This is a genomic window from Chryseobacterium sp. FR054, from assembly GCF_056844565.1.
The window spans coordinates 524,399-639,741 of record NZ_JBXDSA010000002.1; the positions used below are offsets into that span (position 1 = coordinate 524,399).

General features: G+C 39.2%; 93 protein-coding genes and 4 tRNA genes (2 of these 97 running past the window's edge). 71 read left to right on the forward strand and 26 right to left on the reverse strand.

From position 1 onward, the window contains the following. The 8 genes from AC106S_RS09785 to AC106S_RS09820 form a co-directional block, all read left to right on the forward strand. Positions 1-302: the 3' portion of a hypothetical protein gene (locus tag AC106S_RS09785; RefSeq protein ID WP_482438886.1), read on the forward strand. Its footprint begins 169 nt before the window's first position; the window shows 302 of its 471 coding nt (coding positions 170-471); its start codon lies off the left edge, out of view; the stop codon is at positions 300-302. A gap of 2 nt (positions 303-304) precedes the next feature. Beyond that, a complete protein-coding gene (locus AC106S_RS09790; protein ID WP_482438887.1) occupies positions 305-1,480 on the forward strand; it encodes a cysteine desulfurase family protein in 1,176 nt (391 codons plus the stop codon). A gap of 84 nt (positions 1,481-1,564) precedes the next feature. Next, positions 1,565-1,882 (forward strand): thioredoxin, encoded by a 318-nt coding sequence (gene trxA, locus AC106S_RS09795; protein ID WP_482438888.1) that lies wholly within the window; start codon positions 1,565-1,567, stop codon positions 1,880-1,882. 134 nt (positions 1,883-2,016) lie between these two features. After that, positions 2,017-2,090 (forward strand) — tRNA-Asp (locus AC106S_RS09800). Positions 2,091-2,125: 35 nt separating this feature from the next. Next, a tRNA-Asp gene (locus AC106S_RS09805) sits at positions 2,126-2,199 on the forward strand. A 33-nt stretch (positions 2,200-2,232) separates the two neighbouring features. Further along, a tRNA-Asp gene (locus tag AC106S_RS09810) sits at positions 2,233-2,306 on the forward strand. Positions 2,307-2,864: 558 nt separating this feature from the next. Then, positions 2,865-4,622 carry a BspA family leucine-rich repeat surface protein gene (locus AC106S_RS09815; protein ID WP_482438889.1) on the forward strand — a complete coding sequence of 586 codons (1,758 nt, stop codon included), beginning with the start codon at positions 2,865-2,867 and terminating at the stop codon, positions 4,620-4,622. Between the two features lie 309 nt (positions 4,623-4,931). After that, positions 4,932-5,005 (forward strand) — tRNA-Asp (locus AC106S_RS09820). A gap of 212 nt (positions 5,006-5,217) precedes the next feature. On the opposite strand, the gene AC106S_RS09825 is transcribed toward AC106S_RS09820, so the two are convergent. From AC106S_RS09825 to AC106S_RS09835, 3 genes are all read right to left on the reverse strand, one after another. Next, positions 5,218-5,877 (reverse strand): hypothetical protein, encoded by a 660-nt coding sequence (locus tag AC106S_RS09825; protein ID WP_482438890.1) that lies wholly within the window; start codon positions 5,875-5,877, stop codon positions 5,218-5,220. 240 nt (positions 5,878-6,117) lie between these two features. Further along, complete coding sequence (locus AC106S_RS09830; protein ID WP_482438891.1) at positions 6,118-6,867, reverse strand: LytR/AlgR family response regulator transcription factor; 750 nt, start codon at positions 6,865-6,867, stop codon at positions 6,118-6,120. 5 nt (positions 6,868-6,872) lie between these two features. Next, positions 6,873-7,919: a sensor histidine kinase gene (locus AC106S_RS09835; protein ID WP_482438892.1), complete on the reverse strand. Its 1,047-nt coding sequence runs from the start codon at positions 7,917-7,919 to the stop codon at positions 6,873-6,875. Between the two features lie 517 nt (positions 7,920-8,436). Here AC106S_RS09835 and AC106S_RS09840 point away from each other — a divergent pair. Further along, positions 8,437-8,847, forward strand: coding sequence for a hypothetical protein (locus AC106S_RS09840; RefSeq protein ID WP_482438893.1), 411 nt, complete (start codon positions 8,437-8,439; stop codon positions 8,845-8,847). A 33-nt stretch (positions 8,848-8,880) separates the two neighbouring features. After that, on the forward strand, positions 8,881-9,720 hold the full coding sequence (locus AC106S_RS09845; RefSeq protein WP_482438894.1) for an XAC2610-related protein: 840 nt from the start codon (positions 8,881-8,883) through the stop codon (positions 9,718-9,720). Positions 9,721-9,958: 238 nt separating this feature from the next. Here AC106S_RS09845 and AC106S_RS09850 read toward each other — a convergent pair whose 3' ends face one another. Then, positions 9,959-10,348, reverse strand: a complete 390-nt coding sequence (locus tag AC106S_RS09850) for a hypothetical protein (protein ID WP_482438895.1) — start codon at positions 10,346-10,348, stop codon at positions 9,959-9,961. Positions 10,349-10,490: 142 nt separating this feature from the next. On the opposite strand from AC106S_RS09850, the gene AC106S_RS09855 reads away from it, so the two are divergent. Together AC106S_RS09855 and AC106S_RS09860 are read left to right on the forward strand one after the other, a co-directional pair. Then, positions 10,491-11,249 carry a response regulator transcription factor gene (locus AC106S_RS09855; RefSeq protein WP_482438896.1) on the forward strand — a complete coding sequence of 253 codons (759 nt, stop codon included), beginning with the start codon at positions 10,491-10,493 and terminating at the stop codon, positions 11,247-11,249. 131 nt (positions 11,250-11,380) lie between these two features. Next, positions 11,381-12,397, forward strand: coding sequence for a L,D-transpeptidase (locus tag AC106S_RS09860; RefSeq protein WP_482438897.1), 1,017 nt, complete (start codon positions 11,381-11,383; stop codon positions 12,395-12,397). Here AC106S_RS09860 and AC106S_RS09865 read toward each other — a convergent pair. From AC106S_RS09865 to AC106S_RS09875, 3 genes are all read right to left on the reverse strand, one after another. Beyond that, on the reverse strand, positions 12,390-12,917 hold the full coding sequence (locus AC106S_RS09865) for a hypothetical protein (protein WP_482438898.1): 528 nt from the start codon (positions 12,915-12,917) through the stop codon (positions 12,390-12,392). The genes AC106S_RS09860 and AC106S_RS09865 overlap by 8 nt on opposite strands. Before the next feature lie 10 nt (positions 12,918-12,927). Beyond that, positions 12,928-14,253 carry a PDZ domain-containing protein gene (locus tag AC106S_RS09870; protein ID WP_482438899.1) on the reverse strand — a complete coding sequence of 442 codons (1,326 nt, stop codon included), beginning with the start codon at positions 14,251-14,253 and terminating at the stop codon, positions 12,928-12,930. Positions 14,254-14,374: 121 nt separating this feature from the next. Then, complete coding sequence (locus tag AC106S_RS09875) at positions 14,375-15,013, reverse strand: alpha/beta hydrolase (RefSeq protein WP_482438900.1); 639 nt, start codon at positions 15,011-15,013, stop codon at positions 14,375-14,377. Between the two features lie 238 nt (positions 15,014-15,251). Between AC106S_RS09875 and AC106S_RS09880 the strand changes: the two genes are divergently transcribed. After that, positions 15,252-15,671, forward strand: a complete 420-nt coding sequence (locus tag AC106S_RS09880) for a hypothetical protein (RefSeq protein WP_482438901.1) — start codon at positions 15,252-15,254, stop codon at positions 15,669-15,671. A 57-nt stretch (positions 15,672-15,728) separates the two neighbouring features. On the opposite strand, the gene AC106S_RS09885 is transcribed toward AC106S_RS09880, so the two are convergent. The 3 genes from AC106S_RS09885 to tyrS form a co-directional block, all read right to left on the reverse strand. Beyond that, a complete protein-coding gene (locus AC106S_RS09885; RefSeq protein WP_482438902.1) occupies positions 15,729-16,367 on the reverse strand; it encodes a response regulator in 639 nt (212 codons plus the stop codon). Next, positions 16,357-18,351, reverse strand: coding sequence for a sensor histidine kinase (locus tag AC106S_RS09890; RefSeq protein WP_482438903.1), 1,995 nt, complete (start codon positions 18,349-18,351; stop codon positions 16,357-16,359). The genes AC106S_RS09885 and AC106S_RS09890 overlap by 11 nt, the downstream gene beginning before the upstream one ends. A gap of 330 nt (positions 18,352-18,681) precedes the next feature. After that, positions 18,682-19,977 (reverse strand): tyrosine--tRNA ligase, encoded by a 1,296-nt coding sequence (gene tyrS, locus AC106S_RS09895; RefSeq protein WP_482438904.1) that lies wholly within the window; start codon positions 19,975-19,977, stop codon positions 18,682-18,684. 133 nt (positions 19,978-20,110) lie between these two features. Here tyrS and AC106S_RS09900 point away from each other — a divergent pair, with 133 nt between their 5' ends. Beyond that, positions 20,111-20,671, forward strand: a complete 561-nt coding sequence (locus AC106S_RS09900) for an RNA polymerase sigma factor (RefSeq protein ID WP_482439574.1) — start codon at positions 20,111-20,113, stop codon at positions 20,669-20,671. 6 nt (positions 20,672-20,677) lie between these two features. Here AC106S_RS09900 and AC106S_RS09905 read toward each other — a convergent pair whose 3' ends face one another. Continuing rightward, positions 20,678-21,211 carry a hypothetical protein gene (locus tag AC106S_RS09905; RefSeq protein ID WP_482438905.1) on the reverse strand — a complete coding sequence of 178 codons (534 nt, stop codon included), beginning with the start codon at positions 21,209-21,211 and terminating at the stop codon, positions 20,678-20,680. 216 nt (positions 21,212-21,427) lie between these two features. Here AC106S_RS09905 and lipA point away from each other — a divergent pair, with 216 nt between their 5' ends. Further along, positions 21,428-22,294 carry a lipoyl synthase gene (gene lipA, locus AC106S_RS09910; protein WP_482438906.1) on the forward strand — a complete coding sequence of 289 codons (867 nt, stop codon included), beginning with the start codon at positions 21,428-21,430 and terminating at the stop codon, positions 22,292-22,294. 171 nt (positions 22,295-22,465) lie between these two features. Here the strand turns inward: lipA and AC106S_RS09915 are convergent, their stop codons facing one another. Continuing rightward, positions 22,466-23,365, reverse strand: a complete 900-nt coding sequence (locus AC106S_RS09915) for an AraC family transcriptional regulator (RefSeq protein ID WP_482438907.1) — start codon at positions 23,363-23,365, stop codon at positions 22,466-22,468. Between the two features lie 172 nt (positions 23,366-23,537). Here AC106S_RS09915 and AC106S_RS09920 point away from each other — a divergent pair, with 172 nt between their 5' ends. Beyond that, on the forward strand, positions 23,538-24,737 hold the full coding sequence (locus AC106S_RS09920; RefSeq protein ID WP_482438908.1) for an MFS transporter: 1,200 nt from the start codon (positions 23,538-23,540) through the stop codon (positions 24,735-24,737). 70 nt (positions 24,738-24,807) lie between these two features. Here the strand turns inward: AC106S_RS09920 and AC106S_RS09925 are convergent, their stop codons facing one another. Continuing rightward, positions 24,808-25,188: a SpoIIAA family protein gene (locus AC106S_RS09925; protein ID WP_482438909.1), complete on the reverse strand. Its 381-nt coding sequence runs from the start codon at positions 25,186-25,188 to the stop codon at positions 24,808-24,810. A 116-nt stretch (positions 25,189-25,304) separates the two neighbouring features. Between AC106S_RS09925 and AC106S_RS09930 the strand changes: the two genes are divergently transcribed. Next, on the forward strand, positions 25,305-26,510 hold the full coding sequence (locus AC106S_RS09930) for an NAD(P)/FAD-dependent oxidoreductase (RefSeq protein WP_482438910.1): 1,206 nt from the start codon (positions 25,305-25,307) through the stop codon (positions 26,508-26,510). A 118-nt stretch (positions 26,511-26,628) separates the two neighbouring features. Here AC106S_RS09930 and AC106S_RS09935 read toward each other — a convergent pair whose 3' ends face one another. The 3 genes from AC106S_RS09935 to AC106S_RS09945 all read right to left on the reverse strand — a co-directional run bounded on the left by AC106S_RS09935 (position 26,629) and on the right by AC106S_RS09945 (position 30,869). Further along, on the reverse strand, positions 26,629-27,825 hold the full coding sequence (locus AC106S_RS09935) for a VWA domain-containing protein (RefSeq protein WP_482438911.1): 1,197 nt from the start codon (positions 27,823-27,825) through the stop codon (positions 26,629-26,631). 16 nt (positions 27,826-27,841) lie between these two features. Continuing rightward, positions 27,842-29,443, reverse strand: coding sequence for a DUF4139 domain-containing protein (locus tag AC106S_RS09940; RefSeq protein WP_482438912.1), 1,602 nt, complete (start codon positions 29,441-29,443; stop codon positions 27,842-27,844). A gap of 754 nt (positions 29,444-30,197) precedes the next feature. After that, positions 30,198-30,869, reverse strand: coding sequence for an SIMPL domain-containing protein (locus AC106S_RS09945; protein ID WP_482438913.1), 672 nt, complete (start codon positions 30,867-30,869; stop codon positions 30,198-30,200). Between the two features lie 440 nt (positions 30,870-31,309). Between AC106S_RS09945 and AC106S_RS09950 the strand changes: the two genes are divergently transcribed. The 5 genes from AC106S_RS09950 (at position 31,310) to AC106S_RS09970 (ending at position 36,045) form a co-directional block, all read left to right on the forward strand. Beyond that, positions 31,310-33,097, forward strand: a complete 1,788-nt coding sequence (locus AC106S_RS09950) for a tetratricopeptide repeat-containing sensor histidine kinase (protein ID WP_482438914.1) — start codon at positions 31,310-31,312, stop codon at positions 33,095-33,097. 6 nt (positions 33,098-33,103) lie between these two features. Continuing rightward, positions 33,104-33,835: a PA3715 family protein gene (locus tag AC106S_RS09955; RefSeq protein WP_482438915.1), complete on the forward strand. Its 732-nt coding sequence runs from the start codon at positions 33,104-33,106 to the stop codon at positions 33,833-33,835. Between the two features lie 87 nt (positions 33,836-33,922). Beyond that, positions 33,923-34,609, forward strand: a complete 687-nt coding sequence (locus AC106S_RS09960; protein WP_482438916.1) for a DUF4386 domain-containing protein — start codon at positions 33,923-33,925, stop codon at positions 34,607-34,609. A gap of 84 nt (positions 34,610-34,693) precedes the next feature. Then, positions 34,694-35,428, forward strand: coding sequence for a LytR/AlgR family response regulator transcription factor (locus AC106S_RS09965; RefSeq protein ID WP_482438917.1), 735 nt, complete (start codon positions 34,694-34,696; stop codon positions 35,426-35,428). Positions 35,429-35,502: 74 nt separating this feature from the next. Further along, positions 35,503-36,045: a lipocalin family protein gene (locus AC106S_RS09970; RefSeq protein WP_482438918.1), complete on the forward strand. Its 543-nt coding sequence runs from the start codon at positions 35,503-35,505 to the stop codon at positions 36,043-36,045. A 320-nt stretch (positions 36,046-36,365) separates the two neighbouring features. Here the strand turns inward: AC106S_RS09970 and AC106S_RS09975 are convergent, their stop codons facing one another. Further along, entirely contained in the window at positions 36,366-36,842 is a 477-nt protein-coding gene (locus AC106S_RS09975; RefSeq protein ID WP_482438919.1) for a DUF7832 domain-containing protein, read from the reverse strand. A gap of 117 nt (positions 36,843-36,959) precedes the next feature. Here AC106S_RS09975 and AC106S_RS09980 point away from each other — a divergent pair, with 117 nt between their 5' ends. The 20 genes from AC106S_RS09980 (at position 36,960) to AC106S_RS10075 (ending at position 64,281) form a co-directional block, all read left to right on the forward strand. Beyond that, positions 36,960-38,210, forward strand: coding sequence for a CinA family nicotinamide mononucleotide deamidase-related protein (locus AC106S_RS09980; RefSeq protein ID WP_482438920.1), 1,251 nt, complete (start codon positions 36,960-36,962; stop codon positions 38,208-38,210). A 491-nt stretch (positions 38,211-38,701) separates the two neighbouring features. After that, entirely contained in the window at positions 38,702-42,100 is a 3,399-nt protein-coding gene (locus AC106S_RS09985) for a polysaccharide deacetylase family protein (protein WP_482438921.1), read from the forward strand. A 76-nt stretch (positions 42,101-42,176) separates the two neighbouring features. Then, on the forward strand, positions 42,177-44,234 hold the full coding sequence (locus AC106S_RS09990) for a M13 family metallopeptidase (RefSeq protein ID WP_482438922.1): 2,058 nt from the start codon (positions 42,177-42,179) through the stop codon (positions 44,232-44,234). 367 nt (positions 44,235-44,601) lie between these two features. Continuing rightward, positions 44,602-46,698, forward strand: a complete 2,097-nt coding sequence (locus tag AC106S_RS09995; RefSeq protein ID WP_482438923.1) for a M13 family metallopeptidase — start codon at positions 44,602-44,604, stop codon at positions 46,696-46,698. Positions 46,699-46,968: 270 nt separating this feature from the next. Further along, positions 46,969-47,415 carry a hypothetical protein gene (locus AC106S_RS10000; RefSeq protein ID WP_482438924.1) on the forward strand — a complete coding sequence of 149 codons (447 nt, stop codon included), beginning with the start codon at positions 46,969-46,971 and terminating at the stop codon, positions 47,413-47,415. Positions 47,416-47,432: 17 nt separating this feature from the next. Next, positions 47,433-48,797, forward strand: a complete 1,365-nt coding sequence (locus tag AC106S_RS10005) for a DUF5458 family protein (RefSeq protein ID WP_482438925.1) — start codon at positions 47,433-47,435, stop codon at positions 48,795-48,797. Between the two features lie 67 nt (positions 48,798-48,864). Continuing rightward, on the forward strand, positions 48,865-49,332 hold the full coding sequence (locus tag AC106S_RS10010; RefSeq protein ID WP_482438926.1) for a hypothetical protein: 468 nt from the start codon (positions 48,865-48,867) through the stop codon (positions 49,330-49,332). Positions 49,333-49,502: 170 nt separating this feature from the next. Next, positions 49,503-50,591 carry an A/G-specific adenine glycosylase gene (locus tag AC106S_RS10015; protein ID WP_482438927.1) on the forward strand — a complete coding sequence of 363 codons (1,089 nt, stop codon included), beginning with the start codon at positions 49,503-49,505 and terminating at the stop codon, positions 50,589-50,591. Positions 50,592-50,635: 44 nt separating this feature from the next. Further along, a complete protein-coding gene (gene gldD, locus AC106S_RS10020) occupies positions 50,636-51,193 on the forward strand; it encodes a gliding motility lipoprotein GldD (RefSeq protein WP_482438928.1) in 558 nt (185 codons plus the stop codon). Between the two features lie 28 nt (positions 51,194-51,221). Then, a complete protein-coding gene (locus tag AC106S_RS10025) occupies positions 51,222-52,145 on the forward strand; it encodes a PfkB family carbohydrate kinase (RefSeq protein WP_482438929.1) in 924 nt (307 codons plus the stop codon). Between the two features lie 87 nt (positions 52,146-52,232). Then, complete coding sequence (locus AC106S_RS10030; RefSeq protein WP_482438930.1) at positions 52,233-53,600, forward strand: peptidylprolyl isomerase; 1,368 nt, start codon at positions 52,233-52,235, stop codon at positions 53,598-53,600. 196 nt (positions 53,601-53,796) lie between these two features. After that, the gene (locus tag AC106S_RS10035) at positions 53,797-54,786 is read left to right on the forward strand and encodes an NAD(P)H-dependent flavin oxidoreductase (protein WP_482438931.1); all 990 of its coding nucleotides are present in this window, start codon (positions 53,797-53,799) and stop codon (positions 54,784-54,786) included. Positions 54,787-54,946: 160 nt separating this feature from the next. Next, complete coding sequence (locus tag AC106S_RS10040) at positions 54,947-55,717, forward strand: alpha/beta fold hydrolase (protein ID WP_482438932.1); 771 nt, start codon at positions 54,947-54,949, stop codon at positions 55,715-55,717. A gap of 262 nt (positions 55,718-55,979) precedes the next feature. Continuing rightward, positions 55,980-56,888 carry a 1-aminocyclopropane-1-carboxylate deaminase/D-cysteine desulfhydrase gene (locus AC106S_RS10045; protein WP_482438933.1) on the forward strand — a complete coding sequence of 303 codons (909 nt, stop codon included), beginning with the start codon at positions 55,980-55,982 and terminating at the stop codon, positions 56,886-56,888. A gap of 14 nt (positions 56,889-56,902) precedes the next feature. After that, a complete protein-coding gene (locus AC106S_RS10050) occupies positions 56,903-57,961 on the forward strand; it encodes a glucosaminidase domain-containing protein (protein ID WP_482438934.1) in 1,059 nt (352 codons plus the stop codon). A 56-nt stretch (positions 57,962-58,017) separates the two neighbouring features. Further along, entirely contained in the window at positions 58,018-59,307 is a 1,290-nt protein-coding gene (gene hemL / locus AC106S_RS10055; protein WP_482438935.1) for a glutamate-1-semialdehyde 2,1-aminomutase, read from the forward strand. A gap of 277 nt (positions 59,308-59,584) precedes the next feature. Beyond that, complete coding sequence (locus AC106S_RS10060) at positions 59,585-60,919, forward strand: amidohydrolase (RefSeq protein WP_482438936.1); 1,335 nt, start codon at positions 59,585-59,587, stop codon at positions 60,917-60,919. Between the two features lie 25 nt (positions 60,920-60,944). After that, positions 60,945-61,613, forward strand: a complete 669-nt coding sequence (locus tag AC106S_RS10065) for an ankyrin repeat domain-containing protein (RefSeq protein ID WP_482438937.1) — start codon at positions 60,945-60,947, stop codon at positions 61,611-61,613. 503 nt (positions 61,614-62,116) lie between these two features. Beyond that, complete coding sequence (locus tag AC106S_RS10070; protein WP_482438938.1) at positions 62,117-62,962, forward strand: helix-turn-helix domain-containing protein; 846 nt, start codon at positions 62,117-62,119, stop codon at positions 62,960-62,962. A gap of 80 nt (positions 62,963-63,042) precedes the next feature. Then, positions 63,043-64,281 (forward strand): amidohydrolase, encoded by a 1,239-nt coding sequence (locus AC106S_RS10075; protein ID WP_482438939.1) that lies wholly within the window; start codon positions 63,043-63,045, stop codon positions 64,279-64,281. Between the two features lie 511 nt (positions 64,282-64,792). Here AC106S_RS10075 and AC106S_RS10080 read toward each other — a convergent pair. Together AC106S_RS10080 and AC106S_RS10085 are read right to left on the reverse strand one after the other, a co-directional pair. Next, positions 64,793-66,013, reverse strand: coding sequence for a hypothetical protein (locus AC106S_RS10080; RefSeq protein WP_482438940.1), 1,221 nt, complete (start codon positions 66,011-66,013; stop codon positions 64,793-64,795). A 32-nt stretch (positions 66,014-66,045) separates the two neighbouring features. Then, a complete protein-coding gene (locus AC106S_RS10085; RefSeq protein WP_482438941.1) occupies positions 66,046-68,676 on the reverse strand; it encodes a TonB-dependent receptor plug domain-containing protein in 2,631 nt (876 codons plus the stop codon). 196 nt (positions 68,677-68,872) lie between these two features. Between AC106S_RS10085 and AC106S_RS10090 the strand changes: the two genes are divergently transcribed. From AC106S_RS10090 to AC106S_RS10165, 16 genes are all read left to right on the forward strand, one after another. Next, positions 68,873-69,550, forward strand: a complete 678-nt coding sequence (locus tag AC106S_RS10090; protein WP_062702984.1) for a response regulator transcription factor — start codon at positions 68,873-68,875, stop codon at positions 69,548-69,550. A gap of 46 nt (positions 69,551-69,596) precedes the next feature. Next, positions 69,597-70,643 carry a sensor histidine kinase gene (locus AC106S_RS10095; protein WP_482438942.1) on the forward strand — a complete coding sequence of 349 codons (1,047 nt, stop codon included), beginning with the start codon at positions 69,597-69,599 and terminating at the stop codon, positions 70,641-70,643. 119 nt (positions 70,644-70,762) lie between these two features. Beyond that, positions 70,763-71,359: an IS1096 element passenger TnpR family protein gene (locus tag AC106S_RS10100; protein ID WP_482438943.1), complete on the forward strand. Its 597-nt coding sequence runs from the start codon at positions 70,763-70,765 to the stop codon at positions 71,357-71,359. A gap of 273 nt (positions 71,360-71,632) precedes the next feature. Continuing rightward, the gene (locus tag AC106S_RS10105) at positions 71,633-72,979 is read left to right on the forward strand and encodes an alpha-amylase family glycosyl hydrolase (RefSeq protein ID WP_482438944.1); all 1,347 of its coding nucleotides are present in this window, start codon (positions 71,633-71,635) and stop codon (positions 72,977-72,979) included. 84 nt (positions 72,980-73,063) lie between these two features. Further along, positions 73,064-73,504, forward strand: coding sequence for a hypothetical protein (locus AC106S_RS10110; RefSeq protein ID WP_482438945.1), 441 nt, complete (start codon positions 73,064-73,066; stop codon positions 73,502-73,504). A 168-nt stretch (positions 73,505-73,672) separates the two neighbouring features. Further along, positions 73,673-74,467: a thymidylate synthase gene (locus AC106S_RS10115; protein WP_482438946.1), complete on the forward strand. Its 795-nt coding sequence runs from the start codon at positions 73,673-73,675 to the stop codon at positions 74,465-74,467. Further along, positions 74,467-75,387, forward strand: a complete 921-nt coding sequence (locus tag AC106S_RS10120) for a hypothetical protein (RefSeq protein ID WP_482438947.1) — start codon at positions 74,467-74,469, stop codon at positions 75,385-75,387. Before AC106S_RS10115 ends, AC106S_RS10120 begins: the two co-directional genes overlap by 1 nt. A 169-nt stretch (positions 75,388-75,556) precedes the next feature. Continuing rightward, the gene (locus AC106S_RS10125; protein ID WP_482438948.1) at positions 75,557-76,879 is read left to right on the forward strand and encodes a serine hydrolase domain-containing protein; all 1,323 of its coding nucleotides are present in this window, start codon (positions 75,557-75,559) and stop codon (positions 76,877-76,879) included. A gap of 1 nt (position 76,880) precedes the next feature. Beyond that, positions 76,881-77,111, forward strand: coding sequence for a hypothetical protein (locus AC106S_RS10130; RefSeq protein WP_482438949.1), 231 nt, complete (start codon positions 76,881-76,883; stop codon positions 77,109-77,111). Positions 77,112-77,125: 14 nt separating this feature from the next. Beyond that, positions 77,126-79,636, forward strand: coding sequence for a M1 family metallopeptidase (locus tag AC106S_RS10135; RefSeq protein WP_482438950.1), 2,511 nt, complete (start codon positions 77,126-77,128; stop codon positions 79,634-79,636). A 173-nt stretch (positions 79,637-79,809) separates the two neighbouring features. After that, the gene (locus AC106S_RS10140; protein ID WP_482438951.1) at positions 79,810-81,138 is read left to right on the forward strand and encodes a hydroxymethylglutaryl-CoA synthase family protein; all 1,329 of its coding nucleotides are present in this window, start codon (positions 79,810-79,812) and stop codon (positions 81,136-81,138) included. Positions 81,139-81,556: 418 nt separating this feature from the next. Next, positions 81,557-84,391, forward strand: coding sequence for a SusC/RagA family TonB-linked outer membrane protein (locus AC106S_RS10145; protein WP_482438952.1), 2,835 nt, complete (start codon positions 81,557-81,559; stop codon positions 84,389-84,391). A 20-nt stretch (positions 84,392-84,411) separates the two neighbouring features. Beyond that, positions 84,412-85,797 (forward strand): RagB/SusD family nutrient uptake outer membrane protein, encoded by a 1,386-nt coding sequence (locus tag AC106S_RS10150; RefSeq protein ID WP_482438953.1) that lies wholly within the window; start codon positions 84,412-84,414, stop codon positions 85,795-85,797. A gap of 70 nt (positions 85,798-85,867) precedes the next feature. Beyond that, positions 85,868-86,557: a hypothetical protein gene (locus tag AC106S_RS10155; RefSeq protein ID WP_482438954.1), complete on the forward strand. Its 690-nt coding sequence runs from the start codon at positions 85,868-85,870 to the stop codon at positions 86,555-86,557. 606 nt (positions 86,558-87,163) lie between these two features. Next, positions 87,164-90,016, forward strand: a complete 2,853-nt coding sequence (locus AC106S_RS10160; RefSeq protein ID WP_482438955.1) for a SusC/RagA family TonB-linked outer membrane protein — start codon at positions 87,164-87,166, stop codon at positions 90,014-90,016. 12 nt (positions 90,017-90,028) lie between these two features. Next, positions 90,029-91,666: a RagB/SusD family nutrient uptake outer membrane protein gene (locus AC106S_RS10165; RefSeq protein WP_482438956.1), complete on the forward strand. Its 1,638-nt coding sequence runs from the start codon at positions 90,029-90,031 to the stop codon at positions 91,664-91,666. 114 nt (positions 91,667-91,780) lie between these two features. Here the strand turns inward: AC106S_RS10165 and AC106S_RS10170 are convergent, their stop codons facing one another. Further along, positions 91,781-92,722: a helix-turn-helix domain-containing protein gene (locus AC106S_RS10170; protein ID WP_482438957.1), complete on the reverse strand. Its 942-nt coding sequence runs from the start codon at positions 92,720-92,722 to the stop codon at positions 91,781-91,783. Positions 92,723-92,901: 179 nt separating this feature from the next. Here AC106S_RS10170 and AC106S_RS10175 point away from each other — a divergent pair, with 179 nt between their 5' ends. The 3 genes from AC106S_RS10175 to AC106S_RS10185 all read left to right on the forward strand — a co-directional run bounded on the left by AC106S_RS10175 (position 92,902) and on the right by AC106S_RS10185 (position 96,729). After that, positions 92,902-94,431 carry an aldehyde dehydrogenase family protein gene (locus AC106S_RS10175; protein ID WP_482438958.1) on the forward strand — a complete coding sequence of 510 codons (1,530 nt, stop codon included), beginning with the start codon at positions 92,902-92,904 and terminating at the stop codon, positions 94,429-94,431. Between the two features lie 521 nt (positions 94,432-94,952). Continuing rightward, positions 94,953-95,987, forward strand: coding sequence for an alcohol dehydrogenase AdhP (adhP, locus tag AC106S_RS10180; protein WP_482438959.1), 1,035 nt, complete (start codon positions 94,953-94,955; stop codon positions 95,985-95,987). Positions 95,988-96,345: 358 nt separating this feature from the next. Further along, positions 96,346-96,729, forward strand: a complete 384-nt coding sequence (locus AC106S_RS10185) for a DUF779 domain-containing protein (RefSeq protein WP_482438960.1) — start codon at positions 96,346-96,348, stop codon at positions 96,727-96,729. A gap of 26 nt (positions 96,730-96,755) precedes the next feature. Here AC106S_RS10185 and AC106S_RS10190 read toward each other — a convergent pair whose 3' ends face one another. Continuing rightward, positions 96,756-97,955 carry a dicarboxylate/amino acid:cation symporter gene (locus AC106S_RS10190; protein WP_482438961.1) on the reverse strand — a complete coding sequence of 400 codons (1,200 nt, stop codon included), beginning with the start codon at positions 97,953-97,955 and terminating at the stop codon, positions 96,756-96,758. Between the two features lie 93 nt (positions 97,956-98,048). Here AC106S_RS10190 and AC106S_RS10195 point away from each other — a divergent pair, with 93 nt between their 5' ends. The 3 genes from AC106S_RS10195 to AC106S_RS10205 all read left to right on the forward strand — a co-directional run bounded on the left by AC106S_RS10195 (position 98,049) and on the right by AC106S_RS10205 (position 100,157). Further along, complete coding sequence (locus AC106S_RS10195; protein ID WP_482438962.1) at positions 98,049-98,969, forward strand: DnaJ C-terminal domain-containing protein; 921 nt, start codon at positions 98,049-98,051, stop codon at positions 98,967-98,969. 3 nt (positions 98,970-98,972) lie between these two features. Continuing rightward, entirely contained in the window at positions 98,973-99,278 is a 306-nt protein-coding gene (locus AC106S_RS10200; protein ID WP_482438963.1) for a chaperone modulator CbpM, read from the forward strand. A 351-nt stretch (positions 99,279-99,629) separates the two neighbouring features. Then, positions 99,630-100,157 carry a hypothetical protein gene (locus AC106S_RS10205; RefSeq protein ID WP_482438964.1) on the forward strand — a complete coding sequence of 176 codons (528 nt, stop codon included), beginning with the start codon at positions 99,630-99,632 and terminating at the stop codon, positions 100,155-100,157. Between the two features lie 81 nt (positions 100,158-100,238). Here AC106S_RS10205 and AC106S_RS10210 read toward each other — a convergent pair whose 3' ends face one another. Then, positions 100,239-101,222, reverse strand: coding sequence for a PLP-dependent cysteine synthase family protein (locus AC106S_RS10210; protein WP_482438965.1), 984 nt, complete (start codon positions 101,220-101,222; stop codon positions 100,239-100,241). A gap of 146 nt (positions 101,223-101,368) precedes the next feature. Then, entirely contained in the window at positions 101,369-102,598 is a 1,230-nt protein-coding gene (locus AC106S_RS10215) for an ABC transporter permease (RefSeq protein WP_482438966.1), read from the reverse strand. Between the two features lie 4 nt (positions 102,599-102,602). Here AC106S_RS10215 and AC106S_RS10220 point away from each other — a divergent pair, with 4 nt between their 5' ends. Beyond that, entirely contained in the window at positions 102,603-103,799 is a 1,197-nt protein-coding gene (locus tag AC106S_RS10220) for an exo-beta-N-acetylmuramidase NamZ family protein (protein ID WP_482438967.1), read from the forward strand. Positions 103,800-103,892: 93 nt separating this feature from the next. Here the strand turns inward: AC106S_RS10220 and AC106S_RS10225 are convergent, their stop codons facing one another. The 3 genes from AC106S_RS10225 to AC106S_RS10235 are packed head-to-tail and all read right to left on the reverse strand — an operon-like array spanning position 103,893 to position 105,921. Continuing rightward, positions 103,893-104,099, reverse strand: a complete 207-nt coding sequence (locus AC106S_RS10225) for a hypothetical protein (RefSeq protein ID WP_482438968.1) — start codon at positions 104,097-104,099, stop codon at positions 103,893-103,895. 5 nt (positions 104,100-104,104) lie between these two features. Next, positions 104,105-104,740 carry a DUF3575 domain-containing protein gene (locus AC106S_RS10230; protein ID WP_482438969.1) on the reverse strand — a complete coding sequence of 212 codons (636 nt, stop codon included), beginning with the start codon at positions 104,738-104,740 and terminating at the stop codon, positions 104,105-104,107. 5 nt (positions 104,741-104,745) lie between these two features. Continuing rightward, the gene (locus tag AC106S_RS10235; protein ID WP_482438970.1) at positions 104,746-105,921 is read right to left on the reverse strand and encodes a thioredoxin family protein; all 1,176 of its coding nucleotides are present in this window, start codon (positions 105,919-105,921) and stop codon (positions 104,746-104,748) included. Positions 105,922-106,226: 305 nt separating this feature from the next. Here AC106S_RS10235 and AC106S_RS10240 point away from each other — a divergent pair, with 305 nt between their 5' ends. From AC106S_RS10240 to AC106S_RS10265, 6 genes are all read left to right on the forward strand, one after another. Then, complete coding sequence (locus AC106S_RS10240; RefSeq protein ID WP_482438971.1) at positions 106,227-107,330, forward strand: helix-turn-helix domain-containing protein; 1,104 nt, start codon at positions 106,227-106,229, stop codon at positions 107,328-107,330. Positions 107,331-107,491: 161 nt separating this feature from the next. After that, on the forward strand, positions 107,492-108,511 hold the full coding sequence (locus tag AC106S_RS10245; RefSeq protein ID WP_482438972.1) for an alpha/beta hydrolase: 1,020 nt from the start codon (positions 107,492-107,494) through the stop codon (positions 108,509-108,511). A 10-nt stretch (positions 108,512-108,521) separates the two neighbouring features. Next, on the forward strand, positions 108,522-109,190 hold the full coding sequence (locus AC106S_RS10250) for a hypothetical protein (protein ID WP_482438973.1): 669 nt from the start codon (positions 108,522-108,524) through the stop codon (positions 109,188-109,190). A 202-nt stretch (positions 109,191-109,392) separates the two neighbouring features. Continuing rightward, a complete protein-coding gene (locus tag AC106S_RS10255) occupies positions 109,393-110,988 on the forward strand; it encodes a histidine kinase (RefSeq protein WP_482438974.1) in 1,596 nt (531 codons plus the stop codon). Between the two features lie 103 nt (positions 110,989-111,091). Further along, positions 111,092-113,674, forward strand: a complete 2,583-nt coding sequence (locus AC106S_RS10260) for a zinc-dependent metalloprotease (RefSeq protein WP_482438975.1) — start codon at positions 111,092-111,094, stop codon at positions 113,672-113,674. 6 nt (positions 113,675-113,680) lie between these two features. After that, positions 113,681-115,343: the start of a SusC/RagA family TonB-linked outer membrane protein gene (locus tag AC106S_RS10265; RefSeq protein ID WP_482438976.1), read on the forward strand. 1,673 nt of this gene lie beyond the right edge of the window; only the first 1,663 of its 3,336 coding nucleotides appear in the window; it begins with the start codon at positions 113,681-113,683; its stop codon lies off the right edge, out of view.

Below are 115,343 nucleotides of genomic sequence, written 5' to 3' on the forward strand. Positions count from 1 at the left end.
AAGCAACCAGAATGAACGCCGGTCTTGTTGTTGCTGAATTGGGAAAAGAGCCGTCGGCCGGATATCCTGCATTTCCGAAAGATAAAAAAGTGATCCTGTACCATCTGGGAAGTTTCAGATCAGGAAGTCATACCGTGACAGCCATTAAAAATGTTTCTGTAAAAGACAACGTCCTGTATGTAGAGGTTCCTTATCAGGAATCCGGAGAAATGGAGATTCAGGTGCTTTCCAATCCCTGGTTTATCTTTGCTGTGCCGTCTGATTATCAGTTTACTTCCGTAGAATTAAAATACTCAAAATAAAAATGAATAAAATATACCTGGATAATGCTGCTACGACACCTCTTTCCGAAGAAGTAATCGATGCGATGGTGGGTACCATGAAAATGAATTTCGGAAACCCTTCTTCTACCCACAGTTTCGGGCAGGAAGCCAAAATTCTTATCGAAAACGTGAGAAGACAGGTGGCGGATTATCTTCACGTAACACCTGCGGAGATCATCTTTACCTCCTGCGGAACAGAGTCGAACAATATGATCATCAAATCAAGTGTAGAGCATCTTGGAGTAGAGAGGATCATCAGTTCTCCGCTGGAACATAAATGTGTTTCAGAGAGCATCCTTGATATGAAAAGCAGAAAGGGAGTAGAGGTAAACTATATCCGTCCTAATGAAAAAGGAGATATTGATCTTAACAAACTTGAAGAATTGCTGAAATCTTCCGATAAAAAAACACTGGTGAGCTTAATGCATGCCAATAACGAAATCGGAAATATTGCTGATATTAAAAAAATAGCACAGCTGTGCAGGGAAAATAATGCTTTGTTCCATTCTGATACGGTGCAGACTATGGCTCACATGAACCTTGATTTCTCCGATATTATGGTGGATTTTGCTTCCTGCAGTGCCCATAAGTTCCATGGTCCGAAAGGAGTGGGGTTTGCTTTTATCAGAAAATCAAGCGGATTGAAGGGAATCATTACCGGAGGACCTCAGGAAAGAAGTTTAAGAGCCGGAACCGAGAATGTGTGCGGTATTGTTGGTCTCGGCAAAGCGCTGGAACTTTCTCTTAACCATATGGATGAATATACTGCCCATATGCAGGAGATCAAAGATTATGCAAGAGAAAGTCTTTCTGCTGCCATTCCGGGAATTAAATTCAACGGAAGAAGTGCTGAAAAGGAAAACAGCCTCTATACGGTTTTAAGTGCATTGCTTCCTTATAAAAACCCTTTGATCGGGCTTCAGCTGGATATGAAAGGAATTGCGATATCCCAGGGCAGTGCCTGTTCTTCCGGAGCATCCAAACCTTCTATGGTGATGATGATGGTGCTTTCTGAGGATGAAATGGACCACTGTACTCCGTTACGTATTTCTTTCAGCCATATGACGACTAAAGAAGAGATTGATGCGCTTACAGAGGCTTTAAAGGAAATTTCAAAAGATTACGCTATTGAAAAAACAAATATTGAGCATAGATAGTCTTATGGCTTAAAAAGTGTAATTTTGAATATTCAATTAAGCGTTGAAAAGGAAATAATATTAATTTAAATAAAAGAAACAAAAATGGCTTTAGAAATTACGGACAGCTCATTTCAGGAAACGGTTTTAAAATCAGATAAGCCGGTATTGGTAGACTTTTGGGCAGTATGGTGCGGACCATGCAGAACGCTGGGACCAATCATCGAAGAGGTAGCAGCAGATTTTGAAGGAAAAGCAGTGGTAGGAAAAGTAGATGTAGACAACAACCAGGATATCTCTATGCAGTATGGCATCAGAAATATCCCGACAGTTCTTATTTTTAAGAATGGTGAAGTGGTTGATAAATTAGTTGGTGTAACACCAAAAGAGGTGATCGCTGAGAAATTAAGCGCGCACTTATAAAAAAAATAAGTTTGATAATGAATGCCTTCCGTTTTTGGGAGGCTTTTTTTATGAAATAATTTGCAGGGAATAAAAAAAGTTGTAATTTTGCAATCACAAAAAAGAAACAACGTTCTTTACAACAACATGAAAATGATCCGGTAGTTCAGCTGGTTAGAATGCCGCCCTGTCACGGCGGAGGTCGCGGGTTCGAGTCCCGTCCGGATCGCAAAAGTTTTTCAATTTACTTTTAAAACAAAATTTGATCCGGTAGTTCAGCTGGTTAGAATGCCGCCCTGTCACGGCGGAGGTCGCGGGTTCGAGTCCCGTCCGGATCGCAGAAGTTTTGTCAATTTCTTTTAAAAAAAATTGATCCGGTAGTTCAGCTGGTTAGAATGCCGCCCTGTCACGGCGGAGGTCGCGGGTTCGAGTCCCGTCCGGATCGCTCAATAAAAAGTCACCAATTTGGTGACTTTTTTTCGTTTATAGCTATTGAAAATGTATCCCAATTTCCACTGTCATTTTACTAAAAAGGATTTTACCAATTACAAAAAATATTAACCGGCCAACGATTTGGGTGTTGAGGATAAAAGCAAAAGAATGTGATTCGTTTGTATCCTGGAACGTAAAGTTATAATATAGAATATTGATCAAAAAGAAAGTTGACAAAGTAATTCGATATGGAACCAATCATTTGAAACAACTTAATTGCAGAACAGTTTGTTTTTTTAGTGTTGTGATACTCTTACTGCTGTGTTAAAGGTGTATTTATGAGGATAAATGAGGAAGCCACGCAGCATTTATTTTTTGAAGTAAGCAGATGTCGACATATGAAAAAAGGATCAGCATTTTACAAATTGATATTTCCGGATTATGATCAGGGTATTATTTGCTCAAATTTTATACAGAGAATGAAGAAAAGGTTTTTAAAATTCTTAAAAAAATAGAATTTTAATTATTAAATTTGTTTAGACAGACCTGTTTAGTTTTATAAAAAATACAAATGAAAAAAATATACACATTATTTTCGCTTTTTTGCGTTATTTATTGCTTTTCCCAAAATGAATTTATTACTCTTTGGAAACCCAATAATCCCAGTTATCTTATGTGGGTTGGCAATCAGATGCAGCACACCACTAATAGTCAGGTATACTTTCCGGGAGTGGGAACTGATTATACAATTTATTGGGAAGAAGCAGGTTTTCCTTCTCATAACGGAATATTGAACCATGTAACATCTACTGTGGGAAATGCGGTATTGCTGGATTTTGGGACTCCTGTTAATCCAAACACCTCTGAAGCTACTTATTATGTTAAGGTCAGCAACGGAAGCGGTAATTTTTCACAAATGGTTTTCCACGGTATTACGAGTGAGGGACCAACAAGTTCTTATGGTGATACACAGAAAATACTGGATATTGTACAATGGGGTAATATTAATTGGAAAAAAATACAGTTTACACATTGTGACAATTTAGATTGTACGGCCACAGATACTCCTGTTTTTCTGCCGGGATGTGACTTAAGCCGTTTATTTTATCAATGTACGAGGCTGAGAGCTAATTCACAAATAAATAATTGGGATACAACTAATGTAACCAACATGTCCTGGGCTTTTTACAATGCCGATTTATTTAATGAATCAATTGCAAACTGGAATACATCAAATGTAACCAATATGTCAACCATGTTTTTTTCTGCGAATATTTTTAATCAGGATATAACCGATTGGGATACCTCCAAAGTTACAGACATGTCTTATATGTTTAGCGGTGCACTTGCTTTTAACCAGAATATTGGAAAATGGAATACGTTGAATGTAACCAATATGTCTCATATGTTTGAAGTGGCTAATTCTTTTAATCAATCTCTGAATAATTGGAACACTTCAAAAGTGACCAATATGGAATCGATGTTTCAAAGCAACACTATTTTTAACGGGGATATTGGGGGCTGGGATACTTCGTCAGTAAGAAATATGTATAATATGTTTTTACACGCGCTCAGATTTGACAAACCTATTGGGAGCTGGAATACTTCCAATGTAACGAATATGGCTTCTATGTTTTATGAAGCTTTTTCATTCAATCAACCCATCGGTAATTGGAATACTTCTAACGTTACAGATATGACCAGTATGTTTGGCTTTGCAATCCTTTTTAATCAGAATATTGAAAATTGGGATACGACCAATGTCAGAGGTATGGGCGCTATGTTCTTAGCAGCTGATAAATTCAATCAGAATCTCGGAAAATGGAATTTGAAAAATCTCACGACCAGCGGGCTGATTAACAATTTTATGCTGTATGGTTCCGGAATGGATTGTAACAATTATAATAAAACACTCATTGGCTGGGCAAATAATATCAATACCCCCAGCAATATCCTTTTTAACGGGAATACGCCAATGGTTTACTCGAGCAATGAAGCCGTTTCCGCAAGAAACTATCTCATCAATACAAAGAATTGGCAGATTGCTGGAGATACCTATGATCCAGGCTGTAATTCTTCTTTAGCCACGCAGGAAGTACAGGGTTCAAAAATCCAAATCTATCCGAATCCTGTAAAGGATATCATTAATTTCAGAACTCCGGAAAAAATTAAAAAAATAGAGATCTGCGACCTGTCAGGAAGATTAATAGAAACTGGATCAGACTTTAAAGATAACAGGATAGATGTCTCTGTATTAAGATCCGGAAATTATATTTTAAAATTAATAACGGATAAAAACACTTATCATTCCAAATTTATTAAAGAATAGATTTACGGGTTCCCTCTATTACACAAATCAAAAAAGACGGTGGTATAAGTGATGGTATTCTGAATAGAGTGAAATTCGTCTGGAGTGTGGGAATATTCCATATTTACAGCATTAAGTATACCGTGAAAGAGCTTATAATTTTTTATCCCTGATAATCAGCGTTTTTTTTATTATAAGCTCTGAAACGAGAAAATTAATTTGATTTTTTATTGTAGAATAGGAAAAACTCGATATATTTGCATCAGAATTTTTCACGCAAAGAGATGTTTTTTTAATAAAATCTGCAGAGGTGAGAGTTCTTTAAAAAATGATCCGGTAGTTCAGCTGGTTAGAATGCCGCCCTGTCACGGCGGAGGTCGCGGGTTCGAGTCCCGTCCGGATCGCAAAAGTATAAAGTCGCTAATTTAGCGACTTTTTTTCGTTTATAACTATTTGATAAACAAAGCTATATCGGTCAGGCGCAAAAGTTGGAGACTAAGCAAAAAGTCTGGGTTAATCTGAAGAGGAAAATGTTCTATCCTTTACTCCTCTGAGTTGTACCTGATTTTTCTTTTATATTCATATTTATTTGACTTAACGCAAGAAAAGCAAAGATTTAATCAAACAAAATTTCTACATCCAAAGACCTGAAATCAAATCCTGTAAGCTGATTGCTTTCAATGGCATTTTTTACTTTTTCGCTGCAGATTAATCCTATTCTGAAAGCTGGAGTAATATCGAAATACCTTGTGAATTTTAATGTTTTTGGGATGATATCCCAATCTTCTTTTTCTGTATATAATTTTCTGAATTTAATTTTATAGTCTTCAAAATCAGATATTTTAATTGTTTTTCCGTATTCTTTTTCAATGGTATTAAACTCTATAAAATCTGAATCTTTACAATTTATTGTACTTTTACCACCCATTTCATACCACAAGAAATTATACTCATACTTTTCATCAGGCTTATGTAAAGTTAAAGGATAAAAACTACCATTAACAATGAATTGATTAAAAACCTCTTTACATTTTTGGCTTATGAATAATCCGTTGCTTTCAATAACAAAATTACTGGATAAATTATCCGTTAGTTTAGATTTTGAATGTAAAATAAAATTATTCAAATCCGGTATGTCATCCTCCGTTTTCCAGCTTGTAATTTTACCCCATTGAGAGGCCCTTGCTTCATGAAAACCTATTTTTAATTCTTTCACCTGGGGATAATGGCCAATTCTTTCAAAATCGGTTTCCTGAGTTATTCTGAAGTATTGCATAAAAGCTTTTTATGTATTCATGTTCATTAGTAATCAATAAAAAAACAGCAAGGTCAGATGGCGTTTGCAAAGCTGAAGAATTTGTTATGATTTTCCCCCATATTGTCTCCATATTATTTTTTAATAAAGTATCTGAAGGTGCTTTTCCAGAACGATTAAGAATGGTCACGCCGGCATCATATTCTAATTAAATTTTTCCGTCAGCTTTTTGATGAAAATTATTTTTATTGAAACAAGGTTTTAAAGGTCTTCAAGCAATTCCAGAAATTCTTCTTTCTTGCGGACAGAAAGCGGTATTGCAGTCTTATTTTTCATAATAATTGTATTTCCGCCATCTGTTCTGATAAAATGGTCAAAATAGGCCATATTAATCAGATGAGATTGATGTGACCTGAAAAAATTATATGGTTTCAACAATATTTCATATTCTTTTAGATTTGTAGAGACAACCAGTCTTGGAGCATTGATAAAATAAAAAGTTGTATAGTTTTTATCTGATTCACAATTTACAATATCCTGAATGTTGACCGAATAAATTCTGTCGGCTGTTTTCAAAATCAGTTTCTGAAGATATTTAGGTCTTTCAAGGTTGGCAAATAAATTCTGAAGCTTTACATCGAATACTTCCTTGTTGATGGCTTCTTCTGCTTTTTGTACAGCTTCTTTTAAATCATTGGGATTAAGAGGCTTTAGCAGATAATCAATGGCCGAAAAGCGAAAAGCTTTAATGGCAAAATCTTCATACCCCGTAACAAAGATTACTTTAAAATTAATGACCTTTAGTTTCTTAAGCAGGTCGAATCCGTTACCATCCGGCATTTCTACATCAAGGAAAACAAGATCAGGTGATAGCCGGTTAATTAAATCTATGCCGGAAACAACGGAATCAGCCTGTCCTATAATGGAAATATTGGAACAATGGGTCTCAATAACAGCAATATTATCTTTTCTTACCGACTCAATATCGTCAATTACAATAGCTCGAAGCATATGGTTTAGTTTTCGTAAATATAAGGTATTTCAAAAATTACTTTGGCTCCTATAATATTTTTATTAAGATCAAGTATATTTTGGGTCTGTAAAATAACATCCCGGTTTTTTGTATAATGAGCTAAACGTTCTTTGGTGATCATCGTTGCCAGAGATTTATGATGGGTTGCTTTTTTATCGTTACTGAATCCGCATCCATTGTCAGAAATTTCGAAAAATAATTTTCTGTCTTTTAAATAGAATTTAATCTCAATCAGCCCGTTTGCTGACTTACCGTTTAAACCATGCTTAATTGCATTCTCGATAAATGGCTGTGTAAGCATTGGGGGTAAAAATATGGAATCCGTATTTATTGCATCTTCCGCTTTAATCGTATAGTTAAACGATTTATTATATAAAAGTTGTTGTAGGTTTATATAATTTTCTATCAGTTCAACTTCCTCTGTCAGGGAAGTGTAATTTTCGTCTGAGCTTTCAAGAATCTGGCGTGTAAGCTGTGAAAATCTGTTAAGGTAATCTACTGCCCTCTCTTCTTTTTTGTCATTGATCAGGCTTCTGATATTTTGTATGGAATTAAAAATAAAATGCGGATTCATCTGTGATCTTCGTAATTTCTGCTCAGTAAGCAGCTGTTTGTTTTCCATTTTTATCTTCCTCGATTTTATGACCGTTGATATATAAACTCCGAGGAGAATCAATCCTAAAAAGGTAATAATACCTAAGAAAATTAGTAATCGGGATATCAGCAGTTCACTTTCCTGATTTTCTATTACCTTTTTTAAAAAACCTGCCTTTTCCCGAGATTGATGAAGACTGTCTTTTAAAAAAGCTTTATATTTTATTTCTGTCTGAAAATCTTTTGCCGAAATCTTTTCATATATACTGTTATTTTTATCATAATGAATTTCCGCCAATAAAAGAAAGAATGCTCTTTTATAGTCTGTAAGCTTGAGATCTTTGGCTATTATGGAACCCTGGGCTGCGTAATGTATTGCTGTTTTGTACTGCTCATCTGCATTATAAAGCCGCCCCAATTGTAAATAACAATCCATTTTACCTTTATTATATTGCAGTTTTTCGGCAAGTGCTTCCGACTCTTTAAGCAATTTTATAGCTTTTGCCGGATCTGTTCGGCTGATTTTGCCGGCTATTGTGTTTAACAGATCTACCCGTTGATCATCAATTTCAGAATGTTTTTTCAGTACTGTTTGTAAACTGTCGGCAGCTCCTTTTTGTGCGAAAGAATCAGGAAATATAAAAAGGGTTAAAATTAAAATAATCAGTTTAAATTGCATGGTTACTAAATGGAGTAGATTATTTACAAATATAAATAATTAAAAGGCAGTCTTATGTTTAATTGTACTGGCTTCAGGTCTTTTTTCTCACTTTTTAGGCTCTGTTCTGTACACATGGCTTATGTCAGTTAATAAACAAAATCTGTGGACACTTAGAGCAGGACGCTGGTTTATATAGCATTCTTTTTCCGGAAGATTATATTCTTCATCAGGAAAGTTATGATTTTTGTTAATTCCATAGTTTATTGCTACTTTAGTACTATACATACGCCCAATGCCTAAAAGAAAGTTCATTTTACGGTCGATCCTGAAGACGTGGTTCCTGGCTACGGTTATTTCAGCCATTCTGCTGGTCATCTATCTGGATGCCACAAAAAGGCCTGAAGATTACCGGAGAATGTGTGATATGAGTGGTTTAGGATATGTTCTTCTTATCTTTTGGATATTAGTTTTGAGTGTTTTTTCGTTGAGCAGTCTTTTATCGCTTTTAAAACCGCTTCAGGGGAAAATAAATACGGCCCTTTGCTGGTTTCTGATTCCCTGTATTCCATTGGTGTATTCCCTTTTTTTAACGGCAGGTGAAGGCTTTGATAAACAGGGAGTATTTCTTCTGCTGATTTTTGATGTACCCTGGCTGATCCTGTGGACATTTTATTATTTCAGGCTGAATGTATTATTTAAATAATATTTTTATCAAAGGTTTTGAACACCCTGTCTTATGAAAAAACTTTTCCTTTTATATAGTATACTGCTGGCAATTGCGGCTCATGCACAGCCCTTTACTTTTAAATCGGTTGGCGAAGCTAAAGAATTCAGAATAACATTCTATTACGGAACAGGAGGTAAGGGAGCTTTTGTACGGTATGCCGGGCAGAAAGGGACTATTCCTTTACAGGTTAAAAGCTATACAAGAGATACCAGCGGAAGAGACGACGGGCAGCCGGATACCGACCATTATGTATGGAATGAAATGATCGGTGGAAAAGAGAATGGCACCTACCGCCTTTCCCTCATGAAACATACTTTTTTTGATGTAAGCTATACCCGGAAAAAAGATGGCAGGGTATTTAAGCTGGAACCCGTAGATGAAAAAACAGAAAAATACGACGGCAGTGATCAGTATCTCATACACGGCATATTGATTTCTTTCAACCACTTTTACAATGACCGTCTTACCTTTGATTATGGTAACGGCAAAAAAGATAACCTGGAACTTCTATCCATAGAAAATCCGGATGCCGCCCGGCAGAGCATTATAGAAGATTATAATTCTGACGGATATGATGATGTCGCATTTTCCGTACCGGATGCCGGAATGGGAGTTTACAGGATGTACACCATTTATCTGTACCATCCTGAAACAAAACGTTTCATCAGGTTAAAAGAGCCGGATTATTCACGTTCAAAATGTACATGTTTATGCGATGTAAAGGTAAATAAGGCAAAAAAACTATTGGAAACCGGATGCAGGGGAGGAGCCGCATGGCATAAAGATACCTACCGGTTTGATAAAAACGGAATCCTGAGATGGAACTCTTCCAAAGAAGAGAACGAATAAAAACGGATCGGGTACCACAGAATAAAAATATGTCCGATCTGCCGAAGATTTAAAATAAACTGTGGCATGTCTGAGATGAGAATCTTTGCGGGAAGTATCTTCAGGCTCCGGCCCGGATATACTGAACATTTTGTCTGGCCCTGAGCTTTCACCTCTGAGGTAATTTTCCAAAAAAATTACTGCCGTAAGACAGTAATAGTAGAGATTATCAGATCGATAATTTTGACCAGTTTAGCATTTATTTTTTAGACTGATCCCGGATGACTGCTTTAATTCGGCCGCTGTTATTTAAAATTTTCAGTCTGAATTGACTCTCATGGTTTGAGTTATTTACGATAAAAACTTCATGGGCGAAATTCACTTTAACGGTGACCGAATCGTTAATAGGCAGTTCCTTTATTTCATGGTTATTGATGACATACTGAAGCGGAGCGGTTTGGGAAGAATTGTATAAAACCGTTTCCAGACTTTCCTTTGAGGAATTCTTTATTTTTAAATCCTTGTGAGCCGGTATCATCCAGTGATTACGGTAAATATGCCGTCCCCTGGTTATCTGAAACGAAGAAAACAGGATCACAAGTACAGCTGTACATAAAATAAACCGTGAGTAGGAACAGATATTCTTCATTTTCTTAAGTGTACAGTACTGTATATATTTTTCGCAAATGTAGATCACACCATTTTGATAACAGCTACACTTTTGTGTAGATTTGTACTGCCGGAATAAATACTACCTTTTTGGGTAGCCGTTTTTTAATACTCATGGATATATGGACGAAATAAAAAGATTCTTTAATGAAAACAATGAATTGAGCAGAGATGCTGAGATCGATTTTTCGCAGTCCGGAGATTATCTGGAAGCAGTAAGAGCATTTGCGAGAATTACGTACCAAAGCCTATATGTAATCAATTACCAGACTAAATCGTTCGAGTATGTTTCCGATAATCCTCTGTTCCTGTGCGGAAAATCCTCTGAAGAAGTAAAGGAGCTGGGATATGCCTTTTATTTTCAGCACGTAAGACCGGAAGATGTGGAACTTTTGATAAAGATCAATAAGGCAGGATTTGAATTTTACGACAAAATCCCGGTTTCTGATAGAAAAAAATACAGTATATCCTACGATTTTCACCTGATGAATGGTAAAAAGAATGAAATCCTTGTCAATCACAAGCTTACCCCCATGTTTCTCGCTGAAAACGGACAGGTATGGAAGGCTTTATGTTTCGTATCCCTTTCCAACAGTACCGAATCCGGGAACATTGTGCTGAGCAAAGAAGGATCGGATGAAATATGGAAATATGATCCGGCGGCAGATCAGTGGAATAAGGAAGAAAAAATAAAACTTTCAGAGCGGGAACATGAAATTTTACGGCTGTATACCAGCGGAATGACCATCAGCGAAATAGCCGGAAAATTATTTATTACGGCAGATACCGTAAAGTTCCACCGTAAAAAACTCTTCGAAAAAATAGGGGTAAACAACATTGCGGAAGCATTTGCATACGCCAAAACCAATAAACTGCTGTAACACAGATTAGGATCAGAATACCGTTTTTTTACGGTATTTTTCAGAATGTCTTTTCTGATTCAATTTTAGGTCTGATATTTGCACTGGGTAGCCAAACTAAGTGACCTATTTTATTTATGAAAAACATATCTGTGAAAAAATCATTCTTATATGCCGGTTTTTGTGCTGTATTGATGGTTTCATGTAAAAAAGAAATTGAAAAGATCAGCGATACTTTTAAAGATACCGTTTCCTCATCCGAAAATCCTGTTGCAGAAAAAGATTCTGTAAAAAAGGATTCTGTGGTGAAAAAAGAATCCATGCCGCCGGCAATGCAGGAAAATGGTTTTTACAATGCACTGGTCCTTCCGAAAGATAAAAAGCTGAGAGATTCCGTCTATGCAGAATTCAGCAAAAAATATAATGAACGGGAACGCTATGCGATCTTAGCCCTGAACAGGCTTGATTCCAAAAACAAATGGAATGCCGATACTCTGGTGGTTCCGGCAAAAATAGATACAACCCTCATGACTTATTCGCCGTTTCCTATGCAGCTCGACGTATTAAGCGGCGTGAAAAAATTTGTCATCTTTTCATATCCTATCCAGGCTTACGGAGTATATTCCAATGGAAGCCTTGTAAAATGGGGTCCGACAAGTATGGGAAAAAAATCGGCCCAGACGACCAGAGGACTTACCTTTGCCAACTGGAAAAAGAAACTTTCCATTTCCACAGTCAGCAGTGAATGGAAGCTTCCCTACAATTTCAATATTCACAATATCGGAGGAATCGGATGGCATCAGTATGATCTGCCGGGCTATCCTGCATCACACTCCTGTCTGCGTCTCTTAATGAAAGATGCTCAGTGGCTGTACTCTTATGCAGATACCTGGATCCTGAATCCGGGAGGAGCTACTACAAAAGCAAAAGGAACCCCGGTAATGGTTTTCGGAGATTATAAATGGGGAGGAAGAAAACCCTGGAGAAAACTTCTTGAAGACCCGAATGCCAACAATATTTCAGTAGAAGAAATGAACAGACTCCTGGAGCCGAATGTTGAAAAAATGATCAAAGAGCAGGACAACAGAGAAAGGGTGGCCGACTCTATCAAAACGGCGAAAGCAATGGCTGCTCCGGCAGAAAAACCGCAGGAGCTTCCCGTTAACTGATCTTTTTCTCAAACTGTAAAGTAGATTCTTCAGCAAATCGTCTGAGTTTCAGCATTTCATCTTTACCCTTATGCTGTCCGAATCTTGCAGCGATATACGTAAGAATTATGCAGAACAGCATTATAAAAGAAGCGCTGAGTGCCCAGGGGTACTCGGCGCTTTTTATTTGTTTTTCTACATAATACATCGTGAAGAAAGTCATCCATAGAATAGAAAAAGAAAAATAAAGGAACATGAAAAAGGTCCATACTGCCGAGCTGGGGCCAAAAACACCCCGTATTGCCGTATGATCCTCTTCAATCTCCACCCTTAAAGAAAGCCGAGGCTTCCAGTAGCTGTCATATTCCGTCTCTACATAGATGGTGGCCACTTCTTTGTTAACGTTACCGGAAAATTCATCTTTGTGTTCGGCAAGGTATTTTTTCAGATTATCCGCATATTCTTCTTTGGTAAGATGCGTATACATTTTGAATCTCGGGCGGGTCCTTATTTTATCTAATGTGGTTTCTTCGGTTTTCATATTTCAAATATTACTCTTGATAGGGAATTGGATCTTCTAATACAAAACTTAAAGTCATCTGCTGGTCTTGCCGCTGAATAACCATGTTGATATTTCTCCCTTCATCAGATCTCATCAGCTCAATAATTTTTTCCAGGGTCATATCAGCGGTTTTTCTTCCGTTAATGCTCAGTATGCGGTCATCTTTCTTTAGACCGGCTTTGTATCCGGGAGAGTCCTTTCGTACACCGGCGATCGAAAATAAGGGTTTTAAACTGAATTTATACTGAAACGTACTTTCCGTATATACTCCGTTGCTCATGACTACATTTCCCTGAGGTTTTATAGCTACACGGTCTTCATGCCATTCCAGCCCATCCTGTTTAAAATCCAGTCCGCTCATATTGAAATGAAAAGAATCATTGAAGTTTTTGTTCTTTTTCAGATAAAGCTTGCCTGCGGAGTAATCAAACACATTCGTAAAGCGCCGCATGATCTCTCCCCCTACGGAACCTTTTCTGTCTGCTACCAGCTTTACATGCTGAATGGAATATTCGTCCGGCATAGCGGTAAGAGGTTTTTCAAACTGAAACTTTCCGAGATAAAAATAATGAATCCTGCTTCTTTTTCCAAATATATCCCCATTGAAACCACGGCCAAGAAAATCGTCAATATTAGGTCTGTTGTACACAAAATCTTTGATAAGAGTGGGGAAGAGCCATATTGCATCGCTGTTTCCCAGGTCGATCAGCAATTTTGAACTTTTCTTTTCATTGGTCATTTCCACATCAGCAGCCAGATAAGGCTTGTCATGTTCTATGGTAATCGGGAGTTCCTCATACTTTCTGACTTTCTTTTTTACGCTCTCCGAATTCTGATAAACGGTTATTTTTTTTGATATATAATCTATTGAGACAGGATGGTTCTTGAAAAAATGATATCCGATAACTCCATTCACAGGGATTCCTACATGGGAGGAAATATTGAACTCCTCATCCATAATAAGATACAGCATCATGGATGTATTCACAAGGTGTTCCCCAATTCTGGCAAGATTACGGTCAGATTTAAGACCGTCAACACTGAGGTTTTCCCCAAGACCTGAAAATTTCATCTTTTCGACGTTAGACAGCTTAAGCTCTTTATTATCCAGGCTGAAGAGCAGCGTCTCCGCAACGCCGGTATCCAGCAGAAAAGTAAGCTCTGCCCCGTTTACATTCACCGGAATAAAGATCAGATTATTAATAAGCTTAAACGGAATAACTGCTTTCGGCACATTGATCAGTTCAAAAGAATTTTTCTGGGCATGAATAAAAATGCTTGCAAATAATACCAGTAAAAAAAACTTCAGTTTCATTTACTGAATTTAGTGAATTTATCCCGATTTGTAATAAAAAAACATTCCAAAAGCAGGAATGTTTATATAAACAGCAATTGATAAGGCTGTGTTGATTAATAATATTTAATGGAAGTTTGTTTTATTTTGAGAAAAAATCCATCAGATCCATATAATTTTTCTGGTTGACGCCATGACCGCTCATATATTCTCTGAAAGTAAAATAACAGTTCAGGTCATAAAGAAGATCAGCAGCCTTTCTTCCCCATTCAAGAGGGATTACAGCATCATCAGTACCATGTGATACAAAAAAACGGAGCCTTTCCAGCTTCTTTTTGTCCTTCACAATGCCGTCCAGAATTTTTTCTTCCGGGTAACTGCTCAGGCAGGCTACGTAACTGAACAGTTCAGGGTTCGTTAATGCCAGAGCATAACATAATATACCTCCCTGGCTGAATCCGCATAAATGAACTTTACTGTCCGTAGCCCCATAATGATTGATGATTTTAAGAATGCTTTCCAAAACGCTGTTCAGAGACTCTCTGGCCTGAACAACATCTATAAAATTTTCCGGATCATTGAAATTAATATCATACCAGGAATATCCTTCAAACTGTGTCTCTCTTGGGGCTCTGAAACTTACAATAAGCCAGTCGGAGGGAAGAGTTTCCCTGAAACTGAAAAGATCCTGCTCATTGCTGCCATACCCATGAAGCATAAAAAGCACAGGAGTAGCAGAGGTAATATTTTCCGGTTCTCTTACAAGATAATCTAAATTCATACAGCAAATATAACTAATAAATCATATTTTCCGGATTTCAAATACCGTGGTTTTATTCCACAGGCCGGATCATCCATGATTTTACCTTTCCATACCTTTCAGGCACTGTACAGCGGTAAATTTACAGTTTTGCCGATTTGATATTGTTTGCAAATCTTTATTGGAAAATTTTCATAAAAGTTATTTTTATATTAATAAAAAACTTATATTTGAAACATTAAAAAATCTATTTGGAGAAATGAAGCAATTTTACAAATCAAAAAGTTTACTTAGACTTTCTTTTTTATTCGTTTTATTATTTTCTGTAATTACCGTTGTGAATTCCTGTAAAAAGGATGATGATGACGAATTTCAGGATCATGTCGTTCAGTTTGAAGTAAAAACAACTACTGGCGGAGTGATTAAGGCTATTGTAACACAGGTAGGAACCGTAAAAACCGATATATTTGATCCAGTGGGAACTACCTGGACCAGCGGTGAGTTTTTTGTAAACTCAAGCCAGGCACAGCTCAATCTTGATGCTAAAGCAGACCTTCCACAGCCGGATTCAGAATTGGTCATCAATCTTTGGATAGACGGAGAAATAGTAAGAACCGATAAGAAAAAAGGAGCAGGTCCTATGGTAGCTTCTATTGATTATAGCTTCCTGGAATTGTAATTTTAATTCTTATATAAAATATAAAAACCGCTTTCAGAGAAGCGGTTTTTTTGTTTTTTATTCCTCCATCAGATGCATCTGTACCGCCCGGTTGATCAGCTCCGTTGAATTTTTAGCCTGAAACTTCTGCAACAGATTTTTCCGGTGGGTATCTACGGTAAGCGGACTTAAAAAAAGTTCTTCTGCAATAACGGCACTCGTCTTTCCCTGGGCCACCATATGTAGGATCTGTTTCTCTCTTTTGGTAAGTCTCGGAACCGGAAAATCATTTGAAGAAGGCCTGCTGATGATCTGTTTCGTCTCATTGCAGAAAACGATATTTCCGGAAAGCGCTCCTCTGATACATACAACCAGTTCATCGATAGAAGTGTTCTTCAGCAGATATCCGCTGGCTCCGTTCTGTATAGACTGCATGATGATACTCCGCTCAGACCTGTTACTGAACATGATAACAGCCGTTTCAGGAGATATTTTCTTGATTTCCCGGCAAAGTTCTGTTCCGTTGGCATCCGGCAGAGCAATATCAAGGAGAATGATATCCACTTCATGGGAGCGGATGAAGCTGATGGTCTCCAGGCCGGAAGTAAAACTTTCGGAGATATGAAAAAAAGGCTGGCTGTTCAGCATCATTTTCAGTCCCTCGATAACGATGGGGTGGTCATCTGCAATAACGATATTTATTCTTTTATTCTCCATTGATGTTAAGTTCTATGTTGATATTTGTTCCCTGGCTGTCAGAGCTCACTTCCATTTTTCCTTTCAGGTAATTCACGCGGTTTCTGAGATTCCGGAGCCCCATGCTTTTGGTATTGTTTTTCAGATCTTTTTTAAATCCTTTTCCATTGTCTTCAATAGTGATCAGGAAATTTTCACCGGATTGCGAACACTGAAGAAGAATACTGCTGGCCTGTGCATGTTTTACAGCATTGGCCAATAATTCCTGTACAATTCTGTAAATATTGAGCTGAATGCTGAGGGGGATATTTTTTTCAATATTAATGGGTTGAAAACATATTTCAAGATCGGTGCGGGTGTAGAATTCACACAGATCGTTCAAAGCGGTTTCCAGTCCGAAGTTAAACAGAGATTCTGGCATCAGATTCCGGGCTACATGCCTGAGTTCCTTTACAGAATGATCAAGCTGGTTCAGAATTTTATAAAAATGCTGCTGCTGCTCGGGGTCAAGGTGTGCCGAAGACCATGCAGACAGATTGATTTTTACTCCCGCCAGCATTCCACCCAGTCCATCATGAAGATCTTTGGCAACACGTTCTCGTTCTCTCTCTTCCCCCTCAAGAATAGCTTTGGTAAGAGCCAGTTCTTCTTTCTGCTTAATATCTTCTATTTTCTGCTGAAGGTTGATCTCCTTCTGTTCGGAAAGCTTTTTATTGTTCCGGTAAATAACAAACAAAAAGGCAAGCAGACTGATGAGAAATAACAGGGCGAGACTTAACACCCACAGATAATAATTCTTTTTATTAACCTCCAGCTGCTTCTGATTTTTCTCAGCGTTGAGGAGTGCTATTTTTTTCTCTTTTTCGGATGCGCTGAATTTTGCTTCCAGTTTATTGATCTCCAGTTTCACGTTTTCGGTATGTAAACTGTCGCTCAGTTTTGAGTATCTCCTTTCCCACACCAGAGCCTGAACCGGGTCTCCCATAATTTCATTGAGATTGGACAAATGGCTGTATATGGTCTTCCTGTTGTTAAGATCCATACCCAGAGTTTTTTCGGCAAGTACATTTTCCAGCAGGTTTTTCGCTTCTTTATATTTTTTCAGTTTTTTGTAGGTATCGTACTTCTGGAAATAGAACATCTGCATGAGCAGCTGCATATTGAATTTTTTAGTATAAAACAATCCTTTTTCTATGACTTCCAGTGCTTTTTCATGCTCCTGCTGAGAGATAAAATATAAAACTTTGCTGTAATAATAAGAAGCATTGGCTGAAGATTCCGGGTAGGGAAGGATCATATTTTCCGCCTGATTCAGAAATTTTTTACCAATACTGCCTTTGGCCTGATAGCAGTAATTTCCTGATCTGCCAAGATAGGCATAGAAGAGCTCAGCAGAGTGAGGCGCTTTTTGTTCAAGAATGTCGATCGCTTTGATATTATACCCGTCTGCCTTTCCGAATTCCGCATTATAGGTAAGCATGAGAGCCAGCTGAGTGTATAAAAAGCCAAGCATTTTGGTGTCTCCGTAAGGTTCGGCTGCCGGAATGCTATTTTCAAGCATTATTTTGATACAGTAAGGGTAGCCTTCTTTATTTTTTCGGGTAATTCCGTAGCTGTACCATGATAAAGCCTTATAAAAATCAGACTTTCTTCCTTTGAATTTTGAGAGTGCCTGTATTGCTTTTTGGTAGGAGCCTGCAGCCTTCTCTTTATTCCTGTCAAAATAATACTGGCCTTCATAGTAGTAATAACGGGCAGCGGTAAAAGGGTCTTTTTCTCCCGATCTTCTGCCGTTTTCCAGATATTTTTTACTTAATGTGCTGTCTGCATTTCTGTAATAATCGGACAAAATAAAATAAGCATCTGTTTTGGAAATGCCATCCGCAGGCGCACTGATGATCTGCCGAAGACTGTCTGTATATTTTTTTTCATTAAGCGGGAACAGTTCCTGTGCATGTACAGAGAAACAGCTCAAAAAGCATAAAAGATACAGTATTCTATTCATAATTAGTCCGGTTCGGAATTTAAAGGCTGAATATAATTAAAAATCTATCTGTTAAAAATACCTAAAAACCAGTAGAAAAAATTACATTTTTTTAAGGATTGCCACATGTTTCTCCCGCGGATAGTTTTGTAAAGGTTTCGGAACAGATAAAAAATCATAAATAACAGGTCTTTCATCTTTTTATATACAGATCCGTGATGATTACGGAGCTTTAAAAGCGATACTTTCTCATGAATGCCACGGTTTGATGCCGTGGTTTTCTTTTTACAGGAACAGAAAACAAAAAAAGACTGTTGTACACAGTCTTTTCATCATATTTTGTTAAGCGTATTACTGAACTTTTACAATAAAATAGCTTTTTTTACCTTTTTGAAGCAACAGGAATTTACCGTCGATAAGATCGGCTTCACCGGCGGTATAGGTATCATTTATTTTCTGTTTATTTACAGAGATAGCATTTCCTTTAATTTCTCTCTGAGCTTCACTTTTCGATTTCAGAAATCCTGATTTTTCAGAAAGAAGATCAACAATATTTATTCCTAAAACATCAGATTTTGCAATTTCCTTTTGCGGAACACCGTCAAAAACTTCAAGGAAGGTTTCTTCGTCAAGGCTTACCAGATCTTCAGCGGTTGAACGTCCGAAAAGAATTTCGGAAGCTTTAAGTGCTTTTTCATATTCTTCTCTTCCGTGTACCCATACCGTTACTTCTTCCGCCAGTTTTTTCTGAAGTTTTCTTTCGTGAGCTGCAGTTTTGTGTTCTTCAATTAAAGCTTCGATCTCTTCTTTGCCTAAGAAAGTATAGAACTTAATGAACCTTTCAGCATCTTCATCGGTAGCGTTCAGCCAGAACTGGTAGAATTTATAAGGGGAAGTTTTCTTTTTATCCAGCCAGTAATTTTCTCCGCTTTCAGACTTTCCGAATTTAGAACCATCCGCTTTGGTGATCAGGGGAACTGTTAATGCAAATGCTTCTCCCTGGGCTTTTCTGCGGATCAGTTCTGTTCCCGTGGTGATATTTCCCCATTGGTCAGATCCTCCCATCTGCAGTTTTACATTGTTATTCTGATATAAGTGAAGGAAATCGTAGCCCTGGATCAGCTGATAAGTAAATTCCGTAAAGCTCATTCCGTCGGCACCCCCTTCACCGGAAAATCTCTTCTTTACAGAGTCTTTAGCCATCATGTAATTAACGGTGATATTCTTTCCTACATTTTTGGCAAAATCCAGGAAGGAAATATTTTTCATCCAGTCGTAGTTGTTCACCAGTTCAGCTTTGTTCGGTCCGCTTCCTTCAAAATCCAGAAATCTTGAAAGCTGACCTTTCAGACAGTCTACATAATGAAGAAGGGTCTCTTCATCCAGAAGGTTTCTCTCGGCAGACTTTCCGGACGGATCTCCGATCATTCCCGTAGCTCCGCCTACCAATGCAACAGGCTTGTGCCCATGCTGTTGAAAATGAGCCAGTATTTTGATCTGGATAAGACTTCCGATATGCAAAGAATCTGCAGTCGGGTCAAAACCAATATATGCAGTAGTTACCTCTTTATTCAGTTGTTCATCGGTTCCCGGCATCATATCGGCAAAAAGACCACGCCACTTTAATTCTTCTATAAAGGAATTCATCTCTATTTTCTGTTTAAAATTTTACGGTGCAAAGATAATAAATTCATAAGTATGATAGGAAATGATAAAATGGTGAATTTCGAATGGAATCCGCTCTTTGCAGTTCCGGGCTAAAAAGCTATATTTGTTAATGATGAACGACGAACAGCTATTCCTGCTTATCCAGAAGGCAAAAGAAAAAGACCAGAAGGCCCAGACCAGACTCATTAATGTTTTTTGGGTGGATGTCTTCTCTTTTGTCATGAAGAAAGTAAGAGATGAAAATGATGCAGATGAGATCACGGTGAATGTTTTTTCAAAAGTGCTGTCGAAGCTGGATATGTATGATCCTCATTTCCAGTTTAAAACCTGGATACTTACCATTGCCCAGAATACCGTCATCGATTTCTGGAGGAAGAGAAGCCGCGAAAACCAGGATGCCACCGAGAATCTTGATGAGGTTAAAAACCAGTATGCAAAATCTCCCGAAGAGCTCATGATCTCCGATGAAGAACAGAAGAAGATCATTAAAACCATTGAATCTCTGGATGCCAATTATCAGGATATTATCAGGCTGAGGTTCTTTGAAGAAAAAAGCATTAAGGAGATTGCTGAAGAACTTGGGATTTCTGTTGCCAATACAAAAGTTCGTGTGATGCGTGCCAAAAAAGTATTGGCGGAATTGTTGAAGAATAATGAGTTTGAAGAAGATTAAATATTTTTAAATATAAATTTCCTTCTTTGTTTTCGGAAGCTTAAATCTAAGCTTAGGATCAGTAATATTTCTGTTTTGAAAATTAACTTTTACTCCTTTTTTTATAAATTTTTCTGTTTCATTTTTACCGTTTTCCGGATCTTTGGTATTTTCAACTTCTTTTGTATATATAATTTGTCCTGTAGATAAATTAAAATCTATTGTTTCCCAAAACTCGAAAATCCTTCCTGATTCTGAAACATTTCCAATCAATTCAAAATGCCCGTTCTGAAACCTGTATTTATCAGTATCGGACCATCTCCAGCTGCTTCCTCCGTAATGTTCTATCATTAAAATACCGTTTTTTATCTTTGTACCCATATACGGATCACCCATCACTCCGCCGTCTTTACTTCCTAAGATCACTTTTCGGGATTTCTCCAGAATTGTCCATTTGTTATTGACTTTCTTTAGTATTTGTATTTCGCGGGCATCTCCTAATTCGTCATTGATTGGAATATCATAAACAATTACTTTCTCTGCAATTTTGTCCCCATCCAAATCACCGTCTACTGTTTCATTAATTTTCGAACCCTTTGGTTGAAATTCTTTTTGAGCAAAACAAAATATGCCGAAAACAACGAACAAAAAACAAGATATGGCCTTCATAGGAAAATATTGAATTTTAAAAGTACTAAATTATATGTTTCATCAATATGTATCTTTGATTGTTTCGATAAAAAAATCACTAACTTTGAACCTCAATTTGAAAGATAAATGGAGAATTTAGCTCAGGATACTACCGTTCAGAAACCAAAGTGGATCCGTGTAAAACTTCCAACCGGAAAAAATTACAGAGAACTCAGAACTTTGGTAGACAAATATAAACTAAACACCATATGCCAGAGCGGAAGCTGTCCGAATATGGGAGAATGCTGGGGAGAAGGTACGGCAACCTTTATGATTCTGGGGAATATCTGTACCCGGAGCTGTGGGTTCTGTGGCGTAAAAACAGGAAAACCGCTTGACGTAAATTGGGATGAACCCGAAAAAGTAGCCCGCTCTATTAAATTAATGAAAATTAAACATGCGGTTCTGACTTCTGTTGACCGTGATGATCTGAAAGATATGGGTTCCATTCTTTGGGGGGAAACCGTGAATGCCGTAAGAAGAATTTCTCCGGGAACCACTATGGAAACCCTTATTCCTGATTTTCAGGGAATCACCAAACATATAGACCGTTTGGTAGAGGTGGCTCCGGAAGTAATTTCCCACAATATGGAAACCGTAAAACGTTTAACGAGAGAAGTGAGAATTCAGGCTAAATATGAAAGAAGCCTTGAAGTACTGAGGTATCTGAAAGAAGCCGGACAGAGAAGAACCAAAACAGGAGTAATGCTTGGCTTGGGAGAAACCAGAGATGAGGTGTTCCGGACCATTGAAGACATCAGAAATGCTAATGTTGATGTGATTACACTTGGGCAGTATCTTCAGCCTACCAAAAAGCATCTTCCTGTAAAGAAATTCATTACACCGGAGGAATTTGATGAATTTGGGGATTTTGCAAGAAGCTTAGGTTTCAGACATGTGGAGAGTTCACCTCTTGTAAGAAGTTCTTACCACGCAGAAAAACATATTCACTAAAAAATAAAAACCGTTCAGCAATGAGCGGTTTCTTTTTGATATTGTGAAAGGCGGGAGAGATAATAGACGGAGAGATGAGAGACAGGGAATGACTTTGAATGGTGAATTCTGATGAATCGGGACTGAATGAAGAACTGCCATCTAAAAGCGATTCCCCAGACAGGATATTCATCATTTATTACACGCCGAATCCCTTGCGATCTCTGCAATCCGGCCGTTGATCTCAATCGCTTTGAAATGTTTTTTCCTGAATTCTGACGGAGTATCTCCCGTATGCTGTTTGAAAAGCTTGTTAAAATACGAAAGGCTTTCAAAGCCTACCTGAAAACAGACTTCAGTTACGGAATAGTCTTTCAGCAGAAAAATCCTAGCCTGATTGATCCTGTAATTATTCACGAAATCCGTAAACGTCATATTCGTCTGCTTTTTAAAATAACGGCAGAAAGCCGGAGTACTCAGGCTGACGATGGCTGCAATCTCATTGACATTGGGCTTTTTATCATAATTCTCATGGATATAGTCATAAATGGTACCCATTCTGATCTTATCGTTCAGAAACCATTTGATTCTCGTGTCTTCGCTATTCAGTTCCCTTACTTCAGTGGAATCTGCAAGGATCTGAAGAATCTCGATCAGGCCCATTAATGATTCAAATGAATTTTTATCTCTGATGATCTGAAGTTTTTCAACCACGATATCTTTCGTTTTTCCGGAAAAAGAAAGTCCCAGGTAAGATTTTTCTAAAAGTATTCTGATATTTTCAAATTCGGGAACGGGAAGGATCATATCCTGAAGAAAGTTTTCCCGCATCTGCAGAACCAGCTGCCTGCATTCTGTCTGGATGCCATAATCAAAGTTGAGGTGGGGAACATTGGCCCCGATCAGTAAAAGATCACTGTCTGTAAAACCTGATATATCTTTTCCCACATGCCGGATCCCGTTCATGGCTTCTACATATACCAGCTCTATTTCAGGGTGATAATGCCAGAAAAAACAGTTTTTCAGTGAGGGTGAAAAAAGTTTGAAAGACTTTCCATTCTCAAACTCTATAATTTCTTTCTGGATTTTCATTTTGTTCTGATTTGATTGTTTGGAGATTTAAAATTAAACAAAAAGGTTAATATGGAGCAAATTTTTATCATTTCAGGAGAGGTGAAAGTCAATCTTTCTTTCGATTTTTGCACTGTCAAAATAAAGGGAAGAATATTTCTCAGAATGACAGGTTAATTTAAAAGAATATACAATGAAGATTGATAAAAGGATCATACCGCTGGCTATCGGCGGTTTGGGAATAGGAACAACGGAGTTTACCGTCATGGGACTGCTGCCGGATATTGCCAGAACATTACAGATAACGATTCCGCAGGCGGGCCACATGATTTCTGCCTACGCGATGGGAGTGGTGATCGGGGCACCGATTCTGATCGGCTATTCCGTAAAATTTCCGCCGAAAAAAGTACTGATGGTCTTAATGGTCCTTTTCACTTTATTTAACGGATTATCTGCAATTGCCCCGGATTATACCACCATGCTGATCATCAGATTTATGTCCGGGCTTCCGCATGGAGCATTTTTCGGGGTGGGAACGGTAGTGGCTTCCAGAATGGCCGGAAAAGGGAAGGAGGCATTCTATATATCGCTGATGTTTACCGGGCTTACGGTCGCCAATCTGATCATGGTTCCTCTGGTTACCTACATCGGACATGTTTATCACTGGAGATTATACTTTGCTATTGTGGCCTTGATCGGTATTTTTGCATTGCTGTTCCTGAAGTTATGGCTTCCGGCAATAGAGGCCAATCAGGATACGCATTTCCTTGAAGAGCTGAAATTCCTGAAAAGGAAACAGGCCTGGCTGGTGCTGGCTATTACAGCAATCGGCTTCGGAGGACTTTTTACATGGTTCAGTTATATTACCCCTTTAATGACCGTTGTGGCAGGTATCGAAAGCAGCCAGATGGCATATGTAATGATCCTTGCAGGCGGAGGCATGGTGGTTGGAAATCTGGCCGGTGGTTTTGTCTCCGACCGTCTGGGTCCGGAAAAGACATGTGTACTTCTGATCTTCCTGATGATGACTGCTCTTGCAGGTGTATTTTTCCTTTCGGAATACCGGAATATTGCTCTTGTACTGACATTCGTATGCGGGGCACTGTCTATGTCGGTAGCAGCACCTATCAACATTATGATGATGAAAGCAGCTCCGAAAAGTGAAATGATGGCAGCCGCATTTATGCAGGCAGCATTCAATATTGCCAATGCGATGGGAGCATTTTTGGGAGGAATTCCCCTGGAATACAAACTTCCTTATAACTATCCTTCGCTGGTGGGTGTGGGAATGACGTTCATCGGACTTGCGGTAAGTGTACGGTATATGTACCTGTACGGTGCGGAAACTCCGGCTGAAGAGGCTTCCGCAGAATGTGTTTCCTGTGACAAATAAGAGTTTTCAGATAATAAAAAAGAGCTGTATTCATCATTGGATACAGCTCTTTTTGATATTTAGGAACAGATTATGCCTCTACTTCATTGCCGTTTTTGCACCAGTAGAGCGCATTGTATAAATTTTCTTTTGGGAAAGACTTAAATTCTCCCGGCATCAGAACACTGAAAATATCCGTGAAGTTCTGTACCCCTTCCTTGTCCGTAACAATTGCGGTACGGTTCCATCTGGCGAGATTCTTCAATCCCAAAAGCACATCTTCAAGCCAGGCTCCCATAGTAAATTTATCCAGATCGGTATCCAGATACAGCAGATAATTCAGCTCTCCAAACCGGTCTACTTTCTCTTTTACGCGTGGAATAACCAGGTTTTCAAAATCCTCTTTCGTTACTTCTCCCGTTGCATTGAATGCAGCAACATTTTCCGGAGCTTCTGGAATAATTGTTATCATAATGAATATTTTAATGTGGTTTGATTTTAATTCAGACAACAATAATTACACCATAAAATTGTTGGAAATAGTTAAATAACTCATAAATATTATTATTTTTATTGTAAAATATCAATATGGATCTTAAATCGAATGAACCCTTCTGGCTTATAAAAAACGGACTGATCACTTCATATCCTTCACTGAAATGCGATGAAAAATGTGAGGTTTTAATCATAGGCGGCGGTATTACCGGAAGCCTTATTGCCCATCAGATGATCAAAGACGGTTATGATACGGTTCTTATTGATAAGCGTGAAATCTGTAACGGAAGTACTTCTGCTACCACCTCGATGCTTCAGTACGAAATAGATGTCCCTCTTTTTGAATTATCAGAAAAAATTGGAGAAAAAGGAGCGGTGAGAAGTTATAAAGCCTGCTCGGACGCAATTGATACCCTTGACAAACTCTCCGGACTGATCAGGTCTGATGCAGGGTTTAAGCGTAAAAAATCGCTGTATTTTGCATCAAAGAAAAAAGATGCTGTATGGCTCAAAAAAGAATATGAAGCCAGAAAGGCAGCAGGATTTGAGGTAAAATGGCTGGAGGAAGAACAGGTTTTAAAACAGTTCGGATTTGAAAATACCTATGGCGGGATTCTGTCAAAACAGGGAGGAAGCATTGATGCCTTTAGGTTTGCTCACGAACTGCTTACCCATAACGTGAAAAAAGGACTGAGGATATTCGACAAGACGGAAATGACCCGGGTGGAATATCATAAAGGTTTTAATACAGTAACCACCCGGAGCGGTTATCAGATCAAGGCTAAGAAGGTGATTTACTGTATCGGATATGAAAGCAAAAACCTGCTGAAGGAAAATTTTGTGAACTTAAAAAGTACTTATGCGGTTGTTTCAGAAACAGATAAAGATAAATTTAAAAATATCAGCAGCACATTAGTATGGAATACCGATGATCCTTATCTCTATATGAGAACGACAGATGACGGGCGGATGCTTATCGGAGGAGGTGATGAGGATTTTTACGATGCTGAAAAACGGGATGCCCTGTTGGGAAAAAAAGAAAAGGAAATTCTGAAAAATCTCAAAAAAATAAAACCGGATTATCATTTCTATACAGACTTTGTGTGGGCCGGAACATTCGGGGAAACGAAAGACGGACTTCCTTACATCGGGGAGCATAAGAAATTCAGAAATTCTTATTTTGTTCTGGGTTTCGGAGGCAACGGTATTACGTTCTCGGTAACAGGAATGGAAATGGCTTCCCTGTTTATGAAAAATAAACAACATCCATTATCACCATACTTCAAATTCGGAAGATAAATTATTACCCCATTACCCATTGCTCATTACCCATTACTCATTACCCATTACCCATAATCAATCTTCCTGTAAATCAAAAATGCTGTTCACAGATCTGAACAGCATTTTCCTGATTGATTTAAAAACTGTATCCGTTTTTTTGGGCTAATTCATGAACAGATTTTTCAATAGCTTTTCCAAGATCATCAGCATCATTGCTCCCTCTGTTTTTCATTTCAGCATCGATGTATTCCTGGCGTTTTCTGGAAAGTTCCTCAATCTCTTTCTGGATTTTTCCACGCTCTGCAGATTTGGCGGCAACGGCTTTTTTAATTTCCTCTTTGCTTTTACCTTTCAGTTCGGCAGGAAGTTCTTCCTCTTTAACAGATGAAATAAAACCTGCGTCTTTTTCGGCTTTGTCCACCAGATCCCAGTGATCGTTTTTATAGGCGTTCTTTTTGGACTTGGCAACGGTTCTTTCCACAAAGTTGGCCGCGGACTGTACTTCTGCATTCTTATCCTGCATGATCTGCTTGTTTTTATATTCCGAACCGTGGCTTCCATAATAGATATAGGTGCTGTTCAGCTTTGAATTGCATTCTGAAATTCTTACATCGTATGGGGTTTCAATATAAACCACCTTCCGGTCGCTGTCGATATTAAAATATTTTCCACCTCCGAGAGAAGCTCCGTTCTGCCAGAACGTCTGTATACCTTCCTCTCTGCTTCCGCAGAAAATAGTGCTGGTGTAAATATTTTTGTTCTTAGCTTTTGAGATTACATCCTTATAATCCACTCTTCCCTGATTAAAACCTTCATTACCGGCAATGTAAATCAGTTTCATGCTTTTTTCATCATTGTCCCAGTTCAGGTTGGCTGAGGCATCCCGGATCACGGCCCCGCAATATTCACTTCCTCCGTTGGTTCTTAAGGCAAATAGTTTTTCAGAAACAAGATCCAGATCCTGGGTGAGCGGGGTTACCTGCCGGATGTAATTATCATCCCGGATTCCGTCGTTTCCGTATTCATAAAGTGCAATTTCTATCTGTGGAGCCTTACCGTTGTACTTTAGGGTAGTAAGGGTATTCACAATATTCCAGAGCCTTGATTTGGCCTGATCAATCAGCCCGTCCATACTGTTGGAAGTGTCCAGTAAAAGAGCTACCTGGATTTTATTGTCTTTTGCGTTTGTATTTACAGAAGGTAAGGAAGCATTCTGTATAAAAGGATCTCTGCCGGATGTATTATTTTTTGAACATCGGATGTCTGTAAGGCTGCCTGAGCTTAAAAAAGCGACACCTGCTGCCATTGCTACAATTTTAAAAGAAGCCATCATACTATATTTTTTTAAGTTATCTGCTGTAATACTGGATCTGCATATCTTTCGGATATTTTACTTCGTAAGAGAAGCTGATCTTGTCTGAACCTCCACTGCCGATGTTTCTGTTCCACAGGATACTTCCCGTTTTTTCATCAAAACTTCCGCCGCCTGTTTCCAGAGCTTTTACCTGAATTTTGGAGTTTTCACTGATCGGAAGCTGGTCGAGAATTTCCAGTTCAATATTTTCTTTGGTATTATTCCTGATGCTGATCTGGTAGGATTCTGTATTCCATTTATTGGAATTCATGACCTTTTGGGACATTTTATCTTCGAGTTTTATTCTTTTTACCGTAATTCTTTCATCCACACCCAATGAGATCGGGAATTCATCTTTTACATAATTGCTGGTAATCTGGGATTTTCCGATATAATTATCTTCAAAATAGATATTGGCTTCTCCTGAGATCAGGTTGAGGTTCTGCCAGTTTCTTACAAAAGCCATCAGGAAGACCTGGTTGTTAAGCTTCGGAACCGTATGGTATTTGTAAGTGGCATCTACCTGTTTTTTATCAAGAATTACATACTGTTCTTTCTCCTGGCTCAGTATCGTCTGATTGTAATTAAGCTCATAGATCATGTTCATCTGGCTGTCAGAAACGGAAGCCACAGGTATCTGGCTTGATACTACCACTTTATCAGCTCTCATCTGATAAGAATTGACCGCTGAAGTTTCCTTTGTCTTCTTATATTCAGCAACCTCCATCATAGGATTATGTGCCGTGTATTCTGCTACATACAATGGAGAAAGGATAGGGCGGTCCTGATTGTAGGATGGCCGGTAAGTAGAAACAAACAGTTTTACATTTTTCCAGTCCTGCCCGGTTTTTTGATAGATCTTTCCTTTATAAACCATTTCAAGAGGCTTCTTTACCGATTCTGCACGTAAATCGTAAGAAGGAACCCATCCTGCATCAGAAACGATATAGCTTACTCCCAGATTCAGGCTGGTTTCACGGTCTGCAAGAATTTCCAGGAGCAGTTCTTTTCTGTTGGTATTCTTATGGGTCTGTTCTTCAGCATACTGGTTATTGATCTTTGCAATACTTTCATCCAGAACAGACTTCTGTTCATTCAACAGGAAAACCTGGTTGTCGATTTCCAGCATTCTTTTTCGGTAAAAATCTGTAAGTCTGATCAGCTGTTCCTGTGGAGTTGATTTATCATTCACGGAAACTTTCAGATTGTCGTTGATGATGTTCTGCTCTCCGGTCAGGTTTTTGATCTGGATATTCAGCAGATTGACCTGTCTCTGAAGTTTTTTTCTCTCATCTTCAAGTTTTTTTTCTCCTTCAGACAGCTGGCTGTTATCCAGAAAATTGTTTTGCGGGGTGATGGACAGAAGGGTTGTATTCTTTTCAAGATTAATTTTATAGGTATTCTCATCCAGATTGTTGGGAAGATTGATGATCCTTACCATATTTCTTCCTTTCTGAAGAATTACACTGGCATTTCCGAAAACTTTAGCTCCCTGAAGAAACACCGTAGCCTGCTTTACCTCAATTTCTTTTTTTATTTCCTGAGCCCTGAGAAGAGCCGCCGAAAATATAATGAGTATTAATAAATAACGTTTCATAGTTTACTGTTTTAAATTCCTGAAGTAAAATTATCTGTATTTCCGGCCGGAAATCTGAAGACTTGGTGAAACCGGACTTTGGCTTGGTGAAGGGAAAATATCTGTTTTAATTTCCTCACGGATACGACAGATCATGCAGATTTTTTTTGATGTATTGGATCGATGAACATGTGAAAAAAATTATCGCAACGATCATTTTTGATACTGCTGATTTTGAGTGAGCAAAGCTATGTGATTTTGTCGCTGATGAAGCTAATGGTTAAAACGCACGCTTCAGCAAATCAACGGAGTTGATTCACGTCTTTGCCTCCTAACATCAACATTGCCTATAAATGAAGCTTTTCGTGAAAATAAAATCTCATAATCTATTTTTAATTTTCTCGCAGATAGAGCAGATCATGCAGATTTTTTTTGATTTGTGGCAGCTGAGAAATCTGTGAGAAATTTTTTAATACAAGCATACAAGGCACAAAAGAATGTCATGTTTAAGTTTAAAAACTTAATACAGAGAAGTTTACACCGGTTCTTTAAAAATCTGCTGAATCCGCAGAATCTGCGAGAGAAAAAATCCTGTTGAAAATTTTCTGATGGGTAGAATTTATTCAATAGAGGTGGACTTTAGTCCTCCTAAATAATAAGAAACAATCCAACGGCTTTAGCCTGAATCTATACAGCTAATACCTTTCAGAAGCTATATCTGGAAAACAAAAAACAGCCCTTCCGGACTGTTTCCTTAAATCTGTTATTTTATATTTTAAAGGATTTCGTATCGTGTTTTGATACTGTATTTCAGTTTGATATTTTCGATGTTTTCAAAAGAATTTCCAGCTGCTGCATCTGCCATTTCAAGAATGCTGTTCATTTTTCCTCTGTAAGCTGCCGGAAGAACCGTATCGCTGGTGTAATCTTCAATTTCTACAATTTCAAGAGGGCTTCCTGCCTTTTTACCCATACTTTCCAACAGGTAATCTGCTTTTTCCTTTGCAGCTTTCAGGGCATTGATCTTTACTGTTTTTCTGAAATCCGCGATTTTGGTATTTTTCACTTCTGCAATATTCAGGTTGCTTACCCATTTCTGGTTCAGATCTTCGAAGATTTTGCCGAGATCTGCTTTGGCATTGGCTTTAAACTGGTAATTCTTGGTGAATTTTCCGGTTTTTGCATAGGTATTCTGATACATCGACTTAAACTTAATGTCTTCGTTTCTGATTCCGGCATTCTTTAAGGTTTCAAACAGTTTCTTTTCCGTGTCTGCCAGCTCATTTTTGTTGTCCGCTTTTATACCGATATTGAAGATAATTTCGTCCGGCTCTATTTCCATTTCGGCAACACCTGTTACTTCAATTGCATTTTTCTTTACTTCCTGTGCATTCATAAAACTTCCCAGTGTAAAGATTCCGATCAATAAAAAATGTCTTAATTTCATAATTTCTTGTTTTAAATTCTGAGGTAAAATTACAGCAGTTCGGAACGGAAATTCCGGAGACTTGGTGAAAGTAGGTTTTCACTTGGTGAAATGCTGAATGTCTTTTATTATAGGTAATAGGAAGCCCAAAATGAAAAAAGGTTTATTTTAATATTTAATTTCAGTTCGGGATAAGAAAATCAGACTTATCAATGAGTGTTATAAATTGATGATCAAATATAAATTTTTGTAAGTGTCCCTTATGAGTGCTCCGTTCACAGCATTTAATGCATGATCTAAGGCGAGCTCCGTAGGAGCGGCCTGATAATATGTTGTTAATCCGAACCCGGGTTATTTAATAACGTTATAGTGATGACTTGGTGAAATAAGGTTTTCACTTGGTAAAGAATGAAGAAGTATAGATAAAGTTTTAGTTACTTTGCAGTAAAGATCTGAAATCCGTGAAATTAGTTTTCAATATACTGTTTATCTTGAGTCTTGCCGTTGGTAATATCTGCCAGGCACAGGATTCTGCGCGGGTTAACAAAGCATCCAGGTCGGTTTCGAAACTGAAAAAAGCAGTTGATAATAATGATAATAAAGGAGTTGCCGACAGCTATGTGGGCATTGCCAATGATTACTATAACCAGGGAAATTATGCTAAAAGTGAAGAATTTCTGACTAAAGCCAGAAATATCTATAAAAATCTTAACGACAAAAAAAATCTCGAATCCGTAACCCGGAAAATTGCCCAGTCACAGGAAAAGCAGAAAAAAATAGTATCGGCCATCAGTAATTACAGCATGGCGGCTGAAATGAGTTTTGATGAAAAAAGCAGAACGGTTAATTCAAACGATGCAGCCAGGCTGTCAGCTCCTTCCGCGGAAATGAAGGCAGATGCTATCCAGAGCAACATCAATATCAGCCTGAAAGAGAAAGATAAAAGCGCTGCGGCCGCAGGATACAGCCAGATGGCAGAAGTCAATATCCAGCAGAATAATATTCCGAAAGCAGAAGAAAACCTCAATAATGCCTACGTGTTTTCTAAAAAGGAAGCTCCGCAGCAGGCCCTGGAGATCAATCAGAAGCTTACCGATTTTTATGTGGAAAACAGAAAGTTCGACAAAGCCATTGAAGCGAAAAAAGAAGTTCTGAAAGAAGATTTTGTAAAAGAAAATTCACAGGAAAAAGTAAACCAGATTCAGGAACTGGCTGATATTTATATCAAAAAAAATGATCCTGCAGAAGCCATCACCCTGTTGAAAAATGCCTACGGAATCGCTCTGGATAAAGGGCATACACTGGAAGCTCAGAAAAGTGTTAAAAAACTGGACAGTCTTTACAATATATCAGGAAATACCGATGCTTCAGTAACGCTTTACCGCGATTTTCTGGGAAGACTTCCTGATCTGGTTTCCAAAGACCGGAGCCTGATCGATAATAAAATCCTGGAAGATACAGAACAGAGGATATCACAGCTTGAAAAAGAAAAACAGCTTAAAGATGAGCTGATCCGTAAGAAAAATCTTTTCAATTACAGCCTGATCGGAGCCCTGATCCTGCTTACGGGTCTGGTATTCTTAATCTTCAGAACCCTGAAAAAAGTTCAGGTCAAAAATAAAAAGATCGCCCTTCAGTCGTTGAGACGGGAAATGAATCCTCATTTTATCTTCAACAGCTTAAATAGTGTCAATCACTTTATTGCGACGAATAATGAGCTGGAAGCCAATCAGTACCTGACCAGATTTTCAAAGCTGATGCGTGGCGTGATGGAAAACTCTGCGGAAGATTTTATCCCTTTTCAACAGGAACTCGACCTGCTTCAGAACTATCTGGCCCTGGAGAAGACCCGTTTTTCAGATAAATTCGATTATGAAATCGATACGGACGGAAACCTGAACGTGCAGAGCCTTAAAGTTCCCGGAATGCTGGTTCAGCCGTTTCTGGAAAATGCCGTATGGCATGGCCTGCGTTACAGAACTGAAAAAGGATTTTTAAAATTGAGCTTTGAAAAAGAAGGAACTCATTTAAAGATCAGCATAGAGGACAACGGAATCGGTATTGAAGAAAGCAAAAAACAGAAAACCGATCACCAGAAGACCAGAGAAGGCCGCGGAATGAAAAATACCCTCGAAAGAATAAAACTTCTCAACGATCTTTATAAAAAAGACATTACCTGCTCCATCAGAGATAAAGAGAACAGCAGCGGAGTAGTGGTAACCATTACAATCAACCTGACATCAATCTGAAAAACCATGAAAAAGAATATATTTCTGCTCACGCTGATCATTTCCCTATATTCCGGATTTCTGTCCGGGCAGGACCAGATTCCTGACAGTATCCGTCTGGCCCGTATTCTTAAAAGTTTACAGCTGGATAAAACCAGAATCAAAGAAGAGTTCTGTGCGGAAAAGAAAATGCCGGATGCCGAAAACTCCTATATCATGATTGTTCCGGTTTTGGTGGAACAGGATGAAGAAGACTACGTTTTTACGGTACAGAACTATATTTTAATTACCGATGAAAAAGGGGTTATAAAAAATAAATATTTAGATCCGGAAGAAATTTCTTCCGATGCCGTTTACTTAAGAAGCTTTGGGATAGATACAGGATTATATAATATCAATACCAATACCCGCGCATTTGGGGTGATCGCCGATTTTGCAGGAAGCAGCAAACCGAATCCGTATGCTTCAGGAAGAATATCAATGTATTATCCCGAAGGAAAAACGCTTAAAAAAGTTCTCAATCAGTTTGAAATGTATTCAACCCGTGGGGAATGGGACACCCGTTGCAACGGTGAATTTGAAGATCAGCATTCCTTCATCATTCTGGATAAGACAAAGACCGGTAATTTTACAGATCTGAAAATCAAAACTGTTTCAGTGAAAACGGTAAATACCGAGGTAAACGGAGACTGTAATGAAAAAGAAACTTCCAAAACAACCTATAAAACCTTAAAATTCAGAAACGGGGAGTACCGATAGATTATTTTTTTCAGGGGATAAAATTTAATCGGACTTTTCTGTAACCAAACGGAAACAGAAGTTGTCTATATATAAAACTTGCTCCCAATGAATACTCCAAGCAAAACAGCCCGGCTGGCCGGATTAATCTATCTTATAGTGATTGCAGCCGGTTTTTTCAGCCTGATGTATGTTCCTTCACAGCTTATAGACTGGAAGGATTCGAGGATTACATTTCAGAATATTTCTTCCTCTCAGCAACTGTTCAGAGCAGGAATTGCAGGCAGTATGATCTGTTATATTGCATTTATGCTGCTGCCTTTGGTTTTGTACAGCTTATTAAAACATGTCAATGAAACTCACGCCCGGCTGATGGTTATCTTTGCACTGATCAGTGTTCCCATATCATTCCTCAATCTTCAGAGCCGGTTTTCCGTACTTACCATGATCGAAGGAGCTGATTATCTGAAAGGGTTTAATGCCGAACAGCTGCAGTCTCAGGTAATGCTTCTTCTTAACGGCTACAACAAAGGAATTTTAATTGTTCAGATCTTTTGGGGACTCTGGCTTTTACCGTTTGGGTATCTGGTGTACAGATCAGGTTTCCTGCCGAAATTTTTAGGCATTTTCTTAATGCTGGGATGCGTGGGTTATGTGGCCAATGTTTTTGCCAGAACTTTAATTCCGGATTTTTCTGATTATTCCATATCCGGTTATATTACTCTTCCTGCTTCCATAGGAGAAATAGGAACAGGACTGTGGCTGCTGATCTTAGGTGTGAGAAATAAAAATTAAGTAACTTACAAAACCATCGGTCAGATTGTACGGTTGGGCAAATATTCCTAATTTTACTTTAAACAAAATCCTTTACCTGTTTAAATGAAAATAAAAGCTGTAATCGTAGACGACGAGATCATTGCAAGAGAAGTTCTGAGAAGCTATCTCACCAAATACTGTCCGCAGGTGGAAATTCTCGGGGAAGCTGAAAATATAAAAGAAGCCGTTCCCCTGATTACGGAAACAAAGCCGCAGCTTGTTTTCCTTGATGTTGAAATGCCTTTCGGGAATGCTTTTGATGTGCTGGAAGCCACCAGAGAATTTTCCTATGAAACCATTTTTATTACCGCATTTTCACAATATTCCCTGCAGGCCCTTAATAAATCTGCAAGCTATTACATCTTAAAACCCATCGATATTCAGGAACTTATTCTGGCCGTAAATAAAGTGGTGGAAAGTCTTGAAAAGAAAGAAGAACTTAACAGAAATAAAATTCTTCTGGAAAACTTAAAATTAAAACCGGAAAAACAGCAGCTTATCCTGCCTACACTCCAGGGATTTGATGTGGTGAAAACAGAAGATATCGTAAGATTGCAGGCGGACGGAAATTTTACCCAGGTTTACCTTACCGACGGCTCAAAGAAAATGGTCTGCAGATTTCTGAAACATTTTGATGATCTGCTGGAAAATCCGTTTGTAAGAGTTCACCGTTCCCATATCATCAATACCGGTTTTGTAAAATCTTACCATAAAAGCGGAACCGTAACACTTGCTGACCTTACTGAAATTGAGGTTTCCGGAAGTTTTAAAGACAATTTCCTGAAAGTGTTTTCCTAGAATTTATCGTTCCTTAACAGCCTGAAGGCATTATTTTTGACGCATTTTTTCACAATCACACAAAATTTCTGATTATGAAAACGTTTTACAAAATTGCTGTTCCCGTTTCGCTGGGGGTGTTAGGGCTGATGATCTTCAATTCCTGTTCCGTGGAAATTCCGAAAGGAGCAGAGGCAGTTAAAAATTTTGATGCTCAAAAATACCTCGGAAGATGGTATGAAATTGCCCGTTTCGATTACAGATTTGAAAAAAACATGGACAATGTCACCGCTGAATATTCGGAAAATCCGGATGGCAGTATCAGGGTAAGCAATAAAGGCTACAACTATCTTAAAAAAGAATGGAAAGAATCCGTAGGAGAAGCCCGGTTTGTGAAAAATAAAAACGAAGCCCGGCTGAAAGTTTCATTCTTCAAACCGATTTGGGCTGGGTACAATGTCATTGATATTGATGAAGACTATCAATATGCATTAGTGGCGGGAAGCAGCCTCAAATATCTCTGGATCCTGTCCAGAACGACCACAATCCCTGAAAGCATCAGACAGCGTTTTATAGAAAAAGCAAAAAAAATAGGGTATGCTACCGATGAACTCATCTGGGTAAAACATAACCGTTAAATCAATAAAGCTGAGATATCCCAGATGTATTTAAACCTGTCTAAACTTTTTAGCAGGATATTAAATGTATAAATAAGTCTGTTTAAACTCATTTTAAGCTTAACCACAAACCCGTAGTCAAAGAAACAAAAGCTGTTTGCACAGATGATAAAGGTTCTCAAAAGAATAAAAAATCAAAGATTTTTAGAGGCTTATATGAACTTCTATGCAGGCAGCTTTAAACTTAAATTGCTCTAAAGTGTTTAAAATAAAAACTTTTGTGATTTTTGACTACGTAGAACCTTCGGTTCGTGGTTTAATAAAAAGTTTAAACAGCTTTATCATTCATTCCCGATATACTCTTTCCATTCTTCAAAACGGTGGTCAATAACCTGTTTCATCAGATCATAATTTTCATACGTGTCTTCAATGTGATAAAACGTTTCATATTCGTAATCATTTTCCTCCGCTTTGGCATCAAAAAGATTAACGTAGTCATCGGCAAATGAACTGTAACGGTTCCCGAAATCCGTTTCATCTGCATAATAGTCTTCCGCAAAGAGATTTCCCTCGTCGTTCAGATCGTATTCAGAAAATTTTCCGTCGCAGAAATCCATGATGAATTCCGCTCCGGTGATTTCCCTGCGTTTTACTTTTTCAATTTCTTCTTTGTGGTCTGCTCTCAGTTCATCAGAAATTAAATCATTATTGATGCACCAGTTCAGGAACATCCCTGTATGTGTTGCTCCGTTTTTCTCAGGAAGGCCTTCCGGAAAATCGCCGCCGTAATGCCATGAAGCATCATCGTATTTTGACATAGTCTTTAATTATAGTTATAACCAATTTTTGCCAAAAATAGAAAAAATCAATTTATATTGCCGCAGCCACAGATTTTTACGTCATTTGCAGAACAATTTTTCTCAAGAATATACGATATGCAAAAAGCTGTTCTGATCACCATCGGCGATGAGATCCTTTCCGGAAATACGGTAGACACCAATTCTAATTTTATTGCAACAGAACTCAAAAACATAGGGATACAGGTTTCACAGATCTTCACGATCTCCGATGAAATTGATATCATTAAAAATACATTAAACCAAGCTTTTGAACTGGGCGAACTCATCATTACAACAGGCGGTCTGGGACCTACAAGAGATGATAAAACCAAAAAAGCACTGGCTGAATTCTTTAATGATGAAATTGCACTGGATGAGGTGACATTTGAGCATCTTAAAGCCTATATGGAAAAACGCGGCCGTATTGATATTCTTGAACGGAATAAAGAACAGGCGTTTGTTCCGGCAAAATCAGTTGTTTTTCAAAACCATTACGGAACCGCTCCCTGCATGATGATGGAGCAGAACGGAAAGCTTTGCTTCAGCCTGCCCGGAGTGCCCTATGAAGTAAAACCACTCATCAAAGATCAGATCATCCCTTATCTTCAGGAAAAATTCAGTCTTGATTATATCCATACAAGAATTGTTTCTGTGGTGGGGATTCCCGAGAGTATTCTTGCAGATATGATCGAAGGCTGGGAACTGGCCCTTCCTCAAAATCTGTCCTTATCTTATTTACCGGTAGGAACCCGCGTAAAACTGAGAATTACTGCTTCCGGAAGCCATGAAGAAACCTTGAAACAGCAGACAGAAAATGAAATTCAGAAGCTCCTGACTTTGGTGGGAGACCATGTAATTGCCGTTTCTGAAGATAAGATTGAAAAAATCCTTGCAGAGATCCTTACCGAAAGAAAACTGACTATTTCCACAGCGGAAAGCTGTACCGGAGGAGAACTGGCAAAAATGATCACTTCCAATCCCGGAAGTTCTGCCTATTTTCCGGGCGGAATCGTAACCTATGCCACCGGAAAGAAAATTGAAATTTTAAAAGTTTCAGAGGAAACTGTGGATCAGTTTACGGTGGTAAGTGAGCAGGTGGCTCAGGAAATGGCCGAAGGATGTCAGAAGTTATTCCATACAGATATTGCTTTATCTACAACAGGAGTGGCTGGTCCCGGAAAAGGCGAGGATGGCAAAGAAGTGGGAACCGTTTACTATACCATCCGGATTCATGACCGGCAGGTGACTTCCAGATTGTATATGCCTCATCTGGAAAGACTTGATTTTATGAATTTCGTTTCCCAGAAGATTATCCAGGATCTGGTAGGACTTTTGAACGGCCACTAAAAGCCTGAATTTCTGAATCTGATTTTTATATACCATTCAGATTTTTACCCAAATCATATTCTTTGAGTATTGATTAAAAAGATAATGTGCTGTTTTTCTGACGCAAAATGTATGATTAACAATGTTGATTTTAAAGGAAGCAAAGGATAGAGTCAACTCCGTTGATTCGAAGAAGTGCATGGATAAGCATATTACTTCATCAGCAACGAAGTCGCATCACTTTGCCTGCTTAAAATAAAGTGGAATTATTCATCAACTTGCGTTAATTTTTTTTTGCAGATTTGAAGACATATAAGATTGACATGATCTTTTGAGTGAAAAATAATTTCAAACATGGTTTTATTGTGTTTTTATAGTGTAAGTGTTTGATAAATAACTCAGTACGATTGTTTGAGTGAAATTTAAACAGCTTCTGAATTTTTAATTTTTTTTTAATTAAAATAAATATCATTTTTCACGCTTTTTGAGATCTGTGTAATAAATTTCAAAACGTGGAAAACTCAAAACAGATTTTTCAGACCGACAGTAAAAAACGCTGGAAAAGCGTACAGTGGGGAAGCCGTATTTTTATCTTCGTTGCGGTATTGCTGCTCCTTGCTTTGGGACTGATGATGAAGCTGGATAAAAGTCCGAAGATCCCTTTTAAAGAAGATTATAAAGCAGTAATTACCGCCAGCAAACCTTACCTTCAGGAAAACAGGATTTCTAAAGAATATAAGGGCTTCAGAAGTTTTATTTCTGAAAAAACAATGCATACCAGCCTTGCTAAAATAGAAAAAGCCGGAGCTGAAAGACGTAAAAACCAGAATCTCAGCTGGTCCCGGTTTCCGGGAGGAATCCGTTCCGCATTCTATGTCGCCTGGGATCCGCAGTCGCTGATGTCTTTAAAAAGAAATATCAGACATATCAATCTTGTATTCCCCGAATGGTTTTTCCTCGATCCCAAAACAGGAGATTTAAAAACCAATATAGACCCCGAGGGGTATAAGGTCATCAAAAGAACCGGTGTAGCCGCTATGCCCATTCTGAGCAATAATTTCCAGCAGGAATTTCACGCTGAAGGATTGGGCAAAGTTCTGAAAGATCCTCAGAAAAGAAGCCGGCTGATCCAAAAAATAACACAGCAGTGTATAAAATTTCATTTCAAAGGAATCAATATCGATTTTGAAGATATGAACCTGGATTCTGATGAACCTCTTATTGCATTTATGAAAGAACTCTCTGAGACTTTCAGAAAAAACAGCCTGCTTGTTACTATGGATATTATGACGGATAACGACGATTATAATATTCAGAAGCTGAATCCTTATGTAGATTATTTTGTACTGATGGCTTATGATGAATATTCGGCTGACAGTGATGCAGGTCCTGTTTCTTCACAGAAATGGATCGAAGCACAGACCGATAAGATCTTAAAGAAAACATCTCCCGACAAAATTATCCTCGGATTGGGAGCTTACGGCTACGACTGGAGTACCAATAAAGATGACAATACATCCGTAACTTATATGCAGGCAATCACCAAAGCCAGTGCAAGTAAAGCTGTGATCAATTTTGATGATAATACCTTTAATCTCAATTATTCCTATACCGATTCCAAAAAGAATACCCATACCGTATTTTTTAATGATGCAGCTTCCATTTTCAATACCATGCGCTATTCCTCAGAATATCCGTTGGCAGGAACAGCACTCTGGAGGCTGGGAAGTGAAGACAGCAGAATCTGGAATTTTTATGACAGGGATCTTACCCTCTCAGGGCTGTCAGGTATAAATCTGAAGGCACTGGAAAATGTAAAAGGACAAACGATGGTAGACTATATCGGGGACGGTGAGGTACTGGACGTACTGAATACCCCTCACGACGGGAAGATCGCACTTGAAACCGATCCGAAAGAAAAGATTATCACCGATGAAAATTATATAAGCTATCCAAGCTCCTACGAAGTGAAAAAATACGGGGAAGCACCCCAGAAAGAGCTTGTTCTCACCTTTGACGACGGTCCGGATGAAACCTATACTCCTCAGATACTTGATGTTTTATCCAAATATCATGTTCCTGCTGCGTTCTTTCTCGTAGGCCTGAATGCCGAAAAGAATCTTCCGCTTGTTAAAAGAATTTACCGGGAAGGCCATGAAATTGGAAACCATACCTTTACCCACGAAAATGTAGCCAGAGTAAGCCCTGAAAGAGCATTGCTCGAACTGAAACTCACCAGACTTCTGATAGAATGTGTGACAGGCCACAGCACGATCCTGTTCCGAGCACCTTATAACGCGGATTCCGAGCCTACCACACCGGAAGAAATTATTCCTGTGGCGCTGGCAAGGCAGCAGAACTATCTGGATATCGGTGAAAATATAGATCCTGAAGACTGGCAGCCGGGAATAAAAGCGGATGAAATTGTAACAAGAGTAATGGCCGGGCTCAGACAGCAGCGGGGAAATATTATCCTGCTGCATGATGCCGGAGGAGAAACCAGAGCAGAAACGGTAAAAGCCCTTAAAATTTTGATTCCGACATTGCAGAAACAGGGCTACCATTTCACCAATCTCGCCAGTATTCTGCATAAAAGTAAAAATGAACTGATGCCTGAAGTGCCTAAAACACGGTCTTATTACATTATGCAGCTCAATCTTGTTCTGGCAACCGCCATCTATGGAATAAGCCATTTTCTGGTCGCACTTTTTACCATTTTTATAATTCTGGGACTTATCAGACTGATCCTGATGATGTATTGGGCTTTGAAAGAACGGAAAAAAGAAAAAAAACTGGGCAGATTTCCTGTGCTGGATTCATACCCGGAAGTTTCGATTATTGTTCCCGCTTATAATGAAGAAGTGAACATTGTCTCCTCCCTGAATAATTTACTGAAACAAAATTATCCCAATTTCAATATCATTATGGTGGATGACGGAAGTAAAGATTCAACCTATGAAAAAGCAAAAAAAGAATTTCCGGATCATCCGCATCTGAAAATTTTCACCAAAACAAACGGTGGAAAAGCAACTGCCCTTAATTTTGGGATCGCACAGACCGATGCAGAATATGTTGTCTGTATTGATGCCGATACCCAATTACAGCAGGATGCCGTAAAATATCTGATCGCAAGATTCCTGAATTCATCACCGGAAGAAAAAATTGCGGCCGTAGCGGGTAATGTAAAAGTTGGAAATAAAGTAAACTGGCTCACCAGATGGCAGTCGATAGAATATATCACCAGTCAGAATTTCGACAGGCTGGCCTATGCAAATATCAATGCGGTTACCGTAATCCCGGGAGCCATAGGAGCATTTAAAAAGTCCGTAATAAAAGAGACCGGAGGGTATTCTTCAGATACCCTGGCCGAAGACTGTGATCTTACAGTAAAAATTCTAAAAGCGGGGTATACCGTAGCTAATGAAAACAGGGCTGTTGCCGTTACAGAAGCTCCTGAAACCGTACCGCAGTTCTTAAAACAGCGCTTCAGATGGACTTACGGAATTATGCAGATGTTCTGGAAACAGCGGCAGACATTTCTTAACCCGAAATATAAAGGATTAGGACTGTGGGCTATGCCAAATATTTTACTGTTCCAGTATATCATTCCGTTTTTTTCACCTTTGGCGGATCTGATGATGTTTCTCGGAATTCTTTCCGGAAATGGAGGGAAAATCTTTACCTACTATCTAATCTTCCTTTTGGTAGATGCATCCTTAGCTTTGATCTCATTTATTGTGCAGAAGGAAAAACTGTCCGGACTGTTGTATGTGATCCCGCAGCGCTTCGGTTACAGATGGCTGATGTATATTGTCCTGTTCAGAAGTTTAAGAAAGGCTCTGAAGGGAGAAATGCAGTCCTGGGGATTTCTGAAAAGAACAGGAAACGTAAAAGAGGTGGCTGCTTCGTAAGATTTGTTTAAATTTGTTTCATATATAAGTAACAAACTTTAAAAAAAATATACTTATAGCATAAATTGTTATCATAATGAAAAAATTAACGCTTTCTTTGTTTTTACTGGCCGGCGTGTGTTCACAGACTACGCTGAATGCACAGACAAAAGCCGTTAAAACAGCAGCAAACAGCACGGATAAAGGCTTAGACATCAGCCTTATGGATACTTCAGTTCGTCCTCAGGATGATTTCTACAACTATGTGAGCGGAACATGGATGAAAACTGCGAAAATTCCTTCTGATAAACCAACATGGGGAAGTTTCAACAAATTGGGAGAAGATACGGATAACAATTCCATGACGATCCTGAACTCTCTTCTGAAAGATAAATTTGCAGAAGGAAGTGAAGGAAAGAAAATCCAGGATCTGTATGCCAGCTATATGAACATGCAGAAGAGAAATGCAGACGGAATAAAGCCTATCCAGGAATATCTGAATAAAATTGATGCCATCAAAAATATGACGGATCTTCAGAATTATCTGGCATCGGCCACAAAAGAAGGTGAAAATCTTTTCTACGGATGGGGAGTGTATGCAGATCTGAAAGACTCTAATATGAACGCTGTTTACTTAGGGGAAGCTTCTCTTGGTTTAGGAAGAGATTACTATCAGAAAGAAAACGAAAAAAATACAGAAGCTATTGCTGAATATCAGAAATATGTAGCTTCTATGTTAAAAGAATTAGGTTATAAAAACGCCGATGCTGCCGCAAAAGGAATCGTTGATTACGAAAAAAGCATTGCAAAGACCTATTTAACAAACGAACAGAGCCGCGATAATACCCTTCAGTACAACCCTCAGACCATGACTGAGCTTTCGACGCTGGTAAAAGGAGTTGATCTTCCTTCTTACCTTAAAAAAGTAGGTGTCAGTACAGACAGGGTAATCATCGGGGAACTAGGTTATTATAAAAACTTTGATAAACTGGTAAATGCACAGAATCTTCCGGTAATTAAAGACTATCTGAAATTCCATATGATCAGCGGAAGTGCTTCTTATCTGAGTGAAAAACTGGGCGATATGAAATTTGCCTTCTACGGTAAATATTTAAGAGGCCAGCAGGAGCAGAGAGCGTTGAATAAAAGAGGTTTTGAGCTGATCAACGGTAATCTGGGCGAAGCATTCGGTAAACTGTATGTAGAAAAATACTTCCCTGCGGAAGCTAAATCTCAGATGGTGGAACTGATAGACTACCTGAAGAAAAGTTTTGTGGTTCACATCAACAACTTAACCTGGATGTCATCCACAACCAAAGAAAAAGCACTTAAGAAGCTTAACAAATTCACGGTAAAAGTGGCTTATCCTGATAAATGGAAAGACTATTCAAAATTACAGATCATTCCTGAATCAAAAGGAGGTACACTTTACAAAAACCTTCAGAGCATCAGCGAATGGCAGTATAACAGAGAACTGGCTAAAGTAGGAAAGCCGGTTGATAAAACAGAATGGGGAATGACTCCGCAAACGGTAAATGCTTATTACAACCCGGTATATAACGAGATCGTATTCCCCGCAGCTATCCTTCAGCCGCCATTCTTCAACCCTCAGGCTGATGCAGCGGTTAACTTCGGAGGAATCGGTGCCGTAATCGGACACGAAATGAGCCACGGATTCGACGATTCTGGAGCTCAGTTTGATGCAGACGGAAATCTTGTAGACTGGTGGACTCCTGAAGATAAAGCCAACTTTGAAAAAGCTACCAAAGCACTTGCAGCCCAGTACGATAAATATGAGCCTGTAAAAGGAACTTTCGTAAACGGTACCTTTACTAACGGTGAAAATATTGCCGACCTGGGAGGAGTAAACATCGCTTACGATGCCCTTCAGATGTATCTGAAAGATAAAGGAAACCCAGGAAAGATCAGCGGATTCACTCAGGATCAGAGATTCTTCCTGAGCTGGGCAACCGTGTGGAGAACCCTGTCCAGCGAAAAATATATGATCAATCAGGTGAAGACTGACCCGCACTCTCCGGGCTATTTCAGAAGCTTCGGTCCGTTGATCAACGTTGATGCCTTCTACAAAGCATTCGATGTGAAAAAAGGAGACAAACTATACAAAGCTCCGGAAGACAGAATCAAGATCTGGTAAACATATTCAGCCGCTCAGTAAATGGGCGGTTTTTGTTTTTTTAATAGAAGATTGAAGGTATCAGGTATTAGGAGGAAATCAATTTGTAGCTGCCGGCCGGCCTGCTGATTTTGGGGAACAATTTACCCTACTCACTCTATATTATTAATCTTATTTTGGGTTTTGCTCACTTTTGAAATAAACATCCATTATAACAGCTTTTGCCAAAGCCTGCATTCATATTAATTTTCATAATACTCTTGGCTGTATATACACAAATCTTCAGATCCGGAATGCAAACTTTCCACCATTTGTCAATTATAGCTTATTATTTATTATTAAAGTTCGTATATTTGATCAGTTTGTGTACAATCAAAAATTATCTTTAATGAAAAAGCTAAATATTGGAATACTGGCCCTTTCGGGTATTGTATTTCTAAACTCATGCGGTGCGGCTAAAACTGCCGGAACAGAAACCAAAACTGAAACTACGGCTAGTGTTACAGAACCGGTAAAAGGAAAAATGAAAGAGGAAGGGATTAATTTGTCTTATATGGATAAAAGTGTCCGTCCGCAGGATGATTTTTTTAGCTATGTGAACGGAAATTGGGTGAAAACAACTCAGATTCCTTCAGATAAAGCAAGCTGGGGATCTTTCAATGCCCTGAGAGAAAATGTGGATGATGCTTCCCTGGATATTCTGAACAAAATTTTATCAGAAACCTATACCGAAGGATCGGAAGGACAGAAAATCCAGAATCTGTATGCATCTTTCATGGATGTAAACAAAAGAAATGCAGACGGACTGGCTCCGATCAAAGCCGATCTGGCAAAGATTGATGCCATTAAAAATCTTAATGATCTTCAGAGCTACCTTCTTGAGGCCACCAGATTGGGAGATAATTCTTTCTACGGATGGAGAGTAGGCGCAGATATGAAGAACTCCAATATGAATGCCGTATACCTGGGCGGTCCTGATCTGGGTTTGGGCAGGGATTACTACCAGAAAGTAAACGAAGCCAATACCAAAACCTTAGCAGAATATCAGACTTATGTAGGAAAGCTGTTTGATGTACTGGGCAATAAAAACTCATCACAATCTGCCGGGAATGTAGTGGCTTTTGAAAAACAGCTGGCCAATTACCTGCTGACCCTGGAGCAGAACAGAGATGCCAACCTCAGATATAACCCTAAAAACGTATCCGAACTGTCAGGTATCGTTAAGAATATCAACCTTGCAAAATACCTTAAAGACGCAGGAGTAAACACAGACCGTGTGATCATCGGTGAACTGAAATATTATCAGAATATGGATCAGTTCCTGAACGAAAAAAATCTTCCGCTTTTAAAAGACTACCTGAAATACCACCTGATCAACGGCAATGCCAGCAATCTTGATGACAGGCTTGAGCAGATCAGATTTGATTTCTATTCAAAATATCTTCAGGGGCAGAAAGAACAGCGTCCGATGAACAAAAGAGGGCTGGCCCTTGTCAATGGAGTGCTGGGAGAAGCCTTTGGAAAATTATATGTTGAAAAATACTTTACTCCGGAAGCTAAGGCCCAGATGCAGACCTATATCGATTACCTTTTAAAATCATTCAAAAAGCATATCAATGATATCGACTGGATGTCTCCGGCTACCAAAGTAAAAGCACAGGAAAAACTTTCTAAGTTTACCGTTAAAATCGCTTATCCTGATAAATGGAAAGATTATACCAGGCTGAAAGTGGAATCTCCGGAACAGGGTGCTACCCTGTATTCCAATCTTCAGAATGTTGCTGCATGGCAGTACCAGAGAAGCCTGGATAAAGTAGGAAAACCCGTAGATAAAACAGAATGGGGAATGTCTCCGCAAACAGTAAATGCCTATTACAGCGGGTCGAACAACGAAATTGTATTCCCTGCGGCAATCCTTCAGCCTCCTTTTTATAACCCTAAAGCAGATGCAGCAGTTAACTTCGGAGGAATCGGTGCTGTAATCGGGCACGAGATCTCTCACGGGTTTGATGACAGCGGTTCCCGTTTCGACGGTGACGGTAATCTGAACAACTGGTGGACTGATGAAGACCGTAAAAACTTTGATGCCAAAGTAGGACAGCTGGCAGCCCAGTACAGCGCTTATGAACCGGTAAAAGGAAGTTTTGTGAACGGTAAATTCACAAGCGGTGAAAATATTGGCGACTTAGGCGGAGTAGCCGTTGCCTATGATGCCCTTCAGATGTATCTTAAAGATAAAGGAAATCCGGGGAAGATAAGCGGATTTACCCAGGATCAGAGATTCTTCATGAGCTGGGCAACCGTATGGAGAACAAAAGCGACAGACCAGTATATGATCAATCAGGTGAAGACAGATCCGCATTCTCCGGGAATCTTCAGGGCATTTGGCCCGCTGGTGAATCAGGATGCATTTATCAAAGCATTTGACATCAAACCCGGAGACAAAATGTATAAAGCTCCTCAGGACAGAATAAAAATTTGGTAAAATCTGCCAAAAATTGTTAGACAATAAAAACGCATCGTTTTCGGTGCGTTTTTATTTTATTTTTCATAGCTTAGTGACAACATAGAAGAGCGATATTCCGCTATAATATAATCGATTAAATTAAATATTTCAAGAAAAATATCGTCAAAATTTTGTATGTTACAGTTTTTTTTTAAATTTAAACATTGGATTGGTAACTTATCCGGCTTGCCGGTAAATTACTCTGAAACAGATCCTAATTAAAATCAGAAATCTCAAAATAATAATAATATGGCAATGTTTAATTATGGTGTTGGCGGAAACGAGGTAAAAGTAGACGCTAATGAAGCTATCCAGGAAATACAGGAAAACAAATCGCTGATAGTAAGCCAGCTTACAACAGAAGAATCGTATACCCCTGAAATCGTAACAGGATTAAAAACCGTGGAAGATGTCTTCAGACATTTCCAGCCTTCCGTAGCTGTACAGCACGAAACAGAAGACGGAGGTATGGTAGAAGAAGAATTCCGTTTTCAGAATCTTGCAGACTTTACTCCAAAAGTTCTTACCCAGAAATCAGACTATTTACAGCAGCTCAGCATGGAGCAGGAGCAGTACAATAAAATCGTACGTCAGCTGAAAACCAATAAGATTCTGCGTAATATGCTGGAAAACGATCAGACGAGAGCTGCGTTTATCGAAGTATTGAAAGAAGTGGCACAAGAACTTGAAAAATAATTACATTAAATCAAATCATGGATAGCAAATTACAGGCACAGGAAAGCCAGCAGCAGGGACAACAGCAGCAACACTCGGGGCAGCCGAAAGGAAACCCGCTTGCGGAACTTAATAAAATGGGAGGTTTTGGCTTTGTTGAATCCGTTGTAGACGGTATCGCCAATATGAACCCGACAAGAAAGGCAAGAAAAGAAATCTTTCTGAACGACTCCAATAAAGCAGAAGAAAGAAAAGAACTTCTTCAGAAAATAAACCTCTGGGTTAGCCTTCTGGAAGGAAGCGAATCTGCAGATAAAATGGCAGATACCTGCAAAACAAAAGCACAGGCAGCTGATCAGAATTTAAAAAAGAATCTGAAAAATACTCTTGATGCAGTTCGTATGCTGGAAACCAATTACAGAACAGTAGCACAGTTCTATAAAAATACAGAACTGGATAAGGTAGATAACGTAAGTATCGTGAATGCCAGCCTTGAGCAGGTATCAGATCTGGATAACCCTTTATTCATTGATGCTATTGCAGAAGAATTCAAAAACTATTACGACCGTTTAGACCTTAGAGACAATTATTCACTTCTTGCCATTCCGGGATATCTGGGATCCAACAAAGTGGTGGAAAAATGGGCTAAGATCTGTAACGAGAACAAAGTAATGATGGTTACCGATTTTGCCAACCTTGATAAACCGGATGATGTGGTAGACTTATTCCACTCCGCCAACCTTACAGGGGGTGAACTTCACAGAAGTAACGTGATCATGACCTGTAACTGGTTAGTAGGAAGAGGAAGAGCCGAAGAAGTAGGAGAAGAAGAAAACGTAGAACTTCCGCCTTCCACTTCATTAGCAGGAAAAATCCACAAAACACTGATGTCTCAGGTAGCAGCAGGTAAAAAACATGGTAACATCAACGAGGTAGATGCCGTAAAATTCGAACTGAAGAAAAGTGAAATCTCTCAGCTTGAAAAAATGGGTCTTGTACCAATGGTGAACGAATACGGAAAGATCATGGCTTTCTCTGCGAAAACATTATTCACAGGAGATAATATCGGTCTTCAGACCTATTCCGTAGTTCGTGTATTCGACTATGTAACCAAAGTATTGCTGGACTTCCTGAACAGAAGAGCCTTTGAAAACTGGAATGCCAAAAATGAAGATGATCTGAGAAGACAGATCGTAACATTCCTGGACAACATCAAAGGTCCGGATAAACTGATCGAGAAATTCAAGATCGTTCGTTTTGAACAGGACAGAGTAAACAAAGACAGAGTATGGCTTGATATCCGTATGACCCCTTATTTCCCTACAAAAAGTTTCGTTATCAAACTAGACGGACACAAAGGAGATGACGGTAACGAATGGGATGCACAGTATACTCAGGAATAATTACAACCCAATTTTTAAAAATAAAAACCGATGCATTTTTTACATCGGTTTTTTACTGCCAAATCTTATGAAAATTAATGTAACCTTAAAATTATATGCTTTTCCCGTAGCTGTAATGCTTGTCCTCACAGGTTGCGAGGAGAAATACAAAAGACCCGATCATTATAAAATAGATTATTTTAAAAATGAACGCGAGGAGGGGAAAGCTTATATCATGAACAGAGAAGAATGTTTTGATGCCAGTGAACTGGTAGTCGGAAGTTCATCTGTAAAACTGGTAGACAGCTCAGCAGGAAGAGGAAAGTCTTTCTTTCTTTATCAGGTAAAAAACGGAAAGATTCTGAAAACAGTGAGAGATTCCGTCATGAATTATCCTTTCATGTTTTTGTCACACCAGAGACTTAAGCTTAAAAATGATTCCATGTACCTTTATCTGAAGAGACTGGAAGGCTATACGCTTATCAGAGAAGACAGAAATCTCAATTATCAGTGGGTGAAGTCGGCTCCGGTATATTCCATTAAAGAAGATAAATAATCAATGGCCGGCAGATGGAAGAAGGAGGCCGGAAGTTAATTCCGGTTATACGTATTGAAAGTCATTATAAAATCAACATACCATAAAAAAGTGAGTATGGTATTTATAACTTCCCTCTTCCAATTCCAGGCTTCCGTAAATCAAAATAAGTTTATCTTTGCAGAACGGGAATGTACAGAAGAAAGTACCGTATTCCCTTCAATCATTTAAACAGACTGAGGTTTTTGGAAAAAGATCATAAAAGTTCAGGCTTTCTCCATATTGGAAACAAGCTTTTAAACTGGTACAGAAAGAATGCAAGAGACCTGCCGTTCAGGCAGACAAAAGACCCCTATAAAATCTGGATCTGCGAAATTGTTTTTCAGCAGACAAGGATCAGTCAGGGGCTGAATCATTATAATAATTTCATTAAAAGATTTCCGGATGTAAAAACTTTGGCTGAAGCTGAAGAAGATGAGGTTTTGCTGTACTGGAAAGGACTGGGCTATTATTCAAGGGCCATTAATATACACAAAGCGGCACAGCAGATCATGAATGATTACCACGGCGCTTTTCCGGAGCAGTATGAGGAGATTTTAAAACTGAAAGGAGTCGGAAAGTATACAGCAGCAGCTATTTCAAGTATTTGTTTTGGGGCCGGAATGCCTGCCGTTGACGGCAATTTTTACAGAGTATTGAGCCGTATTTTTGCTGATGATTTTGATATCTCCAGTTCAAGAGCTTTCACTTATTTTTCTGAACTGGCATTTCTCGTTATGCCTGAAAGCGCAGGTGATTTTAACCAGGCCATGATGGACATCGGCTCTGAAGTCTGCAAACCCAAAAATCCGCTTTGTGGAGAATGCCCGGTAAATGAAGACTGCCTCGCATTTTCTTTACAGAAAGTCTCTGATTTTCCGGTGAAAACCAAAAAGGTAAAAACAGAAGACCTTGCTTTACAGTATTATTTTGTACACAGAAACGGCCGGTTTCTGATTCAGCAGAGAAAAGATGATTTTATCTGGAAGAAATTATTCGAGTTTTTACCAGAACTCCCGGCGGAACTGCAACCCTTTACCGGAAGCACAAAAACACTTTCCCATAAACTCACTCACAAAAATCTGACTATTGAAATTACTGATGTGGAGGTGACCTCCGGGACGCTATGGAACAGCTTTCTGAAGCAGAATCAGTATATCGTTACAGACGGGGATGCTTATCATGAAAGGTCTTTTCCGAAGCCTCTGGAAAACTACATTCAAAACACATTGAAAGACTGAAATTTGTCTTCCGGAATCTGAAATCTAATTTGTACTTTTGCAAAATGATTAAAAACGTCATTTTTATTTTCATAACACTGCTAGTCGTTTCATGTGGAAAAGATCCGGTTCCGAAACCTTACGGGGAACTTCGCCTGGAATATCCTGCACCCCAATATCAGAAATTTGAAAACAGCTGTGCCTATACCTTTGAGTATTCGGATTTTGCATCGCTTTCACCTGCGAAAAAACCGTGCTGGTATTATCTGAATTATCCGCAAATGAAGGCTAAGGTATTCGTTACCTATTACCCGATACAGAATGATTTTGCAGATCATATCAAGGAAGCCGAAAAAATGGTATACGAACATACTGTAAAAGCCAGTGCCATAGAAACCAAATCATTTGAATATCCTGAAAAAAAAGTATACGGAAACTTTTATGAACTGAAAGGGCAGAGTGCTTCCAATCTTCAGTTTTACATTACAGACAGTACAAAACACTTTGTAACTGCTTACCTGTACTTTAATACAAGACCAAAGCCGGATTCCCTGGCACCGGCAGTGAACTATATCAAAAATGATATGAAACACCTGCTGGACACTTTTGAATGGAAAAAATAAATTACTTTTAAAATACATTGAAAAATATATGAAACTTTTAGTTGTAGGAAGTGTTGCATTTGATGCAATCGAAACGCCATTTGGTAAAACAGATAAAATTTTAGGAGGAGCTGCCACATACATCGGTATTACTTCATCTATTTTAGGCGTTAAATCTGGTATTGTTTCTGTAGTAGGAGGAGATTTTCCACAGGAACATCTTGATATGTTCTCAGGAAGAGATGTAAATATCGAAGGAATTGAGATCGTAAAAGAAGGGAAAACATTCTTCTGGGCAGGAAAATACCATAATGATCTGAATACAAGAGATACTTTGGCGACAGAAGTGAATGTTCTGGAAAACTTTGATCCGAAAATTCCGGACTCGATGCAGAATTCAGAAATCCTGCTGCTTGGAAACCTGCACCCCGGAGTTCAGCTTTCCGTATTGGAAAAAATGAACGAACGTCCTAAACTTGTCATCCTGGATACCATGAATTTCTGGATGGATACAGCATGGGATATTCTGATGGATATGATCGCCAAAACAGATGTGATCACCATCAATGATGAAGAGGCAAGACAGCTTTCAGGAGAATATTCACTGGTAAAAGCGGCTAAAAAGATTCACGAAATGGGACCTCAGTATGTGATCATCAAAAAAGGTGAGCACGGAGCCCTTCTTTTCCACGACAATAAAGTATTCGCTATTCCTGCACTTCCGCTGGAAGAAGTTTTCGATCCAACCGGAGCCGGAGATACTTTCGCAGGAGGTTTTGCGGCTTATCTTGCTAAAAAAGGAAAATTTGATTTCGAAACGATGAAGTCTGCACTGATCGTAGGTTCTGCGATGGCATCTTTCACCGTTGAAAAATTCGGAACAGAAAGAATCCAGGAAGTAAAAGAGTCTGATATGTTCGGCAGATTGAGACAATTCAAAGAATTAACAACATTTGATGTTGAACTGCAGTAAATAAGTCTTTTTAAGAAATATTTATAATAAAAAATTTAGTGTAATTCGTTAAGAATTCTAAATTTGCAACTTGTTTAAAATAGTAAAATGACAAATAAACTAAAAATCACTTTTCTTCTTGGGATTTTCATGATGATGTGCTCTTCAAACATGATGAAGGCCCAGTTAAAGCCGGGAGAATTAGTGGATGGTATTGCTGCTGTAATCGGGGATGAAATTGTTCTGGAATCTGATGTTATCGAGCAGATGCACTACGCAAAACAGCAGGGAGCTTCCAATGCAGATAAATGTGAGTTCCTGGAAAACCTTATCAGTAACAAGCTTTTGGTATACGAAGCAAAAAAAGATACATTAATCGAAAACCGTTCTGCTGCCATAAAAGAGCAGGCAAACGCCAAATATCGTCAGCTTCTTTCCCAGTTTCCGGACGAAAAAACAATGCTGGCCGCCTATAAGTTCAGAAACGCATATGAAATGAAAAATGCGATCGAAAAGATCGATACCGACCAATATTACGGACAGGCAAAGTACCAGAGAATTACTGAAAAAGCAGACGTAACTCCAAACGAGGTTACAGACTTTTACAACCTGTTTAAAATGCAGCTCCCGGAGGTAAAAGATGAAGTTTCTCTTGCTCAGATCGTTCTGTATCCTAAACTGACGGAAGCGCACAAAGAAGACCTTATCAAACGTCTGAAGAAGATCAAACAGGATATTATGGCAGGTGAAACCTTTGAAAGCCAGGCAAGAATTTACTCTGAGGACGAAGGTTCTGCAGCCAACGGAGGTCTGTATAAAAATATTTACAAAGGGCAGATGGTAAAACCATTTGAAGCTGCGGCTCTGAATCTTCAGGAAAATGAAATCTCAGATCCTGTGGAATCTGAATTCGGATATCATATTGTTCAGCTGGTGAAAAAATCAGGTAAAGTATATGATGCCCGTCATATCCTGCTGAAAGCCACTCCTACGGATGATGAAATAAAGACTACCAAAGCAAAGCTGGACAGTATCAGAGGACTGATTCAGGATGGTAAAATGACGTTCAAAGATGCCGCATTTAAATTCTCAGACGATAAAAGAACAAAATTCAATGCCGGAATTATTCCGGGGTCAGACGGTTCTGATAAAATTGAAAGAGAAAGTATTCCCGGAACAGTCAGCTACGAATTGGCGGGGCTGAACAAAGGAGATATCACTACGGCTTTTGAAGAAGAAGAAAACAAAAAGAAATTAGTGAAGATCATCAAAATTGAAGATGTAATTCCGGCTCACCAGATTACCCTGGAAACAGATTACAGCAGAATCAAGCAGATGGCGCTCAATAAGAAAAAGAACGAGATGGTTGAAAAGTTCGTGAACTCTAAGCTTCCTACGATCTTTATGTCAATAGACGGCCGTTACGAAAACTGTAATTTCAAGGCCAACTGGAATAAAGAATCAATTAAAAAATAAAACATAAACCTTCAGAATTTCTGGAGGTTTTTTTATGCACATAAAAGTCCGGAATGGTCCCTTAGTCTGTAAATTTCAGGAGCAGGCTCCGGTAATAAGCACCTTACTGAAAAGTGAAGCGTTGAATTATAGTAAATATCCGTTACTTTTATTCGTTTTTAAATCCTGAATATCCCTGTTTTTAGTATTTTTACGCATGAGCAATTTTATAGACTTTAATTCAGCAAAAAAACTTCACCAGATGCAGACAGAGCAGAATAGAATTACACAGCTTTTTAATATACAGTATCCCATTATCCAGGCCGGTATGATCTGGCACTCAGGATGGAGGCTTGCTTCAGCCGTTTCCAATTGCGGAGGGCTTGGATTAATAGGAGCAGGAAGTATGTATCCTGATATCCTGAGAGAAAATATTCAGAAATGTAAAATGGCTACGGATAAGCCTTTCGGAGTAAACGTTCCGATGCTGTATCCCAACCTCGAAGAAATTATTCAGATCATTCTGGAAGAAGGAGTAAAAATAGTTTTTACTTCGGCCGGAAATCCCAAAACATACACAGAAACCCTTCAGAAAGAGGGACTGACTGTTGCCCATGTGGTCTCTTCAACCAAATTTGCCGTGAAATGTGAAGAAGCCGGTGTAGATGCAGTTGTAGCAGAAGGTTTTGAAGCCGGAGGACACAACGGAAGAGATGAAACCACTACTTTTTGCCTGATCCCTAATGTAAAACAGCATATTTCCAAACCATTGATCGCTGCAGGAGGGATAGCTTTAGGTTCACAGATGAAAGCTGCTATGATCCTGGGAGCAGACGGAGTACAGATCGGGTCACGTTTCGCTGCAACCGTAGAAGCAAGTGCCCATGAAAACTGGAAAAAGAAAATTACGGAACTGAATGAGGGAGATACCCATCTTACCTTAAAAGAACTGGCTCCTGTAAGAATGGTGAAAAATAAATTCTTCAGCGAACTGGAGGAAATCTATCAGTCAGGAAGAAATAAAGAGGCGCTGACAGCATCTTTAGGCCGTGCGAGAGCAAAGAGAGGAATGTTTGAAGGCGATATGGAAGACGGAGAACTTGAAATAGGGCAGGTTTCAGCACTAATTCATGATATTCTTCCGGTAGAAACTGTTTTCAGTAACCTGTTGAAAGAATTTGAAGAAGCAAAAGCGCCGGCTTTGTAAAGATGGATCATCCTTAAAATATTACCCCTGGGTTTTTCAGGGGTATTTTATTTTAAAAATGCAACGCTGTGGAATGTACATTATTTTCACAAATCAATACATTTGCCCGGACGTTATACAAAATGAAGCGAACGTTTTTTAAGAAATTACAGTAGGAATCATGATACAGAATCAATTAACAGACATTAATGGAACTGAAATTTATATAGAATATCATAACCGTTCTGAGGGCGGGCCGGTCATTGTTTTTCTTCACGATTCTTTAGGCTCTGTACAGCTTTGGCGAGATTTTCCAGCCCTGCTGTCCGAACACACAGGTTGTAATGTTTTTGCATATGACAGATCAGGTTACGGAAAATCAGGTTCTATGCTTACTCATGAAAGACCGGTAAACTATATGGAACTCGAAGCCGGTTTTCTGAATGACCTATTGACAGCGTTTAACATCCGCAACGCTATTTTATTCGGTCACAGCGATGGCGGAACAATCGCCCTGATCACAGCTGCCAGATATCCGGAAAAAATAAAAGCCGTAGTGTGTGAAGCAGGACATATTTTTGTAGAAGAAACTACTCTAAAAGGAGTATATGATGCGTGGGAAGCCTATAAAACAACGAATCTCCCGGAACGGCTGAAAAAATACCACGGTGATAAAGTAGAAACACTCTTCAGAGCCTGGACAGAAACCTGGACAAGAGCCGATTACAGAGCCTGGAATATAGAATATCTTTTAAAGGATATCCGTTGCCCGCTATTATTCATTCAGGGAGAAGCTGATGAATACGGAACACTGGATCAGGTTGAAAAAACAGTAACCCAGGTAAGCGGACCGGCAGAAAAATACATCATACCCGGGATAGGACATACCCCGCACAAAGAATCCCCGGAATTGGTGCTGAAAAGAACCGCGGAATTCATTAAAGGGTTATAAATTCAAATTTTAAGCCGCTCAATAAATCCGGATAACACATAAACGGGCTTCAGGCCCGTTTTAAAATAATAAAACCGTATTCAGATAAATATAGCCTCCAAAATTTAATCATATATATTTTTCCTGTACTCAACCGCCTTATTCAATTGAAAAGGGCAGGCCCATTTAAACATTTAAAATAAAAAAACATTCCATTTTCCAGATCCCGGCATTTCATAAATCTTTTATTAATTTTGTATAAATCTTAATAGTCAGGAAAAAGATGTTGTTAACAGTTCCGGCGGAACCGGTTCCTATCCGGGAAATACCTATTGATAAAAATATAAAGCTCTTCATTAAAAGGGAAGACCTTATTCATCCTCAGATTTCGGGGAATAAATACTGGAAACTGTTTTATAATATCAATAACTATCTCAATCAAAATCCCGGAAAACCTTATGTTATTACTTTTGGAGGAGCATTTTCCAACCACATTGCTGCAGTGGCTGCGGCCGGAAATATGGCCGGGATCCCCACATTAGGTATCATAAGAGGAGAGGAGCTTAAAGATAAATGGAGGGATAACCCTACACTGCTTTTTGCCAGAAGAAACGGGATGAACCTGAAATTTGTTACCCGTGAAGAATACCGGCACAAAGAAAAATTAACCGAATTTCTGCAGCATGAATTTCCCGGATCACTTGTGGTTCCCGAAGGTGGAACCAATAAAGAGGCAGTAGAAGGCGTAAAAATGATGCTGAATGACCAAACAAAAGATTTTGATTATCTTTGCACTGCGGTAGGAACCGGAGGAACAATTGCCGGAATCTCAAAATTTTGTGAAGAAAATCAGAAAGTTATAGGATTTAAAGCAGTTGACGATGATTCACTGGAAAGTAAAATCTTTGAATTAACCTCAAAACGGAATTTTGATCTGATAGATTCAGGTTTCGGAGGTTATGGTAAAATAAAAGATGATAACATCCGTTTTATCAATGACTTCAAAGAAAAATACGGAATTCCTTTGGAGCCGGTTTATACAGGAAAGATGATGCAGAAGGTTTTTGAACTGATTGATGAAGGATATTTTCCTGAACACAGCAGGATTTTGTGCTTTCACACAGGCGGGCTGCAGGGAATTGAAGGTGCCAATCTGCTTTTAGAAAAACAGAACAGAAATTTAATTATATAAGTAAATTGAAAAACATGAAAAGACTTCTCTTGCTCATAAGCCTTTTAGTTTTATCAAAATTTTCAGCTCAGAACTGGGCCACTGAAGATCAGTACATCCAACGGTTTGCCAAATACGCGGTAGAGGAAATGGAAAAATATAAAATTCCGGCTTCCATTACCTTAGCCCAGGGACTTTTAGAGACCGGGGGCGGGCAGAGCAGACTTGCCCAGGAAGGCAAAAATCACTTCGGGATCAAATGTAAAGAAGACTGGACGGGGAAAACCATGAAACACACAGATGATGCTCCCAACGAATGTTTCCGTGTATATGACGATCCCAGACAGTCTTATGAGGACCATTCCATATTCTTATCAACAAGAAAATATTATGCGAATCTTTTCAAGCTGGATATGAAAGATTACAGAGCATGGGCTCATGGACTGAAAAAAGCAGGCTACGCTACCAATCCCCGTTATGCATCGATTCTCATCGGCAAAATTGAAAAATACAGGCTTTACGAATATGACAATACTTCTTCCAGTGAAGTATTGTATGCGGTTCTTAAAATGTACCCGGACCTGAAAGACGACAGAACTTTCATGGCTCAGCTGGAACCCTCAAAAGCTGTAAAGAAAGTTAAAGAACCTGTTACCGTAGAAGTTCCTTATAAACAGACCTCTTATGCCCAGCAGCAGAAAAGAGTGGAAAGGATCAAAACAAAAGCGGAAATCCTTAATGCTATCATTATCAAAAGCCACCCGAACGAAGGGCTTAAATATATCGTTATCCCTGAAGACACCAACGTAAAATTCATCGCCAATAAATTTAAAGTAAGCGAAAGCAGACTGATGAAATGGAATGACCTGGACAGTGATGTCTTAAAGAAAAATGATATCGTTTTCCTTGAATCCAAAAACTCAGCAGGAAATACAGCAACCTATAAAGCCGAATCCGGTGAGGATATGCACGATATTGCCCAGAAATTCGGAATCAAGCTTAATAAACTTTACGCTAAAAACCGTATGGACGAAGGTCAGCAGCCTTCTGCGGGCCAGCTGATCTATTTAATAGACAAAAAACCGAGAAATTAATTTTTTTGTTGGCCGTTTCCGGCATTCACAGACAACTGCCAACCAGCAACCAATATATGAAATACCAAAGAAGTTCGGCTTTATTTGATGAAGCCTATCAATACATTCCGGGTGGAGTAAATTCTCCGGTACGTGCATTCAAATCAGTAGGAGGAGTTCCTGTTTTTATGAAATCGGCGAAGGGAGCTTATCTTACAGATGCAGACGATAATACTTACATCGATTACATCAATTCATGGGGACCGGCTATTTTAGGACATACCCATCCTGAAGTCCTGGAAGAACTGAAAATCCAGGCCGAAAAAGGGTTCTCTTTCGGAGCACCCACTGAACTGGAAACCGAAATTGCAAAATTCATTGTAGAGAACGTTCCGAATATTGATCAGATCAGAATGGTTTCCTCCGGTACAGAAGCGTGTATGAGCGCAGTAAGACTGGCGAGAGGATTTACCGGAAGAGATAAGATCATCAAGTTTGAAGGCTGCTATCACGGCCACTCAGACTCATTCCTGATTAAAGCAGGAAGCGGGGCTGCTACTTTCGGAAATCCGAATTCTCCGGGAGTTACAGAAGGTACCGCAAAAGATACTCTTTTAGCCCGTTATAATGATATAGAGCAGGTTCAGGATCTGTTCCGTCATAATCCGGGAGAAATTGCAGCCATTATCATTGAGCCGGTAGCCGGAAATATGGGATGTGTACTTCCTGAAAATAATTTCCTGCAGAACCTGAGAAAAATCTGTGATGAAAACGGAACTTTGCTGATCTTTGATGAAGTGATGACCGGATTCAGACTGGCTTTCGGAGGTGCACAGGAACTTTTTAATGTAAAAGCAGACCTTGTTACCTACGGAAAAGTGATCGGTGGAGGACTTCCGGTAGGCGCTTTTGCCGGAAGAAATGAAATTATGGACCACCTTGCCCCGAAAGGAGGTGTATACCAGGCCGGAACATTAAGCGGGAATCCTCTGGCTATGAGAGCAGGACTGAAAACACTTCAGCTGATTAAAAATGATCCGGAATTCTTCAGCAGGCTGGATAAAACAACAGAAACATTAAGCATTGAGATCGGAAAAATTCTGAATGAAAAAGACATTCCTCATAAGATCAACAGAAAAGGATCCATGATGTCTGTTTTCTTCCATACCAACAGAGTCTCTAATTTTGATGAAGCTCAGGAAGCCAACCATTCATTGTTCAATAACTTCTTCCATCAGATGCTTGAAAATGGAATTTATCTTCCGCCAAGCGGCTATGAGACCTACTTCATCAGTGATGCCATCAAAGAAAAAGAAATTGAGATAACACTGGAAGCAGTCAGAAAGTTTGAATATTCCAATAAATAAAAATAAGACCGGGTTGAAAATCCGGTCTTTTTATTTCCCAGAAATTCCTAAATCTTTTTTAACAGCCAGGAGACCAATACAACACAAACATCTGCGAAATCAGCGCGATCTGCGGAAACTTTATATACATTATTAATGTTTTTATAAAGTAAATACCTGCTAATCTGTTCAATCTACCTGATAAAATTATCCAAAGCATAAATCATACAGATTTTGTAATAAACCGTACACCTGCTTCACAGACGTTCTTTTTAATTTTGTCAGAAAGAGATTGGACATGACGACTTCAGACCATACGATATCCCGTAAGGATTTTATCAGGAATTCAGCACTGGCACTGGCCGGATTAACTTTAATACCCAATATCATGAATGCATCACCGTTTTCTGATGAGAAAAATAATTCGGTAAAAGGAAAACTAAGCCTTAAAAACGTCCGTCTGGAAACAGGTTTTGTTTATGAAGAAGGAGACGTAACAGCAACGAAAACAGACCTCTTCTATATTGAGACTGAAAACGGTAAAATCACAAAAATTGCTCCTAACCAGCCCGGTGCCAAAGCCATAGATGCCAAAGGACTATTAATGCTCCCTGCATTTAAAGATATGCATATCCACCTGGACAAAACTTTTTACGGAGATAAATGGCAGGCGGTAAGAAAAAGAACCGGAGGAATTAAAGGAATGATCGGACTGGAACAGAAGATGCTTCCGGAAATGCTTAAAAATTCAACATTTAAAGCAGAAAAGATGATTGAACTGTTACAGTCAAAAGGTACATCTTTTGCCAGAAGCCATGTGAATATAGAACCTACATCAAAACTCCAATCGTTAAAAAATTTACAGAAAGCCCTGGATCATAAAAAGAATGGCTTCGGAGCAGAACTGGTGGCTTTCCCTCAGCATGGAGTATTCTATACGGATTCAGTGCCTTATCTGAAGGAAGCGGCTAAAATGGATATTGATTTTATCGGTGGAGTAGATCCGTTCAATGTTGACGGAAATATTGAAAAGGTGGTTGATTTTACGGTCCAGCTGGCCTTAGATCACAAAAAAGGAATTGATATTCACCTTCACGAAACTGCGGATTCAGGATTGAAAACAGTGGAATATCTGATTGATAAAGTGAATGAAAACCCCTCTCTTAAAGGGAATACTTATTTGAGCCATTGTTTTATATTAGGAAAATTAGAACCCGCAAAACAGGAAGAAATTGCTGAAAAACTGGGGGCGGCACAGATCGGAATTGTCTCTACGATCCCTGTCGGAAGGCTGATTATGCCGATCCCGACCTTATACAAGCATAAGGTAACCGTATTGACAGGAAATGACAGTATTGTAGATCACTGGAATACTTTCGGAACAGGAAGTGTACTTCAGAAAGCCAATCTGATGGCACAGCTCTACGGTTATTCTACCGAACTGGCCTTATCCAGAAGTCTGAAGCTGGCGACAGGAAATGTACTTCCGCTGGATGATAAAGGAGTTCAGCAATGGCCCAAAGCCGGAAATCAGGCAGATTTTGTACTGATCGATGCAAGCTGCTCTGCGGAAGCGGTATCCAGAATTTCCGAGGTGAAATCTCTGGTACATCAGGGAAATGTTGTCTTTTAAATTTTTAATCTTAACATGATAAGCAATGAAAATTTTAATATTTCTACTGGCGTTCGGCAGCATGAGTGCATGTGATACGAAGCCGGGTAACTCTCCAAAAGAATACAGGATGGAACAGAAAGATATAGTGGATCTGGTAAGAAAAAATGATCTGGCAGCAGTGAAATCGGCCTTGAATAATGGAACTGATGTGAATACCAAAGACAGAAGAGGACGCTCGTTACTGCTGATCGCCACCATTGAAAAACAGGTTGAGATGGCAAGACTGCTGGTTGCTTATAAAGCGGATGTCAACCTTCAGGATGATCAGCTGGACAGTCCGTTTCTGTATGCCGGAGCAAGCGGGCAGACAGAGCTGGTGAAATTATATCTTGAAAACGGAGCCCGTTTTGATCTTTTCAACCGCTATAATGGTACCGCACTGATTCCTGCCTGTGAAAGAGGTCATGTGGAAACGGTGAAAGTACTGGTAAAAACAAAAGGTTTTCCGGTTAATCACGTGAACCGGTTAGGCTGGACAGCACTTATGGAAGCTGTGATTCTCGGAAACGGGACTGAAAAGTACCAGGAAATTGTACAGATCTTAAAAGACAGCGGAGCTGATCTGAGTATTCCTGATCATTCCGGGAAAACTCCCCTGCAGCATGCTGAATCTATGGATTTTGGAGAAATTGTCCGGATATTAAAATCCTAAAATAAAATTTGGATATATATAGTTTAGTGTTAGCCACAGAAACTGCAGACATTTAATCACTTGAATCTTAGAAAAGCAATAAATCTTTTCAAAGAAATAGGCTCTGATTTTTCCGTTCTTTTCGGAATAATCAGGAACATAAAAGTGTGATGGATTGTTTGTTTTTGTGGTTTTTTATTTCTCGCAGATTCTGCAGATTGAGCAGATTTTTTATTCTGTGGTCAATAGAAATCGCAGATTTCTAAAGACTGAAGTGTACTTTTATACGCTTAGGGTGTAACCATATTAAAGTGTCAAAGACTTTTGTGTTTTTAAAAATACCACGGATAACGGGTTTTTGGAACAAAAAATATTCAGCATATTTCATTTATTCCGGTTTCATACATGATATGCGATAGGGAAAGGTTCAGGAACAGCCGTTTTTTATACGATCCATGAATGTTTTGAAATAAATTGAACAGGCTCTTGTAATTTTTACTAATTTTAAGAGAAAATCAGACCGCGTGGGCCAACATACAGATCATTTTCCGGTTTTAGGAATCCAGGAATTCAGCGATAACCAGCTGAAGGGCTGTAATCTGCTGTTTAATGAACTTTATGGGGCACGTTCCATTGATGATCCCCACAAACACGATTTTTTTATCATCAATCTTTTTGAGCATGGTGTAGGATCCCATACGATCGATTTTACGGAATACCAGGTGAAAGACCATCAGATCCATCTCGTTTTTCCGGACCAGGTTCATCAGTGGGTGATTGAAAAAGAAACCATCGGCTATCAGCTGATGATCAGCAGGGACTGGTTTGAAAGTTTTTTACCTTCTTTGAGATTTTCTGCATCATATTATCAGAATCACCCGGTGATCAACCTTTCCGGAGAGGTTTTTGAAACATTCAGGTATGAATTCCAGGCCATCCGTAATGAGCTGAAAAGGGAAAATATATTCTGGGAAATGATCCAGAAACGGAGCGAGCTGATCGGCCTGCTGGTAAGCAGATCAATGGAAGGGGCTTTTAAGGATTTCGAAGTCTATAACTCGAATCCTATCATTTCCAGGTTTTTACATCTGATCGACCAGAATTTTAAAACAGAAAGATCGGTTTCTTTTTATGCCGGTAAACTGAATATTTCTGCCAATTACCTGAATATCGTATGCAAGAAAAACCTTAACGCTTCAGCTTCATCCCTTATTCAGGACCGTATTCTTCTTGAAGCCAAACGTCTGCTGAAAGTTTCGGAAATGTCTGTAAAAGATATTGTGTATGATCTCGGATTTTACGACCATGCCAGTTTTTCAAAATTTTTCAAGGTGCAGACCGGAATGACTCCATCCCAGTTCAAGGAATAATTTATACAACACAAGATATAATTAATACACTGTTTTTGTGCTGAAGCAGATGTAATTTTGTATGATTAAATTTTTAAATCATGCAATTTCCCTATCAATTAACTGCAAAAGGAAAATATTCCCTGAAAAATGTCCGCCTGGAAACAGGTTTTGAATATGATAATGAAGAGGTGACTGGAACAAAAACAGATCTTTTCAGTATTGATATTGAGGACGGAAAGATCAAAACCGTCAGAGCCAATGATTCTGCTTCCCGGGCGCTAGATGCCAAAGGTTATCTGATGCTTCCTGCCTTCAGGGATATGCACGTACATCTGGATAAAACCCTGTACGGGCTTCCATGGAAAGCATTATCCCCCAAAAGGAGATCGGTAAAGGATATGATCGCCTATGAACAGGAAATTATCCCGGAACTGCTGAAAACTTCTGTGGAAAGGGCAGAACAGCTGATCAGCCTTTTACAGCACTACGGGACCCATTTTGCACGAACCCATTTTAACGTAGAACCCACTTCAGGATTAAAATCCCTTGAGCATCTGGAAAGAGCCCTGGAAAATAAAAAAGATTCGTTCAGCGCCGAACTGGTTGCTTTCCCGCAGCATGGCCTTTATTATACCGAATCTGCTTCCCTGATGAAAGAGGCAGCACAGCTGAAAAGTGTAGGTTTTATCGGTGGCCTTGATCCTTTAAGCATCGACGGAAGTATTGAAAAAGTACTTGATTTTACGGTACAGCTGGCTGTTGATCATCAGAAAGGAATTGATATTCACCTTCACGAAACAGGCGAATCAGGAATGAAAACCATCAATTATCTGATTGATAAAGCCATTGAAAATCCACAGCTTCAGGGAAAAACATTCGTAAGCCATGCTTTTGCTCTGGCCCATCTTTCGGCTAAAGAAGCAGAACAGATCGCTGAAAGACTGGCGGAAGGAAAAGTTGGCATTGCTTCATCGGTTCCATTTGGAAAAACCATTATGCCTATTTCATTATTGAAGAAACATGGTGTAAATGTCCTGATCGGTAATGATAACGTACAGGATTACTGGAGTACTTTCGGATCCGGGAATATGCTGCAGAAGGCCAATCTTATTGCCGAACTGTACGGGTATGCCACAGAACAGGCTCTTTCACGGGCCCTGCAGTTTGCCACCCAAAGCATCCTTCCGCTGGATGAAAAAGGAAAGCAGCAATGGCCTAAAGCAGGAGATGAGGCCGCAGTGGTATTCACCGATGCCACCTGTTCTGCAGAAGCTGTCTCCAGGATATCCCGGATAGAAGCCCTTATGAATAAGGGAAATCTGTTCTGGAGAAATTAAAGAAAAATGTATTTTTTATATACTTGTTTTTTGTGAATCCGAAGCCATCAGTTTTCTGGTGGCTTTTTTGTGCAGATGTTTTATGTGCATTTAGGAAACTTAAAATATTTATCGTTTTTGTAAAAACAGGTTTATTCCTTAAAAATAGACATAATGCAAAGAATAATAAAGGAGGGAACGTGGAAGTACGCCGAAACTCATTTTGAAAAAATAATTTTAGTAGAGCAGGGCTGGGATCAGTTTTATGAGGAAGGGTAGAGTGAAGACGAACCTTATTTAAATTCTGACGGCCTGGTCTATTATTTACATTTTGGTGATTACAGGTATAATGAATATGGAACAATATCTTCCGGAAGTATTTCTATTCCTTTTTTATCTTCCCATGAGGCATTAATATATGCAGAAAGTGAAATGCGAGAGATGAAACGGAATGAGGAAGATTAATAAAAATCAAAAGCCATCAGAAAAACTTTTCTGATGGCTTTTTTATCTGATATGAAGAAACTGTTCCTTATTGTAAACCGGCTAAAAGGTTTACACCGTCTACTGTAGCCCATGCTCCTGGAGTTAGAGATACTTTTGTAACGGTTGAAGCATTAGTGAAAGTTTTTCCTCCGTTGGGTGTAAATGCATATCCCCAAACTCCCGGATTATCGGAGTTTAAGTAAGTCATCGGTGCAACAGACACTTTGTTGGTATTTACCTGGCTTGTTTCCGTAGGTGCATCCTGAATCAGTACAGAATAAGCTTTCTGAGTACCGATGTTTTTATATCCGCTGATATATACATTGGAGAAAATACCGGTTCCCTGTTTTTTAAACTGAATAGCTGAAATCTCAGGAGAGTTGGCTACTTCCGGGTTCGTATTGGCATCTCTGATCAGGGTAATATTTGAAATTTTAGGGGCGGTATTATCCACATTACTGGAAGCTTCAATTTCCATTCCGAAATTTCCTACTCCTGTCTGGAAAGCATACCAGTTGGTATTGTTCTGCCCGCTCCATGCATCCTGCCAGTCAAATGAATCATCATAGTTTCCATAAGAAACGATATTCTTGGCACTTACAGTTCCTCCAAAGAACTCGTAACCGTCGTCGGTTCCTTTGTAGGTTACAAGGTTTTCCAGTGTAGTTCCAGCTCCTACTGCATAGAATGTCATAGAGTTGGTTTCTGAAGTACCGTCACCAATTTTTTTACCGGCATATTCTACTCTTACAAACTTCATTGTTCCGGAGTTTGAATTAGGGTCTGATCCTCCGTAATATACGTTGTTACCGTCTTCAGAAAGAGCCTGGGTATTTCCGTTGATTGCTTTGATCGGAGCATTTCCGTATAATGTGATTCCTCCCCAGTCACCAGGAGTTTTAGTAGCAGTTGTGAATACAATAGGTTCCGATGCGGTTCCGACAGCATTTATTTTTCCGTCCTGAAGAACGACCAAACCACTTGTTTTAGAAGTGGAAACCGTAAATGTAGCCCCTGCCTCAATAGTAATTGTAGCATTATTGGTTACCTTTACAATTCCGTCTAATGTATAATTTCCTTTTTTAATTAAAATATCCTTTGCAATAGTCCCGGATAAAGTTCCGCTTCCGCTTAATACACTTTCAGTAGTTCCGGGAGTTACCGGAGTTCCGTCTCCCAGACCGTCATTTACATCAATTGTACATGAATTCAGGGCCAGTGTTAACGCAGCAGTTAACGATAGTAATGATAAAACTCTTCTTTTCATTTTTATACTTTATTTATATTCTTATTAGTTATTTAGAACGTATATCCTACGGTCAGGTTGAAGTTTACTCCTCTGAAATAATCTGTATAGGTATTCACTCCGTGAGTCTCTACATTATAGTAGCTCTTATCTCCCAGAAGGATTTTATATCTGTTATTTAAAATGTTTCTTACGCCGGCTTTCACACTCCAGTTTTTAGTAAGCTGTTCCTGGTAAACAAAATCCAGTTGATGGAAAGGCTTTTCATAGAAATTATCCGAACCTGAAGTCCCTACTGCATAGATCTTGGAACCGCTTACATTGTATACAAGAGATAATGTTCTGCTTAAATTATTTTTGTTTTTGATTTCGTATTTCAGGTCTGCGTTGATCGTATAAGGAGAAGCTCCCTGAAGACCTCTTTTGCGTAGTTTTCCCGTATAGAAAGAAGGATTGGGCTGTTCCAGTTTCAGCTGGTCTTCACTTCTTTCAACATCAGTATACATAAATGTGGCATTGGCTCCTAAAGTGAATTTTTCCAGAGATTCGGAAATTCTTCCCAGACTCATAATTCCTTCCAGCTCAATACCGGCCAGATCTGCCTTTTTAGCATTATAGAAAGTTACTGTTACCCCATTGGCATCTCCGGAAGAAACAAAAGACCTTTCAATGGCATTATTGATTCTTTTAGCAAATAAGTTCACCGCGAACATCTCTTTGTTGGTAGGGAAATATTCCCACTTCAGATCAAAATTATAGTTATCACTTAATTTGATGTCCGGATTTCCTTTGATGGTCTCGTTGTCCGGATTGATGTATGAAATTTCCATTGTTTCGATCAGTACAGGACGGGTAACAGTTTTGCTGAATGAAAATCTCAGGTTGTTCTTCGTGTTAAGAGCCTTTTTCACAGCAAGGGAAGGAAGGAATAGGTTTCTTTCTTTATCCAGGTTTGTTTTTTTCTCAGCTCCCTGTTCAGAAAAACGGATTAAGGTCATGTCATTTTCATACCTTCCGCCGATAAGGATATCCCATGTTTCAGAAGGTTTGTAGTTGAAATTGATATATCCGGCATTTACAAACTGATACATACTTGTAAAGAAGTTGGAAGCATCCGTTTCTTCCTGGAAGAAGAATCTGTTGTTGGCAAGATCCTGGTCGAATTTAGCCTGTGGAGCGTTTTTATCGATAATAAAACTTTGTCCTGCGGTACCGTTGGGTTTTCCGAAAATAAACCTGTACGATGTTTTTCTGAGATCTGCAAAACCGTTATATCCAACGGATAGCTGCATCGGGTAGTCTTTTTTATCTCCTTTTTCTCCTAAAAATACAGAATACTCTCCATAAGCAGAACCGTAAAATCTTGAATTCACATCAAGATACTGACGGATAATATTGTTCCCCCCATAGGCTAAAAGCAACTGGTTGTCGGCAAGCATATTTCCATTGGAGTCCAGACGGCTTCCTTCCAGAATCTTTCTGTCGGGCTGCTGATAATTATTAATTACATAACTTCCTCCGGCTTTTATCTGATGTCTTTCTCCTATTTTCTGGGAACCTGTCAGCTGGATATTAAGGAATCTTGATAAATCCTGCTGGTTGGTACGGAAGAATCCAATATCTTTATTCTGGATCTGGTTATTTTTATATCCGTAATAATCTTCAATGATGTTATTGATATTCTGAAGGTACATTGCATTCAAATTAAGGACAGTACCTCTGTTTTTATATCCTAAGCCTAATAACGCGGATGATTCTATCTGATAATTGTACTGCTTTCTCTGCAGTTCGTTATTCAGGTTGATGACACCTCCGAAATCCTTAAACTGGTTTTTTGCCCCTTCTTTATATGAATATTCCGAGCTTTGGTTTAATGAAAATAAGAATCCGAGACTTCCGTTTTCTCCGGCTTTCATTTTCTGCACCGTGGTGAACCCAAGATTCGTATTAGGCAGAGATTTCACATTATTCACATTCCAGCTGTCTTTAAACTGGGATAAAGACTCGCTTCCTGAAAATCTATAATTGCTTGGTCTTGAATCTCTGATAGAGGATGGTAGCTTTTTGTCTCTTGAATTTAATCCGAGATACCCGGTAAATCCGTCTGCACCTTCTGAAACTTTAAACCCGTCTCTGAAAGTACTTACCGTATTTACACCCACCCCGAATTCAATTTTGGAAAAAGGCTTGTCGATCGTCAGTGTTTCAATATCAAAAGTAGCACCTGCGAAATCTCCGTAAAGGTTGGAATTGAAAGTTTTGTAGATATTTAGCTTACCCACTACGTCCGTCGGGAACTGCTTTAAAGCAATGATCTTCTGGAAAGGGTTGTTGGAAGGAGATCCAAGACCGTTGATCAACAGGTAATTGTAACGCTCTTCAAGACCTCTTACGAAAAGTCCTCTTCCTTCTACCGTAGTGATACCCGTTACTTTGGTAAGTCCCTGCTCTACGTTGGAGATCCCTTTTCTGGAAATCTCTTCAGCACTTACAGCCTGCTTTTGAATAACCGCTTTTTTCTGTTCTCCCAATACCGCAGTTTCAGTTTTCTTGTTACTGCTTCCCTGGATTACTACGCCTTCAATTTTTTTCTCCTTTGCCACTGTATCCTGCTTCGTTTCCTGGGCGTAAAATACAGATCCGGATAAAAATAAGACTGCAATGCTAAGTTTATTAATTTTCATTATTTACTTACTTTATTTCTAGATTCTTTCGGTGCAAAGGAATAAAAGTTTGACGGCGTAAGTGGTTTAGTAAAATTTAATTTTTTTTTAACTAAATATTAAGAAACAGCCATTATTGTTAACTTTATGTAAACGATAAAGGATTCGTTCATCTGTGCTTTAAAATTTATTAACTTTGACTCAGTAAAAATTTAAAATGAACCAAAAGAAAATCCTTTTAATAGACGACGAACTGGATATTTTAGAGATCCTGTCCTACAACCTGGAAAAGGAAGGCTACGACATCTACACGGCCACCAACGGAAACGAAGGAATAGAAAAAGCCAAAGAAATTATCCCCGATCTTATCTTATTGGATGTAATGATGCCGGAGAAAGATGGGATTGAAACCTGCCAGGAACTTCGTAAAGTGAAAGAACTTCAGAAAACACTCATTGTTTTCCTTTCCGCAAGAAGCGAGGAATTTTCCCAGTTAGCAGGGTTTCAGGCCGGAGCCAATGATTATGTGGTAAAGCTGATCAAACCGAAGATCCTTATTTCTAAAGTAAACGCATTGCTTCAGCTGACTTCCCAGGTTTCAGACAATGCCAAATTAATAGAGATCGGTGACCTTGTGATAGACAAAGACAACTTCAGGGTTTCCAAAAGCGGACAGCAGTTTCTTCTGCCTAAAAAAGAGTTCGACCTGCTTTATCTGTTGGCCTCAAACACTGAAAAAGTCTTTAAAAGAGAAGAAATTCTTGAAAAAGTATGGGGAAATGACGTGATCGTGGGAGAAAGAACCATAGACGTTCACATCAGAAGACTGAGAGAAAAACTGGGAATCAATACCATTCAGACCCTGAAAGGAATCGGTTATAAACTGATCGTTTAATAGCTTAAAATTCCTAAATTTATACCAACCCTAAAAATTTGTAAAATTGAAATTTTACAGACTTACACTCGTCGCCTCGTGTCTTCTGACACTGGTGATGTTTCTTTTAGTGATCATCTTTGATTCACTGAAGGATCTGTATTACCAGACTCCGTTTTTTAAAATCGGATTTTTTATCTGCATCATCCTTATCTTTATGATCAATTATGTAGTTCTTGAGCTTCTGTTCAACTACTATGGTAAAAAGCAGGTACGGGGACTGTCAGAAATTCTTCCACAGGAAATCGTTCATGATAATGACGAAAATATTACCATTAAAGAACTCGGAGAACGGTTTTCAGACCTGAATCAGCAGCAGGTAACGGAAATCGATATGATGAAGGAAATGGAAAGCTACCGTAAAGAATACATCGGAAATGTTTCCCACGAACTTAAAACTCCGCTGTTTTCCATTCAGGGATACGTAGAAACCCTCAGAGACGGGGGAGTAGATAATCTTACCATCCGTGACAAATACCTGGAAAGAATCGATAAATCTGTGGAAAGGCTTATTGCCATTGTTACGGATCTTGATATGATCAACAGGCTTGAAGCAGGGGAGATCAATCTTACGGTTTCTACCTTCGATGTGAATCTGCTGATTAAAGAAATCTTTGAACTTCTTGAATTTGAGGCGGAAAAACATACCACCACACTGCAGATTCAGACCCTGCATCCTCAGATCTTTGTAGATGCCGATAAACAGAAGATTTCCCAGGTTTTCATTAATCTGATCTCAAATGCCATTCATTATGCCAACAGACAGGAAGCAAAAGTAGTGGTAAAAACAAGCGTTCTTAAAAATAAGGTTCTTATTGAGGTGATTGACAATGGAATGGGAATAAAAGCTGAGATTCTTCCAAGAATTTTTGAAAGATTTTACAGAGTGGAAACCAGCAGAAGCAGAAGAGAAGGCGGATCCGGCCTGGGATTGGCCATTGTAAAGCATATTCTGGAGGCTCATAACGAAAATATCACCGTGGAAAGCGTTTACCTGGAAGGTACCAAATTCAGTTTTATGCTCGAGAAAAGTAATAATCCGGGCAAAATGTAAGAAAAAAAAATATTTTAAAAAATCCTGAAATATTTTTTTGTCACATGTCATTTATTATATATTTGCAACAGAGATTTATCATAATAATTAAGGCAAAAAAAGTAATTTAAGAAACTGATATGGTTTACAAGATCCGCGTAATATTAGATGCGAAAGAGGATATTTTCCGAGATATTGAAGTTAAGGGAAAACAGTCACTATGGAACTTACATTTGGGAATTAAAAGTGCGTTCAGTCTGCAGGGCGATGAACTGTCTACTTTTAATCTTCTGGAAGATGACGGAACGATAGTAAAAAGCGTACCGCTGGAAGATATGAGTGATGATGGTGACGGAGAAATTATGTCAGATATATACATCGATGAAGCTTTCGAAAATGTAGGCAACAAAGCACAGTTCCAGTACGGACTTCTTGATCTCTGGGAGTTCTTCTGCGAATTAATTGAAATTATTGATGAGAAAAAAGGAGTTACTTATCCTATTACAGTTTACAGATTCGGGAATGTTCCTTTAAAGGCTCCAAGTAAAAGCGGAAACGGAGGAGGCTCTAAAAAGAAATCAGCAATGCCTTTACTGGAAGATGATTTTGGATTTGAAGACGATTTCGGAGGAAGCGGAAACTTTGAAGATGAAGACGACAGCTTCGATGACGAAGAAGAAGAGGACTACAACGATGATGTTTTCGATGATGAAGACGATAATGATGATGAAAGATAACATCTGAATACAATATAAAACCCCGGATTTCTGATCCGGGGTTTTTCGTTGAAAACAGTGATGTTTTATCCTTTTCTTTATGATCCCAAAACCTAACAGGTCTCAAAGACCTGTTAGGTTTACTAAAAATTTCCGGTCTTATAATTATAATTCCCTGATAATCAATTTCTCCTTCTTTAATTAGAACCCGTACATTCATTTCCAATACACCTAAAATACACGCTTTTCCATTCTCTCAAAAAAACATTCCTTACTTTTGCTAAAATTAGATTAATGAAAAAATTAATTTTATTCGCAACTGTTGGTCTGGGAATTGTTTCCTGTACCACTCAAAATATAAAAAATACTATGGATCTGCCCAAAGAATGGAAGCACACCACCAATATCTACGAAGTAAACATCAGACAATATACCCAGGAAGGAACTTTCCGGGCATTCGAAAAAGAAATGCCACGCCTTAAGAATATGGGAGTGAAAACATTATGGTTTATGCCCATTACTCCTATTGCTCAGCAGAACAAAAAAGGAAGCATGGGAAGCCCGTACGCAGCATCGGATTATACTTCCATCAACCCGGAATTCGGGACTCTGAACGACTTTAAGCATATGGTGAACGAAGCCCACAGATTAGGATTTAAAGTCATCATCGACTGGGTAGCCAATCATACGGGATGGGATCATGTATGGACCAAAACACACCCCGAATTCTATCTGAAAGATCCGGATGGGAAATTTCATATCGCTTCAGGAATGGATGACATTATCGAACTGGACTATAAAAACCAGGAAATGCGTCAGGCTATGATTGATGCCATGAAATTCTGGGTAAAAGAAACGGGTATTGACGGTTTCAGATGCGACCTGGCTTCCTGGGTGGAAGTGGATTTCTGGGAACAGGCCCGCCCTGAAGTTGAGAAAATAAAACCTCTTTTCTGGCTGGGAGAATTTGATGAGCTGGAAAGCCCTGAATACGGAAAAGTATTTGATGCCAGCTATTCCTGGAAATGGATGCACAAATCGGCAGATTATTATAAGAAAAATGAACCGCTTCAGGAACTTAAAGACCTGTTGGTGCAATATTCCAATATCGGGGACAATTCAATGAGAGCATGGTTTACCACCAATCATGATGAAAACTCCTGGAATGGAACGGAATATGAAAAATATGGAGTGATCACCAAACCGATGGCTGTTTTTTCAGCAACATGGAACGGAGTTCCTTTACTGTATTCAGGACAGGAGCTTCCCAATATGAAAAGACTGGAATTCTTTGAAAAAGATGTCATCAAATGGACGAATACCTATCAGGCTGCGGATTTTTATAAAACCCTGCTTGAACTGAAAACCTCCAACCCTGCTTTAAGAGGCGGAGATACTCAGGTAGCGACCTTTCTTCTGAATACAACAGCTAATGACAAAATATTAGCTTATGTAAGAAAGAACGGCAAAGATGAAGTTCTGGTTGTTCTGAATATGTCTAAAGAACCTGTAAACTTCACTATTGAAGACGGAAACCTGTCCGGAACCTTCAGAAATGTTTTTGACAGAACCAAAAGAAATTTTGATGCCGGAAAAGACTTCAGCTTCAAAGTCTCCGATTATGCGGTGTTTGAAAAATAATCGTTCCGTAAAATTGTTATTCTTACTTAAAAAGATGTATTAACTCTTATAATTCCCCTCTTTTTGGAGGGGATAAAAGCTTCCATGAACAAACAAGAAATACACAATATCCTTACAGCAAAGATTGCAGATAAGATTACGCATTTTGAAAACCTTATTGCCGAAACCCGTGCTTCCAATAACGATACCAAAAGTTCTATGGGGGATAAATATGAAACCGGCCGTGAAATGCTTCAGCAGGAGATCAATAACCTTCAGCGGCAGCTTAACGAAGCGCTGAACCAGCAGGATGCTGTCCGGAAAATATCCTCTGAAGCAATGGATAAAGTGCAGAACGGAGCTTTGGTGAAAACAGATAAGGGGTTGTTTTATATTGCTGCGTCCGCAGGCGAAATTATTTACGGAAAGCAGAAGATCATGACAGTTTCTGCAGAATCCCCTCTTGTAAAAGCGATGTACGGAAAAAAGACAGAAGATATATTCACTGTGAATACTACCAGCCAGATCATTGAAGAGATCTGGTAATTTTGAAAAAAAATAACCCTGCTGATTCTTTTCAGCCTGGCTGAACAGCAGCAATTTAATAGAAAAATAATATCGTTTCTATACACGGCATTCATGAAAGTGAATGCCTTTTTAATAGTTTTTTAGGGAAGTTTTTTCTAAATTTGAGCCATCAAAACCGCTTTCAAAATGCAAAATTATCTAGACCTTTTACAGCATATTTTAGACAACGGAACAGACAAGACCGACAGGACGGGAACCGGAACCAGAAGTGTTTTCGGGTACCAGCTGAGGTATGACCTGTCAAAAGGTTTTCCTTTGGTAACCACCAAAAAAGTGCATCTGAAATCGATTATTTATGAACTCCTGTGGTTCCTGAAAGGAGATACCAATATCAAATATCTTAACGATAACGGAGTATCCATATGGGACGAGTGGGCGGACGAAAACGGAAACTTAGGTCCTGTATACGGAGCCCAGTGGAGAAGCTGGCAGGGAGCAGACGGAAAAATTGTAGATCAGATTACAGAGGTCATCGATCAGATCAAAAAAAATCCGGATTCCAGAAGGCTGATCGTTTCCGCATGGAATACCGCTGAAATTCCGAATATGGCACTGGCACCCTGTCATGCCTTATTCCAGTTTTATGTGGCGGACGGAAAATTATCGCTGCAGCTGTATCAGAGAAGTGCCGACGTATTTCTGGGAGTACCGTTCAATATCGCAAGCTATGCCCTGCTTCTGATGATGGTGGCGCAGGTATGCGGCCTGGAAGTAGGTGATTATGTACACAGTTTCGGTGATGTTCATATTTACAACAACCATTTTGAACAGGTAAACAGACAGCTTTCAAGAGAGCCGAGACCACTTCCGGTCATGAAGCTGAATCCTGAGATCAAAGATATTTTTGGTTTTGATTTCGAAGATTTTACACTCGAAAACTATGATCCGCATCCGGGTATTAAAGCTCCGGTAGCCATATAATGAATAATTCCGGAGTTTTTGGAATTGTTTTCTGTGCTTTCATTCTTTTAGGCTGTACCGGGAAAAACGATAAAAAGACTGCCATATCGCAGGATATATTAATCGAAGATTTTGATTTTGCGAAAGATGCTGTATTTGATACACTGAATATCCCTGAACATTTAAAGAAAACAGTAATAGCGATTTCCGCTCTGAATGTATATGAAACAGGGAGCCTGGCAAAAGGTCAGAAAGACCCGCCGGCCAACTTTAACAATGCTGAAAAATTATACCAAATAGCTTCAGAGCAGGAGCTGTTCACCCTTGCAGATAACAGAAATAGTGCTGTGGCCGTATATGCAGCAATAGGGCTGCTGGAAAAACAGCCCCGTTATCTTGAATCTGTTTTTAGTAAACTTCTCAGCAGAAAGCAAAAGGTCCATGTTCAGAATGGCTGCGTTATCAGTGATGATAATCCGGCAGAACCTGTCTACTGGAAACGGTATTATCAGCTGAAGCCGGACGAACTCAGATCAGATTTGCTGTTGAAAAAACTGGATAGCATGCTTTTATTCAGTCCTGATTCTTCAGAACTTATTCTCAGCACTGCGCTCAGAAACAGGATCTATCCGGACGGACTCAAAAAACAGATTGTAAACCTGGCATTTTCTCATCACAGGATGCCCGCCATGCTGTATCTTTCCACCTGGTATAAAAAAGACTACGCTGTTCAGCTGCAGAAAGAATATATTGAAATTCTCGGTAATAAGACTGTTGATGACACCCGGAAAAGAAAATATCTTGCGGAGCTTCTTTCATTTAACAACCCCCGGAATAGAAAAGTGATTCTCGGCTATATTAAAAAGGACAGCCTTTGCAGAGATGAAGAAACCATACTCTCCAGACTGGAATTTAATGGAATAACCCCCGAAGATTATTAGTGTTTTTCCGAGCAGAAGAAACACAATTTTATAAATAGGGAAGTTATGTAAATGAAGTGAGCCTGTCCTTCGGATGATATTGGTTTTATTCTTACACAATATAACTGTTTCAGAGGTTTAAACTGTAACAATAGCCCTATATTAGCTACTGATTGATAAAATTAATATTATGATGCTGAAAAAAATTTTCTTCGTTGCAGCAGCAGGATTTTCCTGTATGGCCTATTCACAGAATACAGGCCGGCAGAAACTGATGGATTACCTTGATTCTTTATCCGTCCACCATAAAGTAATGGGAAGTTTTGCTTTTGCAGATAATGACCAGCCCACCTTCCTGAAAGTAACCGGTTTTTCTGATGTTGCTAAAAAACAGAAGGCCAATATGAATACTCAGTATCGCATCGGCTCCATCTCCAAGACGTTTACTGCGGTATTGGTGATGAAAGCTGTGGAGGACAAAAAACTGTCTCTGGATGCTAAACTTTCCTCGTTCTATCCTGAAGTGGAAAATGCGGATAAAATAACCATCAAAGATCTTCTGCAGCACAGAAGCGGAATCCATAACCTGACCAATGAAGAAGAGTACTGGACTTACAATACCCAACCTCAGACCGAAGCCTCTATGGTTTCGATCATTAAAAAATATAAAAGCGATTTCACACCGGGATCAAAATATGAATACAGTAATTCCGGTTACATCCTGCTGACCTTTATTCTTGAAAAAATATATAAAAAAAGCTATGCGAAACTTATTCAGGAAAAGATTGCCGGACCTTTGAAATTAACGCTTACAAAAGTGGGAGGGAAGATAGATCCTTCCGGCAATCAGGCACTTTCTTATCAGTATACCAATGGAAATTATCAGCCCTGGCAGGAAACCGATATGAGCGTTCCGGCCGGAGCGGGAAACCTTATTTCTACCCCCACAGAACTGCTGAAGTTCATCATTGCTTTGGAAAATGGCAAATTAGTCAATAAAGACAGTCTTAAGCAGATGAAGGAATTTAACGATGGTTACGGCTATGGTATTACCAGAGTTCCTTTTGATAAATATTGGGGATATGGTCATAACGGAGGAATAGATCAGTTCCGTTCCGTATTATACTATTTTCCTGAAATAAAAACAGGAATAAGTTTCATTACCAATCAGTCGGATTACAATAACAATGATATTTCGATAAAGATGTTGCAGACTGCCACAGGTAAAGACTTTACAATGCCAGGCTTTAAAGAGGTTTCCGTTGCAGGAGATCTGCTGAAAAAATATGAAGGAGTTTACAAAGCAGAAGGGTTTCCTCTGGACATTAAAATATTCTCAGAAAACGGGAAACTGAAAGGACAGGCAACAGGACAGGGAGCGTTTCCGCTTGAAGCGGTTTCCGAGAGCGAATTTAAATTTGAAACAGCAGGGATCAGAATGAAATTCAATGCCGAAAAAGGAACAATGGATTTTTCGCAGGCAGGAAACAATTTTACCTTTAAAAAACAATAGAATGAAATATTTAAAAATAAATACCGAAGAAAATGCAGATATAGAAGCTCTTAAAAATGCTGTAAACCAACTGAAAGGAGTAGCTTCAGTAGAGGTTATTGATGATGAAAACCCTGAAAGTGAACTCAAAAAAGCTTTCGCCAAAACCAAAGAGCAATTGAAAACAGGGGATTATGAGACCCTGGTAAACGATATTTTTGATATATTAACGAAAAATAATTCTAAAAAATAATAAGGTAGACCATAATGAAAAAGGTGATTTTATCGATTGCTGTATTAGGAATCGTATTTTCTGCACATGTATCGGCACAGACTGAAACCTCAGGAAGAGAAAAAGTATACAGAGCCACTCATACCAAAGTAACAGAACTTAAACACACGAAACTTAAAGTAAGCTTCGATTATCAGAAAGAGCAGATGAATGGGGAAGAATGGCTTACAGCCTCTCCGTATTTTTATCCGTCCGGAGAACTGGTTCTTGATGCAAAAGGAATGCTTATTCATGAAGTTGCCCTGGATAACGGCGGAAAAAGATCACCTCTGAAATATGATTATAAAAATGATGTTTTAAAGATCACCCTGGATAAAACCTATCAGAAAAACCAGGATTATACCGTTTATATCAAATATACCTCCCGTCCCAATGAGGTGAAGCAGGTGGGAAGTATGGCAATTAATGATGCCAAAGGACTTTACTTCATCAATGCACAGGGTAAGGATCCCGATATGCCTACACAGATCTGGACGCAGGGTGAAACAGAATCGTCTTCTGCCTGGTTCCCCACCATCGATAAGCCCAACCAGAAAACAACCCAGGAAATTTATATGACCGTTCCGGATAAATATGTTACACTTTCCAACGGGGTTTTAAAAGATTCACAAAAAGAAGCCAATGGCCTCAGAACAGACCACTGGGTGATGGATAAAAGACATTCCACTTATCTTTTCTTTATGGGAGTAGGAGAGTATGCAATCGTCAGAGACAAATGGAAAAACATTCCTGTAGACTATTATATAGAAAAAGAATACGAACCTTATGCCAAACAGATCTACGGAAACACCCCGGAAATGATTGAATTCTTTTCTAAAAAAATGAATTATGATTATCCGTGGGTGAAATATGCACAGATTTCGGGAAGAGAATATGTGAGCGGTGCTATGGAAAATACTACTGCCACCCTTCACGGAAGCGATATCCTCCAGAAACCCGGCCAGCTGATCGATGAGAACAAATGGGAAGATACCATCGCCCACGAACTGTTTCATCACTGGTTTGGAGATCTGGTAACAGCAGAAAGCTGGAGCAATCTTACGGTAAACGAATCTTTTGCCAATTACTCCGAATACCTCTGGAACGAATATAAATACGGAAAAGATCAGGCAGATTATCATCTGATGTCTGATGTGAATATGTATATTCACAAGTCTTCAGACTTCAAAAAAAATCTCGTAAGATTCAATTATGACTCCCGGGAAGATGTTTTTGATCTTGTTACTTATCAGAAGGGAGGAGGAATCCTTCATATGCTGAGAAATTATCTTGGTGACGAAGCCTTCTTTGCCGGAATGAGCGATTACCTTAAAACATATGAATACCAGAACGCGGAAGCCCACCAGCTGAGACTGTCTTTTGAAAAAGTGAGCGGAAAGGATCTGAACTGGTTCTTCAATCAGTGGTATTTCGGAAGCGGAAACCCAAAAATCACTTACTCGTCCACTTTTGAACCTGTTAAAAAACAGGTTACGGTAACGGTCAGTCAAACCCAGGAGCTGCCTTTCGAATTTCCGCTGGCTATCGATGTATACGATAACGGAAAACCTAAAAGATATCATGTATGGGTAAATGCAGAAGATAAAAACACATTCAGCTTTGATGTCTCTAAAAATCCGGATCTTATCAATATCAATGCAGACGGTATTTTGCTGGCGGATATTACCGATATAAAAACTCCGGAGCAGAATCTGATGCAGTTTACAGGCTCCAAAGAATTTAAAAGCAGGTATAAGGCTTTAACAGGCATAAAAGATCAGGCCGGGAAAAATGCTGCCGCGGTGAAATTACTGGGAGCCGCCCTGAAAGATCCGTTCTTCAGAATAAGAATGAAAGCTCTGGAACTCATGGATCTTACCAATGCAGATCAGATGAAAGCATTCGGAGCTGAGGTGGAAAAACTGGCTTCAAACGATCCTAAAACACTGGTTCAGGCTGCGGCAGTTGCTGCTTTGGCCAAGACTAAAGATAAAAAATATCTTCCGCTTTTTGAAAAAGGAGTCGGTGCTGTTTCCAATGCCGTAAAAGGAAATTCACTGAGTGCTGTTCTTACCATTGATCCTTCCAAAGCCAACACCCTGGCAGATAAGATCGACCTGGAAGGAGCTTCTGATGAACTGCTGGCACAATTGCTTCCTGTTATTGTAAAGAATAAGGTAACCTCTCAGATGTCTAATATTACTCCTCTTGCTGCATTTTATCCTTTTGTGAAATACCAGGATCCGGAATTGGGGAAAGCTGCTGAGGATGGTTTTAACTGGATCATGAGTTCAGATAACCTGAAGGCAACAGAAAATGTTGCCAAAATATTAAGCAATGCCAGAGACCAGATGGGTAATAATCCACAGACTAAAATGATGGTTATCCAGATGCTGAAAGACGGTTTAGCCAAGAAACTGGAAGTTCTGAGACAGAATCCTCAGAATGCTGCCAGTATTCACAAACAGATTGATGCATTGAATAAAACGATTGAAGATTTCAAATAAAAAACTTTATCAGATAAAGAATGATACCGGCCACTGTTTTCAGTGGCCTTTTTCATAACAGGACGTGTGCCCGGAACGATAACATGAGATTTGACAATAATGCTTAAAAAGTAAATAATATTGAAGGAGTATTCAGTCTGCATTTTATAAATTCGTATAAAAAATTAGAGAATATGACTTTTGGAATTGAGGCAGCGGGTTGGTATGTACCATCTTTATATTTGGAAATCAGAGATCTGGCTGAGAAAAGGGGAATTGAAGCGGCAAAACTTGAAAAGGGGCTTGGACTGCATAAAATGGGACTTCCGGACGTTCACGAAGACACAGCTACCTTTGCGGCAGAAGCCTTATTAAAACTGATCAGGGATTATCAGCTTAATCCTGAAGAGATAGCAAGAATCTATTTAGGAACAGAAAGTGCCCTGGATGCCGCAAAACCCACAGCTTCATACGCTGTTCATATGGTGGAAAAAGTATTGGAGAAAGACTTCGGGGAAAGATGTTTCAGAAACTGCGATGTGGCAGATATGACTTTTGCCTGTATCGGAGCAGTAGATGTACTGCATAATTCACTGGATTTTGTAAGGGCCAATCCAAATAAAAAAGCAGTAGTTATTGCAAGTGATTATGCCAAATATGAACTCGCTTCTTCCGGAGAATATACCCAGGGCGGAGGAGCCGTAGCTTTGCTGATTTCCTCAAAACCGGATCTGCTGGAAATTGAAAACAGCTGGGGAGTGGCGACAGAAAGCGTTTTCGATTTTTTTAAACCCAGAAGGCATTATAATAAGGAAGATCTGGCTCATGCACCTGAAAACTTTCCGGATAAAATTGAAATCTTTACCGATGAGCCTGTTTTTGACGGACAGTATTCCAATCAGTGCTATCAGAACAGGATCAGGGAAGCATATCAGCATTATAAAGAAATTACAGGGAAAGCTAAACCTTATGAAACCTGGAAATATCTTGTCTTTCACCTTCCTTATGCCTTTCATGGGAAAAGAGTATTCACTGAAATATACAGTCTTGAAAACGGCCTTCCATACCATACTCAGGAGGAACAGAAGGCAGCTGCGAAATCAGATGACTACCTGAAGCTGGTGAATGATAAGATTGAGCGCACCCAGAGGGCTTCTTCAGAAATTGGTAACATGTATACAGCATCTGTTTTTATGGCTATGTTGTCTGCGCTTGAGGTTTCCTTTAATGAAAATGAAGAACTGGCCGGAGCTGAAATGGGATTTTTCGGATATGGCAGCGGTTCAAAATCAAAAGTATTTGCCGGAAAGGTATCCGGAAACTGGAAAACAGTTGTCTCAAAATGGAATCTGTTTGAAGATCTGAAAAACAGAACTGCCATTGATTTTGAAACTTATGAAAAACTTCACAGAAAACAGCTTGAAAAATCAGTGAATAGGAACTATAAAGGATTTGGACTGCTAAATATAGAATCTGAAGATCCAGTTTTGAAAGGAGCAAGATATTATGATTATCATTACTAAAATGATCTTCATAAAATGAATAAAAAACACTCTATTATGAGTGTTTTGTTTTTTTTAAGAGTTTTTTATCCTCTTTTGTAAATATTTAATATTAATTTTTTTAATATTCTGATGAAATGTTAATACTAAAATATTTATTTTTTTACGATTAATGGTGTTTTTTGTGAATTTTATTTATTATTTGTTTTTATTTGGTGTATTCACATGATTTTTTTTACAATTTATAAATTTCTAATAATAATTTAAAACGAAGAATATTTTATATATAATATTGATATTTTAAATCAATTTTGAAATATAATATTTGATTTTAGGAAAATATTAAACTTTAACATTTTGATTTTCAGATTTTTAATTGTTTTTACTGTTAATAATTATTAACATATTTGTCCATAAAAATATATTAAAATTTGTTAATATGAATGTTAAACTACGTGTATTAAGTGCTGGGGCATTGTTCTTTCTAGGACAGGCTGCTTTTGCACAGCAAACAACGAAAAAAGACACAGCTACTACGCAGATTGAAGAAGTAGTAATGGTTGGATTCGGACAGAAAAAAGCTGTTACAGAAATTACAGGTTCTACATCTACCATGAAGGCAAAGGCAATTGAAGATATTCCTGTTGCCTCAGTAGATAAAATGTTACAAGGTAGAGTTACAGGTGTTCAGACAGGGTCTTCTTCTGGACAGCCGGGAGGTTTTGCTTCTGTAAGGGTAAGAGGGGTTGCTTCCATTAATGGAGGTGTTTCACCTATTTACGTTGTTGACGGAGTAAGAGTTTCTTCAGGAGATTTATCAGGTAACAGCGTTACTGCGAATATTCTTGCCAATATGAACCCTGATGATATTGAAACGGTTACTATACTTAAAGATGCTGTTTCTACAGCTGTATATGGAGCTGATGCTGGTGCCGGTGTTATCATTATTACTACAAAATCAGGTAAAAAAGGCAAGCCTATATTTAATGTTAGTTTTAACCATGGGGTAAGTGACAGAGCTGTTGAAGGGCACAGAGGGCTAAGCGCTACTGACTATCAAAATCTTGTTGCTGTTCAGGCTTTGAACAGATTTCCTCAGCTTAACAACGTGCAGAATGCAATTAATCAACTTAGAAACGGAGCTTTAGGCTCTGGAGTTGCTGCGATCTATAGACTGGGAGGAGATACCGATTGGAGAAAAGAGATCTCTCATACAGGAGGAGCTTATGTACAGGGAGCTGATGTAAGTATATCTGGAGGAAATGATCAAATTTCTTACTATAACTCTATCAATTATTTCGATCAGAACAGTATTATTAAAAATTCTTATTTTAACAGACTTACTTTTACTAACAAAGTAGATGTAAAAGCTACCGATAAATTCAGATTTGGAACCAACCTGCAGCTTTCTTACAGTAAGATTAGTACGCTTGCTAACGGAGGTGGATTTGCAAACCCTATTCTAAGTGAATATTTCCTGAGACCAACGGACCCGCTACGTAATGCTGACGGTACTTATTATTGGGGAGCAGGAGGAAGAATGTCTAATGGGTTATTCAATGTTCCAGCTTTACTTGATTTAAATTCCCAGGTGGGAAAAACAGCTAGGATTTTTGGTAATTTATATGCTGAATATGAAATCCTTAAAAACTTAAAGTATAGGTTTGTTTTTGCTCCTGAATATATCAATCTTGAGGAGGATGAATACAGAAGTCCAATACATGGTGACGGAACAAACTACAACGGTTTGGCAGTATCAGGATCAAGAAGATATTTCAACTTTAACGTTCAGAATATCTTAAGCTATAACTTTAGACTGGAAGATAAGCATAATTTTGATTTCTCTGCGATCCAGGAAGCTTATAAGTCTGATTTCAGAGATCTTACAGCATCAGCATCTGCTGTAGGTGCTCTTAGTCTTAGAACGATCACTAATTTTGTTAAGATGCAGTCAATTGCAGGTAGTAGAGCTGAAACCAGCAGATATGGATATGCTGTTACAGGTCACTATGATTATGATAAGTTAGTTTTATTGGATTTATCATACAGAAGAGACGTGCTATCTCGTTTTACACCTGGGCGGAAAGGAGGAAACTTTTGGTCAGCAGGTTTAGGAGTTGACCTTGCTAGGCTTGATTTCATGAAAAATATCGAAGCAATTACTACTCTTAAGTTTAGAGCATCTTATGGTAAAGTAGGAAACCAGATTAATGCAATACCTTATGCATTATTTTCTTATTCAACAAATTATGATGATCTGGCAGCAGCGAGTTATTCAGGAATATACAACCCTAATTTGAAATGGGAAACTATTAAACCTTTCAACGTAGGATTTGATTTTGGATTCTTTAAAAACAGATTAACTGTTTCAGCAGATTATTATAACAAGAAAACACAAGACCTGATTTATAATATTCCAGTGTCACCTGCTCAGGGGCTTGCGAACTATGTTGATAATATTGGGGATTTGGTAAACAGAGGTTTTGAATTTGCTGTTAATGCAGATATCTTCAAAGGAAGCAGAGATCAGTTTAACTTAACTATCGGAGCTAATTTAAGTACTCTTCATAATGAAATTACTTCATTGTACGGGGGAGCAGTGAATACAGGTTTACAAACGATTAGAGTAGGAGAAGGGGTAAGAACCTGGTATTTGAGAAAATGGGCAGGTGTAGATCCGACAAACGGAGATCCATTATGGTATGTAAACGGAATTGACGGAGAAACAACAAATAACTACAACCTAGCTAAGCAGGCTGTTCAGGGAAGTTTCTTGAGTACAGTATTTGGTGGAGGTAATATCAATATGTCTTACAAAGGGATTGGGCTTGATGCACAATTTACTTACGGATTCGGAGGTAAGATTTATGATAACTGGGCTAACTACACTATGAGTGATGGTCAGTATACTGCCAACTATTCTGGATATGCAGATCAGATGGACTACTGGACTCCAAGCAATCCTGGGGCAGCTAATCCAAAACCAATTTATGGGACAGGTAACAAGCGTGCTAACCAAGCGTCTACCAGATTCTTATATGACAGTGATTACTTAAGACTAAGCAATGCAAGATTATCATATACATTCACAAGAGAATTCTTAAACGGCTCAGGTCTTAATTCTGTACAGGTCTTTGTAATGGGTACCAATATGTGGACACATACATTTGATAAGAGATTGAAACTGGATCCGGAAATCAACTTAGACGGAACATCTAATCTTAATTTACCAATTATGAGAACATACAGTATTGGTGTTAATATTGGTTTTTAATTAAAAAATAAAAAGATATTATGAAAATAAATTTTCTAAAAGCTGCTGTTGTGGTAGTGGGAGTATCAATGGCTGCTGTTTCTTGTAGCAATGATTTTGTAGAAACACAATTTTACCAGGATGTAGAACAGGCTCCTTTAACAAGTTTAAATGAAGTAGAGTCTTTTGCAAGAGGAATGTATAGTTCCATGAGAGCTCCTTCTTATTATGGAAGAGATTACGGAATATATGCTGAAGTAAGATCAGATGAAATGTACAGTACCGGAGCTGCCGGCTATTTCAATGCTGTAAATAACTATATCATGACATCAGCTGATACTAATGCAAGAGATACTTACAGACAGATTTATACAGCAGTTGCTAAAGCCAATATTCTTATTGGAACAGATGTGAATGGAATTAAAGGAACTACGAGTGAAAAGACTGCTGTGAAATACCATATCGGGCAGGCATATGCTTTGAGAGCTCTTTTCTTCTTTGATCTTTTGAAACTGTACGGACAGAAATATACAGGAGGAACGACAGGTATTGTAACTCCGTTAAGGTATGATCCGAAAGCAATGCAGGCAAGAGGAACAATTACCCAGAATGAAGCACAGATTGAGTCTGACTTCAATACAGGTTTGGCAATGATGATCGCTAATACTGCAGGAGCTGGGGTTGATAATGCTTCAAAAGTAGATATGACAGTTAATGGAGTTAAAGCTTTAATGAGCAGATATTATCTTTACAAAGGAAATTATGCTAAAGTAAGAACACTTGTTAATGAAATTGTTAGTTCTGCAGCATTTCAGGTTATACCTGCAGCATCATATGTTGGTTCATGGAAGTCTCCTAAGCAAAATAACAGTATTTTTGAATTAGCAGTAGGTGTTGCTGGATCAAACGGTACAGATTCGTGGGGATATATATTTAACTATGATGGATATTCCAACACTGTAATGAGTGATAATCTATATGCTCAATATGATCCAAATGACGTTAGAATAAGTGGTTCTATGATCGTTATTGATGGTGAGGTTTATCTTAACGGAAAATATCCTAATCTTGAAGGAACAGATAATATTAAGATTATAAGATACGAAGAGGTTATTTTAAATGGTGTAGAAGCTGAGTTGGCTTCAGGAGGCAATGCTGGAAAAGCATTGACCTACTATAACATGATTCTTCAAAACAGAGGTCTTGCGGCAGCAAGTTCAGTTAGTCTTGCTGATTTAAAACTTGAAAGAGCTAAGGAATTAGTAGGAGAAGGTCTTAGAATGTGGGATTTACTAAGATGGGGAGATCCGGTACCTAGACCTGCAGGGGCTAGTACGAATCCACTTCTTACGGCATTCCCTATTCCAAGAATAGAGACGGACATTGCAGGGACGCTCGTAACGGCTAATCCGGGTTATGATAACTAAGAAGAAATAATAAAAAAGCTTGGGACTACTCAAGCTTTTTTTATTATTTCTATTCGAAAAATATACAATTATGAATAAATTTAATACAACTTTGTTATTAGTAGGATTTAGTTTTTTTTCTCTTGCTCAGGTAACGAATAAGAGTGGAAACGTAGGAACCAATAATGTTCAACGGCTCCTCTTTGAAGAGAGAAAATTAATAGGAGATACGGAAACAAGGGACGGAAGTCCCTATTTTAACGGTGATACTTTTAAAAAAGCAAGTATTTATGGATATTCTAAAGATATTCCTGATCTTCGCTATAATGCATTTAGTGATGAAATGGAATTTTATAACGGAAAAGATATTTATTCTGCCAATAAAGAAAATGGGCAAATCATCAAATTCAATGACGGGAAAATATACGAATGTCTAAATTATAACCTTGATGGAAAAGATAAATTAGGATATCTTGTACAATTGGTTAGTAATCCGGAGAAATATTCTTTATATAAGCGGGAAAAGATAGAGTTATTGAAAGGGGAGAAGAGCAATAATGGCATCACAAAAGATAGAAATGATTATTATGCTAAAGAAAAAGATGTATATATTATTCAGAAAAATGGAGTTTTTACAAAAATAGCTAAAAATAAAAAAGAATTTTTAAATGATTTTATGTTTAAAAAAAATGAACTGAATGAATTTATCAAAGAAAAGCAAATTAATCTTAAATTGGAATCTGATTTAATTAAACTGATAGTTTATATGAATTCGTTGTAAATATAGATCATTCGTTATATTGTAAGTATAGCCGAGAAGTTTTTCTCCGGTTTTTTTATTGTTTAAAAATAGTTTTTGGGTAGTGTCTTTTTTTTGAGAGTTTTATTGTATCATAACATCTGTAAAAATAGCTTTTATGCCTTTGGGCTATGTCGAACCTTCGGTTTTAGGTTAAGTTTAACTGAGTTTAAAACAGACTTATTTTATACTTTTAATGTCCTACAAAAAAGGTTAAACAAGTTTTTCTTAAAAATAAGTTTATAAATATCACTTATTAGCTATTTATTTTATCAATTTTCTCTTAAAATACTCAAAAATTATTTTTATATTTTTCGTTAATATTTCACTTTTGATTAATATTTTTTATTGTTTTAAATAAATTGATTGACTTTGATTTTATTTTTACTTTTCGTTAAAATTTCCTTAATCTTCGGATTCCTTTATTTTTTGTCAGATTTTTAAAGAGAACAAAACGTATTTTTTATCATTTCTGAAAGATCGTTATGGATTTTCCCTTTATTGATGCGGGTTTTGGCCGTTTAATAAATTGATGTTCATAATTTTTATTAACATATTTGTCACTTCAATATATTAAAATTTGTTAATATGAATGTGAAATTACGCGTTTTGACAGCGGGTGTCCTGTTTTTTACAGGGCAGGCTGTACTGGCTCAGCAAAAAGAGCCGAAGGACAACAAAGACAAGGAAAACAAGATTGAGGAAGTAGTTGTTTTGGGATACAGCAAGACTGCCACAAAAGCTAAAACGACAACATCTTCGGTAACAGTAGGTGCTGAAACTCTGGAAAACAGACCCAACATCTCCGTATTGAACTCAATTCAGGGTACAGCACCGGGAATTGTAGTAAACTCAGCTTCCGGTTCTCCCGGCTCAGGAAAATTCAATATCCTGATCAGAGGAGCAAGTTCTCTGAACGGATCTACGGATCCGCTATATGTTGTGGATGGAGTGATTACTTCAGGCTCTCAGTTCAGAAACCTGAACTCTTATGATATTGAAACATTCAGTATCCTGAAAGATGCCCAGGCAACAGCAATCTATGGAAACAGAGCCGCAAACGGAGTGGTTGTGATTACAACAAAAGGAGGGAAATTCAACTCAGGATTAAAGGTTTCTTATGATGCATTAACCTCATTCAGCAAATTACCTGAGGCTGATTACAATATGGCCAATGGGCGACAGCTGCTGCAGATTCAGAAAGGACTGCTGACGGGCCAGGGTGGTTCTATGACGCAGGATCAGATCGATAATTGGGGAGTGAATACAGACTGGAACAAACAGTTTACCCGTATCGGCATGTCCCAGCAGCATAACCTGTCTATTACTGGAGGAGGTGAAAATATCAACAACTTCCTTTCATTAGGCTATCTGGACAGTGAGGGAACAGTGAAGTCTACTGATTTCAAGAGGTTTACGATGAGAAATAATCTTAACGGTAAATCTAAGGACGGAAGATTAACTTTCGGTTCCATCATCGGTCTTGGATATTCCAGAAGAAACCAGCTGGATGATGAAACAAACACAGGAATTGCCAATAATACCCTTCAGAATCCTCTGTTCGGGGGAATTCTTTCCAGACCGTACATCGGGCCTTCCCCTTACGCAAATGGCCTTGAATTATTTAATGCCATCAAGGGAGACGCAGCCAACAACAGACAGTGGATCCTTCAGGATAATATCAATGGCGGGATCAGAAACAGATTTACAGAGATCAGCATCTCTGCTAATGCCAACGTTAATTATAAACTTACAGATTACCTGAGTGTAGGAAACAGAACAGGTATCGAATACAAACAGTACGAAAGAATTTTTGCAAGATCTCCGCTGGGTTACCTTTCCATAAGTGTTGCCAATGGAGACGGAGCTCAGTACGGAGGGCATGAGGAGTTTACAACGACAAGAGATTTAACATTCAACAGTATTACCAATATTACATTCAACAAATCTTTTGGAGACCATACCATCAGCGCCGGAGCCTATATGGACTATATCAAAGCGCACGTGAATACAACCATTCAGAGACAGAATGGACTGAATCCGCTACAATGGGAGTTTGGTGCAGGAACAGGATATATTCCGTTTAATCCGGATACGCCGGGACTTTATAATCCTCAGGCAAGAGCATCAAAAATAACAGGTGGAACCCTGGCTTATTTTGGAACTGTGGATTACGATTATAAAGACAAGTACGGGGTAAGTGGAGTTGTGAGAAGAGACGGGTCTTACCGTTTCCTTCCTACCAACAGATGGGAAACCTTCTGGTCTGTGGCAGCAAGATGGAACATCAATAAAGAAGATTTCATGGCCAATTCCGGGTTCAGATTGCTTAAATTAAGAGCTTCAATCGGTACTACGGGTAACCAGAACCTGGGAATCGCTTCAGATAATTCCAATCCGTTGGTTTTGCTTCCTAATAACTTCCTTGAACTGTACAACGGCTTTTCAGGATATCAGAATATGCTGGGATATAATTTCGTTAACCTTTCCAACCCTTATTTAAGATGGGAACAGGTAAAACAGACCAACATAGGGATTGATTACAATTATAAAGGATTGATTGAGGGAAGTTTTGATTATTATCAGAAAAGAACATCCAGAATGTTCAACGATCTTCAGAAATCATCCGTTACCGGTACCTATGCGATCAGAGGAAATGACGGGGTTCTTGATAATAAGGGAATTGAAGGGTTAATCAGATATAACGCGATCAGAACTGAAACTACAAAGCTGTCTGTTTTCGCAAATGCAGCTTACAACTCCAACAAAATCGTTTCAATGGGCAGTGAAAACCTTGCCGGAGATGTAGTAAATGCCATAGGAGGGCCGGCAGGTCAGTATCAGCTATATCCGTACGTTGGAGTAAATCCTGACAATGGAAACTTACAGTTCCTTGATAAGAACGGAAATATTACCGAGGCTCCTACTTCTGCAGACCGAAGACTTACCGGAAAATCCAGATATGCCAAATTTACAGGAGGTTTCGGATTTAATTTCCAGCACAAAGGCTGGTATTTCGATACGTTATTCTCTTTCCAACAGGGAGGATGGATCTTTGATAACCTGCAGTCCTGGGTATTTGATCCTAGTGCCGCAGCCAACAGAAACCTTTCAGCAGATCTGTTAAATGCATGGACACCTCAAAACAGAGATACCGATGTGCCTGCACTGAGAGCAACCAACCTAAGCTTAGGATCTTCAGACAGATTTTTACACAGATCAGACTTTATAAGACTTAAGAATATTTCAGTAGGATACAGCTTTACCAAAAGCCAGTTAGGTAAACTACCGGTAAAAGGGATTAAAGTATTTGTTCAGGCGGAAAACCTTTATACCTGGACGAAATGGAAAGGATTTGATCCGGAGCCGATTACTTCCTACTCACTGAATGTTTATCCTAACCCTAAAACCGTATCGGTAGGTTTAAATGTTGATTTTTAATATAGAAGAATTATGAAAAGAGTTATAAATACAATATACGTTGCTGTTGCCTTATCATCCGCAGCATTTACATTAAGCAGCTGTCAGGATGCGCTTGATATCAGACAGCCCGGAGAACTGCAGGACTTTGAGGTCTATACAAGCGTTGCCAATCTGAATGAAGTTTTAAATGGTTCCGTATATGCCCAGCTGGATCCGATTGATGAGATTTATTTTACAGCCGTATTTACCGATGAAGTAAAACCAGGCTCCGGAAGCGGAGGACAGGAATATTCACTGCACAGACACTTCCTTGATGCAGCAAGCCCTGTGGTAACCGGAGGAACAGTAAGCACCGTAGCAAGTGACGGAATCTGGCTGAATAATTACAGAGTAATTAACAGAATTAACAGGTTGCTTGAAGGAGCAAAGAGAGTTACTCCTGCCAATGATGACGAAAAGAAGCTCTATAATTCAATTCTTGCGCAGGCAAGAGCAATCAGAGCCTATTGCTATGTACAGCTGGAAGCCTATTTTTCTATGAATATGAAGAAAACTGATGCTTTAGGAGTAATTATTCTGAAAGATGTTCCTGTGAATGAAGCCCAGTTGCCAAGATCTACCAACCAGGAGGTATATGACTTCATTAATGCCGATCTTGATTATGCAAGAAATATATTGGGGTATTCAGTTGCCTCTAACAAAATAGCAAGATATTCGGTAGACAGAGGATTCGTCAATGCTCTTACAGCCCGTTTTAACCTGTACAGAGGAAATATGGCTCTGGCTAAACAATATGCCGATGATGTTATTACCAACTCAAAATTATCACTTACGAAGGCTTCCCCGTCTACAACTTTAGATGATGATCCTGCAAGTCCGACTTTCGGCCAGGATCTTACAATAAATTCTAAAGAATGGAAAGCGAAATTTTATAATGTTGCCTCCTCCTTTAATCCATACAGAAATCTTTGGAATGATTTTGACAGGGGAGAAATTATCTTCTCGTTAAACAGGTTACCGCTGGGTGCCGGACAGAGTATCGGATCAAGATGGAATACCAATCAGTCCGTGATCAATGGTTCTCCGATGTGGTTCTGGGGAAGAAATCTGTATAATCTCTTCCAGGCAATTCCCGGAGATATAAGAAAATATGCTTATGTAGATCCTTCATCAAAAGAAAACATCAACTATGAGACCGCAGTAGCAGGAACGACCAGAAACGATGCATTGGTGATCGATAAATATCCGGGTAAAACAAGTACACCTATCAGAAACGATATCAAGGTATTCAGACTGTCAGAAATGTATTTCATTTTAGCTGAAGCTGAAGCAGCAGCAGGAAACCTTTCTGCAGCTCATGATCATATTCAGAAAGTAAGAGAGGCAAGAAACTATCTTGGGCAGGCGGTTACTCCAAACTATTCAAGTGTGCAGGCAGCCTATGCCGATATTCTGAAAGAACGCAGAATTGAACTTGCACTGGAAGGGCACCGTTACCTTGATCTGAAAAGACTTGCCGTACAGGCAGGCGTAAGCATGGACAGACACCCTACGGATGACATCGTACCTGTGAAGAATCTTGCTAATGGCGATGACAGGTATACTTTACCTATTCCGATCAAAGAAATCTCTGCAAACCCTAACGTGCAGCAGAATGACGGGTATTAGTCATCAGCTGGACTACCTCTTTTAAGGGAGACACAGTTAAAACTAAACGGATTTTAATTATTTTAATTTTAAAAGCTGTCTCAATGATTATTGAGGCGGCTTTTTTATTAACCGTTAATCCTGTAAATACTGATCGGAGTACAGTATCCCGTCCTGAAAATTTTTGGGAGTAATACCTACCAGCTGTTTAAATACCCTTGTAAAATAGTTCGTATCCGAAAATCCGGTTTGGTAAGCAGTTTCTTTAATACTGTTCTGGTTCGAAAGTAATTCTTTGGCCTTGCTGATCCTTTCCTGCAGAATAAAATCATTGGGAGAAGTACCCAGCTCATCCTTAAACATCCTGAAAAAATTCGATTTGCTCACGTAGGCAAGTTTGGCAATACTTTCAATAGAAAGCTTCTGATGAAGGTTTTTCCTGATATAGTCTACCGCAAAACCTATTCTGGATTTATTCTTGGCCACATTTTTTTCTACCATACTTCTGGCCTGGGTCTGCATCAGCCTGATCAGAAGTTCTTTCAGCGCAAGATCGGCCATAATATCCTTTTGGGAATTGTCGTCCATTGCAATCCTCATAATATTGTTGGTGGCAGAAGCCAGGGATTTATTATTAAAAAGAAAATATTCATCCAGCTGAATATTCCATTGGGAAGTTTCATCCGCTTTGGGCAGACTGTAATTAAAATAATTGAGGGAGTCTTCGATAAAGTCAGGATTAAGGCTCAGTGAAATACACTGTGTAGGAGATTCATCCGCATCAGGGAAATCAATCACCATCGTTTCGCCCGGAGCAACCAGGATGCTTTCCCCCGGAAAATAATCAAAGTAATTCGTTTTGCGATCCAGCTTCATGTGCTTTTTGCCTCTCAGCATCGCTGTAAAAGCAATATTTTCAAAATGAAGTTTAACACCGAAAGCCGCTTTATGTGTTTCATATATACTGAACTCACAGTTGTTTAGACTGAATTTGGTCTGGTTTTCCACAAGACTGGTCAGCTTGTTTTCATTCTTTAATTCAGGAGTATTTAATAAAAATTTATTATTGCTGTACATTTCTAAACATTTTAAGGATCGGACTCACTCAAATATAGAAATTTTAGCACAGTGTTGTTGTTAATAAAATTATAAAATTGAGGTCCTGCACTATTTTGAAGTGTTTTTGTACGATTGTGCTATATCTTTTTTCCGTTGAGATGTAATTTGGCATTACAAAAATTAAAAACAATACTAATATGAGCACAATGACAGAACCGAGATCAGAGACCGCATTTCAGTGGCCTGAATTCAAAAACAGATACGATAATTATATTGACGGAAAATTTACTCCACCGGTAAACGGACAGTATTTTGATGTGGTTTCTCCGGTAGACGGCAAAAGCTTTACCCAGGTGGCCCATTCCTCAAAAGAAGATCTTGAGCTGGCAGTAAATGCTGCCGATAAAGCATTCCAGACATGGAAAAATACATCATCCACGGAAAGAAGTATCATCCTGAACAAAATTGCAGACAGAATGGAGCAGAACCTCCAGTATCTTGCTGTGGTGGAAACCATCGATAACGGAAAAGCAGTAAGAGAAACACTGGCGGCAGATTTACCTTTAGCCATAGACCATTTCAGATACTTCGCTTCCGTGATCCGCGCAGAAGAAGGCTCCCACAACGAACTGGACAAAGATACCGTGTCACTTATCGTTCACGAACCGCTGGGCGTTATCGCACAGATCATTCCGTGGAATTTCCCGATTCTGATGGCCATATGGAAGCTGGCACCGGCATTGGCGGCAGGAAACTGCGTGGTGCTGAAACCCGCAGAAAGCACCCCGGTTTCTATTTTGGTTTTAATGGAAATCATTGGAGATCTTCTTCCCGCAGGAGTGGTGAATATCGTTAACGGTTTCGGGGCAGAACTCGGAAGAGCGCTTGTTACCAATCCTAAAGTATCAAAAGCGGCATTCACCGGATCTACGGCCACAGGACGCCTGGTGATGCAGTACGCAACGGAAAATATCATTCCTGTTACCCTGGAACTGGGTGGAAAGTCTCCGAATGTTTTCTTTAATTCCGTAATGGATGCGGACGATGAATTCCTGGATAAAGCAATTGAAGGCGCAGTTCTTTTTGCCCTTAATCAGGGAGAGATCTGTACGTGCCCGTCAAGACTCCTGGTTCAGGAAGACATTGCAGATGCCTTTATTGAAAGGGTCATCGAAAGAGTAAAAGCCATCAAGATCGGAAACCCGCTGGATAAAACGGTAATGATGGGGGCTCAGGCTTCGCAGATTCAGAAAGATAAGATTCTTTCCTACATTCAGCTGGGAAAAGAAGAAGGAGCGGAAGTTCTTGTAGGGGGAGACGTTAATAATGCAGGAGAAGGTCTGGAAGACGGATTTTATATCCAGCCGACGATTTTCAAAGGCAACAACAGGATGAGAATTTTCCAGGAGGAGATCTTCGGTCCGGTACTGGCCTTTACGACTTTCAAAGACGAAGAGGAAGCTGTAAAAATTGCCAACGATACCATATATGGACTGGGAGCGGGAGTGTGGACGAGAGATGCCCATCAGCTGTATAATATTCCGCGTCAGATCCAGGCAGGGAGAGTTTGGGTAAACCAGTACCATTCCTATCCGGCAGGCGCTCCGTTCGGAGGATATAAGCAGTCCGGGATTGGCCGTGAAAACCACAAAATGATGCTGGATCACTACCGTCAGACCAAGAATATGCTGATTTCCTACAACAAAAACAAATTAGGTTTCTTTTAATTTTAATATTAGGGCGTGCCCGTTTGCCCCGGCGGAGCCGGGGCAAAACGGTCGGGCTGTTCCAGGGCTTCACTTCGTTTCGGTGCTCCATTTCATTCCGCACCGGCTCGTTCCTCGCCGCCCTTCCCATCCCTCACGCAGACAAACGTTATCCTTATCCGGAAATTTTGGATGAGAAGAAAAGTCAGAACCTCTGGCTGAACAAAAACATTATGAAATAAACCGGATACAGAAATTGGGGAATAAATAAAAATTTCAAATATATTCCTGCAGGCACTTAACAAAGAATACCTGTGCAGTACATGGATCAATAAGACGTAAACTTATCAGATAGTACAGAATCTTTGTATTTCAAAAATAAGCGGAGCGGCCTTGTTTATCTTAAAAATATACTGTTATTATTCACCTTTGTATTGCTTTGTGATTAATAAAAAATCTCTGTCTGTTCATTATCCGTGAATGATAAATCAGTCAGGAAATTTACCATTAACCCTTTACTAATAAAAAAAACTTCAACCCATATGATTCCAAAAACAATGAAAGCCGCCGTAGTTCAGGGCTACGGGCAACCCCTTAAAATCGAAGAAGTTCCGGTAAGAGAACCCGGAAGATATGAAGTACTCGTAAAAGTAATAGCCTGCGGAGTCTGCCATACCGATCTGCATGCAGTAGACGGAGACTGGCCGGCAAAACCCAAAATGCCCCTGATTCCCGGACATGAAGGCGTAGGAATTGTGGTAGCCTGCGGACCCGAAGCACAGGTAAAAGAAGGAGATGCCGTAGGAGTTCCGTGGCTGTACAGTGCGTGCGGATGCTGCGATTACTGTATTACAGGCTGGGAAACCCTCTGTGAAGCCCAGAAAAACGGAGGTTACAGTGTAGACGGAGGTTTTGCGGAATATGTGATTGCAGATTCCAGATATGTGGGACATTTAAAATCCGATGTCAACTTTTTAGAAATAGCCCCGATTTTATGTGCAGGAGTTACCGTTTATAAAGGATTGAAAGAAACCGAAACCAGGCCCGGTGAATGGGTCGCCATCTCGGGAATCGGAGGATTGGGACATGTAGCCGTTCAGTACGCCAAAGCAATGGGAATGCACGTAGCGGCAATTGATGTAGCAGATGATAAACTTGAACTGGCTAAAAAATTAGGAGCAGATTTGGTGGTCAATGCAAAAACCACAGATCCCGGAGAATATCTTCACAAAGAAGTTGGAGGTATGCACGGTGCATTGATTACAGCGGTTTCTCCGATTGCCTTCAAACAGGGAATAGACGTACTGAGAAGAAAAGGAACCATTGCCCTCAACGGCCTGCCTCCCGGTTCTTTTGAACTTCCGATCTTTGAAACTGTTTTAAAAAGAATTACCGTAAGAGGTTCTATTGTAGGAACAAGAAAAGACCTTCAGGAAGCACTGGATTTCGCCAATGAAGGCCTTGTAAAAGCTACCGTGACCTCTGCAAAACTGGAAGACATCAATGACGTATTTGATAAGATGAAAAAAGGACAGATAGACGGAAGAATCGTTTTAGATATAGCCGGTTCAAATTAAAGATGAGCTAATGGACCCGGTATCAAATAGCCGGGTTTTTCTGTTAAAAAGTTGTAGTGAAAGATTAAAATTGATCAGCTTGATTAAAAAAATCTGCTCAATCTGCCGGATCCGCAAAAGAAGATACTTTTAGTAGCAATTGTTCCCTGATTTTAAACAGATTCTTAATATAAAAAAATCAACACAATTTAAAGTTAAGAATAGCTCTAAATAAAAGAAATCTCAATTTTTTAAGGCTGTATCACATTTCATCTCCGATGAAATCCTTACGCCTTTTTAAAACATTCAAAAAATAAAAAATAGCGTCTCAGCGCTTATCCAACTACGGAAAAACCTGAATTAACTAAGAAAAGCAGCTATGGAAACAAAAATATCCAGACTATCCGCTACAAAAAAAGCCCTTGAGGTAATCCGCGAACTGGAAACAAAATATGGGGCATTAATGTTTTATCAGGCAGGAGGATGCTGTGAAGGAACTCAGCCGCAGTGTTTTGAAAAAGGAGGATTCTTTCCCAGAATGAATGATGCCATGATAGGAACGGTCAACGGTCATGAATTCTGGATAGACCGGGACCTCTTTGAATACTGGAAATATTCCCATTTTACCCTTGATGTAACCGATGGGTTCGGTCCGGGAGGATTTTCACTGGAAACCCCTCTAGGTAAGACTTTTAAAGTACATTACCAGCTGTTCACTCCGGAAGAATACGGAAATCTGGAGCCGGTAAAGCGCAGCGAATAAGCAATGATTAATCTGTGGCTGAAAGATCAGGTCTTCACAAACCGGTTTACAAACATGGCTGCAACCACATCTCCCACAGCATTAAGAACCGTAGCCAAAGGATCTACCAGCGTTCCTATGATCATCACGGCAGGAATAGCTTCCTGGGGCAGCTTATACACCGAAATCATCAGCATTTCCCCGATGTACCCTCCGTTCGGAATACCACCGGCTACAATACTTACAAATACAGTGATCCCCAAAGCCAGCAGAAGATTGGCAGGATCAAAGAAATCTTTCCCGATAATCAGAAAAGCAACATAGATCTTGATGATTGAAGACATCGAAGAGCCGTTCTTATGAAGCGTGGTTCCGATCGGAATCACAAGATTCGCAATAGAGTTAGGAATACCGATCTTAGAGGCTGCCTGAAGGTTGGCAGGCATCGTAGCAAAGCTGCTGCACGTACTTAAAGCCGTAAGGGTAGGGTAAGCGGCATTGCTCCAGAACCCTTTGATACCTCTCTGCCCGTCTGCCATAAATGCATATAACGTAAAAAACAAAAAGAAATAAACAATTCCGGCTATATAGTACAAGCCCAAAGGTTTTGCATAAAATCCGAAAAGCTGAGGTCCTAATGTCGCAACCTGATACGCAAAATAAGCGCCCAGACCTATGGGAGCAAGCTTCATAATCAACAGAAGAAGTTCTTTCATCACTTCATATCCCGAAGCTATAAATACCCTGAAAGGCTCTCCCTTTTCACCTGCTTTCCGGGCAGAAAACCCTGTAAGAAAAGCAAAAATAAGAAGTGCCAGCATATTCTGTCTGGAAAAAAGTGCCGTGAATTCGCCCACTGTGAAAAAGCCTACAATCCGGTCCCCCCACGTATCGGTATTCGCTGCTTCTGTTATGGTTTCACTGCTTCCGGAAACCCCCGAGACAGGAAAAAGATACACCGCGCAGATGGTGAAAACAGCTGCTGTAAGAATAAAGAACAGAAACGTTAAAGACATGGTGAGAATAATTTTCCCAAACTTAGACTGCTGCTCCAGGGAAGCAATAGAGTTCGATACGGCAAAAAATACCAGAGGAACCACACTCACAAAAAGAAGATTGAGAAAGATATCTCCCAGCGGCTTAATATATTCCACAACACCGGGTGCTGTAATCCCTATAATGCTGCCAACCGTAATTCCTAAAAGTAAAAGTATAATTCCTGAGTAGTTTTTCAAGACCTCTTTCATGCAGTACTTTTTATCAAAGATAGGCTTATTTTTAACATTCTGTTATACAATTTTCAGAGGCAAATTTCATAAATTTGAGTAAATATCGTTTCTATGGCTTATATAGATTACTATAAAATTCTGGGCGTAGATAAAAGCGCAACACAGGATGACATTAAAAAGGCTTACCGTAAACTGGCGAGAAAACTGCATCCTGACCTTAATCCCGATGACAAAGAGGCCGAAAGAAAATTCAAGGAACTGAACGAAGCCAATGAAGTGCTCAGCAATCCTGAAAACCGTGCCAAATACGACAAATACGGCGAAAACTGGAAACATGGGGAAGAATATGAAAAGGCCCGGCAGCAGCAGCAAAGGCAGTATCAGCAGCAGAATTATGGAGGAGGAGGATTTTCCGGTGCTGATTTCGGCGAAGGCGAAGATTTTTCCGATTTCTTCCAGAATATGTTTGGCGGAAACAGCAGCGGAGGCTTTGGAAGAAGCTCACGCGGAAGTGCTTCCGGAAAATTCAAAGGACAGGATGTTCACGCAGAACTGAATTTAAATTTACGGGATGCCGCCCAAACCCATCCGCAAACCTTTGAAATCAATGGTAAAAAAGTAAGGATTACGATTCCTGCGGGAGTATATGACGGGCAGCAGATCAAGCTGAAAGGCCACGGAAATCCGGGATTTAACGGCGGCCCCCACGGTGATCTCTATATCACATTCAATATTCCGGCAGATCCTGATTTTGAAAGAACAGGCGACGATCTGAAAACCAAAGTAGCCATTGATCTGTACACAGCTGTTTTAGGAGGCGACGTAAAAGTGAATACCCTCAGTGGAAGTGTCAGCCTTAAAGTAAAACCGGAAACCCAGAACGGAATGACCGTAAGATTAAAAGGCAAAGGCTTTCCCGTATACAAAAAAGAAGGGCAGTATGGAGACCTGTTCGTAACTTACGAAGTAAAGCTGCCGGTAAACCTTACTGAGAAGCAGAAAGAACTTTTTGAACAACTTAAAAATTCCTAAGCCATGAGTGAAAGAATATCCCGAGAAGAACTCGTAAGAATATACAATATAGAGATCACTTTTTTTGATGAACTCGTAGATTACGGATTATTAAGCATACACATTGAAGACAATATAAGCTATCTGATGTATGAAGATCTTCCTGATCTGGAAAAATTTGTCAACTGGCACTACGACCTCGAAATCAATCTGCCGGGAATGGAAGTCATCCATCATATGCTGAAAAAACTGGATACCCTGAAACGCAGGAACCGGGAACTGATGAATAAGCTTGCCGCCATCAGTGATCAATACGGGGAAGAAGAGTAGAAAATTAGAGTTGTCTTCTGAATTTTAAATGGTTTCAATTTTATAAGAGCGACAAAAGACAGAAAACTTTTTAATACTTTTAATAAGTTAACATGCCAACCATATAAAAGCACACGCCGGTCTTTAAAAATCTACGATTACCATTTACCAAAGCATAAAACTGCTCGATCTGCATAATCAGCCTTTACTTTGTATTCAGGTAAAAAGAAATAACTTTATTCAATAGAGGCGGACTTTAGTGGAAATTAAAATGTAAAAGTTCTCCCGGATTCAAATGCTGCACTGGAGTTAAAATAATTTCCGCATTCAGACTATTTCGTTTAGCTTTGCAGAATAGAGCAATGAATCGTTATGAATGAAGAAAAGATTATTATTTTAAAGCCTAAAAGACAGGATTTTGAAGAAATATACTTCAGCGGGAACCAGGGAAGCCTGTTATTTTCACCTACTACAAAGAGTAAAACCATTTTTACCATAGCTTCAGCAGTGATTCTGGGGGCCGCTTTTCTTTTAAAAGATCAGTTCAGTAAAGAAAATCAGGGGATTTTATATTTTCTGAGTTTTATTTTTCTGTTGTGTGCGGTTTTCCTGTCGGTAAGCATCAACAAGGTTTCAAGATGGAAAAAACAGGTAAATACATACCTTAATGTACTTGAAAGCTGCAACGTATACGAAATCAGGTTTGATCAGAATTTTTTTGTGGTAGCCATTGATGATGAAAAAGAATCCAGCGAATGGAAAGACTTTGATTATTTTGAAAACAATGACCGTTTCATTTCCCTCGAAGGCAAATACAGCTATATGTTTCCCAGGAAATCTATGAGCGAAAAAGATTACAGTCTCCTTAAAAAAACGCTTAAAGAACAGATCAAAGCATAAAAAAATCAGAGCATATTTCCGCTCTGATTTTTTATGTATGGGGAATTTTGAAAATCAGTATTTTCTTAATTCATTCTTTTATTATTCCAGCCATCCCATCTCTTTCATCCACTCATCATTGTAGATCTTTCCTACATATCTTGAACCGTGGTCGTGAAGAAGTACAACAATAACATCGTCTTTGGTGAACTGGTCTTTCATCTGGATTAGAGAAGCAATCGCACTTCCGGCAGAATACCCGCAGAAAATTCCTTCTTCTTTTGCCAGTTTTCTCGCATAGATGGCACCGTCCTTATCCGTTACTTTTTCGAAATGATCAATAACGGACATATCATAGTTCTCGGGAATAATATCTTCCCCGATCCCTTCCGTAATATAAGTATAGGCATGGTCGTAGTGAAGCTCTCCTGTTTCATGGAATTCTTTAAGGATAGATCCGTAAGTATCCACACCAATCACTTTAATATCAGGATTTTTCTCCTTGAAGAAAGTTCCGCACCCGGTAATGGTACCTCCTGTTCCGGCTCCTGCTACAAAATGCGTCAGTTTACCTTCTGTCTGTTCCCAGATTTCAGGAGCGGTAGATTCATAGTGAGCCGCTCTGTTGGATAAATTATCATATTGGTTCACGTACCATCCGTTTTCCGTCTCCTTAGCCAGTCTTTTGGAAACCGAATAATAAGAACGCGGATCGGTAGGTTTTACATCAGTAGGGCACACAATTACTTCTGCTCCTACCGCGCGGAGAATATCACATTTTTCTTTGGACTGCTTGGAGTTGGTTACAAAAATACATTTGTAGCCTTTGATGATCGCAGCAAGAGCCAGCCCCATTCCTGTATTTCCGGAAGTTCCTTCAATGATGGTTCCGCCCGGCTTTAATCTGCCGTCTTTTTCGGCATCCTCAATCATTTTCAGAGCCATTCTGTCCTTTACAGAATTTCCCGGATTGAAGGTTTCAACTTTTGCCAGAACTAAAGCCGGAAAATCTTCACCTAAAACTTTATTAAGCTGTACAAGAGGAGTATTTCCGATCGTTTCAAGAATATTTTTTGCGTATTTCATAAATGGTTTATAAGCGGTTGCAAAGATAAGGCTTTAAAAATTAGCCGTGCAATTTAGAATAAATGAATTATTAAAAGCGAATCGTTAATTGGATAGTAATTTATTAAGTGCCCGACGGGCCGGGAATTACCATTGCCTCTTCACTCTTAGTTATATTTGATCACTTTCACCGGAGAGATCTTACTGATCAGGTAGCTTGGAATGATCAGAGCCAGTCCGGAAATAAGAAGTATTCCCAGTGAAATAGAAATGATAGCAATAGGATTAAGATCTACCGGAACTGTGCTTACGTAATAGTTTTCAGGATTAAGCTTAATGATGCCGAAGAATTTCTGGATCAGAATAAGACCGAGACCGATGGCATTTCCGTACAGGAGTCCTGGGATCATAATGATCAGGGTATAATTGATGAAAGTAGCTCTGATCTGGGCATTGCTGGCACCCAGTGTTTTCAGAAGCCCGATAGAATTGGTCCTTTCAATAATCAGGATCAGGAGAACCATAATGATATTGATAACTACCACCACCAGCATGATGATGATGATCAGGGCAATATTCGTGTCAAATATGCTGATCCAGTCGTTGATCTGAGGGTATTTTTCAGTTGCTTTTTCTGCATAATTCTTATAGCCGATAAATTTTTCAACCTCAGGGAAATCTTTATCAATATCGTTGACATTTTTCAGGAAAATATCAATTCCGCCCACTTCATCAGGTTTCATTTCCTGGATTCTCCTTACATGATTGATTCCGCCGATAACGAACTGGTCGTCAATCATTTTAATATCGGTTTTGTAGATGCCGGTAATTCTGAATTTGCGGTAGATAGGCTTCTGGTCGGCTTTTGAAAATACAGTTACAATACTGTCGTTAACTTTAAGGTGAAGGTCATTCGCTACTTTTTGAGATATGGTAACATCATTATTGAAGCCCTTTTCCGTTACCGTCGGTGTAGTTCCGGCAACCAGGAATTTTTTAAATCTCAGGCTGTCGAAATCCTTACCGATGCCTTTAAAGATGATCCCGGCAAAGCTGTGTTCATTCCGCATAATTCCGGTAACCGTAGCATATTTCTGAACACTTTCCACATCAGGAAGCTCTCTGATCTTTTGAATATTTAATCCTTGGTTATCTAAAATAGACGTGTTATACGATGAATTGGACCTCGTAGAGCGCAGGGTAATATGACCGCTGAAATCTGCCAGTCTCTCTTTAATGGCTTTCTTTGAACCGAAGCCGGTAGCTACGGTGATTAAAGAAACAATGATTCCCAAAGCCACAGAAAGCCTGCCGATGAAGATGATAACCCTTGAAAGGTTATTTTTGTTATCTTTGGAAAACGCTATTTTTCTAGAGAAATATAAAGGAAATTTCAAGCTTATGAATTTAGATTTCAAAATTAAAAATTTACTTCTGATTTGCCTAATTTTTTTAGGAGTATTCAACCAATATTATTCTCAGACCCAAGATCAAACGGATTTTAAAACCGGGGCCGATCAGCCTGAGGTTTACCTGCCGCTACTGAAAAATAAAACCGTAGGTGTGGTGACTAACCAGACCGGACTGATGAGTGACAGAACCCATGTTGTAGATTTTCTGGTGAAAAATAACATAAAAATCAAAACAATTTTTGCTCCGGAACATGGTTTCCGGGGAGATGCGGATGCCGGGGAGAAAGTGAAAAACGGAGTGGATGTAAAAACCGGAATCCCGATTGTTTCCTTATACGGAAACAATAAAAAGCCCAAGCCGGAACAGCTGAAAGGAATTGATATCGTTGTGTTTGATATACAGGATGTAGGGGTAAGGTTTTATACGTACATTTCTACGTTATCTTATCTGATGGAAGCCGGAGCTGAAAACAACGTTGAAATCATGGTGCTGGACCGCCCTAATCCACATGACGGTTATACAGACGGGCCTGTTTTAAGGAAAAAATGGTCAAGCTTTATAGGAATGCATGAAGTACCGGTAGTATATGGGCTCACAATAGGAGAGTACGGCAAAATGGTGAATGGTGAAAACTGGCTCAAAAACGGCATTCAGGCAAAATATACCCTGATCCCAATGAAAAATTATCATAAAAAACAGCGTTATCCTGTTTCAGATAAGCCTTCTCCCAACCTTCCGAACGATAAATCAATCAACCTGTACCCAAGTTTATGTTTTTTTGAAGGTACTCAGGTTTCTGCAGGAAGAGGAACAGATCTGCCGTTCCAGGTTTACGGATCACCGTGGACACCGGGGCTGCCTTATCAGTTTACTCCAAAACCTAATTTCGGAGCAAAGGATCCTTTCCTGAACGGAAAATTATGCTACGGTGAAAACCTTTCAGACTACCCGGAAGATCTTAGAGAACTGAATCTCGAATGGCTTATGAAAGCCTATAAAAACTATAAAAATCCACAGCAAGGCTTCTTTCTCGAAAACCTGTTTTTCGATAAACTGGCAGGCACAGATGAATTCAGGAAACAGATTATAGCCGGAAAATCAATTCAGGAAATCAAAGCTTCGTGGAAAAATGATCTGGAAAAATTTGAGAAGATCCGTAGCAGATACGTGGTATACCAGGATTAAGAAGTTAAGAGCCTGGGAGCCGGAAGAAGAAGTCCTTGAAACTTTCCTCTTTCTGCTCCCGGCTTTAAGCCTGTCCCGGCAGGTGTTTGTTAATTAATCAAAATTCTGTGGAGGTTTGCTGTCGTTCTTTCCTTTATTCAGGATAAAAAGACCAACAGATAATCCTATAACTCCGGCAAAAGCCGTCATCAGGGCTCTTTCCATTTTGTCAGGCTGGGTATTACCCAGATAATTCATTAAAAAAAGGATCACAAAAGTAATCACTGAAATAATAATATGATTTTTTCCGAACAGTTTCATGAAGATTATTTTATCTGGTAAGAAATCATGATCCCGCCTCTGTACGGAATAATTTCACCACTTTTATTATATTTTTGGGCCATATCATAGCGTTTGCCGCTTACACGGTCATATCCTTTATAGAAATCCTGGGCAGTTCCTATACCGGCGTAAATATCCATATTCCAGCGGTCGGACAGCTGAAACTGATATCCCCCTGTGACACCGAGTATCAGGGAATATCCTTTTTGATACATATTGGATTTAATGAAAGTTTCTCCTCTTTCATTACCGTACAGGTCGTTGTTCCAGTAATTCCATTTCTGCAGGGTAAATGCCGATGCAGCAATGTTGGCACCTATGTACCAATGGTTGAAAGCCTGATTAAAATAATATCTTCCCTCTACTGAAACCGAATAGTATTGCAGTTCATGCCCTGCAAATGATTTCCAGGGAGAGACAAGAACATCTGCCTGAAGTGTATATTTTTCGCTCAGCTGTTTTTCGGCAGCAACATTAATAACGCCAATCGGGGCAAGAAGGGCATTGCCTTTCAGATACAATTTTTTTTCCTGTTTCAGTTCCTGCTCCTGCTCCTGGGCTGTAAGTGTTCCTACAGACAGGACCGCAAAAAATCCTGCGAAAAATTTTCGTTTCATCATTAATTTTATTTTAGTTGATTTAGTAATTCATCGGCAAGGTTAGAGTCTTTTTGTGTCTGAACGGCTATATTCTTAGACATGGTAGCATAAGTTTTCGCCAATTGCTTATTCCCGGTCAGAGAATAAAGTTTGGCAAGAATATACGTGTTTTCAGAGGTTTCGCCCCGCATTACAGATTTTTCAGCCCATTCTGTGGCCTTCTTTAATGATGACGGCGTTTTTATATGATCGCTGAAGACCCATGCAGCCCTTAAAAGCTCATTAGGATCGAAAGCGTCAGAGTTTTTGTAATAGTCCAGTGCTGCTTTTTCAAATTCAGGGTAGTTGCCATGCTGCTCATAATAGCTTAGCTTGGTCTGGTTAAGCTTAGACTGTGCCAGCTCTTTTCCTACCAGCGGCTCTGCTGATTTCATAAAAAATTCCTCGTTGATCTTTTTATTTTTATCATCAATGGACTGTGCAAGGATTTTTGAAAGCTTCAGCTGACTGTCGAATTCTTTATAGGTATCTTCGGGAAGATATTTTACAATATCGGCTTTTCTTGATGAAAATGTTTTATAATTGCTGTCCTCCGTAGATTTCAGGAAATACAGCAGTAAACCTATTTCCTCTTTGGAAAGCTCTTCTGTTGCTTTCTTATTTTCAAAATATCTTTCAGAAGCTTTTTTGGCAAAATCATAATCCGAACTGGAGTTCAGCTTCATAATATTGATCAGAAATGAAGGATCTTTTTCACCTTTGGCAAAACGTTCTTTTAAAGATCCTTTTTTATTGGAAGGGGAATTAATGTCCTGGGCCATAGCTACGAAAAGTCCTTCTTCCATATAGCCGGAATTCTGGGACACCAGTTCTCCTTCTCCGTTTAGGAAAAGGTAAGTGGGGTAGGAACGTACTCCGAACTTGGCGGCAATTTCCCTGCCTTCCCCTTTTTCCATATCGAATCTGGCATTCACGAAATTGGCGTTATAATACGCTCCGACCGCTTTCTGGGTGAAAACATTCTTCTCCATCATTTTGCAGGGACCGCACCAGGAAGCATAAGCATCTATAAAGACCAGTTTTTTCTCTTTCTTGGCCCTGGCTATAAGATCCTTAAACGGTAATTCCTGAAACTGGATGGCTTCCTGAGCCATAATCATGACAGAACAAAAAGCAAATATTCCGGAGATCAGTTTCTTCATTTTCAAATAAAATTTACAGGCGAAGATAGGTAATTTCCAAAATATAGGTAACGAAATTGAGAGATCATGACTCTATATTAACTATTTTTAAGACTATTGTTTCTGCTTTTTAATGAAAAACAGATATCAAGCCTGTTTTATTATATTAATGTGTAATCGGAATTTATTTTTTTCCGTCCCGATAAGGGATATTGTCCGGGATTTTGTGCTGTTGAACGGAAATTTGATGCTCCTGAAATTTTGTTTTGAAATTATATTTATTTTTGCGGTGTTGTTTTATCGAGTGGAAACCTTAAAGACCTGATATGCTTTACCTGTCCGGAGTTTTTTTAGCTTTTTTCCTGGCTTTTCTTTTGGTAACCAAAAGAGAGAAGAGTATAGCGGATTTCATTCTTTCGGCATGGCTTTCTGCAATCGGGCTTAACCTTACAGGGCATTATCTTCTGCTTATGAAGCAGTACACAGAATATCCTACTCTTGTTTTTCTTGGTTTCACGCTACCTTTGGTATACGGTCCCTTTCTATATCTTTATATTCAGAAGCAGACTTCGGCCCAACGGTTTTCTTTGAAATACCTGCTCCATTTTGTTCCTTTTCTGTTGTGTAACCTGTTGTTTTTGCCTTTTTATGCAGCTCCTTTCAGTGAGAAGGTAAATATCTTCCAACACCAGGGAAGAGGCTTTGAAACTGAAATGTTTCTCAGGGTTTATTCCATCTATATTTCCGGAATCGTGTATGTGATTCTTTCCTTTTGGAGATTGTACAGGTTCAGGAAAAATATGGTTCAGCAGTTCTCCAATACGGAAAAGATCAATTTCAACTGGCTGCTTTATCTTATCATATGGATTGCTCTTATCTGGGGACTGGTTCTTTTCGTTAATACAAATATTATCTATGGGGCGATCGCTGTATTTATTGTATGGCTGGGATATTTTGGAATAAAACAGGTTCAGGTTTTCAATCAGCCTGTATTGGTCTTTACGGGAAATACTGCGGCAGAATTTCCGGTTACAGAAGAAGCGGAAGCAGCATCTCCTGAAAAGAAATACCGGAAATCAGGGCTTACAGATGAAAATACTGAAGAAATACATACAAGGCTGATGAATCTCCTGCATGAAGAAAAGCCGTTCATCAATCCGAATCTTACCCTTAATGAGCTGGCGGGAATGCTGAATGTACATCCCAACAGCCTTTCTCAGGTGATCAATTCCAAAGAAAATAAGAACTTTTATGAACTGATCAACGAAAAAAGAATTGAAGAATTCCTGACCAGGATCTTCCAGCCTGAAAGCAGGCAGTATACCTTACTTTCCATTGCATTTGAATGTGGTTTCAATTCCAAAACATCTTTCAACCGTAATTTCAAAAAATACACAGGCGTTACGCCAAGTGAATATCAGAAAAGCTGATTCCGGAGGTTTCATCTTTCAGGGAATAGGTTTCATCTTTCATATCTTTCATATAATCAGTTGATTGTATTTTCAGATTTTGATGTTCCAACTTTCCTGATGGGGCGAATCGTTGGGGGGGAATAATGAATCTTTGCATCATAATTTTTAACCCCAAAAGTATGACAGCTTTTAGAAAAAGAAAGATTCTCACCGGAACTTTTACCATTCTTATCTTATTATTTTCCTGTACAGACGGAAAAACCATTGATGAACCCGGCAATCTGGTACCTAAAACAGTCGATCAGGACGCTTCTCTTCCTTCCATAACACTAAACGGAGCCATGCTTCATGCCGAGGCTTTCGGTCCGGAGAACGGAACCATTATCGTGGCGCTTCACGGAGGTCCGGGAGGGGATTACCGTTATCTTCTCAATTGTAAAGATCTTGCTGAAAAAGGATACCGGGTGGTGTTTTATGACCAGCGCGGTTCCGGGCTCTCACAACGTTTCCCGAAAAAATCTTATACCTCTTTAGGAGCAGCAGCTGCCGATCTGATGTATGATGAACTGCATGCTGTAATCGCCCATTACCGAAAAAGTCCAACCCAGAAGGTCGTATTGCTGGGACATTCGTGGGGAGCAATGCTGGCTTCCGGATATGCCGGAAAGTATCCTCAGAATATTCAGGCACTGGTTCTTTGTGAGCCCGGCGGACTGCGATGGGATGATGTGGAAGAATATGTAAAAAAATCCCGGTCATTTAAGCTTTGGAGTGAGATCCTTAATGATGCCGCCTATCTGGATCAGTTTATTTCCGGTAAAGAAGACCAGCATGAGATCCTGGATTACAAAATGTCCATGCTTTCCTCAAAAAACAGCATTACCGGCGAAGGGGATTTTGATCCGGGTATAAGCTGGAGAAGCGGAGCCGTAATCATGGATGCCCTTTTTGACTGCGGCGACCAATACAAAATTGATTTTTCAAAAGGTCTGCAGAATTATAACGGGCCTGTTTTATTCTTTTACAGCGACAGAAATAAAGCCTATCCCGATTCATGGGCACAGAAAATTACTGCAGGCTACAATCATGTAACCCGGGTAAAAATAACCGGAGTGGGACATGACGGGATCATCAGCAATTCCAATGCATGGAACAACCAGACGAAACCGGAAATCACTACCCTTATCGGAGGACTTTAAATATAAAAACATGAAAAGATATAATATATCAGCATTATTGGTAATTCTGACAGCTTTTTCTGTGAAATCACAGACACTCAACTGGTCTGCCCTGAAGACCAAAGAGAAACATATCCTGAATGCAAATATCGGAGCCGAATACGGGGTGATTTTCGGATTAGGTTATGGCTATCACCTCAATACTGAATTATTTCCCGTGGTTATCGGAACTGAACTTTCTGTTCCGTCCGGAGATCAGTTGTTTGATGATTTTAAAACCAAAGCGGGAGCCAATATCCGATGGCTGAAAATAAAAGACTTCCAGCTATCCGCAAAAGTACAGGGCGTTTTCCGGAGATTTGAAAATGAAAATGCGGGCATTGCCAATTTCGGGCTGGATATGGCAGGAGCAATCGGTTATTACAGACCCCGGTGGTTTGTTGGCGGAGAGGCAGGGTTTGATAAAGCCATAGTGACCCACTTCAAACATTCCGAACATTATAAGGAAATATATCCTGAAGTAAAAAACGGATGGTATGAACCGTCTACGGGAGGAAATTTTTATTATGGGATTCAGGGTGGGTATTCTTTCAGAAATCAGGAGATCTGGTTACGGGGAGGAAGTATTGTTTCCCAGGATTTTAAAACCAAACCTCAGCTTCCGTTTTTTGTGCAGATTGGATATACCTATAAATTATAAATCTTTTTTATCATTTTCACATAAAAGAACCGTCTTGATAAAGGCGGTTCTTTTATGTTCTCTATAAAAAAATCAACGATACTTTTAATTCACTTTATGGTCCTGAAATCTTTGTTATATTTTTGCAAACGAATTAATTATCTGTAAAAGAAAGATATGAAAAGGGAAAATTTCACCCGGATTTCTTTTAGAGAAAATAACAATGCAGAAGAAATTGAACATCAACTTTAAACAAGCGCTCTCTCAAAAATCTGTTTACATCGCGGTATTGTCGGCCTGTCTTATTGCAGTGACGGCCTTTGGCGTTCTCAGTTTTCTGATCACCCGGGACAGCCGCAAAAATACCGAAGATTTTGCCAGAAAAACCTTTGTCCGGAAATATGAATCCATAGAAAACGAATTCAGAAACATTGAAGATTCCCAATACCTGCTTCGTGCCCTGATCCAGAGAGACGGGCTGAAAAATTACAGGGATTATTCCTCCGTTCTCAATGATCTGAACAAGAAAAGAAACCTGCTGCCATACAGTTGGTACTACTATGACAACAGCAGTACGGGAAAGCCTGAAACCAACAGTCCTTTAACTGATATTTTCAGAAAAACCACACATACAGACCGTTCTATTGCCATAGAAAATAACAGACCGGGACATTTTAAAGACCTCCTGATCACCCGTAAGGACAGCCTGTACTGGATCAGTTATGACTCTCTGGCGCTGTCCGATAAAAACAGTTTGTATTACGGTTCTGCGGTAAGTCTGGATGATCTCCACCAGTATTTCATAAATGTAGATAAAAGTTCCAATACCTATGCCTATGTTTTTACCAAAGAGGGAATCTGTATTACCCATCCCGAAAAGAAATATCTGGGAAAAAATATTTTTGAATTTACAGATATCCAACCCAAAGATACTTTGTGCAGTACGGCAAAATCAGGATATACCCAGGGAACTGCTGCCTCAGAATATCTGGGAGTAGAGGTAACCCGGTTCATCAAACCTCTGAAGACCGATAATTTTGAAGGATATACCGTGGTAAATCATGTCAATTTTATCATCGATGAAAATATTTATAGGGTAAAAACCTATACCACTTCTATTTTCCTGGCTGCGCTGTTTCTTATTGTAACGGTTTTCATCCTGTTTCAGAGATCTGTCAGGATTGCCTATAAGGAAAAAGAAAAAATACAGTCTGAGAAGAACCTGTTGCTGATAGAGAATGAGAAAATGCACAAAGCGGAAGTTTTGAATCAGCTCCGTCAGCTGAAAAACAATATCAATCCGCATTTCCTTTTCAATTCACTCAATTCCCTGTATATGCTGATCGGGATCAATAAGGATAATGCACAGAAGTTCACCATGAATCTTTCCCGGATTTACAGGTATCTTATCGTACCTCCAAAGGAAAACAGGGTGCCTGTTGAACAGGAAATCATTTTTATCCGGCAGTATATGGAGCTTTTGAAAAGCAGGTTTGAAGAAGAACTTACCTTTGAAATCAAGATGAATGCTCCCGGAAGTCTGGAAAAAAAGATCCCGTATTTATCCCTTCAGATTGTAACGGAAAATGCTATAAAACATAATATTGCCACCATAGACCATCCTCTGGAAATCATCATTAGCGTGGAAGAAGAAGCGGTCATTATAAAGAATACCTGGCAGCCGAAAACAGAACCTGTGGAAGGAGAGAAGTTCGGAATTGACTATTTGACTCAAATTTATGATTATTTCAAAGTTAATTCTCTTAATATTTCAGTTGATGGTGAATATTTCGTATGTTTTTTGCCCTTAATGAAGTGAAAATAAAAATCCATTCACTCCCGAAAAACTGCCTTTCACTCCCTAACACTATATATAATATTGCTTTACCTTCTAGCTTTGCCGGCTAAATCTACTATTTGGAATGAATCGGACTATTTTAATGAAGAATTACAGACTGGCCCTGTACCTGGGATTTGCTTTGGCTTCGCCGGCAGTACTGGCACAGAAAAAAGATTCTGTAAAAACGGATAAAGAAAAAACGGAAAAAACCGATGTTTCTTCGAAGAAAACCAAGAAAATTGAAGACCTGATCAAAAAAGGAACTTTTAAAAAAGGACTTTTTAATACCATTCAGGTAAAAACAGATGTTTATTTTGAAATTCCCGACAGCCTGATGGGGCGGCAGTTCCTGGTGGTAAACAAGCTGTCCCAGGTACCGATGCAGGTGAATGAGGCCGGTCTGAATAAAGGAATGAATTATGAGAACAAAATCATCTCTTTCCACCGTGATACCGTAGCCAGAAAAGTATGGGTAAAAACCTCCGAAGCAAAAGTATCTTCTCCGAAAAATGATGCCATTACAAAATCGGTGAAAGATAACTTTTCAGAATCGATCATCGAGGTTTTTGATATTGAAGCCCAGAACAATGATTCTACGTCGGTAGCCATTAAAGTCAATAAGGTTTTCGACGGTAATCAGAAGAGCTTCAACGATGTTTTGGCGAATGTAGGACTGGGAGGATCAGTAAAATCAAGCCTTTCTTATATTGAAGGTGTAAAGACCTTTCCTCAGAACCTGGTCGTAAAATCCCAGCTGTCTACTTCTGTGAATGAAGGAGGAGTGGATCTGCCTGTAACGCTTGGCGTAACCACCAATCTTGTGCTGCTTTCAAAAAATCCTATGAAACCGAGAGTGTCAGATCCCAGAGTGGGGTTCTTCACGGAGAAACACTGGTCATTCAACGACGGTCAGCAGAAAATGGATGAAAAGTTCTTCATTACCAAATGGAATTTAGAACCTAAAGACGAAGATAAAGAGAAATATCTGAGAGGAGAGCTGGTAGAACCTAAGAAACCGATTGTTTACTACATCGATCCGGCTACTCCAAAACAATGGCGTGAAAAGATTATTGCGGGAGTTTACGACTGGCAGGCCGCATTTGAACAGGCCGGCTTTAAAAACGCGGTAATTGCCAGAATGCCCGACGAAAAAGATGAAGATTTCGATATTGATGATGTAAGATATTCCGTGATTACCTATGCAGCTTCTCCAAAAGCAAATGCTATGGGACCTTCTGTTGTTGACCCCAGAAGCGGTGAAATCATTGAAGCCGATATCATCTGGTGGCACAACGTAATGACTTCCCTTCACGACTGGATGAGAATTCAGACGGGACCCATCGATCCGAAGGCCAGAGGAAATAAATTCAGTGATGAACATATGGGAGAAGCCATCCGTTTTGTGTCTTCCCATGAGGTAGGCCATACTTTCGGACTGAAACACAATATGGGAGCTTCGTTTGCATTCCCTGTGGAATCGCTCCGATCCAAAGAATTTACCGATAAAATGGGGGGAACGGCTCCGTCTATTATGGATTATGCCCGTTACAATTACGTAGCACAGCCGGAAGATGGCGTTACAGCAATCACGCCAAAGATCGGGATCTATGATAAATATGCCATTGAATGGGGGTACCGTTGGTATCCGGATGAATTCTCAGAGAAAAAAGCATTGAGAAATCTGATTGAAAAGCATGAAGATGACCCAATGTACTTCTATGGAGAACAGCAAAGTTTCCTGGAAACCATCGATCCGCGCTCACAGTCCGAGGATCTTGGTGATGATGCGATGAAAGCCGGTGAATACGGAATGAAGAATTTAAAGGTAGTCGTTGATAACCTTTTAAAATGGACTTATGAAGACGGAAAAAGCTATACGGATGCCGGAAAGCTGTACCTGGGAGCCATCGGACAATGGGATCTGTATACCGGGCATGTGATGGCCAATGTAGGAGGAATTTACCTGAACAATACCGTTTTTGGCAATAAGAAAAAAGCTTACGAGGCGGTTCCTGCTGAAATTCAGAGAAGAGCGGTGGATTATCTGGTGAAAAATGCCATTAATCTTCCGGAATGGCTGTTCTTTAATCCGATCTCAGAGAAGACCTATCCTGTGAAGAATTCTCCGATGGGACCATTTGAGCAGACACCCTATACGTTGGCAAGAGGAATGCAGTATGCCAATATCTATTCCCTGTTTATGGATGACAGGCTGCTCAGGCTGCTGGAAAACGAATTAAAACATCAGGTTTCAGGTTCAAAAGAAGAGATTTATACCGTAGAAAACCTGTTCGACCAGGTGAGAAGTGCAGTTTTCAGTAAAAGAGGGAGCCTGACGATTCTTGAAAAAATGGCTCAGAAGAATTATGTGGATGCCCTGATCGTTTCGGTAAACAAACTATTTGAAAAAACAGCTGTAAAAACACTGAAACCGGATCATACCCTGAATATTCCGCTGATCTGCAACTACCATGAAGAAGATAACAACCTTAGGAATATTAATTATTCATCCATGAAAAGGGTATCTGAAGTTACCACTTACAAGAGAGCGGAACTGCAGAAAGTACTGGATCTGCTGAACAGGACCAGGTATAAAGGAGATGATGCTTCAAGAGCTCATTACACAGACTTAATTATTCGTATTGAAGAGGCCTTAAATAAATAATCGGAAATGAAAAAGACGCTAATACTTTTACCTCTTTTGGCTGCTAATATTGCACTAGCCCAGCAAAAGAAAACAATTACAGGTAAAGTTCAGGATGGCAGTACCTCACAAATCATCGCAGGAGCATCCATCAAAATAGAAACACAATCTGTTTCTTCCAAAACCAGCCAGGATGGGATCATTGAAAGTGTTTCCATTGGTACCGTTACAGATAAGAACGGAAAATTTACCCTGGAAATTCCGGCAGATACCAAATCTGTGCTGGTAAGCTATCTTGGTTATGAATCCAGACTGATTCAGATAGATGAAGACCAGACCAACTATAATATTTCATTAGCCCCGGCAGGTGAAGTTTCTGAAAAAAACAAAATTCAGGAAGTAATCATCACCGGGTACCAGAAGATTGAAAAACGTAAGCAGACTTCGGCGGTCTCTACGGTGAAGATGGATGCGATCAACCAGTCCGGTGTTGCCAGTGTAGACCAGATGCTGGCCGGGCAGATTGCCGGGGTAGTGGTAACCCCTGAAACAGGATCTCCGGGAGGTCCTGCCAAGATCAGAATTCGTGGAACGGCTTCTCTATCCGGTCCGCAGGATCCGTTATGGGTAATTGACGGGCTTCCGCTGGAGGGAAATGATGTTCCCAACTTCAGCGATAAAGATAATATCGACCAGCTTCAGAATTTTTCCATTGCAGGCCTGAATCCTAACGATATTGAGGATATCACTATTCTGAAAGATGCGGCTGCTACCGCTATTTATGGAGCAAGAGCTGCCAACGGGGTGATTTCCATTACCACGAAAAAAGGAAAAAAAGGAAACATGAAAGTGAATTTTTCAGCGGATACCTTTATTACATCCCGTCCTGATTTTGACAAGCTGAATCTTCTGAACGCTTCTGAAAAAGTGGATTTTGAATTAATGCTTGCCAAACGTGCTGACCTTACTTACCGTGCTGATAAAGGGGAAGTCATGAGAATTTTAACCCAGAACAACCAGCTTGATGCATTCAGAAGCGGAGGTTTGGATGCGTTGAACTCAATGACCCGCCAGCAGCTTGATGGTCTGCGAAACAGCAATACAGACTGGGGAAAACTGCTATACAGAAATGCCATCAATAAGCAGTATGGACTGAGTCTTTCCGGAGGCAGTGACCGCTCTGATTACTATTTCTCACTAGGGTATTTTGATGAAGAAGGAACAACTATCGGTACAGGTTTTAAGCGATATAACCTTACCTTAAAGAACAATTATAAATTAAGCGATAAGTTAAATGCAGGAATCTCTATTTTCGGAACTCAAAGTGAGCGTTCATCGTTCATGACGGATGCTGATGCGGCGGCAAGCCCCATCAATTATTCAAGAAATGCCAATCCTTATCTGACACCTTACAATCCGGATGGTAGTTACAGATATGACCGGGATATAGACGGTTATGCCGATCAGTATGTTCCTTTTAACTTCCTTGAAGAAAGAGAAAATACAGATTATACGCTTAAAAATCATTCCTTAAAAGGGATATTGGATCTTGAATATAAAGTTTCAAAAAGCCTGAGATTCACGTCACAGTTAGGCCTTCAGTATGATACCAATAACACGGAGAAATTTGCTGCTGAAAATACCTACTATACCAGAAAGATGAGAGAAGGAACCCGTTATTATAAAGATG

Coding starts and splice junctions, on each gene's coding strand:
- AC106S_RS10195 (WP_482438962.1), top strand. CDS start 98,049: ATGGCTTATATAGATTACTATAAAATTCTGGGCGTAGATAAAAGCGCA.
- lipA (WP_482438906.1), top strand. CDS start 21,428: ATGGAGAATTTAGCTCAGGATACTACCGTTCAGAAACCAAAGTGGATC.
- AC106S_RS10240 (WP_482438971.1), top strand. CDS start 106,227: ATGCTTTACCTGTCCGGAGTTTTTTTAGCTTTTTTCCTGGCTTTTCTT.
- tyrS (WP_482438904.1), bottom strand. CDS start 19,977: ATGAATTCCTTTATAGAAGAATTAAAGTGGCGTGGTCTTTTTGCCGAT.
- AC106S_RS10075 (WP_482438939.1), top strand. CDS start 63,043: ATGCAATTTCCCTATCAATTAACTGCAAAAGGAAAATATTCCCTGAAA.
- AC106S_RS10145 (WP_482438952.1), top strand. CDS start 81,557: ATGAATGTTAAACTACGTGTATTAAGTGCTGGGGCATTGTTCTTTCTA.
- AC106S_RS10050 (WP_482438934.1), top strand. CDS start 56,903: ATGAAAAGACTTCTCTTGCTCATAAGCCTTTTAGTTTTATCAAAATTT.
- AC106S_RS09955 (WP_482438915.1), top strand. CDS start 33,104: ATGAAAAAGAATATATTTCTGCTCACGCTGATCATTTCCCTATATTCC.
- AC106S_RS09845 (WP_482438894.1), top strand. CDS start 8,881: ATGAAAAAACTTTTCCTTTTATATAGTATACTGCTGGCAATTGCGGCT.
- AC106S_RS09830 (WP_482438891.1), bottom strand. CDS start 6,867: ATGCTTCGAGCTATTGTAATTGACGATATTGAGTCGGTAAGAAAAGAT.
- AC106S_RS10245 (WP_482438972.1), top strand. CDS start 107,492: ATGACAGCTTTTAGAAAAAGAAAGATTCTCACCGGAACTTTTACCATT.
- AC106S_RS10175 (WP_482438958.1), top strand. CDS start 92,902: ATGAGCACAATGACAGAACCGAGATCAGAGACCGCATTTCAGTGGCCT.
- AC106S_RS09935 (WP_482438911.1), bottom strand. CDS start 27,825: ATGATGGCTTCTTTTAAAATTGTAGCAATGGCAGCAGGTGTCGCTTTT.
- AC106S_RS10025 (WP_482438929.1), top strand. CDS start 51,222: ATGAAACTTTTAGTTGTAGGAAGTGTTGCATTTGATGCAATCGAAACG.
- AC106S_RS09850 (WP_482438895.1), bottom strand. CDS start 10,348: ATGAAGAATATCTGTTCCTACTCACGGTTTATTTTATGTACAGCTGTA.
- gldD (WP_482438928.1), top strand. CDS start 50,636: ATGATTAAAAACGTCATTTTTATTTTCATAACACTGCTAGTCGTTTCA.
- AC106S_RS09880 (WP_482438901.1), top strand. CDS start 15,252: ATGAAGCAATTTTACAAATCAAAAAGTTTACTTAGACTTTCTTTTTTA.
- AC106S_RS10260 (WP_482438975.1), top strand. CDS start 111,092: ATGAATCGGACTATTTTAATGAAGAATTACAGACTGGCCCTGTACCTG.
- AC106S_RS09925 (WP_482438909.1), bottom strand. CDS start 25,188: ATGATAACAATTATTCCAGAAGCTCCGGAAAATGTTGCTGCATTCAAT.
- AC106S_RS09890 (WP_482438903.1), bottom strand. CDS start 18,351: ATGAATAGAATACTGTATCTTTTATGCTTTTTGAGCTGTTTCTCTGTA.
- AC106S_RS10105 (WP_482438944.1), top strand. CDS start 71,633: ATGAAAAAATTAATTTTATTCGCAACTGTTGGTCTGGGAATTGTTTCC.
- AC106S_RS10125 (WP_482438948.1), top strand. CDS start 75,557: ATGATGCTGAAAAAAATTTTCTTCGTTGCAGCAGCAGGATTTTCCTGT.
- AC106S_RS09835 (WP_482438892.1), bottom strand. CDS start 7,919: ATGGATTGTTATTTACAATTGGGGCGGCTTTATAATGCAGATGAGCAG.
- AC106S_RS09975 (WP_482438919.1), bottom strand. CDS start 36,842: ATGTCAAAATACGATGATGCTTCATGGCATTACGGCGGCGATTTTCCG.
- AC106S_RS10135 (WP_482438950.1), top strand. CDS start 77,126: ATGAAAAAGGTGATTTTATCGATTGCTGTATTAGGAATCGTATTTTCT.
- AC106S_RS10060 (WP_482438936.1), top strand. CDS start 59,585: ATGACGACTTCAGACCATACGATATCCCGTAAGGATTTTATCAGGAAT.
- AC106S_RS10040 (WP_482438932.1), top strand. CDS start 54,947: ATGATACAGAATCAATTAACAGACATTAATGGAACTGAAATTTATATA.
- AC106S_RS09920 (WP_482438908.1), top strand. CDS start 23,538: ATGAAGATTGATAAAAGGATCATACCGCTGGCTATCGGCGGTTTGGGA.
- AC106S_RS10210 (WP_482438965.1), bottom strand. CDS start 101,222: ATGAAATACGCAAAAAATATTCTTGAAACGATCGGAAATACTCCTCTT.
- AC106S_RS10035 (WP_482438931.1), top strand. CDS start 53,797: ATGAGCAATTTTATAGACTTTAATTCAGCAAAAAAACTTCACCAGATG.
- AC106S_RS10150 (WP_482438953.1), top strand. CDS start 84,412: ATGAAAATAAATTTTCTAAAAGCTGCTGTTGTGGTAGTGGGAGTATCA.
- AC106S_RS10255 (WP_482438974.1), top strand. CDS start 109,393: ATGCAGAAGAAATTGAACATCAACTTTAAACAAGCGCTCTCTCAAAAA.
- AC106S_RS10000 (WP_482438924.1), top strand. CDS start 46,969: ATGGCAATGTTTAATTATGGTGTTGGCGGAAACGAGGTAAAAGTAGAC.
- AC106S_RS10120 (WP_482438947.1), top strand. CDS start 74,467: ATGAATAATTCCGGAGTTTTTGGAATTGTTTTCTGTGCTTTCATTCTT.
- AC106S_RS09870 (WP_482438899.1), bottom strand. CDS start 14,253: ATGAAACTGAAGTTTTTTTTACTGGTATTATTTGCAAGCATTTTTATT.
- AC106S_RS09940 (WP_482438912.1), bottom strand. CDS start 29,443: ATGAAACGTTATTTATTAATACTCATTATATTTTCGGCGGCTCTTCTC.
- AC106S_RS10170 (WP_482438957.1), bottom strand. CDS start 92,722: ATGTACAGCAATAATAAATTTTTATTAAATACTCCTGAATTAAAGAAT.
- AC106S_RS10010 (WP_482438926.1), top strand. CDS start 48,865: ATGAAAATTAATGTAACCTTAAAATTATATGCTTTTCCCGTAGCTGTA.
- AC106S_RS10155 (WP_482438954.1), top strand. CDS start 85,868: ATGAATAAATTTAATACAACTTTGTTATTAGTAGGATTTAGTTTTTTT.
- trxA (WP_482438888.1), top strand. CDS start 1,565: ATGGCTTTAGAAATTACGGACAGCTCATTTCAGGAAACGGTTTTAAAA.
- AC106S_RS09875 (WP_482438900.1), bottom strand. CDS start 15,013: ATGAATTTAGATTATCTTGTAAGAGAACCGGAAAATATTACCTCTGCT.
- AC106S_RS09855 (WP_482438896.1), top strand. CDS start 10,491: ATGGACGAAATAAAAAGATTCTTTAATGAAAACAATGAATTGAGCAGA.
- AC106S_RS10235 (WP_482438970.1), bottom strand. CDS start 105,921: ATGAAGAAACTGATCTCCGGAATATTTGCTTTTTGTTCTGTCATGATT.
- AC106S_RS09885 (WP_482438902.1), bottom strand. CDS start 16,367: ATGGAGAATAAAAGAATAAATATCGTTATTGCAGATGACCACCCCATC.
- AC106S_RS09915 (WP_482438907.1), bottom strand. CDS start 23,365: ATGAAAATCCAGAAAGAAATTATAGAGTTTGAGAATGGAAAGTCTTTC.
- AC106S_RS09930 (WP_482438910.1), top strand. CDS start 25,305: ATGGATCTTAAATCGAATGAACCCTTCTGGCTTATAAAAAACGGACTG.
- AC106S_RS09965 (WP_482438917.1), top strand. CDS start 34,694: ATGAAAATAAAAGCTGTAATCGTAGACGACGAGATCATTGCAAGAGAA.
- adhP (WP_482438959.1), top strand. CDS start 94,953: ATGATTCCAAAAACAATGAAAGCCGCCGTAGTTCAGGGCTACGGGCAA.
- AC106S_RS10080 (WP_482438940.1), bottom strand. CDS start 66,013: ATGAAAAGAAGAGTTTTATCATTACTATCGTTAACTGCTGCGTTAACA.
- AC106S_RS10005 (WP_482438925.1), top strand. CDS start 47,433: ATGGATAGCAAATTACAGGCACAGGAAAGCCAGCAGCAGGGACAACAG.
- AC106S_RS10100 (WP_482438943.1), top strand. CDS start 70,763: ATGGTTTACAAGATCCGCGTAATATTAGATGCGAAAGAGGATATTTTC.
- AC106S_RS09980 (WP_482438920.1), top strand. CDS start 36,960: ATGCAAAAAGCTGTTCTGATCACCATCGGCGATGAGATCCTTTCCGGA.
- AC106S_RS09815 (WP_482438889.1), top strand. CDS start 2,865: ATGAAAAAAATATACACATTATTTTCGCTTTTTTGCGTTATTTATTGC.
- AC106S_RS09825 (WP_482438890.1), bottom strand. CDS start 5,877: ATGCAATACTTCAGAATAACTCAGGAAACCGATTTTGAAAGAATTGGC.
- AC106S_RS09790 (WP_482438887.1), top strand. CDS start 305: ATGAATAAAATATACCTGGATAATGCTGCTACGACACCTCTTTCCGAA.
- AC106S_RS09960 (WP_482438916.1), top strand. CDS start 33,923: ATGAATACTCCAAGCAAAACAGCCCGGCTGGCCGGATTAATCTATCTT.
- AC106S_RS10225 (WP_482438968.1), bottom strand. CDS start 104,099: ATGAAACTGTTCGGAAAAAATCATATTATTATTTCAGTGATTACTTTT.
- AC106S_RS10115 (WP_482438946.1), top strand. CDS start 73,673: ATGCAAAATTATCTAGACCTTTTACAGCATATTTTAGACAACGGAACA.
- AC106S_RS10110 (WP_482438945.1), top strand. CDS start 73,064: ATGAACAAACAAGAAATACACAATATCCTTACAGCAAAGATTGCAGAT.
- AC106S_RS09990 (WP_482438922.1), top strand. CDS start 42,177: ATGAAAAAATTAACGCTTTCTTTGTTTTTACTGGCCGGCGTGTGTTCA.
- AC106S_RS10045 (WP_482438933.1), top strand. CDS start 55,980: ATGTTGTTAACAGTTCCGGCGGAACCGGTTCCTATCCGGGAAATACCT.
- AC106S_RS10090 (WP_062702984.1), top strand. CDS start 68,873: ATGAACCAAAAGAAAATCCTTTTAATAGACGACGAACTGGATATTTTA.
- AC106S_RS10230 (WP_482438969.1), bottom strand. CDS start 104,740: ATGATGAAACGAAAATTTTTCGCAGGATTTTTTGCGGTCCTGTCTGTA.
- AC106S_RS09865 (WP_482438898.1), bottom strand. CDS start 12,917: ATGAAAACCGAAGAAACCACATTAGATAAAATAAGGACCCGCCCGAGA.
- AC106S_RS09970 (WP_482438918.1), top strand. CDS start 35,503: ATGAAAACGTTTTACAAAATTGCTGTTCCCGTTTCGCTGGGGGTGTTA.
- AC106S_RS10220 (WP_482438967.1), top strand. CDS start 102,603: ATGAATTTAGATTTCAAAATTAAAAATTTACTTCTGATTTGCCTAATT.
- AC106S_RS10185 (WP_482438960.1), top strand. CDS start 96,346: ATGGAAACAAAAATATCCAGACTATCCGCTACAAAAAAAGCCCTTGAG.
- AC106S_RS10165 (WP_482438956.1), top strand. CDS start 90,029: ATGAAAAGAGTTATAAATACAATATACGTTGCTGTTGCCTTATCATCC.
- AC106S_RS10190 (WP_482438961.1), bottom strand. CDS start 97,955: ATGAAAGAGGTCTTGAAAAACTACTCAGGAATTATACTTTTACTTTTA.
- AC106S_RS10200 (WP_482438963.1), top strand. CDS start 98,973: ATGAGTGAAAGAATATCCCGAGAAGAACTCGTAAGAATATACAATATA.
- AC106S_RS10130 (WP_482438949.1), top strand. CDS start 76,881: ATGAAATATTTAAAAATAAATACCGAAGAAAATGCAGATATAGAAGCT.
- AC106S_RS10085 (WP_482438941.1), bottom strand. CDS start 68,676: ATGAAAATTAATAAACTTAGCATTGCAGTCTTATTTTTATCCGGATCT.
- hemL (WP_482438935.1), top strand. CDS start 58,018: ATGAAATACCAAAGAAGTTCGGCTTTATTTGATGAAGCCTATCAATAC.
- AC106S_RS09900 (WP_482439574.1), top strand. CDS start 20,111: ATGAACGACGAACAGCTATTCCTGCTTATCCAGAAGGCAAAAGAAAAA.
- AC106S_RS09945 (WP_482438913.1), bottom strand. CDS start 30,869: ATGAAATTAAGACATTTTTTATTGATCGGAATCTTTACACTGGGAAGT.
- AC106S_RS10250 (WP_482438973.1), top strand. CDS start 108,522: ATGAAAAGATATAATATATCAGCATTATTGGTAATTCTGACAGCTTTT.
- AC106S_RS10065 (WP_482438937.1), top strand. CDS start 60,945: ATGAAAATTTTAATATTTCTACTGGCGTTCGGCAGCATGAGTGCATGT.
- AC106S_RS10030 (WP_482438930.1), top strand. CDS start 52,233: ATGACAAATAAACTAAAAATCACTTTTCTTCTTGGGATTTTCATGATG.
- AC106S_RS09995 (WP_482438923.1), top strand. CDS start 44,602: ATGAAAAAGCTAAATATTGGAATACTGGCCCTTTCGGGTATTGTATTT.
- AC106S_RS10140 (WP_482438951.1), top strand. CDS start 79,810: ATGACTTTTGGAATTGAGGCAGCGGGTTGGTATGTACCATCTTTATAT.
- AC106S_RS10205 (WP_482438964.1), top strand. CDS start 99,630: ATGAATGAAGAAAAGATTATTATTTTAAAGCCTAAAAGACAGGATTTT.
- AC106S_RS10160 (WP_482438955.1), top strand. CDS start 87,164: ATGAATGTGAAATTACGCGTTTTGACAGCGGGTGTCCTGTTTTTTACA.
- AC106S_RS09840 (WP_482438893.1), top strand. CDS start 8,437: ATGCCTAAAAGAAAGTTCATTTTACGGTCGATCCTGAAGACGTGGTTC.
- AC106S_RS10015 (WP_482438927.1), top strand. CDS start 49,503: ATGTACAGAAGAAAGTACCGTATTCCCTTCAATCATTTAAACAGACTG.